Annotated in this window: 96 protein-coding genes, 1 pseudogene and 1 riboswitch (2 of these 98 only partly in view); of the genes and pseudogenes, 35 read left to right on the plus strand and 62 right to left on the minus strand. The window is 71.4% G+C overall.

Annotated elements, in window-relative coordinates:
* The 3 genes in view from RKD23_RS10040 to RKD23_RS10050 are tightly spaced (at most 1 nt apart) and all read right to left on the minus strand, a layout consistent with a single transcriptional unit that may run on beyond the window.
* Nucleotides 1-116, minus strand: the 5' portion of a protein-coding gene (locus RKD23_RS10040) for a DUF3710 domain-containing protein (RefSeq protein ID WP_404033423.1). It extends 655 nt beyond the left edge of the window; 116 of the gene's 771 nt are visible here — the first part of the coding sequence; the start codon lies at nt 114-116; the stop codon falls past the left edge of the window.
* 1 nt (nt 117) lies between these two features.
* Nucleotides 118-681, minus strand: coding sequence for a dUTP diphosphatase (dut, locus tag RKD23_RS10045; RefSeq protein ID WP_424853376.1), 564 nt, complete (start codon nt 679-681; stop codon nt 118-120).
* Nucleotides 678-1262 carry a PaaI family thioesterase gene (locus RKD23_RS10050; RefSeq protein WP_424853377.1) on the minus strand — a complete coding sequence of 195 codons (585 nt, stop codon included), beginning with the start codon at nt 1260-1262 and terminating at the stop codon, nt 678-680. Before RKD23_RS10050 ends, dut begins: the two co-directional genes overlap by 4 nt.
* Before the next feature lie 58 nt (nt 1263-1320).
* On the opposite strand from RKD23_RS10050, the gene RKD23_RS10055 reads away from it, so the two are divergent.
* Nucleotides 1321-1785 (plus strand): DUF3093 domain-containing protein, encoded by a 465-nt coding sequence (locus tag RKD23_RS10055; RefSeq protein WP_424853378.1) that lies wholly within the window; start codon nt 1321-1323, stop codon nt 1783-1785.
* A gap of 3 nt (nt 1786-1788) precedes the next feature.
* On the opposite strand, the gene RKD23_RS10060 is transcribed toward RKD23_RS10055, so the two are convergent.
* The 4 genes from RKD23_RS10060 to RKD23_RS10075 form a co-directional block, all read right to left on the minus strand.
* Nucleotides 1789-2847, minus strand: a complete 1059-nt coding sequence (locus RKD23_RS10060) for a hypothetical protein (RefSeq protein WP_424853379.1) — start codon at nt 2845-2847, stop codon at nt 1789-1791.
* A gap of 13 nt (nt 2848-2860) precedes the next feature.
* The gene (locus tag RKD23_RS10065; protein ID WP_043504706.1) at nt 2861-3157 is read right to left on the minus strand and encodes a DUF4193 domain-containing protein; all 297 of its coding nucleotides are present in this window, start codon (nt 3155-3157) and stop codon (nt 2861-2863) included.
* Between the two features lie 395 nt (nt 3158-3552).
* The gene (locus tag RKD23_RS10070) at nt 3553-4800 is read right to left on the minus strand and encodes a sensor histidine kinase (RefSeq protein ID WP_424853380.1); all 1248 of its coding nucleotides are present in this window, start codon (nt 4798-4800) and stop codon (nt 3553-3555) included.
* 6 nt (nt 4801-4806) lie between these two features.
* The gene (locus RKD23_RS10075) at nt 4807-5460 is read right to left on the minus strand and encodes a response regulator transcription factor (protein ID WP_003993508.1); all 654 of its coding nucleotides are present in this window, start codon (nt 5458-5460) and stop codon (nt 4807-4809) included.
* A gap of 506 nt (nt 5461-5966) precedes the next feature.
* Between RKD23_RS10075 and RKD23_RS10080 the strand changes: the two genes are divergently transcribed.
* Nucleotides 5967-6140, plus strand: coding sequence for a hypothetical protein (locus RKD23_RS10080; RefSeq protein ID WP_404033435.1), 174 nt, complete (start codon nt 5967-5969; stop codon nt 6138-6140).
* A gap of 85 nt (nt 6141-6225) precedes the next feature.
* On the opposite strand, the gene RKD23_RS10085 is transcribed toward RKD23_RS10080, so the two are convergent.
* Entirely contained in the window at nt 6226-7056 is an 831-nt protein-coding gene (locus RKD23_RS10085) for an inositol monophosphatase family protein (protein WP_424853381.1), read from the minus strand.
* An 8-nt stretch (nt 7057-7064) separates the two neighbouring features.
* Nucleotides 7065-8192, minus strand: coding sequence for a ferrochelatase (locus tag RKD23_RS10090; RefSeq protein ID WP_424853382.1), 1128 nt, complete (start codon nt 8190-8192; stop codon nt 7065-7067).
* 181 nt (nt 8193-8373) lie between these two features.
* Here RKD23_RS10090 and RKD23_RS10095 point away from each other — a divergent pair, with 181 nt between their 5' ends.
* The 3 genes from RKD23_RS10095 (at nt 8374) to sepH (ending at nt 12429) form a co-directional block, all read left to right on the plus strand.
* Nucleotides 8374-9612 (plus strand): MFS transporter, encoded by a 1239-nt coding sequence (locus RKD23_RS10095; protein ID WP_424853383.1) that lies wholly within the window; start codon nt 8374-8376, stop codon nt 9610-9612.
* The gene (locus tag RKD23_RS10100; protein WP_424853384.1) at nt 9572-10891 is read left to right on the plus strand and encodes a D-arabinono-1,4-lactone oxidase; all 1320 of its coding nucleotides are present in this window, start codon (nt 9572-9574) and stop codon (nt 10889-10891) included. The genes RKD23_RS10095 and RKD23_RS10100 overlap by 41 nt, the downstream gene beginning before the upstream one ends.
* Nucleotides 10892-11403: 512 nt before the next feature.
* Entirely contained in the window at nt 11404-12429 is a 1026-nt protein-coding gene (gene sepH / locus RKD23_RS10105) for a septation protein SepH (RefSeq protein WP_424853385.1), read from the plus strand.
* Nucleotides 12430-12604: 175 nt separating this feature from the next.
* Here sepH and RKD23_RS10110 read toward each other — a convergent pair whose 3' ends face one another.
* Nucleotides 12605-13456, minus strand: a complete 852-nt coding sequence (locus RKD23_RS10110; RefSeq protein ID WP_424853386.1) for a sulfurtransferase — start codon at nt 13454-13456, stop codon at nt 12605-12607.
* A 307-nt stretch (nt 13457-13763) separates the two neighbouring features.
* Between RKD23_RS10110 and RKD23_RS10115 the strand changes: the two genes are divergently transcribed.
* Nucleotides 13764-14576, plus strand: a complete 813-nt coding sequence (locus tag RKD23_RS10115; protein WP_424853387.1) for a VOC family protein — start codon at nt 13764-13766, stop codon at nt 14574-14576.
* A gap of 22 nt (nt 14577-14598) precedes the next feature.
* Here the strand turns inward: RKD23_RS10115 and RKD23_RS10120 are convergent, their stop codons facing one another.
* The 4 genes from RKD23_RS10120 to RKD23_RS10135 form a co-directional block, all read right to left on the minus strand.
* Complete coding sequence (locus RKD23_RS10120) at nt 14599-15249, minus strand: thymidine kinase (protein ID WP_424853388.1); 651 nt, start codon at nt 15247-15249, stop codon at nt 14599-14601.
* Between the two features lie 44 nt (nt 15250-15293).
* Nucleotides 15294-16484, minus strand: a complete 1191-nt coding sequence (locus RKD23_RS10125) for an alkaline phosphatase family protein (protein ID WP_424853389.1) — start codon at nt 16482-16484, stop codon at nt 15294-15296.
* Complete coding sequence (locus RKD23_RS10130; RefSeq protein WP_404033729.1) at nt 16484-17080, minus strand: DUF5998 family protein; 597 nt, start codon at nt 17078-17080, stop codon at nt 16484-16486. The genes RKD23_RS10125 and RKD23_RS10130 overlap by 1 nt, the downstream gene beginning before the upstream one ends.
* Before the next feature lie 87 nt (nt 17081-17167).
* Nucleotides 17168-20014: a GNAT family N-acetyltransferase gene (locus RKD23_RS10135; protein WP_424853390.1), complete on the minus strand. Its 2847-nt coding sequence runs from the start codon at nt 20012-20014 to the stop codon at nt 17168-17170.
* A 177-nt stretch (nt 20015-20191) separates the two neighbouring features.
* On the opposite strand from RKD23_RS10135, the gene RKD23_RS10140 reads away from it, so the two are divergent.
* Nucleotides 20192-20473: an HPr family phosphocarrier protein gene (locus RKD23_RS10140; protein WP_030021209.1), complete on the plus strand. Its 282-nt coding sequence runs from the start codon at nt 20192-20194 to the stop codon at nt 20471-20473.
* Between the two features lie 126 nt (nt 20474-20599).
* On the opposite strand, the gene RKD23_RS10145 is transcribed toward RKD23_RS10140, so the two are convergent.
* From RKD23_RS10145 to RKD23_RS10160, 4 genes are all read right to left on the minus strand, one after another.
* Nucleotides 20600-21295, minus strand: coding sequence for a GntR family transcriptional regulator (locus RKD23_RS10145; protein ID WP_424853391.1), 696 nt, complete (start codon nt 21293-21295; stop codon nt 20600-20602).
* Nucleotides 21296-21508: 213 nt separating this feature from the next.
* Entirely contained in the window at nt 21509-22273 is a 765-nt protein-coding gene (locus tag RKD23_RS10150) for a M23 family metallopeptidase (RefSeq protein ID WP_424853392.1), read from the minus strand.
* A 12-nt stretch (nt 22274-22285) separates the two neighbouring features.
* Nucleotides 22286-22450: riboswitch (cyclic di-AMP (ydaO/yuaA leader) on the minus strand.
* 214 nt (nt 22451-22664) lie between these two features.
* Entirely contained in the window at nt 22665-24053 is a 1389-nt protein-coding gene (locus RKD23_RS10155; protein WP_424853393.1) for a M16 family metallopeptidase, read from the minus strand.
* Complete coding sequence (locus RKD23_RS10160; RefSeq protein WP_424853394.1) at nt 24050-25456, minus strand: M16 family metallopeptidase; 1407 nt, start codon at nt 25454-25456, stop codon at nt 24050-24052. Before RKD23_RS10160 ends, RKD23_RS10155 begins: the two co-directional genes overlap by 4 nt.
* 293 nt (nt 25457-25749) lie before the next feature.
* Between RKD23_RS10160 and RKD23_RS10165 the strand changes: the two genes are divergently transcribed.
* The gene (locus RKD23_RS10165) at nt 25750-28206 is read left to right on the plus strand and encodes a DNA gyrase/topoisomerase IV subunit A (RefSeq protein ID WP_424853395.1); all 2457 of its coding nucleotides are present in this window, start codon (nt 25750-25752) and stop codon (nt 28204-28206) included.
* Here RKD23_RS10165 and RKD23_RS10170 read toward each other — a convergent pair.
* Complete coding sequence (locus RKD23_RS10170) at nt 28203-29258, minus strand: CobW family GTP-binding protein (protein ID WP_424853396.1); 1056 nt, start codon at nt 29256-29258, stop codon at nt 28203-28205. The two genes, RKD23_RS10165 and RKD23_RS10170, sit on opposite strands and share 4 nt — an antisense overlap.
* A 331-nt stretch (nt 29259-29589) precedes the next feature.
* On the opposite strand from RKD23_RS10170, the gene RKD23_RS10175 reads away from it, so the two are divergent.
* Both RKD23_RS10175 and RKD23_RS10180 read left to right on the plus strand, forming a co-directional pair.
* Nucleotides 29590-30141, plus strand: a complete 552-nt coding sequence (locus RKD23_RS10175; protein WP_424853397.1) for a DUF6082 family protein — start codon at nt 29590-29592, stop codon at nt 30139-30141.
* A gap of 181 nt (nt 30142-30322) precedes the next feature.
* Nucleotides 30323-30559 carry a hypothetical protein gene (locus RKD23_RS10180; RefSeq protein ID WP_424853398.1) on the plus strand — a complete coding sequence of 79 codons (237 nt, stop codon included), beginning with the start codon at nt 30323-30325 and terminating at the stop codon, nt 30557-30559.
* Between the two features lie 189 nt (nt 30560-30748).
* On the opposite strand, the gene RKD23_RS10185 is transcribed toward RKD23_RS10180, so the two are convergent.
* Nucleotides 30749-31924 (minus strand): citrate synthase/methylcitrate synthase, encoded by a 1176-nt coding sequence (locus RKD23_RS10185; RefSeq protein ID WP_424853399.1) that lies wholly within the window; start codon nt 31922-31924, stop codon nt 30749-30751.
* A gap of 109 nt (nt 31925-32033) precedes the next feature.
* On the opposite strand from RKD23_RS10185, the gene RKD23_RS10190 reads away from it, so the two are divergent.
* The 4 genes from RKD23_RS10190 (at nt 32034) to RKD23_RS10205 (ending at nt 36828) form a co-directional block, all read left to right on the plus strand.
* Complete coding sequence (locus RKD23_RS10190; RefSeq protein ID WP_424853400.1) at nt 32034-33290, plus strand: citrate synthase; 1257 nt, start codon at nt 32034-32036, stop codon at nt 33288-33290.
* A gap of 126 nt (nt 33291-33416) precedes the next feature.
* Nucleotides 33417-34358 carry a sucrase ferredoxin gene (locus tag RKD23_RS10195; RefSeq protein ID WP_424853401.1) on the plus strand — a complete coding sequence of 314 codons (942 nt, stop codon included), beginning with the start codon at nt 33417-33419 and terminating at the stop codon, nt 34356-34358.
* 119 nt (nt 34359-34477) lie between these two features.
* Complete coding sequence (locus RKD23_RS10200) at nt 34478-36151, plus strand: ATP-binding protein (RefSeq protein ID WP_424853402.1); 1674 nt, start codon at nt 34478-34480, stop codon at nt 36149-36151.
* Nucleotides 36148-36828 carry a DUF7342 family protein gene (locus tag RKD23_RS10205; protein WP_424853403.1) on the plus strand — a complete coding sequence of 227 codons (681 nt, stop codon included), beginning with the start codon at nt 36148-36150 and terminating at the stop codon, nt 36826-36828. The genes RKD23_RS10200 and RKD23_RS10205 overlap by 4 nt, the downstream gene beginning before the upstream one ends.
* Nucleotides 36829-36846: 18 nt before the next feature.
* Here RKD23_RS10205 and RKD23_RS10210 read toward each other — a convergent pair whose 3' ends face one another.
* The 3 genes from RKD23_RS10210 to RKD23_RS10220 form a co-directional block, all read right to left on the minus strand.
* Nucleotides 36847-38439 (minus strand): solute symporter family protein, encoded by a 1593-nt coding sequence (locus RKD23_RS10210; RefSeq protein ID WP_424853404.1) that lies wholly within the window; start codon nt 38437-38439, stop codon nt 36847-36849.
* On the minus strand, nt 38436-38987 hold the full coding sequence (locus RKD23_RS10215) for a DUF485 domain-containing protein (protein WP_424853405.1): 552 nt from the start codon (nt 38985-38987) through the stop codon (nt 38436-38438). Before RKD23_RS10215 ends, RKD23_RS10210 begins: the two co-directional genes overlap by 4 nt.
* 89 nt (nt 38988-39076) lie before the next feature.
* Entirely contained in the window at nt 39077-41200 is a 2124-nt protein-coding gene (locus tag RKD23_RS10220; protein ID WP_424853406.1) for a DNA gyrase/topoisomerase IV subunit B, read from the minus strand.
* Nucleotides 41201-41637: 437 nt separating this feature from the next.
* On the opposite strand from RKD23_RS10220, the gene RKD23_RS10225 reads away from it, so the two are divergent.
* Nucleotides 41638-41868 carry a DUF7455 domain-containing protein gene (locus tag RKD23_RS10225; protein WP_155056247.1) on the plus strand — a complete coding sequence of 77 codons (231 nt, stop codon included), beginning with the start codon at nt 41638-41640 and terminating at the stop codon, nt 41866-41868.
* Nucleotides 41869-41980: 112 nt separating this feature from the next.
* On the opposite strand, the gene RKD23_RS10230 is transcribed toward RKD23_RS10225, so the two are convergent.
* The 7 genes from RKD23_RS10230 to RKD23_RS10260 form a co-directional block, all read right to left on the minus strand.
* The gene (locus RKD23_RS10230; RefSeq protein WP_424853407.1) at nt 41981-42844 is read right to left on the minus strand and encodes a serine protease; all 864 of its coding nucleotides are present in this window, start codon (nt 42842-42844) and stop codon (nt 41981-41983) included.
* 146 nt (nt 42845-42990) lie between these two features.
* The gene (locus tag RKD23_RS10235) at nt 42991-44532 is read right to left on the minus strand and encodes an RNA polymerase sigma factor (RefSeq protein WP_424853408.1); all 1542 of its coding nucleotides are present in this window, start codon (nt 44530-44532) and stop codon (nt 42991-42993) included.
* A gap of 428 nt (nt 44533-44960) precedes the next feature.
* Nucleotides 44961-45848 carry a FadR/GntR family transcriptional regulator gene (locus tag RKD23_RS10240; protein WP_424853409.1) on the minus strand — a complete coding sequence of 296 codons (888 nt, stop codon included), beginning with the start codon at nt 45846-45848 and terminating at the stop codon, nt 44961-44963.
* 161 nt (nt 45849-46009) lie between these two features.
* Nucleotides 46010-47962, minus strand: coding sequence for an ATP-binding cassette domain-containing protein (locus RKD23_RS10245; protein ID WP_424853410.1), 1953 nt, complete (start codon nt 47960-47962; stop codon nt 46010-46012).
* A 120-nt stretch (nt 47963-48082) separates the two neighbouring features.
* Nucleotides 48083-48841, minus strand: a complete 759-nt coding sequence (locus RKD23_RS10250; RefSeq protein ID WP_404033496.1) for an NUDIX hydrolase — start codon at nt 48839-48841, stop codon at nt 48083-48085.
* Between the two features lie 221 nt (nt 48842-49062).
* Nucleotides 49063-50982 carry a glycogen debranching N-terminal domain-containing protein gene (locus tag RKD23_RS10255; RefSeq protein ID WP_424853411.1) on the minus strand — a complete coding sequence of 640 codons (1920 nt, stop codon included), beginning with the start codon at nt 50980-50982 and terminating at the stop codon, nt 49063-49065.
* An 865-nt stretch (nt 50983-51847) separates the two neighbouring features.
* Nucleotides 51848-53752, minus strand: coding sequence for a DUF4192 family protein (locus RKD23_RS10260; protein WP_424853412.1), 1905 nt, complete (start codon nt 53750-53752; stop codon nt 51848-51850).
* Nucleotides 53753-54031: 279 nt separating this feature from the next.
* Between RKD23_RS10260 and RKD23_RS10265 the strand changes: the two genes are divergently transcribed.
* Nucleotides 54032-56197 (plus strand): RecQ family ATP-dependent DNA helicase, encoded by a 2166-nt coding sequence (locus tag RKD23_RS10265; RefSeq protein WP_424853413.1) that lies wholly within the window; start codon nt 54032-54034, stop codon nt 56195-56197.
* A 285-nt stretch (nt 56198-56482) separates the two neighbouring features.
* Nucleotides 56483-57109, plus strand: a complete 627-nt coding sequence (locus tag RKD23_RS10270) for a hypothetical protein (RefSeq protein WP_424853414.1) — start codon at nt 56483-56485, stop codon at nt 57107-57109.
* Between the two features lie 334 nt (nt 57110-57443).
* Here the strand turns inward: RKD23_RS10270 and RKD23_RS10275 are convergent, their stop codons facing one another.
* From RKD23_RS10275 to RKD23_RS10285, 3 genes are all read right to left on the minus strand, one after another.
* Nucleotides 57444-58082, minus strand: a complete 639-nt coding sequence (locus RKD23_RS10275) for a hypothetical protein (RefSeq protein WP_424853415.1) — start codon at nt 58080-58082, stop codon at nt 57444-57446.
* 68 nt (nt 58083-58150) lie between these two features.
* A complete protein-coding gene (locus tag RKD23_RS10280) occupies nt 58151-58852 on the minus strand; it encodes a ribonuclease HII (RefSeq protein ID WP_424853416.1) in 702 nt (233 codons plus the stop codon).
* A gap of 83 nt (nt 58853-58935) precedes the next feature.
* Nucleotides 58936-59559, minus strand: a complete 624-nt coding sequence (locus RKD23_RS10285; protein ID WP_424853417.1) for a TetR/AcrR family transcriptional regulator — start codon at nt 59557-59559, stop codon at nt 58936-58938.
* Between the two features lie 196 nt (nt 59560-59755).
* Between RKD23_RS10285 and RKD23_RS10290 the strand changes: the two genes are divergently transcribed.
* Nucleotides 59756-61303, plus strand: a complete 1548-nt coding sequence (locus RKD23_RS10290; RefSeq protein WP_424853418.1) for an MFS transporter — start codon at nt 59756-59758, stop codon at nt 61301-61303.
* A gap of 409 nt (nt 61304-61712) precedes the next feature.
* Here the strand turns inward: RKD23_RS10290 and RKD23_RS10295 are convergent, their stop codons facing one another.
* From RKD23_RS10295 to RKD23_RS10305, 3 genes are all read right to left on the minus strand, one after another.
* Nucleotides 61713-62618: an ADP-ribosylglycohydrolase family protein gene (locus tag RKD23_RS10295; protein WP_424853419.1), complete on the minus strand. Its 906-nt coding sequence runs from the start codon at nt 62616-62618 to the stop codon at nt 61713-61715.
* Complete coding sequence (locus tag RKD23_RS10300; RefSeq protein ID WP_424853420.1) at nt 62608-63291, minus strand: histidine phosphatase family protein; 684 nt, start codon at nt 63289-63291, stop codon at nt 62608-62610. Before RKD23_RS10300 ends, RKD23_RS10295 begins: the two co-directional genes overlap by 11 nt.
* 118 nt (nt 63292-63409) lie before the next feature.
* A complete protein-coding gene (locus tag RKD23_RS10305; protein ID WP_404033518.1) occupies nt 63410-64015 on the minus strand; it encodes a YdbC family protein in 606 nt (201 codons plus the stop codon).
* A gap of 146 nt (nt 64016-64161) precedes the next feature.
* Between RKD23_RS10305 and RKD23_RS10310 the strand changes: the two genes are divergently transcribed.
* Complete coding sequence (locus tag RKD23_RS10310; protein ID WP_424853421.1) at nt 64162-64695, plus strand: TerD family protein; 534 nt, start codon at nt 64162-64164, stop codon at nt 64693-64695.
* 3 nt (nt 64696-64698) lie between these two features.
* Here the strand turns inward: RKD23_RS10310 and RKD23_RS10315 are convergent, their stop codons facing one another.
* The 3 genes from RKD23_RS10315 to nrdR all read right to left on the minus strand — a co-directional run bounded on the left by RKD23_RS10315 (nt 64699) and on the right by nrdR (nt 69371).
* Nucleotides 64699-65487, minus strand: coding sequence for a DUF2785 domain-containing protein (locus RKD23_RS10315; RefSeq protein ID WP_424853422.1), 789 nt, complete (start codon nt 65485-65487; stop codon nt 64699-64701).
* Nucleotides 65488-65760: 273 nt separating this feature from the next.
* A complete protein-coding gene (locus RKD23_RS10320; RefSeq protein WP_424853423.1) occupies nt 65761-68646 on the minus strand; it encodes a vitamin B12-dependent ribonucleotide reductase in 2886 nt (961 codons plus the stop codon).
* Between the two features lie 167 nt (nt 68647-68813).
* Complete coding sequence (gene nrdR, locus RKD23_RS10325) at nt 68814-69371, minus strand: transcriptional regulator NrdR (protein WP_404033525.1); 558 nt, start codon at nt 69369-69371, stop codon at nt 68814-68816.
* Between the two features lie 598 nt (nt 69372-69969).
* Here nrdR and lexA point away from each other — a divergent pair.
* Nucleotides 69970-70749, plus strand: a complete 780-nt coding sequence (lexA, locus tag RKD23_RS10330; RefSeq protein ID WP_404033527.1) for a transcriptional repressor LexA — start codon at nt 69970-69972, stop codon at nt 70747-70749.
* A gap of 166 nt (nt 70750-70915) precedes the next feature.
* Here lexA and RKD23_RS10335 read toward each other — a convergent pair whose 3' ends face one another.
* From RKD23_RS10335 to RKD23_RS10350, 4 genes are all read right to left on the minus strand, one after another.
* On the minus strand, nt 70916-72892 hold the full coding sequence (locus tag RKD23_RS10335; RefSeq protein ID WP_424853424.1) for an ATP-dependent DNA helicase: 1977 nt from the start codon (nt 72890-72892) through the stop codon (nt 70916-70918).
* Between the two features lie 527 nt (nt 72893-73419).
* Entirely contained in the window at nt 73420-74286 is an 867-nt protein-coding gene (locus RKD23_RS10340) for a GNAT family N-acetyltransferase (protein ID WP_424853425.1), read from the minus strand.
* 83 nt (nt 74287-74369) lie between these two features.
* A complete protein-coding gene (locus tag RKD23_RS10345) occupies nt 74370-76448 on the minus strand; it encodes an IucA/IucC family protein (protein WP_424853426.1) in 2079 nt (692 codons plus the stop codon).
* Between the two features lie 80 nt (nt 76449-76528).
* Nucleotides 76529-77881: an aminotransferase class III-fold pyridoxal phosphate-dependent enzyme gene (locus RKD23_RS10350; RefSeq protein ID WP_424853427.1), complete on the minus strand. Its 1353-nt coding sequence runs from the start codon at nt 77879-77881 to the stop codon at nt 76529-76531.
* Between the two features lie 743 nt (nt 77882-78624).
* On the opposite strand from RKD23_RS10350, the gene RKD23_RS10355 reads away from it, so the two are divergent.
* Nucleotides 78625-79848, plus strand: coding sequence for a trypsin-like serine peptidase (locus tag RKD23_RS10355; protein ID WP_424853428.1), 1224 nt, complete (start codon nt 78625-78627; stop codon nt 79846-79848).
* 112 nt (nt 79849-79960) lie between these two features.
* On the opposite strand, the gene hflX is transcribed toward RKD23_RS10355, so the two are convergent.
* The 6 genes from hflX to miaA all read right to left on the minus strand — a co-directional run bounded on the left by hflX (nt 79961) and on the right by miaA (nt 88461).
* A complete protein-coding gene (gene hflX / locus RKD23_RS10360) occupies nt 79961-81454 on the minus strand; it encodes a GTPase HflX (protein ID WP_404033537.1) in 1494 nt (497 codons plus the stop codon).
* 273 nt (nt 81455-81727) lie between these two features.
* Nucleotides 81728-83308, minus strand: coding sequence for a M1 family metallopeptidase (locus RKD23_RS10365; protein ID WP_424853429.1), 1581 nt, complete (start codon nt 83306-83308; stop codon nt 81728-81730).
* A gap of 128 nt (nt 83309-83436) precedes the next feature.
* A complete protein-coding gene (locus RKD23_RS10370) occupies nt 83437-85713 on the minus strand; it encodes a RelA/SpoT family protein (RefSeq protein WP_424853430.1) in 2277 nt (758 codons plus the stop codon).
* Between the two features lie 231 nt (nt 85714-85944).
* A complete protein-coding gene (gene dapF, locus RKD23_RS10375) occupies nt 85945-86817 on the minus strand; it encodes a diaminopimelate epimerase (RefSeq protein ID WP_424853431.1) in 873 nt (290 codons plus the stop codon).
* A 93-nt stretch (nt 86818-86910) separates the two neighbouring features.
* Nucleotides 86911-87414: a hypothetical protein gene (locus RKD23_RS10380; RefSeq protein WP_424858209.1), complete on the minus strand. Its 504-nt coding sequence runs from the start codon at nt 87412-87414 to the stop codon at nt 86911-86913.
* A 108-nt stretch (nt 87415-87522) separates the two neighbouring features.
* Entirely contained in the window at nt 87523-88461 is a 939-nt protein-coding gene (gene miaA, locus RKD23_RS10385; protein WP_424853432.1) for a tRNA (adenosine(37)-N6)-dimethylallyltransferase MiaA, read from the minus strand.
* Between the two features lie 184 nt (nt 88462-88645).
* Between miaA and RKD23_RS10390 the strand changes: the two genes are divergently transcribed.
* Nucleotides 88646-88969, plus strand: coding sequence for a hypothetical protein (locus RKD23_RS10390; protein WP_424853433.1), 324 nt, complete (start codon nt 88646-88648; stop codon nt 88967-88969).
* 25 nt (nt 88970-88994) lie between these two features.
* Nucleotides 88995-89264 (plus strand): antitoxin, encoded by a 270-nt coding sequence (locus tag RKD23_RS10395; RefSeq protein ID WP_424853434.1) that lies wholly within the window; start codon nt 88995-88997, stop codon nt 89262-89264.
* A gap of 129 nt (nt 89265-89393) precedes the next feature.
* Here the strand turns inward: RKD23_RS10395 and RKD23_RS10400 are convergent, their stop codons facing one another.
* Genes RKD23_RS10400 through RKD23_RS10415 form a run of 4 tightly spaced genes read right to left on the minus strand, consistent with a single transcriptional unit; the run spans nt 89394 to nt 92443 of the window.
* Nucleotides 89394-90110: a class III extradiol dioxygenase subunit B-like domain-containing protein gene (locus RKD23_RS10400; RefSeq protein WP_424853435.1), complete on the minus strand. Its 717-nt coding sequence runs from the start codon at nt 90108-90110 to the stop codon at nt 89394-89396.
* 35 nt (nt 90111-90145) lie between these two features.
* A complete protein-coding gene (locus RKD23_RS10405; protein ID WP_424853436.1) occupies nt 90146-90415 on the minus strand; it encodes a hypothetical protein in 270 nt (89 codons plus the stop codon).
* Between the two features lie 32 nt (nt 90416-90447).
* Complete coding sequence (gene miaB / locus RKD23_RS10410; protein ID WP_424853437.1) at nt 90448-91977, minus strand: tRNA (N6-isopentenyl adenosine(37)-C2)-methylthiotransferase MiaB; 1530 nt, start codon at nt 91975-91977, stop codon at nt 90448-90450.
* Between the two features lie 58 nt (nt 91978-92035).
* Nucleotides 92036-92443, minus strand: a complete 408-nt coding sequence (locus tag RKD23_RS10415; protein WP_424853438.1) for a MazG nucleotide pyrophosphohydrolase domain-containing protein — start codon at nt 92441-92443, stop codon at nt 92036-92038.
* Between the two features lie 88 nt (nt 92444-92531).
* Between RKD23_RS10415 and RKD23_RS10420 the strand changes: the two genes are divergently transcribed.
* Nucleotides 92532-93530, plus strand: a complete 999-nt coding sequence (locus tag RKD23_RS10420; RefSeq protein WP_424853439.1) for a TAXI family TRAP transporter solute-binding subunit — start codon at nt 92532-92534, stop codon at nt 93528-93530.
* A gap of 60 nt (nt 93531-93590) precedes the next feature.
* Here the strand turns inward: RKD23_RS10420 and RKD23_RS10425 are convergent, their stop codons facing one another.
* Both RKD23_RS10425 and RKD23_RS10430 read right to left on the minus strand, forming a co-directional pair.
* Nucleotides 93591-94991, minus strand: coding sequence for an ATP-binding protein (locus tag RKD23_RS10425; RefSeq protein ID WP_424853440.1), 1401 nt, complete (start codon nt 94989-94991; stop codon nt 93591-93593).
* A 9-nt stretch (nt 94992-95000) separates the two neighbouring features.
* Nucleotides 95001-95687, minus strand: a complete 687-nt coding sequence (locus RKD23_RS10430) for a response regulator transcription factor (RefSeq protein WP_404033563.1) — start codon at nt 95685-95687, stop codon at nt 95001-95003.
* Nucleotides 95688-95974: 287 nt separating this feature from the next.
* Between RKD23_RS10430 and RKD23_RS10435 the strand changes: the two genes are divergently transcribed.
* The 8 genes from RKD23_RS10435 to RKD23_RS10470 all read left to right on the plus strand — a co-directional run bounded on the left by RKD23_RS10435 (nt 95975) and on the right by RKD23_RS10470 (nt 102515).
* Nucleotides 95975-96751, plus strand: a complete 777-nt coding sequence (locus RKD23_RS10435; protein ID WP_424853441.1) for an amino acid ABC transporter ATP-binding protein — start codon at nt 95975-95977, stop codon at nt 96749-96751.
* 74 nt (nt 96752-96825) lie between these two features.
* Nucleotides 96826-97668 carry a glutamate ABC transporter substrate-binding protein gene (locus tag RKD23_RS10440; protein WP_424853442.1) on the plus strand — a complete coding sequence of 281 codons (843 nt, stop codon included), beginning with the start codon at nt 96826-96828 and terminating at the stop codon, nt 97666-97668.
* A gap of 75 nt (nt 97669-97743) precedes the next feature.
* Nucleotides 97744-98421, plus strand: coding sequence for an amino acid ABC transporter permease (locus tag RKD23_RS10445; protein ID WP_424858210.1), 678 nt, complete (start codon nt 97744-97746; stop codon nt 98419-98421).
* The gene (locus RKD23_RS10450) at nt 98418-99320 is read left to right on the plus strand and encodes an amino acid ABC transporter permease (RefSeq protein ID WP_424853443.1); all 903 of its coding nucleotides are present in this window, start codon (nt 98418-98420) and stop codon (nt 99318-99320) included. Before RKD23_RS10445 ends, RKD23_RS10450 begins: the two co-directional genes overlap by 4 nt.
* 176 nt (nt 99321-99496) lie before the next feature.
* Nucleotides 99497-101149, plus strand: coding sequence for an FAD-dependent monooxygenase (locus tag RKD23_RS10455; RefSeq protein ID WP_424853444.1), 1653 nt, complete (start codon nt 99497-99499; stop codon nt 101147-101149).
* A gap of 119 nt (nt 101150-101268) precedes the next feature.
* Entirely contained in the window at nt 101269-101340 is a 72-nt protein-coding gene (locus RKD23_RS10460; protein WP_309544753.1) for a putative leader peptide, read from the plus strand.
* Nucleotides 101341-101422: 82 nt separating this feature from the next.
* A complete protein-coding gene (locus tag RKD23_RS10465; RefSeq protein WP_424853445.1) occupies nt 101423-101980 on the plus strand; it encodes a cysteine dioxygenase in 558 nt (185 codons plus the stop codon).
* Between the two features lie 100 nt (nt 101981-102080).
* Nucleotides 102081-102515: a rhodanese-like domain-containing protein gene (locus RKD23_RS10470; protein ID WP_424853446.1), complete on the plus strand. Its 435-nt coding sequence runs from the start codon at nt 102081-102083 to the stop codon at nt 102513-102515.
* Between the two features lie 91 nt (nt 102516-102606).
* Here the strand turns inward: RKD23_RS10470 and recX are convergent, their stop codons facing one another.
* The 4 genes from recX to RKD23_RS10490 all read right to left on the minus strand — a co-directional run bounded on the left by recX (nt 102607) and on the right by RKD23_RS10490 (nt 106377).
* On the minus strand, nt 102607-103419 hold the full coding sequence (gene recX / locus RKD23_RS10475) for a recombination regulator RecX (protein WP_424853447.1): 813 nt from the start codon (nt 103417-103419) through the stop codon (nt 102607-102609).
* A 4-nt stretch (nt 103420-103423) separates the two neighbouring features.
* Complete coding sequence (gene recA, locus RKD23_RS10480; RefSeq protein ID WP_424853448.1) at nt 103424-104548, minus strand: recombinase RecA; 1125 nt, start codon at nt 104546-104548, stop codon at nt 103424-103426.
* Nucleotides 104549-104850: 302 nt separating this feature from the next.
* On the minus strand, nt 104851-106122 hold the full coding sequence (locus tag RKD23_RS10485) for an AI-2E family transporter (RefSeq protein WP_424853449.1): 1272 nt from the start codon (nt 106120-106122) through the stop codon (nt 104851-104853).
* A gap of 60 nt (nt 106123-106182) precedes the next feature.
* Nucleotides 106183-106377 carry a DUF3046 domain-containing protein gene (locus RKD23_RS10490; RefSeq protein WP_424853450.1) on the minus strand — a complete coding sequence of 65 codons (195 nt, stop codon included), beginning with the start codon at nt 106375-106377 and terminating at the stop codon, nt 106183-106185.
* Between the two features lie 79 nt (nt 106378-106456).
* On the opposite strand from RKD23_RS10490, the gene RKD23_RS10495 reads away from it, so the two are divergent.
* A complete protein-coding gene (locus tag RKD23_RS10495; protein WP_424853451.1) occupies nt 106457-107401 on the plus strand; it encodes a hypothetical protein in 945 nt (314 codons plus the stop codon).
* A gap of 110 nt (nt 107402-107511) precedes the next feature.
* Here the strand turns inward: RKD23_RS10495 and RKD23_RS10500 are convergent, their stop codons facing one another.
* The 3 genes from RKD23_RS10500 to RKD23_RS10510 are packed head-to-tail and all read right to left on the minus strand — an operon-like array spanning nt 107512 to nt 109546.
* A complete protein-coding gene (locus RKD23_RS10500; RefSeq protein ID WP_424853452.1) occupies nt 107512-107820 on the minus strand; it encodes an AzlD domain-containing protein in 309 nt (102 codons plus the stop codon).
* On the minus strand, nt 107817-108566 hold the full coding sequence (locus RKD23_RS10505) for an AzlC family ABC transporter permease (protein WP_424858211.1): 750 nt from the start codon (nt 108564-108566) through the stop codon (nt 107817-107819). Before RKD23_RS10505 ends, RKD23_RS10500 begins: the two co-directional genes overlap by 4 nt.
* Nucleotides 108557-109546 carry an AraC family transcriptional regulator gene (locus tag RKD23_RS10510; RefSeq protein WP_424853453.1) on the minus strand — a complete coding sequence of 330 codons (990 nt, stop codon included), beginning with the start codon at nt 109544-109546 and terminating at the stop codon, nt 108557-108559. The genes RKD23_RS10505 and RKD23_RS10510 overlap by 10 nt, the downstream gene beginning before the upstream one ends.
* Nucleotides 109547-109669: 123 nt before the next feature.
* On the opposite strand from RKD23_RS10510, the gene RKD23_RS10515 reads away from it, so the two are divergent.
* Together RKD23_RS10515 and RKD23_RS10520 are read left to right on the plus strand one after the other, a co-directional pair.
* Entirely contained in the window at nt 109670-114667 is a 4998-nt protein-coding gene (locus RKD23_RS10515) for an ATP-dependent helicase (RefSeq protein ID WP_424853454.1), read from the plus strand.
* A gap of 293 nt (nt 114668-114960) precedes the next feature.
* Nucleotides 114961-115343, plus strand: a pseudogene (locus RKD23_RS10520) (Fpg/Nei family DNA glycosylase) (it continues 476 nt past the right edge of the window).

A 115343-nucleotide genomic window follows, 5' to 3' on the forward strand; every position in this document is an offset into this window, starting at 1 on the left:
TCGCGACCGGCGTCGTCGGCGCTGTCGTACGCCTCACTGTCGACGCTGTCGACGACCTGCTCGGCCTCGCCGGCCGCGCCATCGGCGGCATCCCTCTTCTTGCGACGTCCGAACACGTCACTGTCCTTCCCGGTCGGATACGACCGAAGCGTATCGATTCCCACCCGTCGTGCCGCCTTCGGCGGCCTGACCGCTTGTGCCGCTTGTTGTGCCGCTCTCGCCGCCCACGGCGGCATGGCCGCCGGTGGACCCGAAGCCCCCCTCGGCCCGCGCCGAGCCGGGAAGTTCCGCCACCTCCTGGAAGCGGACCTTCTCGACCTGCTGGACGACCAGTTGGGCAATCCGGTCGAAGCGCTCGAACCGCACGGACTCGCGCGGGTCGAGATTCACCACGATCACCTTGATCTCCCCACGGTACCCGGCATCAACCGTCCCCGGGGCATTCACCAGGGCGACACCGCACCGGGCGGCGAGCCCGGAACGGGGGTGCACGAAGGCCGCGTACCCCTCCGGGAGCGCGATGGACACCCCGGTGGGCAACACCGTCCGCTCACCGGGCTGCAGCTCGCACGCCTGCGTGGTCCGCAGGTCCGCACCCGCGTCCCCGGGGTGCTCGTACGCCGGAAGCGGTACGTCCGGATCGACGCGCCGGATGAGTACCTCCAGCGGCTCACGGCTCACGGGTTCACCTCGAAGGCACGGGCCCGCCGGATCTGGTCCGGGTCGCTCATGGCGGCCTGGATCTCCTCCGGGCGGCCGTTGTCGATGAAGTGGTCGACCTTCACCTCGATGAACAGGGCGTCCGCGCGGACCGCGACCGGCCCGTCCGGGCCGCCGATCCGTCCCGTGGCGGTGGAGTAGATCTTCCGGCCCGCGACGGCCGTGACCTCGGCCTCCAGGTACAGCGTGGTGCCCACCGGCACCGGCCGCCGGAAGTCGGTCTCCAGACGCCCGGTCACCGCGATCGTGCGCAGCAGCCAGTTCAGCGAGCCCAGCGTCTCGTCCAGGGCCGTCGCGAGGACACCGCCGTGCGCGAGGCCCGGGGCGCCCTGGTGGGCACTCTGCACGGTGAACTCGGCCGTGATGCTGACGCCGTCACCGGCCCGGGCCGCCAGATGCAGCCCGTGCGGCTGCTCACCGCCACAGCCGAAACACTGGCCGTAGTGGGCGCCGAGGAGTTCCCCGGGCGCGGGCGCGTCGGGGTGCCGTACGGGCCGCACCGCGTCGGCCGGCGGCTGAAGGCTTGCGGAAGTACCACTCACAGGCGCAGACCTTACCCGCGCGTCGGTGTGGTCAGGACACCGTGCCAAGCTTGGTTTCATGCAGCTCTCCGCCACCCCGTACGAAGAACGCCTCACGGCCCCCCGCTCGTGGTGGCTGGTCAGCTTTCTGGTCGGCGTCTCGCTGGCCCTGATCCTGCTGCCGTTCGGCACGCTGCCGATGCTCGGCGGCCTGGCCGGCGGCACCGCCGCCGCGGCGGTCGTGGCCAGCTCCTACGGCTCGGTGCGCATCCGCGTGGTCAACGGCTCGCTGATCGCGGGCGAGGCGAGGCTCCCGGTGACGGCGCTGGGCGAGACGGAGGTCCTGGACCCCGAGGAGGCGCGCGCCTGGCGCACCTACAAGGCCGACACCCGCGCCTTCCTGCTCCTGCGCGCCTACATCCCTACGGCACTGAAGGTCGAGGTCACCGACCCGGCCGACCCGACGCCGTACCTGTACCTGTCGACGCGTGAGCCGGACCGACTGGCCGAGGCGATCCGCACGGCAAGGGCCACGGCCTCCTAGAGCTCAGTGGCCGCCCAGCTCTCTGGAGATGTCGCCGATCTCGAGCGGCTTCGCCGGCTGTTCCAGTGCGGGCAGTTCGGGCAGGGCGTCCCAGGGCACCTGGAGCTTGCGCAGGTCCGCCCGGATGCGGGCGGCGAGTTTCTTGGTGTCACGGCGGTTCATGACCGCACCGACGGCGGCGCCCACCATGAACGGCATCAGGTTCGGCAGATCGCGCACCATGCGCTTCATGATCTGCTGGCGCAGCTCGCGCTTCATATGACCGCCGAGGGCGGTGTTCACCGACGTCGGTCTCAGTACGTCGACGCCTCGCTCGCCCGACCATGAGCGCAGGTAGGCGGTGCTCCGCTCCATGAGGGTGCCCGGCGGTCGTACGCCGTAGATCTCGTGGAGCTCGGCGATCAGCTTGAGCTCGATCGCCGCGACCCCGGTGATCTCCGCGGCCAGCTCCGCCGGCATCGCGGGCGGCACGGGCAGCATGGCCGCCGCGCCGACGCCCGCACCGACCGTCGCGGACGCGTTGGCCGCGCCCGCCACCAGCTTGTCGGCGAGCTGCTCGGGCCCGAGGCCCGGGAACTGCCGGCGCAGCGTGGCGAGGTCGCGTACGGGGATTCTGGGCGCGTTGTCGATGATCCGGTCGGCGATGTACGCCAGCCCGGCCCTGGCCCGGCTGCCGCCCCTTCGGGCGCCTTCCCTGGCCAGTTCCCGGGCACGCTCACGGACGACCGCGCTCCGCCGCCGAGCGGCGGGCGCGGGAGTCTGCGCCGGTGCCGGGAGGCCGGTCGGATCACCGGCCGCTTCGAGCGAGGCCGATCCACGGTGGACCTGTCCCGGCAGAACCGTTCCCGTAGGTGTTGGTTCCGGGACCGCCAGGTCCGTTTCCGGGACAGTGGTGCCCCCTTCGGGGACAGCCCTGTCCGTGGGAGCCGGTTCTTCCGGAACCGGTCCCGCCATGGATGAGCCCCGCTCGTCGTCACGCACGCCGTACGGGCCGTCGGACGGCCCGGGGTCCGCTTTCCCGAAGGAGAAGCGGCGCTTCCGAGGTGGGGTCGAGCCAGTCACGGCCGACCCGGCCTCAGTCGCAGTCGCGGCAGATCGGCTGGCCGTTCTTCTCGCGGGCCAGCTGGCTGCGGTGATGAACCAGGAAGCAGCTCATGCAGGTGAACTCGTCCTGCTGCTTGGGCAGGACACGGACGGCCAGCTCCTCGTTGGAGAGGTCCGCGCCGGGCAGCTCCAGTCCCTCTGCAGCCTCGAACTCGTCGACGTCGACGGACGACGCGGACTTGTCGTTCCGCCGGGCCTTCAGTTCTTCCAGGCTGTCCGAGTCGACGTCGTCGTCGGTCTTGCGTGGGGTGTCGTAATCGGTTGCCATGTCGCTCTCCCCCTCCGGGTGTCTGCGGTGTCTCCAGCGCACGTAACGCGTGAGAGGCCGGACTTGTGCCCGACCTGAGGCGGAGATTTTGCCTCACATCAAGGTCTGTTACTCAATCGACACCCAACCGGACTCCTCACGAGTGATCGGTTTAGGTGGCGATCGGGACCGTACACGGCCCTATCACTGCAGTTCAAAGGCGCCTCCCCGTGTACTTCCCGTGATCAGGACCCCGGAAAACACGGATTTTCCCGACTTTCCGACAGCCTGCATGATCACGGAGAGTAGATGGCTGGAAATTCGCCCTTGTGATCGATCACACACGATGAAGCTTCCCGAGTGCCCGGAAAATTCCGCGCAAAGCGAACATCCTCGCGTGTGTCGGCGACATGATCTCAGACCGGCAGCGTGACCCGCATCGTGAGTCCACCGCCGTCCCTCGGCTGGGCCGAGATATGCCCCCCGTGCGCCCGGGCCACGGACCGCACGATGGACAGACCGAGGCCCACTCCCTTGTCGCTCCCGGTGCGCTCGGTGCGCAGCCGCCGGAACGGCTCGAAGATGTTGTCGATCTCGTACGCCGGCACGACCGGCCCCGTGTTGGAGACGACCAGCACCGCCTGCCCGTGCTGGACCTCGGTGGTGACCTCGACCCAGCCGTTCTCGGGGATGTTGTACCGCACCGCGTTCTGCACCAGGTTCAGCGCGATCCGCTCCAGCAGCACGCCGTTGCCCTGCACGATCGCGGGCTCCCGCTTGCCGCGGAGCTCCACGCCCTTGGCCTCGGCCTCGGCGTGCACCTGGTCGACGGCCTGGGAGGCCACCTCCGCCAGGTCGACGGGGCCGCGCTCGACGATCTGGTTGTCGCTGCGGGCGAGCAGCAGCAGGCCCTCCACGAGCTGCTCGCTGCGCTCGTTGGTGGCCAGCAGCGTCTTGCCGAGCTGCTGGAGCTCCACCGGCGCGTTCGGGTCCGACAGGTGCACCTCCAGCAGCGTGCGGTTGATCGCCAGCGGCGTGCGCAGTTCGTGCGAGGCGTTGCCGACGAAGCGCTGCTGGGCGGTGAAGGCCCGCTGCAGGCGCTCCAGCATGTCGTCGAAGGTGTCGGCCAGTTCCTTGAGCTCGTCGTCCGGGCCGTCCAGCTCGATCCGTCGGGACAGATCCGAACCGGCCACCGCGCGGGCGGTGCGGGTGATCCGGCCCAGCGGCGACAGGACCCGGCCGGCCATGGCGTAGCCGAAGGCGAACGCGATGACGGCGAGGCCGAGGAGGGCCAGCAGGGAGCGGCTGAGCAGGCGGTCCAGGGCGACCCGGCGCTGCTGGTCGATGCACGCGCTGATCGCGTCGTTGAAGACGCTGAGCGGGAGGTTGTCGGTGTTGATCGCGGGGCAGCTGTCGCTGGTGACCTCGATCGCCTTGCCGCCGACGATCTTGAACAGGGGCTCGTTGCCCGAGTTCAGTGCCTGCGCCGCCAGCAGGTAGATGATCGACAGCAGCAGGATGCCGGCGATCAGGAACATGCCGCCGTACAGCAGCGTGAGCCGTATGCGGATGGTCGGGCGCAGCCAGGGGAAGGGCGGTTCCGGCCTTCGGGGGTCCCAGGTGGGTTTCGGGGGCGCCTGGGGAGGCGCGGGAGTCGCGGCCACGGGTGATCAGATCCGGTAGCCGGAGCCGGGCACGGTGACGATGACCGGGGGCTCGCCCAGCTTGCGGCGCAGGGTCATGACGGTGACCCGGACGACGTTGGTGAACGGGTCGGTGTTCTCGTCCCAGGCCTTCTCCAGGAGCTGCTCGGCGGAGACCACCGCGCCCTCGGAGCGCATCAGCACCTCCAGCACGGCGAACTCCTTCGGCGCCAGCTGGACCTCCTTGCCGTCGCGGAAGACCTCGCGGCGGTTGGGGTCGAGCTTGATGCCGGCCCGCTCCAGGACGGGCGGCAGGGGCACGCTGGTGCGCCGGCCGAGGGCCCGCACGCGCGCGATCAGCTCGCTGAAGGCGAAGGGCTTGGGCAGGTAGTCGTCGGCGCCGATCTCCAGGCCCTCGACGCGGTCGCTGACGTCGCCGGAGGCGGTGAGCATCAGCACGCGCGTGGGCATGCCCAGCTCGACGATCTTCCGGCAGACGTCGTCGCCGTGCACCAGGGGCAGGTCGCGGTCGAGGACGACCACGTCGTAGTCGTTGACGCCGATGCGCTCCAGGGCGGCCGCACCGTCGTACACGACGTCGACGGCCATGGCCTCCCGGCGCAGTCCGGTGGCCACCGCATCGGCGAGCAGTTGCTCGTCCTCGACGACGAGTACGCGCACGTCGCTGTCCTTCCTGTGTCCACCCGCGTAGCGGAGCGCGCGCGGGCAGGGGGTCGTGGGTGTGTTGGCCTCCATCCTGCCCTTTTCGGCCATAAGTCGGCGGTAAGGCGAGGTGGGCGGGCGCTCAGGCAGGGCGAGCGGGAGCGAAGAGCCGGGTGAGCGGCCGCGAAGGGCCAGGTGGGCGGGTGGGAAGGGACAGGTGAGCGGGAGGTGGCGGGGCCGGGGACTGTGGTGTGCCGGGGCGGGAATGCCAGATTTTCTCCGGCGGTTGAGGTTTCCGCGGAATGGAGCGCGGGGAGGACGGGTTCTACACCCCGCGATCACGCTCTGCCAGTGCCGCAGCACATGCGGTACGCCTTGGTCCGCTTGCCGCAGAGCGGGCGTGGGTGTCCGGCACCGTCGCCGCCCGGCACGGCTGCGCCGGGCATCCGTGGAGACGTGATCGCCCCTTCCGAACGGCACACCCCCGTGCCACAGACCCACGACCCAGGACGAGGGGGCGCAGCATGGACGCATTCACCGCAGGACTTCTGCAGCGCATAAAGGCGACCGAGTCCGACCTGACGCGGGCCCTGGACGAGGGCGACGACTTCCTCGTCGAGGTGGAGCAGGGCGAACTCGACGACCTGCGCCGCCTCGCCGCCGAACACGGTGTGGAGGTCGGCGCGTACAGCGTCTGACGAGCTCGGCCGACCAGTGGCGGGCCCCCGGCGAATCCAGCGCCGGGGGCCCGTCGCTGTGTGGGCGAGGCCCTCGGAGGGGGACTCAGTCGTGCCAGGCGCCGAAGTCCTCCAGCAGGCGCTGGAGGGGCTCGAAGACACCCGGGGTGGCGGCGACCGTCAGGGCACGTCCCGGGCGCTCAGCGGGGCGTCCTCCGGTCAGGGCGCCCGCCTCACGGGCGATCAGGTCCCCGGCGGCGATGTCCCACGCGTTCAGACCGCGCTCGTAGTAGCCGTCGAGGCGGCCGGCGGCCAGGTCGCACAGGTCGACCGCGGCCGATCCGCCGCGCCGGATGTCCCGTACCAGCGGGATCAGCCGGTGTGCCACCTCGGCCTGGTGGGCCCGCACCTCGCTGACGTAGTTGAAGCCGGTGGAGACCAGCGCCTGGTCCAGCGGCGGCGCCGGGCGGCAGGCGAGGGCCCGCTCGCCCTCCCAGGCGCCGGTGGCCCACGCCCCGCGGCCGGCCACCGCGCTGTGCGTCTCGCCGCGCATGGGGATCTCCACCACGCCGACGACGGTCTCGCCGTCCTGCTCGGCGGCGATGGACACCGACCAGGTCGGCAGCCCGTAGAGGTAGTTCACCGTGCCGTCGAGGGGGTCGATCACCCAGCGCACGCCCGAGCTGCCCTCGCTGGAGGCGCCCTCCTCGCCGAGGAACCCGTCTTCGGGGCGGTGCTCGGAGAGGAAGCCGGTGATCAGCTTCTCCGCCGCGATGTCCATCTCCGTGACGACGTCGATGGGGCTGGACTTGGTGGCGGCCACCGCGAGGTCGGCGGGGCGTCCGTCCCGCAGCAGCGCGCCGGCCCGGCGGGCGGCCTCACGGGCGAGGTCGAGCAGTTCCGAGTGCAGGGCGTCGGTGTGCTGGGCGTCGGTCACGTCGCTCCTCAGGCGTAGGGGCTGTCGGCGCCCGCGGCGGCCGGGCGCGGGGCGCGGGCCGGGCAGCAGCCCACGGGGCACAGGTGGTGGCTCGGGCCGAGCGCGCCCAGGGCGCAGGGTGTGACCTCCTGGCCGCGCTCGACGGCGGCGCGCTCCAGGATCAGGTCGCGCACGGCGGCGGCGAAGCGCGGGTCGGCCCCGACGGTGGCCGAGCGGCGCACCGGCAGGCCCAGCTCCGCCGCCTTGGCGGTGGCCTCGGTGTCGAGGTCGTACAGGACCTCCATGTGGTCGGAGACGAAGCCGATCGGCGCCATCACGACGGCCGGCACCCCGGCGGCGTGCCTCTCCTCCAGGTGGTCGCAGATGTCGGGCTCCAGCCACGGGATGTGCGGGGCGCCGGAGCGGGACTGGTAGACGAGCCGCCAGGGGTGGTCGACGCCGGTGCGCTCGCGGACGGCGTCGGCGATCAGCCGGGCCACGTCCAGGTGCTGGGCGACGTACGCGCCGCCGTCGCCGTGGTCCGGGGCGGGGCCGGAGGCGTCGGCCGCGGAGTTGGGGATGGAGTGCGTCGTGAAGGCGATCTCGACGCCGTCGCGGACGTCCTCGGGCAGGTCGGCGAGGGACGCCAGAACGCCCTCGATCATCGGCTCGACGAAGCCCGGGTGGTTGAAGTAGTGCCGCAGCTTGTCGATCTGCGGCAGCGGGAGCCCCTCGGCCTCCAGCGCGGCAAGCGCGTCGGCGAGGTTCTCGCGGTACTGGCGGCAGCCCGAGTAGGAGGCGTACGCGCTGGTGGCCAGGACGAGGACGCGGCGCCGGCCATCGACGACCATCTCGCGCAGGGTGTCGGTCAGATACGGCGCCCAGTTGCGGTTGCCCCAGTGGACCGGCAGGTCCAGACCGTGCTCGGCGAAGTCCTTGCGCAGGGCGTCGAGCAGGGCGCGGTTCTGGTCGTTGATGGGGCTGACCCCGCCGAACAGGAAGTAGTGCTGCCCGACTTCCTTCAGGCGTTCCTTGGGGATGCCCCGGCCGCGCGTCACGTTCTCCAGGAACGGGACCACGTCGTCGGGGCCCTCGGGTCCGCCGAAGGAGAGCAGGAGCAGGGCGTCGTAGGGGCTGGCATCGAGCGCGTCTGGCATGCCTCCGATCCTGCCACCCGGCACTGACAGCCGGAAAACGGCCGCCCGGAGAACGGGGTGCATTAGGGTCACCTAACTCGTAAGCTGTAAGGACTGTCTTCGCGCCTTACCGAGCGACCGTGCCGAGAAGCCGTGCCCCGAAGTCGTGCGGAGACGCCCTGCCGAGCCCCCGGAGTGCCCTGTGCCCAGCCCCTATCGCGCCCTGTTCGTTGCCCCAGGCACCAAGGGCTTCTCCGCGGCGGGGTTCCTCGGCCGTATGCCGCTGTCGATGATGGGCATCGGCGTGGTCACGATGGTCTCCCAGCTGACCGGGCGGTACGGCCTCGCCGGTGCGCTGTCGGCGACCATCGCGCTGGCCGCGGCGGTGGCCGGACCGCAGGTCTCACGCCTGGTCGACCAGTACGGGCAGCGCAGGGTGCTGCGCCCGGCGACGCTGGTGTCGCTGTGCGCGGCGGCCGTGCTGCTGCTGGCCGCGCACTACGAGTGGCCGGACTGGGTGCTGTTCGCGGCCTGTGTCGGCATCGGCTGCGTGCCGAGCGTCGGCGCGATGATCCGGGCGCGCTGGGCGACCCTGTACCGGGGCACTCCGCAACTGCACACCGCGTACTCCTTCGAGTCCGTGGTGGACGAGGTCTGCTTCATCTTCGGGCCGATCTTCTCCATCGGCCTGTCCACGGCCTGGTTCCCGGAGGCCGGCCCGCTGCTCGCCGCGTGCTTCCTCGCGGTGGGTGTCTTCTGGCTGACCGCACAGCGTGCCACCGAGCCGGCCCCGCACCCGCGCGCGCAGCACGGCGGCGGCACGGCCCTGCGCTCGCGCGGACTGCAGGTGCTGGTGGGCACCTTCGCGGCGACCGGCACCATCTTCGGCGCGGTCGACGTGGTCACCGTGGCCTTCGCCGACGAACGCGGCCACAAGGGCGCGGCGAGCGTCGTCCTCGCGGTGTACGCGGCCGGATCCTGTGTCGCGGGGGCCGTGTTCGGGCTGCTGCACTTCAAGGGGGCGCCCGAACGTCGCTGGCTGCTGGGTGTCTGCGCGATGGCCGTGAGTATGATCCCCCTCCTACTGGTCGGAAACTTGCCGTTTCTGGCCGTGGCGCTGTTCGTTGCGGGTCTGGCCATCGCTCCCACGATGATCACCACCATGTCCCTCATCGAGCAGCACGTACCACGCGCGCAGCTGACCGAGGGCATGACCTGGGTGAGCACCGGTCTCGCGGTGGGGGTCGCGCTCGGCTCCTCGCTCGCCGGCTGGGTGATCGACGCCTCGGGCGCGCGTGCCGGGTACGGGGTTCCGGCGGTCGCCGGGGCCGTCGCGGTCGCGGTGGGTTTCCTGGGCTACCGCCGGCTCGGCAGGCCGGCTCCGGGTCGGGGAGGCACCGTTGAGCAGCACAGCGAGCGGGAAGAGCGGCACGTGGCGTAACTGGGGCGGCAATGTCAGTGCCCGCCCCGCGCGGGAGGCCACACCCGCCTCCGTCGAGGAACTCTCGGCGGTCGTCCGCGCGGCGGCCCAGGACGGGCTGAAGGTCAAACCCGTCGGCACGGGGCACTCCTTCACGTCCATAGCCGCGACCGACGGTGTATTGATACGCCCTCAACTGTTGACGGGGATACGCACCATCGACCGGGAATCCATGACGGTCACGGTGGAGGCGGGCACCCCGCTCAAGAGACTCAACATGGCGCTCGCGCGCGAGGGCCTGTCGCTCACCAACATGGGCGACATCATGGAGCAGACGGTCTCCGGCGCCACCAGCACCGGCACCCACGGCACGGGCCGGGAGTCGGCCTCCATCGCCGCGCAGATCAAGGGCCTGGAACTGGTCCTGGCCGACGGTTCGGTGCTGGCCTGCTCGGAGAAAGAGAACCCGGACGTCTTCGCGGCCGCCCGGATCGGCCTGGGCGCCCTCGGCATCGTCACCGCGATCACCTTCGCCGTGGAGCCGGTCTTCCTGCTCACCGCGCGGGAGGAGCCGATGCCGCTGGAGAGGGTCCTCGCCGAGTTCGACGAACTGTGGGCCGAGAACGAGCACTTCGAGTTCTACTGGTTCCCGCACACCGGGAACACCAACACCAAGCGCAACAACCGCAGCGCGGGCCCCGAGCGTCCGGTGGGCCGGGTCGCGGGCTGGTTCGAGGACGAGTTCCTCTCCAACGGCGTCTTCCAGGCGGCCCAGTGGGTCGGCCGCGCCGCGCCGGGCACGATCCCCACGATCGCCCGGATCTCCAGCACCGCGCTGTCCGCGCGGACCTACACCGACATCCCGTACAAGGTCTTCACCTCGCCGCGCCGCGTGCGGTTCGTGGAGATGGAGTACGCCGTTCCGCGCGAGGCCCTGGTCGACACCCTGCGCGAGCTGAAGGCGATGGTCGACCGGTCCCCGCTGAGGGTCAGCTTCCCGGTGGAGGTGCGCACGGCCCCGGCCGACGACATCACGCTGTCCACCGCGTCGGGCCGGGACAGCGCCTACATCGCCGTGCACATGTTCCGCGGCACGCCCTACCAGGCGTACTTCACCGCCGCCGAGCGCATCTTCACCGCGCACGAGGGGCGCCCGCACTGGGGCAAGGTGCACACGCGCGACGCGGAGTACCTCGCCGGCGTCTATCCGCGCTTCGGCGAGTTCACGGCGCTGCGGGACCGGCTGGATCCGCAGCGGCTGTTCCAGAACGACTACTTGCGCCGGGTTCTGGGGGCGTAGCGGCATTCGCCGGGCGCGAACTCGGCTCGGGCCGGCGGCCGCTCGCGGTGTGTCACGGATCTGCTCGCCCGTGCGCTGGGAGAAGTACCGGAAGAAGGGACGTACGGACGAAACGGTAAGTTCCGTTTCTGGCGATTACGTGAAGTACGCCACGCTCAAGATCGAGAAATCCGCCCAAGGCGCCCGACTCCCGCGCTCCGGGGGAAGTTGAGCGGCGCGGCCATCCACGCAGATGGCCCGAATGGAGTACTGTTGCGAGCCCTGGGTCCGGTCTCCCGCCAGGGTGTCGGGGCCTTCAAGGACCGCCGGGAGGGGGCTAGTTGCACAGGGTGACGGAGTTGGTCACTTAGCGTTGCGAATAGGTAACCGTGCCATAACGGCGATCCAGGGCCCGTGCCCGACACGCCGGGCAACTCGGCAAGGTTGTGGCAGGCTGCACCCGGGCAGGCCACACTCGACTAGCGGAAGCAGCGACGCACGTGACGTCGGCAGGCACCACCCGGGAGGTCCCCATGCCCGAACTGCGTGTCGTGGCCGTCTCCAATGACGGCACACGGCTGGTGCTGAAGGCTGCGGACAGCACGGAGTACACGCTTCCGATCGACGAACGGCTCCGCGCCGCCGTGCGCGGCGACCGTCCCCGCCTCGGCCAGATCGAGATCGAGGTGGAGAGCCATCTCCGCCCCCGTGACATCCAGGCGCGGATACGCGCGGGCGCGACCGCGGAAGAGGTCGCCCAGATGGCCGGCATCCCCGTCGAGCGCGTACGGCGCTTCGAGGGGCCCGTACTGGCCGAGCGTGCCTTCATGGCCGAGCGCGCCCGTAAGACGCCCGTCCGCCGCCCCGGCGAGAACTCCGGCCCGCTGCTCGGCGAGGCCGTGCAGGAGCGGCTGCTGCTGCGGGGCGCCGAGAAGGACACCGTCCAGTGGGACTCCTGGCGCCGCGACGACGGCACCTGGGAAGTGCTGCTGGTCTACCGCGTGGCCGGTGAGCCGCACTCCGCGAGCTGGACGTACGACCCGCCGCGGAGGCTCGTGCAGGCCGTCGACTCCGAGGCACGCTCGCTGATCGGCGAGTCCGAGGACCTCGGTGCGCCGGAGCCCAGCTTTCCGTTCGTGCCCCGGATCGCCCGGCTGCCGCGCGACCGCCCGCTGGACCGTACCGCCGACCGCGAGCGGCCGAGCCTGCCGCCGGCGGAGCCGGTGGAGGAGACGCCGAGCGAGCGGGACTCGCTGACCAGCCTGCTGGAGGCGGTGCCGAGCTTCCGGGGCGACCTGGTGGTGCCCGAGCGGCCCGCCGAGCCCTCGGAGGAACCCGCCGACGAGCCCGTGCCCGAGGAACCGCCGGCCCCCGCGGCCTCGGCCGGTTCCGCCTACGCGGACGTCCTCATGCCCCGTTCCGTCGGCAGCCACCGCGACCGCCTCGTCGGCGCCACCGACCGTCAGGCCGAGGCCGACGGCGTCCGCCCCGGCCGCCGTGCTGCCGTGCCGAGCTGGGACGAGATCGTCTTCGGCACCCGCCGCAAGAAGCAGGACTAGTCCTCACCCGAGCGACATCCCCGTTCGGCCCTTGCCGCACGGGGTTGCCGCAGGCTGTCCTGCGCGACCTGCACGCCTACGACGAGCACGCCCGAGCACCGCGGCCGACGCGAGCCTCCTCTCGTAGCCCGCGTCGGCCGCAGACCCGGCCTGCCTGCCTGTACCGCCGGACGCCCTACTGCGGGTCCGGCCCCACCGCGACCGGTCGGGACGGGTCGTTGGACCACTCCGACCAGGAGCCGACGTACAGGGCGGACGGGATGCCGGCGACGGCGAGGGCGAGGACCTCGTGCGCGCCCGAGACGCCGGAGCCGCAGTAGACGCCGACCTGGGTGCCGTTCGCGGCGCCGAGGTCCTCGAAGCGGCGGCGGAGGGCGTCAGGGGGCAGGAAGCGGCCGTCGGGGCCGACGTTGTCGTTGGTCGGCGCGGAGACGGCCCCCGGGATGTGGCCGCCGACGGGGTCGATCGGCTCGACCTCGCCCCGGTAGCGCTCCCCCGCGCGCGCGTCGAACAGCACCCCGGAACGGGCCAGTGCCGCGGCCGCGTCAGCGTCCAGCAGATCCACGGCCCCCGGCTCCGGCCGGAAGTCGCCCTCCGCGGGCGAGGACGCGTCCGTCGACAGCGGCCCCTCCCAGGTCGGCAACCCGCCGTCGAGAACCCGCACGAACGGGTGACCCGTCCAGCGCAGCAGCCACCACGCGCGTGCGGCCGCCCAGCCCTGGCCGCCGTCGTACACGACCACCGGTCGCGCGGACGACACACCCGCCCGTCGCATCGCCGCACCGAATTCGGTCACATCCGGCAGCGGATGCCGGCCGTGCTTGCCCGGCTCGGAGGCCAACTCCCGGTCCAGGTCGACGAATACGGCGCCCGGGATGTGCCCGGACGCGTACGCGGCGCGGCCGTCGAAGGGTGGTTCACCGGCTGCCTTGGCGACACTGAGCTGCCAGCGGACGTCGAGCACGACTGGCGGGTTCTCGCCCGCCAGTTCGCTCGCAAGTTCGGATGCGGAGATGATGGCGTTCATGGTCACCATCCTTGCGCACCGGGTGGCCGCGGCGTCCAGGTCCGGCTACTCTGCTCCGCCACACGTCCGGTCACCCCGCGTACGTGATCGAGCACCTGCTGTACTGCCGATCGGCATCCGTCGGCAATGGCACGGAAACGGTCGAGCAGCCACACCCCGGGCATCCTCCGGTGTGGGGCGGCTCACCGGCCGCGACGCGGCGGCGCGCCCGGAGCGCGTCGCACCACGGGTGGTGCGAGCATCGGCACGGGGATCCGCAGAGCGACGGCGACACGGCCACCGCCAAGGGGCCGAGGAGAGAGTGACGATGACCGAGGCACAGGGTCCGGCCGGTCCGAACGGGGCGGCACGCGCCCGGAACGCGCCCGGCACACCCTGCTGGGTGAGCCTGATGGCGCACGGGCTGACCTCGACGCAGGAGTTCTACGGAGCGCTGTTCGGCTGGGAGTTCCGCCCGGGCCCGCAGCAACTCGGGCCCTATGTGCGGGCCGTGCTCGACGGCCAGGAGGTGGCCGGCATCGGACAGCTTCCGCCGGACCGGCATCTGCCGATCGCCTGGACGCCCTATCTGGCCTCGGACGACGTCGACCAGACCGCCGACACCGTCCGGCTGTGCGGCGGCACGATCGGTGTCGGCCCGCTGGACGCCGCCGAGGCCGGCCGGATCGCGATCGGCTCGGACCCCGCGGGCGCGGTGTTCGGCATCTGGCAGGCGGACGCGCATCTCGGCACCGCGATCACCGGCGTGCCCGGAACGCCCGCCTGGAACGAGCTCCTCACCTTCGAGTCGGCGACCGTCGTCAAGTTCTACGAGACGGTGTTCGGCTACGAGCGCCAGGAGTCCGCGCCGTCCGCGGACGCCACCGCCGACGACGTCACCCTGCTCCTCGACGGCCGCCCCGTCGCCGACGTCCACGGCCTCGGCAACGCCCTGCCCCGCGACCGCGGCCCGCACTGGCTGACCTACTTCGAGGTCGCCGACACCGACGCGGCCCTCACCCGCCTCGTCGACCTCGGCGGCCACGTCCTCACCCCGCCGCACGACAGCGCCCACGGCCGCGTCGCCACCGCCACCGACCCCGAGGGCGCCCGCTTCGCACTGATCCAGCACACGGCCTGATCTGCGGGAGATCCGGCGCGTGCTACGCCGACGGCACCGGCAGGACGTCCGGGGACAGGGCGGCCGCGTGGGCCGTGGCCGCGGTCATGCGGCGGCGGTGGTGGCGGCGGCACAGGACCTCGTAGCCGATCTCGTCGGCGGAGCGGGTCACATCGCCGACGACCACCTGGGCGCCCTCGACGACCATCTCGCCGCCGACGGTACGGGCGTTGTGCGTGGCGCGGGCGCCGCACCAGCACAGGGCCTCCACCTGGAGCACCTCGACGCGGTCGGCGAGTTCGACGAGCCGCTGGGAGCCGGGGAAGAGCTTGGAGCGGAAGTCGGTGGTGATGCCGAAGGCGTAGACGTCCAGGCCCAGGTCGTCCACCACGCGCGCGAGCTGGTCGATCTGCTCCTCCGCGAGGAACTGCGCCTCGTCGGCGATGACGTAGTCCGCCCGTCCGCCGTGGGAGAGATGGTCGACGAGGTACGCGTAGAGGTCCATACCGTCCTCGACCTCGACCGCGTCCGTCACCAGCCCCAGGCGCGAGGAGAGCTTGCCCTCGCCCGCCCGGTCGTCGCGGGTGAGGATCACGCCCTGGAGCCCGCGGGCCGAGCGGTTGTGCTCGATCTGCAGAGCCAGCGTCGACTTCCCGCAGTCCATCGTTCCGGAGAAGAACACCAGCTCGGGCATGGCAGGTTGAACACCTTTCGGCGAAGAATGTGAGGGGTCGGGATTCAGGAGCGGACTTCGAGCAGCGGGACGAGCTGCTCGGCCGCGGTCATCGAGCCGTGGTTGCCGACCATCGCCGACTCCTTGGGCTCCCGCTCGGAGGCGATGATCAGTACGTCGTCCCGGGCGGCCGCGACCACGTCGCCGATGCGCGCGTACACCCGCTCGTCGATGTGCGGCCCGAACCAGCCCGCCGCGATCGCCTCGTCCCGCGAGGCCACCCAGAACTGCTCGCCGAGCACCTCGCGCCAGCAGATCAGGACGTCGGACTCGGCGCCCGGCAGCGCGTACACATGCCGGGCCCGGCCCTCGCCGCCCAGCAGGGTGACGCCGGCCTGGAGCTCCCAGTCCTCGTCGAAGTCGATGCGGTGCTGCTCGTCGAAGGGGATGTCGACCATGCCGTGGTCGGCGGTGACGTACAGCGCGGTGCGCGGCGGCAACTGCTCGGCCAGCCGCTGCACGAGCCGGTCGACGTACATCAGCTGGCCGCGCCAGGTGTCGGACTCGACGCCGTAGCGGTGCCCGGCGCCGTCCAGTTCGGCGTAGTACGTGTAGACCAGGGCCCGATCGGCGGCCGCGAGCTGCTCGGCCGCGAAGTCGACCCGCTCCTCGCCGGTGAGCCGCCCGTGGAAGGTGCCGCCGCTGAGGGCGACCTTGGTGAGCGGGGTGTTCTGGAAGGCGGGGGACGACACCTGGGCGGCGTGCACTCCCGACCGGCTGGCCAGCTCGAAGACCGTGGGGTACGGCTGCCACGCGCGCGGGTCGCTGTACGGCTGCCAGCGCAGCTGGTTCATCAGCTCGCCGGTGGCCGGGTTGCGCACGGTGTAGCCGGGCAGTCCGTGGGCGCCCGGTGGGAGGCCCGTGCCGACGGAGGCGAGCGAGGTCGCGGTGGTCGCCGGGTAGCCGGCGGTGAGCGGCCGCCCGGTGCCGCCGCGCGAGCTCGCGAGCAGCGAGGTCATGAAGGGCGCCTCGTCCGGGTGCGCGCGCAGCTGCTCCCAGCCGAGGCCGTCGATCAGGAAGACGCAGGCCCGGTCGGCCGCGGCCAGCTCCGGGATCGCGGCCGTCAGGCCGGGCACGCCCATGCCCGCGGCGAGCGTGGGCAGCAGGTCGGCGAGCGAGCCGCTGCCGTACTCGGGTACGGGCGCGGAGGCGACGGCGAGGGGTTCCGGGTGGTCCCAGGGGGCGGGGTGCACCATCAGCGGGTGGTGTCCGCGGTGGCCTCGGAGACGGCCTGCGCGAAGGCGAGCGCCTGGCGCACGGTCTCCGGGCCGTCCCCCGCCTCACTGACGCGCAGGCTGAGGTCGTCGGCGGTCGAGTTGCCGGTGTAGCCGTGGTCGGCGTCGCAGTTGGGGTCGCCGCAGGCGGCGGGCTCCAGGTCGATCCGGGACACCGCGCCCCAGCCGATGGTCAGCACGACCTCGCGCGGCAGGGTGCCCGGCGTGTACTGCTCCGGGTTGGCCACGACCCGGCTCACCACCACCGACGAGATCCGGCCCAGCTTCACCGACTCCGTGGAGGTGGTGGCGTACGGCGTCGGGGAGGTGGTGTCGGCGGCCTGCTCGTCGGTGTGGCTGACGATGAAACGGGTGCCGGTCAGGACCAGTACGGTCACATGCCGGCGGACCTCGTTCTGGTCGAACGTGGTCTCCTGGTGGACCAGGTACGACCGGATCGGCTCGCCGCCCACAGCGGCCTCCACCGCCTCGGCCACGAGGGCCGGGTAGTAGCCGCTGCGTTCGATCGCCGCACGCAGCCCCTGGGTCGTCGTACTGGTCTTGGCCATGCCGTCCATCCTACGGGGGCCCACTGACTGCGAGGGACCTGTCACGCCCTACTCGGCGTCCCCCGGAGGTCCTCGGCGCTTCTCGCCTCCGCAGGATCAGTAGGCGGGGAGCGTGCGGGGGCCGAGGTCGTCGCGGGCCGGGGGCGGGGCCAGGCGCACGGAGGCGCCGAGCACGCTCAGGCCCTGCGGGGCGACGACGACCGGCTCCAGCGTGACCGCCACCACTTCGGGATGGTCGTCGACCAGCCGGGACACCCGCAGCAGCAGCTCCTCCAGGGCCGGGGTGTCCACGGGCGTCGAGCCGCGCCAGCCGAACAGCAGCGGAGCCGTCCTGATCGACCGCACGAGCGAGGCCGCCTCCCGGTCGGTGACCGGGATCAGCCGGTGCGCGGTGTCGCCGAGCAGCTGGGAGGCGGCCCCGGCCAGCCCGAACGACAGCACGGCTCCGGCCGCCGGGTCGATGACCGCCCGTACGACGGTGTCGACGCCGCGCGGCGCCATGCGCTGGACGACCGGCCGCAGCTCCTCGGGCCTGCCGAACAGTTCGGTCAACTCCGTGTACGCCCGCCGCAGTTGCTCCTCGTCGGCGAGGTCGAGCCGGACCCCGCCCAGGTCGGCGCGGTGCCGCAGATGCGGGGCGGTGGCCTTGAGGGCGACGGGGTAGCCGAGGGCCCGCGCGGCCTCCACGGCGGCCTCGGGTGTGGGCGCGGGCAGCGCGCGCAGCACCCTGATGCCGTACATGCCGAGCAGGTCGCACGTCTCGTCCGTGCCGAGGGTGAGCCCCTGCCCGCGCGCGAGCAGCCCGTCGATCAGCCGCGCGGCCGCCTTCTCGTCGACCTCCTCGAACTCCGGCACCTTCCCGGGCTGCGCCGCGTCCCGCCGCCACTGCGCGTACTTCACGGCTTCGGCGAGCGCGCGGACAGCCCGTTCGGCGGCGGGGTAGGAGGGGATGAGACGCGGGGCGGTTTCGGCGGGTGCGGCGGGGGCGGGCGGCTGTTCCGCGGCGGGTGCGCGTTCCGCGGGGCGCTGGGCACCGCCGGCGACGCCCTGGGCTCGCGAACCGGCCCGGGGTGCGGTGCTCGCGGCCGCGGACAGCGCCGCGGCGAGCCCTCCGAGCTCCACATGCACGACCAGCACCGGCTTCCCGGGCACCTCCTCCGCCGCGGACCGCAGGGCCGCCGCCAGCTCGGCGTCGTCCGGGGTCCCCTCCCCGATCGCCGGGATGGCGGTGACGACCACCGCGTCACACGAGTCGTCGGCCAGCGCCCTCGACAGCGCCCGCCGGAAGTCCTCCGCGGCCGCCCCGGTCGTCAGATCCAGCGGCGGCAACGGCTGCAGCCCCTGGGACAGACACGCGTCGTACGTCAGCAGCCCCAGCGACTCGGAGTTGCCGAGGATCGCCACGCGCGGCCCGCCCGGCAGCGGCTGGCGTGCGAGCAGCAGTCCCGCGTCCACCAGCTCGGTGATGGTGTCGACGCGGATCACCCCGGCCTGCCGCAGCAGGGCCGACACCGTGTCGTGGGGCAGCCGGGTCGCCCGTACGGCGTGACCCTGGGGGGCGGCTCCGCCGTGCCGGGCGCCCTGGACGACGACCAGCGGCTTCATGGCCGCCGTACGCCGGGCGAGGCGGGTGAACTTGCGCGGGTTGCCGATGGACTCCAGGTACATCAGGGCGACGTCGGTGTCCGGGTCGTCGTACCAGTACTGCACGACGTCGTTGCCGGAGACGTCGGCGCGGTTGCCGGCGGAGACGAACGTGGACACGCCGGTGACACCGGTGACGCCGCCGCCGCGCCGGTGCAGCCGGGACAGCAGGGCGACGCCGATGGCGCCGGACTGGGTGAACAGTCCGATGCGGCCGGGGCGGGGCGTCTCGGGGGCGAGGGAGGCGTTGAGGCTCACCTCGGGTGAGGTGTTGATGATCCCGAAGGCGTTGGGCCCGATGATCCGCATGCCGTACGCGCGCGCGTGGCGGACCAGTTCGCGCTGGCGCTCGCGCCCGTCGGGCCCGCTCTCGGCGTATCCGGCGGAGATCACGACGAGTCCCTGTACGCCGTGTTCGCCGCACTCGGTGACGACCTCGGGCACCCGCTCGGCGGGCACGGCGACGACGGCGAGGTCGACCGGCCCGGGGATGTCCCGCACGGACCGATGGGCCGGGACCCCGTCGAGTTCCTTCAGCTCCTCGGGGAAGGCCCGGTTGACGGCGTACAGCTGTCCGGTGAAGCCCGCCTCGCGGATGTTGTCGAGGACGCTGCGGCCGACGGCGCCGGGGGTGCGTCCGACACCGACGACGGCGACGGAGCCGGGCGCGAGCAGCCGCCGTACGGACCGGGCCTCGGCGCGCTGCTCGCGCGCGTGCTGCACCGCGACGGAGCGGTCGGTGGGCTCCAGGTCGAACTCCAGGCGGACGACGCCGTCCTCGAAGCTGCGCTTCTGGGTGTACCCGGCGTCCGTGAACACCTTGATCATCTTGGTGTTGGCGGGCAGCACCTCGGCGGCGAAGCGGCGGATGTCGCGCTCACGGGCGACCGCCGCGATGTGCTCCAGCAGGGCGGAGGCGACGCCGCGTCCCTGGTGGGCGTCCTGGACCAGGAAGGCGACCTCGGCCTCGTCGGCGGGCGCGGACGCCGGCAGGCCGTTGGTGCCGATGCGGTCGTAGCGTACGGTGGCGATGAACTCGCCGCCGATCGTGGCCGCGAGACCCACCCGGTCCACAAAGTCGTGGTGCGTGAAGCGGTGGACGTCCTTGGCGGACAGGCGCGGGTAGGGCGCGAAGAAGCGGTAGTACTTCGACTCGTCCGAGACCTGCTCGTAGAAGCTGACCAGACGCTCGGCGTCATCGACGGTGATGGGGCGGATGCGTGCGGTGCCGCCGTCGCGCAGCACCACGTCGGCTTCCCAGTGGGCGGGGTACTCCTGCCGGTCCGGCGCGCTCTGCATGGGGCCCAGAGTACGGCTCGCGTACGACAACGGCGCGGGGCAGTCTGTGAGGACGTGGGGTCGGACCGAGGCCGCGGTCCGGCTGCCACCCCGGGACGGGCCATACGTCTGTCCCGGAGACGCTTCACGTGTGGAACACTGGTCTAGACAACCCTGAGCACTGAAGGGCAGCAACACATGGCTGAGCGCCGCGTCAACGTCGGCTGGGCCGAGGGCCTCCACGCCCGCCCCGCTTCCATCTTCGTCCGAGCCGCCACGGCCGCAGGCGTCCCGGTGACGATCGCCAAGGCCGACGGCAACCCCGTCAACGCGGCCTCCATGCTGGCCGTCCTCGGCCTGGGCGCCCAGGGCGGCGAGGAGATCGTCCTCGCCTCCGACGCCGAGGGTGCGGACGCCGCCCTCGACCGCCTGGCCAAGCTGGTCGCCGAGGGTCTCGAGGAGCTTCCCGAGACCGTCTGAGGACATTGAGCGAAAGGCTCGTCCGAATTATCGGGCGAGCCTTTCGCATATCCCGCTCGAGCGCGGTTTCCGGGCAGCAGAAATAAACCCCGGGGAATTACTCCCTCTTTGTATACGGTGCCCGTGTTAATGCCGCACGCCCGACATGTTTACGGGATGTTGCGAAGTCCTCACACGCTCCGCGCGATCGGCGCCGCCGGAAAAGCGCAGCCGGTGCGCGGCGATCGCCCGCTCGGTGTGCAGCGCGGTGATCGCCCGCGCGCGTTCGCCGTCCCCGCGCGCGACGGCGTCCACGATCGCGCCGTGCTCGGCCCAGGAGTCCACGGGGCCGGACGGCGCCTCCACGGTGTACATCCAGGCGATCTTGTGCCGCAGCTGGGTCAGCACCGACACCAGAGCGGGGCTGCCGGACGCCTGGGCCAGCGTCTCGTGGAACCAGCCGCCCAGGGAGCGCAGATCCTCGCTGTTGCCCCGCCTGGCCCGCTCCTGGCCCAGCCGGACGAGGCCGCGCAGCACCTTCAGATGGGCCTCGGTGCGGCGCTGGGCGGCCCGTGCGGCACCCAGGGGCTCCAGCAGCACGCGCATCTCCAGCAGGTCGGCGGCCTCCTGCTCGGTGGGCTCGGCGACACACGCGCCCGCGTGCCGCCGGGTGACGACGAAGCCCTCCGCCTCCAGCGTGCGCAGCGCCTCGCGGACGGGGACGCGCGAGACGCCGTAGCGGCGCGCGAGCAGTTCCTCGGTGAGCCGGCTGCCGCGTTCGTGGACCCCCGCGACGATGTCGTCCCGGATCGCCGTGCATACCGAGTGCGCCGGAACACGCATGACCGACCTCCGCCTTTAATCCCCGTGAAACGTCGACGATTGACGTGTGTTCAGCGACTCTATTGCAATGCGGCCGCATTTCCGACGGCGGGCCGGAATCCATGGATATTTTTTGGACAATCGGCCGCCGGGCGGCGACCGGAACGCCGAAAGCCCCGGCTGCGGGAGCCGGGGCTTTCTGGGCTGTCGAGGCTTTCGGGGAAGACCTGTCGGTCAGATGTTCACGCCGTGCGAGCGGAGGTAGGCGACCGGGTCGATGTCGGAGCCGTACTCGGGGCTCGTCCGGGCCTCGAAGTGCAGGTGCGGGCCGGTGACGTTGCCGGTGGCGCCGGACAGGCCGATCTGCTGGCCGGGGACGACCGACTGGCCCACCGCGACGGCGATGGAGGACAGGTGGCCGTACTGGGTGTACGTGCCGTCGTGCATCCGGATGACGACCTGGTTGCCGTACGCGCCGCCCCAGCCGGCCTCGACGACCGTGCCCATGCCGACGGCCTGGACGAGGGTGCCGCTGGCGGCGTGGAAGTCGACGCCGGTGTGGCTGCCGGAGGACCACAACGCGCTGCTGGCCTGGTAGGCGGTGGAGACGTACGAGCCGGCGATCGGGGCCACGAAGGTGTTCAGGCGCTTGCGCTCGGCCTCACGGGCGGCGCGCTCCCTGGCCTCGCGGGCGGCCTCGGCCCGCGCCTCGGCGCGCTTGACGGCGGCCTCCTCGGCCCGCTGCTCCGCGAGCGCCTCCTCGGCGGCCTGCTTCTGCGCGGCGGCCTGGGCGTCGATCTGCTCGGCGACGGAGTCGCCGATGGTGACGACCGGCAGCAGGCCGGTCTGCTCGGCCTCGGGCTCGGCGGCGAGGGCCGGCCCCGCGAGGGTGCCGATGACGCCGGTGGTGGTGAGCGCCGCGACGCCCGCCGCACGGGCGGTGCTGCGCTGCATCCGGCTGGGACGACGATGCTTCCCGGTGGCGCGCGTGAACGCCATGAAGTGGCTGGTCCTTTCCTTCCCTCTCGCCTACCGGGTTAGCTGACGGGTTCGGAGCAGGAAGGTCTCCTACGGACCCCCTCGCTTCACGCGCGGGCGTCCGATTCACCCCAGGGACTGCGATGGGTCCCCGGCTCCCCTGGCTCGCGCCGTAGGGGGACTCGGCGATGACTGTCCGGTGCCGCGGATGCGGCGCACTGCGTGACGAACAGCCCGGACGACACTAAGGGGATCATCTTTCGATCCTCTAATGGATCAGCGCTTTTGTAGCGCACGCCACAGGGCAGACGGGCAGCATCTCCTGCAATTCACAGCCAACTCGGACAAACGAGGGCCCTGATGACGCTCCGGTCACCAGGGCCCACGCGCGTGTGGCGCGAATTCGCCGTCCCTACTCGGCGCTCACCACGGTGACTTCACCGATGCCGAGGGCCTCCACGGGCTCCTTGATCTGCGCCGCGTCGCCGACCAGGACCGTCACCAGCCGGTCCACCGGGAAGGCGTTCACGACGGCCGCGGTGGCCTCCACCGTGCCGGTGGCGGCGAGCTGTTGATACAGCGTCGCCTGGAAGTCGTCGGGCAGATGCTGCTCGACCTGGTCGGCCAGCGTGCTCGCGACGGCGGCGGCCGTCTCGTACTTCAGCGGCGCCACCCCGACGAGGTTCTGCACGGCCACATCGCGCTCGGCGTCGGTCAGCCCGTCCGCGGCGAGGGTGCGCAGCACCGTCCACAGGTCCGCCAGCGCCGGGCCGGTGTTCGGGGTGTCGACGGACCCGCTGATGGCGAGCATCGACACGCCCGTGCCGTCGGGCGCGGAGCGCAGCACCTGGCCGAAGGACCGCACGCCGTAGGTGTAGCCCTTCTCCTCGCGCAGGACGCGGTCCAGGCGGGAGGTGAGGGTGCCGCCGAGGCAGTACGTGCCGAGCACCTGGGCGGGCCACACACGGTCGTGGCGGTCGGGGCCGACGCGGCCGATGAGCAGCTGCGTCTGGACGGCACCGGGGCGGTCCACGACGACGACCCGGCCGGTGTCGTCGGCGGTCACCGCCGGTACGGGCCGCGGCGCGGCCTTGGAGCCCGTCCAGGCGCCGAGGGTCTCGCCGAGCAGGGCGTCCAGGTCCAGGCCCGTCAGGTCGCCGACGACCACGGCGGTGGCGGTCGCGGGGCGCACATGCCGCTCGTAGAAGGCGCGCACGGCCGCGGAGTCGATCGCGGCGACCGTCTCCTCGGTGCCCTGGCGCGGCCGGGACATGCGCGACGCCTGCGGGAACAGTTGCCGGGAGAGCTCCTTGGCCGCGCGGCGGGCCGGGTTGGCCAGCTCGTGCGGGATCTCGTCGAGGCGGTTGCGCACCAGCCGCTCGACCTCGCCGTCGGCGAAGGCGGGCGCCCTGAGGGCGTCGGCCACCAGGCCGAGGGCCTTGGTGAGGCGGGAGGCGGGGACCTCCAGGCTGAGGCGGACGCCGGGGTGGTCGGCGTGCATGTCGAGGGTGGCGCCGCAGCGCTCCAGCTCGGCGGCGAACTCCTCGGCGGAGTGCTTGTCGGTGCCCTCGGAGAGAGCGCGGGCCATGATCGTGGCCACGCCCTCCTGGGCGGCCGGCTCGGCGTCGAGCGGCGCGTCCAGCAGCACCTCGACGGCGACGACCTGCTGGCCGGGGCGGTGGCAGCGCAGCACCGTCAGGCCGTTGTCGAGCGTCCCGCGCGTGGGCGCCGGGAACGCCCACGGCCTGGCCTCGCCCGGCTTGGGCTGCGGGTGGAAGTCCATCGCGGCGAGCTCGGTCACTTGGCCGCCTCCTCGTCGTTGTCGTGGGCGGCCTCCACCGTGGCTTCGGCCTCCGGGTCCTCGGGGAAGTCCTCGTCCTCGGTGTGCTCCGCGGACTCGGGCGACAGCGGCTCGTAGACGAGCACCGCGCGGTTGTCGGGCCGCAGCCGCGCCGCGGCGACCTCGCGGACCTCGTCGGCGGTCACCTCCAGGACGCGCTGTACGGCGGTCAGGGCGAGCTGCGGGTCGCCGAACAGGACGGCGAAGCGGCACAGTTCGTCGGCGCGGCCGGCGACCGTGCCGAGCCGGTCCAGCCATTCGCGCTCCAACTGCGCCTGGGCGCGCTCCATCTCCTCGGCGGTGGGGCCCTCCTCGGCGAACCGGGCGAGCTCCTCGTCGATGGCCGCCTCGATGACGGGCACCTCGACATCTCCGGAGGTCTTCACGTCCAGCCAGCCCAGCGAGGGCGCCCCGGCCAGCCGCAGCAGGCCGAAGCCGGCCGCCACGGCCGTACGGTCACGTCGTACGAGCCGGTTGTAGAGGCGGGAGGACTCGCCGCCGCCGAGGACGGTCAGCGCCAGGTCGGCGGCGTCGCACGCGCGTGTGCCGTCCTGCGGCAGCCGGTAGGCGGCCATCAGCGCCCGCGCGGGCACCTCCTCCTCGACGACCTGGCGCAGCTGATCGCCGATGACGTCGGGCAGCGTGCCGTCACGCGGGGCGGGCTTGCCGTCGTGGCCCGGGATGGAGCCGAAGTACTTCTCGACCCAGGCGAGCGTCTGCTCGGGGTCGATGTCGCCGACCACGGACAGCACCGCGTTGTTGGGCGCGTAGTAGGTGCGGAAGAACGCGCGCGCGTCCTCCAGGGTCGCCGCGTCCAGGTCGGCCATCGAGCCGATCGGCGTGTGGTGGTAGGGGTGGCCCTCCGGGTAGACGAGGGCGGTCAGCTTCTCGAACGCGGTGCCGTAGGGCACGTTGTCGTAGCGCTGACGGCGCTCGTTCTTGACGACGTCGCGCTGGTTCTCCATGGACTCGTCGTCGAGTGCGGCGAGCAGGGAGCCCATGCGGTCGGCCTCCAGCCAGAGCGCGAGCTCCAGCTGGTGGGCGGGCATGGTCTCGAAGTAGTTGGTGCGCTCGAAGCTGGTGGTGCCGTTGAGGGAGCCGCCCGCCCCCTGCACCAGCTCGAAGTGACCGTTGCCCTTGACCTGGCCCGAGCCCTGGAACATCAGGTGCTCGAAGAGGTGAGCCAGGCCGGTGCGTCCCTTGACCTCGTGACGGGAGCCGACGTCGTACCAGAGGCACACCGCCGCGACCGGGGTCAGATGGTCCTCGGAGAGCACCACGCGCAGGCCGTTGGCCAGGCGGTGCTCGGTCGCTGTCAGGCCGCCGGAGCCTGCCTGGTCTGTGGCCGTGTGACCCATGGGCATGTACGTCCCTTCGATCGCGGATGCGGTTGCTGAAAACCGCTGTTCTCCTGCCGGTCCTGCCACTGTATGCAAGCGTGCGGACCGCCGGTGGAGTTCCCGGCCGCCGTACGCCCAGAGCGAGATCCCGTAGCCTGCGGACACACGCCGCCACTGGCGACGCGGGGTCCGGTCCGTCGTTGTCAGTGCCTAGGTCCACAATGGTCCGCGTCAGAATTCGTTCACGCTTCCGCCGGAGCGAGCCGAGGGGACGCGTCCCGTAGGCGAACGACCAGAGCAAAAGGAGCCAGGCAGCGATGGCCCGCCGCAGCACGAAGACCCCGCCGCCCGACGACTCGTTCGAGGAGCGCATCCTCGACATCGACGTCGTCGACGAGATGCAGGGCTCCTTCCTCGAGTACGCGTACTCGGTCATCTACTCCCGAGCCCTGCCCGACGCGCGTGACGGCCTCAAGCCGGTCCACCGCCGCATCGTCTACCAGATGAACGAAATGGGGCTGCGCCCCGAGCGCGGCTATGTGAAGTGCGCCCGCGTGGTGGGCGAGGTCATGGGTAAATTGCACCCGCACGGCGACTCGTCGATCTACGACGCCCTGGTGCGCATGGCCCAGCCCTTCTCGATGCGCGTGCCCCTGGTCGACGGCCACGGCAACTTCGGCTCGCTGGGCAACGACGACCCGCCGGCCGCCATGCGGTACACCGAGTGCCGGCAGGCCGAGGCGACGAGCCTGATGACCGAGTCGATCGACGAGGACACGGTCGACTTCGTCCCCAACTACGACGGCCAGGAGCGGGAGCCGGTCGCCCTGCCCGCCGCCTTCCCGAACCTCCTGGTCAACGGCTCCTCGGGCATCGCGGTCGGCATGGCCACCAACATGCCGCCGCACAACCTGCGCGAGGTCATCGCGGCCGCCCGCCACCTGATCAAGTACCCGAACGCCGACCTCGACGCCCTCATGCGCCATGTGCCGGGCCCGGACCTGCCCACCGGCGGCCGGATCGTCGGCCTGTCCGGCATCCGCGACGCCTACGAGACCGGCCGCGGCACCTTCAAGATGCGCGCCACCGTCTCCGTGGACTCGGTCACCGCGCGCCGCAAGGGTCTGATCGTCACCGAGCTGCCGTTCACGGTCGGCCCGGAGAAGGTCATCGCGAAGATCAAGGACCTGGTGGGCTCGAAGAAGCTCCAGGGCATCGCCGACGTCAAGGACCTCACCGACCGCGAGCACGGCCTGCGTCTGGTCATCGAGGTCAAGAACGGCTTCGTGCCGGAGGCGATCCTGGAGCAGCTGTACAAGCTGACGCCGATGGAGGAGTCCTTCGGCATCAACAACGTCGCGCTCGTCGACGGCCAGCCCCTCACGCTGGGCCTGAAGGAGCTGCTGGAGGTCTACCTCGACCACCGCTTCGAGGTCGTGCGCCGGCGCAGCGAGTACCGCCGCACCAAGCGCCGCGACCGGCTGCACCTGGTCGAGGGCCTGCTCACCGCGCTGGTGGACATCGACGAGGTGATCCGCCTGATCCGCTCCAGCGAGAACTCCGCGCAGGCCAAGCAGCGCCTGATGGAGCACTTCTCGCTGAGCGAGATCCAGACGCAGTACATCCTCGACACTCCGCTGCGCCGCCTGACCAAGTACGACCGCATCGAGCTGGAGGCGGAGAAGGAGCGGCTGAACACCGAGATCGAGGAGCTGACCCGGATCCTGGAGTCGGACACCGAGCTGCGCAAGCTGGTCTCGGCCGAGCTGGCCTCGGTCGCCAAGAAGTTCGGCACGGACCGCCGTACGGTCCTGCTGGAGTCCGCGGGCTCCCCGGCGCCGACCGTGTCCCTCCAGGTCGCGGACGACCCGTGCCGGGTGCTGCTGTCGTCGACGGGGCTGCTGGCCCGCACGGCGAACGCCGAGCCGTTCGCGGAGGACGCCGACGGGCGGCGCACCAAGCACGACGTGATCGTCTCGGCGGTGCCCTCCACCGCGCGCGGCGAGGTGGGTGTGGTGACCTCGGCGGGCCGGCTGCTGCGGATCAACGTGGTGGACCTGCCCCAGCTGCCGGACACCGCGGCCGCGCCGAACCTCTCGGGCGGAGCGCCGCTCGCGGAGTTCGTCTCGCTGGAGGACGGCGAGACGGTGATCTGCCTGAGCACGCTCGACGAGTCCTCCCCGGGCCTGGCGATCGGCACCGAGCAGGGTGTGGTCAAGCGCGTGGTCCCGGACTACCCGGCGAACAAGGACGAGCTGGAGGTCATCACCCTCAAGGAGGGCGACCGGATCGTCGGCGCGGTCGAGCTGCGCACCGGCGAGGAGGACCTCGTCTTCATCACGGACGACGCCCAACTGCTGCGCTACCAGGCCTCGCAGGTCCGCCCGCAGGGCCGGCCGGCGGGCGGTATGGCGGGCATCAAGCTCACCGACGGCGCCAAGGTCATCTCCTTCACGGCCGTCGACCCGGCGGTGGACGCGGTGGTGTTCACGGTCGCGGGCTCGCGCGGCACCCTGGACGACTCGGTGCAGACGACGGCCAAGGTGACGCCGTTCGACCAGTACCCGCGCAAGGGCCGGGCCACCGGCGGTGTGCGCTGCCAGCGGTTCCTCAAGGGCGAGGACTGTCTGTCCCTGGCCTGGGCGGGCGCCGCGCCGGCCCGTGCCGCGCAGAAGAACGGCACCCCGGCCGAGCTGCCGGAGATGGACCCGCGCCGGGACGGCTCGGGCGTGTCCCTGGCGAAGACGGTGGCCGCGGTGGCCGGGCCGGTCTAGAGACCGGGTTCGGCCTCCTGGTCGTCCGCGCCGCGTACGTAGCGCAGAACGCCCCACATGCCGTGCTCGTCGGCGTGTGGGGTGTCGCTCGCGCAGGCCTCGAGTTCCTTGGCGAGGGCGGGCGCGTCGATCCCGGCGCCGATGAGGACGAGCTGGGTGAGACGGTCCTCGCCGGCCGCCCACGGCTCCGGGGAGAACCGAAGGAACCTGCCCACGGCATGGACGCCGTAGCGGTTCCCTGTGTCGTACGGCCCGAAGTCGACGTACCCCTTGATCCGGTACAGCCCCTCGGGACGGCTGTCGAGGAACGCCATCAGCCGGCGCGGGTCCATCGGGGTCCCGGAGGTGAACGACAGGGTGTCGTAGGCCGAGTGGAGATGACCTGCGTGGTCCTCGCCCGCGTCGTGCTCGTGGAGGTCGTCGAAGGACAGCTGCCCGATGCGTTCCTCGCCGGGCCGGCAGTCGAAGAGGAACTCGGGGTCGAGACGGCCGTACGAGGCCGGGACGACGGCCGCCTTGTCGGCGAGGGAGCGCACGAGCGCGAGGACCCGTTCGCCGTCGGCGGCCCGGTCGGTCTTGTTGACGACGACGAGGTCGGCGAGGGCGAGATGCCGGTCGATCTCGGGGTGCCGCGCGCGCGTGGCGTCGAACTCGGCGGCGTCGACGACCTCGACCAGCCCGCCGTAGACGATCCCCGGCAGCTCGCTGGCGAGCAGCATGCGCACGAGTTCCTGAGGTTCGGCGAGTCCGCTGGCCTCGATGGCGATGACGTCGATGCCGGCCGTGGGGTGGGCGAGCCGCTCCAGATAGACGTCGAGTTCGCTCGCGTCCACCGCGCAGCACAGGCAGCCGTTGCCGAGGGAGACGGTCGAGTCGCCGAGCGCGCCCGCGACGGCCATGGCGTCGATCTCGATGGCGCCGAAGTCGTTGACGATCGCGCCGATACGGCTGCCTCCGCTGTGGTGCAGCAGGTGGTTGAGCAGCGTGGTCTTGCCGGAACCCAGGAATCCGGCAAGCACGACGACGGGGATCTGCCGCGGACGGTGACCCAATGTGCGACCTCTCTCACGCCCGGGCGCGCACCGGATCGCGACCGTGCACGCCGTCGAGGATTGAATGCCGCCCCAGGATACGAGCCACAGGAATCACCGCGAAGTGAACGATTGTTAGCAGCATTTGCGGGGCAGACGTCTGGCAAGGTGCCGGGGCGTGCGGCGGGCGTGCGACCCTCGTTTCCCTCCGTGCGCCTCCTTCCTCCGCCTCCCCGCCGATCAGAGCCGCTCGGCACCCTGGAGGTGGCACGCGCCGCCCATCGCTCGCCGGTTCCCATCAGTCGACCCGCATCCCGACGACCGGCGGACGGTGCCTGATTCGGGGGTTGACATGGCCACACGGAAGCACCTCACGGGGAGGCTGAACTCCGCCGCAACTGCCCTTCTGATCTCCGCCACCACCCTGACGCTGGTCGCCCGCAGGCGCCGCCTCGACGAGGCGCGGCTGGAGCAACGACGGCTGGAACTCGAAGAACTGGCCGTCCGGCGCAGGGCGTTCGCCCATCAGCAGCGCATGCACTGGGAGCTGCTGGCCAGGGCGATCGACGACCCCTCGCTGGCGGCGGTGATCGACACCTACGACAAGAACATCCCGGCGGAGAAGCGCCGCCAGTTCTTCTACGCCAACGCCTGGTACGCCTATCTCTTCCATCAGTACCGCGCCGAGGTCCTGGACCAGCACGAGCTGTACACGGTGTTGCGCGAGTTCTTCCAGAGTCCGCTGTTCCGGGAGTACTGGGAGGCGTCGAAGGCCCAGCGCGCGACGCTGAAGCGGTCGTCCGACGAGGCCAGGATCGGACGCATGGTCGACGGCCTGGTGCAGGAACTGGACGACGCCGACACGGACGAGTGGTGGGTCGTGGGGCACCCGCCGGCCGACTGAACGCGCCCCTGCCGGCTGTCAACTCGCCTTCATCGCTGAACGTGCTCCTGCCGGCTGTCAACTCACCTTCATCACTGACCCGGCAGGGTGTCTTTGGCACGTCTGCGCCCGTGCGTCCCGCCGGTCCCAGTACGGTGCTGTCCCAGAACTGTGCCCAGCCCGCCTAAGGACCGGTACCCCCTTGAAAATCGTGCGCCGCATCGGTGTGCCCCCGAGCGCCCGAGGTAGTAACTCTGGAGCCAACTGCCCGGACGTGTTCGAGCTGAGCGACGGCAATTTCGCCGTCATCGGCACCGAAGCCACCGAGGCGCTGGAGGGCGAACTCCCCTCCGATGCCTCCCGCGCCGACTACGAGCGCATCGTCATCGTGAGCCGGGAGACGCTGATCCGCGCCAAGGCAGACATCCCGGACGTCTGATCTCACACGGACGTCTGATCCCACACGGGCGCGTGTCCCCACAGGACCCCCGTCCCCGTGGAAAGCCCCACCCGGCCGCATGTGACAACGGAGCGATTCGGGTACCGACCCGGCGAGCAGCCCGGCACCCCGTCCTGCTCGCCCCTCGATGTGGCCTGGCGCCCAGAACGGCACCGGGCCACACGCGCGTCAGGCGACCTGCTGGACCTCGGGCACCGCCACAGGCGGCACCGGGCCGACGTACCGCGCCACCGGGCGGATGATCTTCGGGTCCTCGGCCTGCTCCAGGATGTTGGCGCTCCAGCCCACCACCCGCGCGGCAGCGAAGGTCGGAGTGAACATCTCGCGCGGCAGCCCGCACAGCTCCATGACCAGCCCCGCGTAGAACTCGACATTGGTGTGCAGCTCACGACCGGGCTTCAGCTCGGCCAGCACCGCCTCGACGCCCCGCTCGACCTGGACGGCGAAGTCCACGCGCTCGCCGCCGAACCCCTGCGCGATCTCCCGCAGCATCCGGGAACGGGGGTCCTCGGTGCGGTAGATCGCGTGCCCGAAGCCCATGATGCGGTCACCGGCGAGGACACGCTCACGCACCCAGGCGTCGATGCGGTCCGGGGTGCCGATGGCGTCCAGGGTGTCGAGCGCCCGGCTGGGGGCGCCACCGTGCAGCGGCCCGGACAGGGCGCCCACGGCCCCCACGAGGCAGGCGGCGACGTCCGCGCCCGTCGAGGCGATCACGCGTCCTGTGAAGGTTGATGCGTTGAATCCGTGATCAATGGTTGAGATCAAGTATTGCTCGATCGCCCTGGTACGCCGTGCGTCCGGCTCCTCGCCGGTCAACATGTACAGGTAGTTGGCGGCGTACGACAGGTCCTCACGCGGCGGGACCGGGTCGAGCCCCTCGCCCAGCCGGTGCAGCGCCGTCAGCAACGTGGGTACGGCGGCGGTCGCCGTCACGGCGTCCGCGCGGCGCTGGGCGGCGTCGATGTCGTACACCGGCCGGAACCCCTGGGCGGCGCCCAGCAAGGACAGCGCGGTGCGCAGGCCCGCGAGCGGGCCGGAGCGGCCGCCGGCCGCGGCGATAGCGGGCAGCGCCGCGGCCACCTGCTCAGGCAGCCGCCGCAGCGCGGCGGTCTCGGCGGCGAACGCGGCACCGCGCCCGGCGTCGGGGAGCTCGCCGTGGACCAGGAGATGCCAGACGTCCTCGAAGCTGCGGGTCTGCGCGAGTTCGACGGCGGAGTACTGGCGGTAGTGGTAGAAGCCCTCGCGTCCTCGTACGTCGCCGATCTGGGTGTCGGTGACGACGACGCCCGCGAGTCCCCGCGGTACGTCGACAAGAGTTGCTGCGGACCGGTTGACGGACATGTTTCCTCCCTGGACTTGATTCGACTGTCCATGGTTGACTGAGAGTCTGTCAATATTGATTGAATCAATACATAATCAATCTGTTGTGGATCTGGATACGGTGGCCCCCATGCGTGATCAGCAATCCGGTGCCGGCCCCGCGGAGCGACGGCTGAGCACCAAGGAGGCCGCCGAACTCCTCGGCGTGAAGCCCGAGACCGTCTACGCGTACGTCAGCCGCGGGCAGCTCAGCAGCCGGCGCGCGCAGGGCGGCCGGGGCAGCACCTTCGCCGCCGAGGAGGTCGAGGCGCTCGCGCGCCGCAACAGGCGGGAGAGCGCGGCGACCCAGGCGTCCGGCGGTGAGCTGTCCGTGCGCACCCGCATCACGCTCATCGAGAAGGACCGGTACTACTTCCGGGGCGTGGACGCGGCCGAGCTCGCCGCGCGCCACTCCTACGAGGAGATCGCCGAGTGGCTGTGGACCGGGCGGCTGCGCCCGGCGGTCACCTTCGCCGCGCCCGCGGCCTCGGTGGCCGTGGCCCGCCGCGCCGTCGACGCACTGCCCGAGCACGCGGGCCCCACCGACCGGCTGCGCGTCGCCGCCATCGCCGCGGCCACCGCCGACCCGCTGCGGTTCGACCTGTCCGAGGAGGCCGTGCTCGGCACCGCGCGCACCCTCATCCCCACCCTCGTCGCCGCCCTGCCCCCGGTGCGGGGCGCGCGCCAGGACGAGGGCCCACTGGCACTGCGTCTGTGGCCGCGACTGAGCGGCAGACGGCCCGACGAGGCGTCACTGCGCGTCCTGGACACGGCGCTCGGTCTGCTGGCCGACCACGACCTCGCCGCCTCGACCCTCGCGGTGCGCGTGGCGGCCTCCGCCCGCGCGCACGCCTACGCCGCGGTATCGGCGGGCCTGGGCGTGATCGAGGGCCCGCTGCACGGCGCGGCCAGCGGGCTGGCCCACCGCATGCTGCTGGAGGTGCTCGACCAGGGCGACGCCGCCCCCGTGGTCGCCGACGAACTGCGCGCGGGCCGTCGCATCCCGGGCCTCGGCCACCGGCTCTACTCGGGCGAGGATCCACGCGCGCGTGCCCTGTTCGCCCTCCTGGAGGAGATCCCGAGCGCCCAGCCTGCGCTCGCCGCCGCCCGGGACGTCGTGGAGACCACCGCCCGGCACACCCCGCTGCACGCCAACGTGGACCTGGCTCTGGCGGTGCTCACCGTGTCCTCCGGCATGCCCGCGACGGCCGGCGAGACGATCTTCGCGGTGGCCCGCACGGCGGGCTGGATCGCCCATGCGCTGGAGGAGTACGGCGAGCGGCCCCTGCGAATGCGGCCGAGCGGCTTGTACGCGGGGCCCAGGCCGCCGCAGCCGCTGCCGGAGTAGGCGCCTCCAAGGAGGCCAGTCAAACCCCACCAGTCACTCCGGCAACAGGACATTTACCCCGGCCCCCGTCGGGACACAGACGCGACAACAGGTCACGGAGCGGCAACTCAGGTTAGGCTCACCTCTGTGAGTGCGTGTGCGACCGTCTCGCGGGACTTCGACGAGCCCGTCGCCGGGACCGCGGCCCCGGCGACGACCTGGCTGCTGCTGGAACAGCCGGGCCCGTGGGGTGCCCGTGCGCTCACCTCCAGCCATCTCGACCCCGCCCTGGGCCGGGCCCTGGAGGCCGCCGCGAAGGGCACGGGCGTGCGCATCGCGCTCATCCGCCGCTCCGGGCGGCACGCCGACAGCCACTTCCCCGCCGCACGCCGGGTGTACGTGTCGCACACCGTGCCGGGCAGGGTCTGGCTGCGCGAGGCCACCGTCACCGACCCGTACCGGCTGCTCGACCTCGACTTCGCCGCCCTCGGCAGAGGCGACCACAGCTCCTTCGACGCCGCCCTGCAGGGCCGCCCCCACACCGACGGCCCGCTGGCCCTGGTGTGCACCAACGGCAAGCGCGACCGCTGCTGCGCCCTGCTGGGCCGGCCGCTCGCGGCCGAGCTCGCCTCGTCCGGGGTCGGCGGCGTCTGGGAGGTCACCCATCTGGGTGGTCACCGCTTCTCGCCGACGGTGCTCGTCCTGCCGTACGGGTACGCGTACGGGCGCGCCGAGGCCCACACCGTCAAGGAGGTCCTCCACGGCGTACGGGAGGGCCGGATCATGCTGGACGGCTGCCGGGGTGCCTCCGCCTGGGAGCGGCCCGGGCAGGCGGCCGAGCTGGCCGTGCGCGAGGAGGTGGGCGAGGACGCGGCCGAGGTGCTCACCGTCGTGCGCACCGACGGTGCGGCTCCCCGCTGGGAGGTGACCGTCGCGCACGTGGACGGGCGCCACTGGCGTGTGAGCGTCGCCCAGGGCGCCTCCCAGCCGCCCCGCCCCGAGAGCTGCGGGACCTCGATCCTCGGAGCGCCCGCGCGGATGGACGTGGTGTCCGTGCGCGAGCTGGCGACGGCGGCGCTGGCGAGCTGACGCCTCTTGATCATGGGTTGATCAGGAGTTGATCAGGGCCGTTCGTCAGGAAGTCTTGATCAAGAGATCAACCCCACACCATTGCGGCGGCCCGGGCCCGGCCACGTACCGTCATGGGTATGAGCCCCACTCCCCCCGCACGCCGCCTGCGGCTCGGCCTGCCCCGCCGGGTGTTCTCGCAGGTGCTGCTCATGCAGGTGGCGATCGCCGCGGGGGTCGCGGTGCTCGCGACCGGTCTCTTCCTCGCACCGCTCAGCGACCAACTGGACGACCAGGCGATGCGCCGGGCCCTGGCCATCGCGCAGACGACCGCCGCACAGCCGCAGATCGCCGAGGACGTCGTCGGCACGCCCGCGACCGTCGACGGCCCGGTGCAGCGGGAGGCGGAACGTATCCGCCGGGCCACGGGGGCCGAGTACATCGTCGTGATGGACCGGCGCGGCGTGCGCTGGTCGCACACCGAGCCCCGTGAGGTCGGCCGGAGGGTCTCCACCGACCCCAGCCAGGCGCTCGCCGGCCATGAGGTCATGGAGATTGACGAGGGCACGCTGGGCCGCTCGGCGCGCGGCAAGGTGCCGTTGCGCGACGGCGAAGGCGACATAGTCGGCGCGGTCTCGGTCGGCATCGCGTACGACAGCGTGCGAGCCCGGCTGATCCACGCGATCCCCGGACTGTTCGCCTACGCGGGAGGCGCCCTGGCGGTCGGCGCGCTGGCCGCCTGGCTCATCGCCCGCCGGGTGCAGCGACAGACACGGGATCTGGCGTTCTCGGACATCTCCGGCCTGCTGGCCGAGCGGGAGGCGATGCTGCACGGCATCCGCGAGGGCGTCGTCGCCCTGGACCGCTCCGGGCGCGTCCGCCTGCTGAACGACGAGGCACAGCGGTTGCTCGGCATCGGCGACGAGGCCGTGGGCCGCTCCCCCGACGAGGCGCTCGGCGAGGGACGCACCGCCGACGTGCTGGCGGGTCGCGTCACCGGGACCGACCTGCTGACGGTCAGCGGCCCGCGGGTGCTGGTCGCCAACCGCATGCCGACCGACGACGGCGGCGCCGTCGCCACCCTGCGCGACCGCACCGAGCTGGAGCAACTAGGCCGCGAGCTGGACTCGACCCGGGGCCTGATCGACGCGCTGCGCGCGCAGGACCACGAGCACGCCAACCGCATGCACACCCTGCTGGGCCTGCTGGAACTGGAGATGTACGACGACGCCGTGGAGTTCGTCGGCGAGGTCGTCGGCGACCACCGGGCCACCTCCGAGCAGGTCACCGAGCGCATCCACGATCCGCTGCTGGCCGCCGTCCTGGTCGGCAAGGCGACCGTCGCCGCCGAGCGCGGGGTGGCCCTGTGGGTGTCCGACCGCACCCGGCTGCCGGACCGGCTGGTCGATCCCCGGGGTCTGGTCACGATCGTCGGCAACCTGGTGGACAACGCCCTCGACGCAGTCGCCGGCACCCCGCACGCGCGCGTGGAGATCGAGCTGCACACCGAAGCCCGCGCGGTCGTGCTCCAGGTACGGGACACAGGGCCGGGCATCCCGCAGGAGCAGCGCGAGGTGATCTTCACCGAGGGCTGGTCCACCAAGGAGCCTCCCGCCCACCGGGAGCGGGGCATCGGGCTGTCCCTGGTCCGCAGGCTGGCCGAGCGCCATGGCGGCAGTGCCACGGTGGGCGAGGCTCCGGGCGGGGGCGCGGAGTTCACGGTCGTCCTGCCCGAGGCGCTCACCGAGCCCGCCCTGGAGTCGGCCGTGACCGTGCCGTCCGGCGAGACCGACGTCCCCGAGGAGTCGCGATGATCGAGGTGCTGGTCGTGGACGACGACGTCATGGTCGCGCGTGTGAACGCCGCTTACGTCGACAAAGTGCCGGGCTTCCATGTCGCGGGCGAGGCGCACAGCGCCGCAGAGGCACTGCGCAGGCTGGAGGAGCTGCCCGGCCTCGACCTGGTGCTCATGGACCACTACCTGCCGGACGAGACGGGGCTCGACGTCGTCCGGGAGATGCGCCGCCGTGGCCACCGTACGGACGTGATCATGGTGACGGCGGCCCGGGACGTGTCCACCGTGCAGGAGGCCATGCGGCAGGGGGCGTTGCAGTACCTGGTCAAGCCGTTCGCGTTCGCGGGGCTGCGCACCAAGCTTGAGGCGTACGCGCAGTTGCGCCGGACCCTGGACGGCGGCGGCGAGGCCGAACAGGCCGAGGTCGACCGGATCTTCGGCGCCCTGTCCGCCCCTTCGGAGCCCGATCTGCCCAAGGGCCACTCCCCCACGACCGCGGAGCTGGTGCGGCAGGCGCTGATGCACGCCGAGGGCCCGCTGTCGGCCCAGGAGATCGCCGAGCGCACCGGGGTGAGCCGGCAGACCGCCCAGCGCTATCTGAAGCTCCTGGAGCGCACGGGCCGCGCCACGCTCACGCTCAAGTACGGCGACGCGGGCCGCCCGGAGCATCGCTACGTCTGGGCGAAGCGCCCCTGAGACGCGTTCGAGCCTCCGCTACGCCGCCCCGGCCCCGGTCAGCGACCGCACCTCGGTCTCCGCGTGCTTGGCCTCGTCCGCCTCCTCGGTGGAGGTCACGGTGCCGAGCCAGCCCGCCAGGAAGCCCAGCGGGATGGAGAGGATGCCGGGGTTCTGCAGCGGGAAGAGCTGGAAGTCGACACCCGGGAACAGCGCGTCGGGGCTGCCGGACACCACGGGCGAGAACACCACCAGCAGTACGGCCGGCACCAGCCCGCCGTAGACCGCCCACACGGCGCCACGGGTGGTGAAGCCGCGCCAGAAGAGCGAGTAGAGCAGCACCGGCAGGTTGGCGGAGGCCGCGACGGCGAAGGCCAGGCCGACTAGGAACGCGACGTTCAGCTCCCGGGCCAGCAGGCCGAGCGCGATCGCGACCACACCGATGCCGACCGCGGCGATCCGCGCCACGGCCACCTCGCTGCGCGGTTTGGCGTGCTTGCGCCGCAGGGACGCGTACAGGTCGTGGGCGACGGAGGCGGACGAGGCCAGCGTGATCCCCGCGACCACCGCCAGGATCGTGGCGAAGGCGATGGCGGCGACGATCGCGAACAGAACCGTTCCACCCGTGGAGTCCGCGCCGCCGCCCAGGTCGAGCGCCAGCAGCGGAACGGCCGTGTTTCCCGCGGCGTTCGAGTTGCGCACCGCGTCCGGACCGACGATCGCGGCCGCTCCGAAGCCCAGCACGATGGTCATCAGATAGAAGCCGCCGATGAGCCCGATCGACCACACCACCGACCGCCGGGCGGCCCGCGCCGTGGGCACGGTGTAGAACCGCGACAGGATGTGCGGCAGCCCGGCCGTGCCCAGCACCAGGGCGATGCCGAGGCTGATGAAGTCGAAGCGGGCGGTCCAGTCCCCGCCGTATCTCAGCCCGGGCGCCAGGAACCGGTCGCCGTGCCCGCTGCGCTCGGCCGCGCTGCGCAGCAGATGGTCGAAGTCCCCGTGAAACCGCACGAGTACGAGCACGGTCAGGGCGATCGTCCCGCCCATGAGCAGGACCGCCTTGACGATCTGGATCCAGGTGGTGGCCCGCATCCCTCCCATCGACACATAGATCACCATGAGCGCGCCGACGCCGATGACCGTCCAGGACTGCGCCGCCTCGCTCGTACCGCCCAGCAGCAGCGCGACCAGGCTGCCCGCACCCACCATCTGCGCCACCAGATACAGAACGGACACCACCACCGAGGAAGTTCCCGCCGCGATCCGCACCGGCCGCTCACGCATCCGCGCGGCGACGACGTCGGCCAGGGTGAACCGGCCGCAGTTGCGCACCAGTTCGGCGACCAGGAACAGGACCACGAGCCAGGCGACCAGGAAGCCGACCGAGTACAGCAGTCCGTCGTAGCCGAACAGCGCGATGAGGCCGGAGATGCCGAGGAAGGAGGCGGCGGACATGTAGTCACCCGCGATGGCAAAACCATTCTCCATGGGCGAGAACAGCCGTCCGCCGACGTAGAACTCCTCGGCGGAGCCATGCCGGTTGCGGCTCACCCACGTCGTGATACCCAGGGTGACGGCGACGAACGCGCTGAACAGCACCAGCGCCAGCGTCTGGTGATCGTCCGTCACAGGGCACCGCCTCGCACACCGCGGGTCAGTTCCTGGGTGTCCCAGCGCAGTTCGAGGGCCGCGCGGTCCCGGCGCAGGCGGGCATGGCGGGCGTAGGCCCACGTGAGGACGAAGGTCGTGAGGAACTGGCCGAGCCCGGCGAGCATCGCCACGTTCACCGCCCCCACGACCGGCCGGGCCATCAGCCCGGGCGCGGTGGTGGCGGCGACGACGTACCCGAGGTACCAGACGAGGAAGCCGACGACGGCCGGCACCACGAACCTGCGGTACCGGCTGCGCACCTCCTGGAAGGCCGCGCTGCGCTGGACCTCCAGATACACGTCCGCCGCGGCGAGGGCGCCGTCCCGGCCGTCCCCGCGCGCGGGGGGCACGGCAGTGGTCATCTCGCCTGCCTCGCCCCAGCCCGTGGCGAGCGCGTCGTACCAGGGGTCGTCGTATCCCGCCGGGCCGGACGGATCGGCGGCCTTGTGCTGCCGAGCGCCGGGGCGGTCCGCCGGTGTCGCGGGACCGTCCCCGCCCGCGCGGGGACGACCATGGGTTGAGTGCATGCCCAAGGATGGACAGAACGGGAAGATCCCCACTCTTCTTCCTTGGGCTGTTCACCCCTTCAGGTGACCTGAGCCCGCGCGGGCCGCGCTCAGGCGTCGATGCGTGACCGGTCCAGCGTCGCGGCCGAGCTGGAGATGAACTCCTTGCGCGGTGCCACGTCGTTGCCCATGAGGAGGTCGAAGACCTGCTCGGCCGCCTCCAGGTCGGAGAGGTTGATCCGGCGCAGGGTGCGGTGGCGCGGGTCCATGGTGGTCTCGGCCAGCTGGTCGGCGTCCATCTCGCCCAGACCCTTGTAGCGCTGGATCGAGTCCTTGTAGCGGATGCCCTTGCCCTGGAACTCCATGAGCTTGTCGCGCAGCTCACGGTCCGAGTACGTGTACACGTACTTGTCCTGGCCCTTCTTGGGCTGGGTCAGCTCGATCCGGTGCAGCGGGGGCACCGCGGCGAACACCCGGCCTGCCTCGACCATGGGCCGCATGTAGCGCTGGAACAGCGTCAGCAGCAGACAGCGGATGTGGGAGCCGTCCACATCGGCGTCGGTCATCATGATGATCTTGCCGTAGCGGGCGGCGTCGATGTCGAAGGTGCGGCCCGAGCCGGCCCCTATGACCTGGATGATCGCGCCGCACTCGGCGTTCTTCAGCATGTCCGTGACGGACGACTTCTGGACGTTGAGGATCTTGCCGCGGATCGGCAGCAGCGCCTGGAACTCGGAGTTCCGGGCGAGCTTGGCCGTGCCGAGCGCGGAGTCTCCCTCGACGATGAACAGCTCGCTGCGGTCGACGTCGTCGCTGCGGCAGTCGGCCAGCTTGGCGGGCAGCGAGGAGGACTCCAGGGCCGTCTTGCGGCGCTGGGCGTCCTTGTGCTGACGGGCGGCGATCCGCGTACGGGCCGCGGCGACGACCTTCTCCAGCACCACGCGCGACTGCTGCGCGGCATCGCGCTTGGTGGCGGTCAGGAACGCCTTGAGCTCCTTGGAGATCACGTTGTTCACGATGCGGCGGGCCGCCGAGGTGCCGAGCACCTCCTTGGTCTGACCCTCGAACTGCGGCTCGGCGAGCCGGACGGTGACGACCGCGGTCAGGCCCTCCAGGGCGTCGTCCTTGACGACGTCGTCCTCGGCGACGCGCAGCAGCTTCTTGGCGCGCAGCACCTCGTTCATCGTCTTGGCTACGGCCTGCTCGAAGCCGGCGACATGGGTGCCGCCCTTGGGCGTGGCGATGATGTTGACGAACGACCTGAGGGTCGTCTCGTACCCGGTCCCCCAGCGCAGCGCCACGTCGACGCCGAGCTCGCGGGTGACCTCGGTCGGCGTCATCTGGCCGTGCTCGTCCAGGACGGGGACGGTCTCCTTGAACGTGCCCTGTCCGGTGAAGCGGAGGACATCGCAGATGGCCTTGTCGCTCGCCAGGTACTCGCAGAACTCGCTGATGCCACCGTCGTAGCGGAAGGACTCCTCGCCCTTGCTGCCGCCCTCGCCGAGGCCGTACTCGTCGCGGACGACGATGGTCAGGCCGGGCACCAGGAACGCGGTCTGCCGGGCGCGCTGGTGGAGCGTCTCCAGGTTGAGCTTGGCGTCCTTGAGGAAGATCTGGCGGTCGGCCCAGTAGCGCACGCGCGTGCCAGTGCGTGTCCTGGGCAGCTTCTTGGTCTTGCGCAGTCCCCCCTTGGCCTCGAACTTCGCGTCCGGGCCGCCCGCGGCGAAGGCGCCGGGAACGCCGCGGCGGAAGCTGATGGCGTGGGTGTGGCCGCTGCGGTCGACCTCGACGTCCAGCCGCGCGGACAGGGCGTTGACCACGGAGGCGCCGACACCGTGCAGACCGCCGGAGGCGGCGTAGGAGCCGCCGCCGAACTTGCCGCCGGCGTGCAGCTTGGTCATGACGACCTCGACACCGGACATGCCGGTCTTGGGCTCGACGTCGACCGGGATGCCACGGCCGTTGTCCCGCACCTCCACCGAGGCGTCGTCGTGGAGGATCACCTCGATGTGGTCGCAGTAGCCACCGAGGGCTTCGTCCACGGAGTTGTCGATGATCTCCCACAGACAGTGCATGAGACCGCGGCTGTCGGTGGATCCGATGTACATACCCGGGCGCTTGCGTACGGCCTCGAGCCCCTCGAGGACGAGCAGGTGCCGCGCGGTGTAGTTGGAACCGTCCCGGTCTGCTCCTGCCAGCAGCGCTGTGGACGGCACGGACGTCTCGGCGGTCACGCGGTTCGCTCCTCGCTGAATTTCAGGTGGGGCCCTTCTGGGTAAGGGCACGGCTTCGGTCGCCGCTCAGAGGGTACCGAGGCCTGGTAGAGCCGTTGTAACGCCACCCTCACATGGAAGACAGACTAGTCCACGGTCGCATAGGTGTTCGATCCCTCGAAGGGGTGAAGTGCACATCACGTTCCCTTCCAGGCATGAACCATTTAGGCTCCGGGCACGTCCTCATGAACAACCGGCAAGCCAGCCGGGGGACCGAAACCGAAGACAGCGCGAACCCGTACGACACAGAGACACGCAATACGGCACATTCGCCGCCAACCGGCAGCAGACAACCACTCGGAAGATTTTTTCGAGAGAAAGCCCCGAGCGGGAACGATTTCGGGCTGGTTGGATGTTGACCCTGGTACGACAGCTCGTCGAGCTAGAGAAGAGGCGACGTGACTACTGTTCTGACCCCCGCGAGCCCGCTGACGGCCGCTGATCGCTGCGACCGCTGCGGCGCCCAGGCATACCTGCGCGTCGTCCTGCTGAGCGGCGGAGAACTGCTCTTCTGCGCCCACCACGGTCGCAAGTTCGAGCCGGAACTCAAGAAGATCGCCGCTGAGATACAGGACGAGACTGAGCGGCTCACTGCCGCTCCGGCATCCGCCTCGGAAGAAGAGCGCTGACCATTCGCGTCCACGACGAGCCAGCACCGGCCAGGCCGGTGAACGGGCGGCGGCCCCTGCTCCCAGGGGCCGCCGCCCGTGCTCGTGGACCGTGTGAGGCGGTCAGACCCCCTCAGGAGCCCTCCTGGGCCCCTTCAGCGTTCTGCGCGGCGCTCCATCCCAAGGTGCGGACGGCGTCCGACACCCGCGTGTACACCCCCGGGCTGCCGGCCCGACCGCAGCCGCTGCCCCAGGACACCAGCCCGATCAGACGCCCCTGGGCGACCAGCGGCCCCCCGCTGTCCCCCTGACAGGCGTCCGGGCCGCCTTCCGCTTCCCCGGCGCACACCATCCGGTCGGCGCGGTAGGTTCCCTCGGCACCGCCTGGATAGGCCTCGGCGCACGCCTCGTCGGCCAGCACATGCACGCGCGCCGCACGCAGCCGGTAGGCATAGTCCCCGGCTCCCGTGACATCCCCCCACCCGTAGACCAGGGCCGCCGTCCCCGGCGTGTACGCCGGGTCGCCCTCGCCTGCCATCGGGACGGCCGCATCCTCCGCCACGGGCTCGGCGAGGGTCAGCACCGCGAAGTCCCCGGAGTTGCTGACGCTGTCGTAGTCCGGGTTCACCCATACGTCCCGCACCGGGATCTCCTGGCCCTCCCGCGAGCGGAGATCGGTGCGGCCCGCGATCACCTTGAGGTCACGCACGCGGTCGGGCGGGGCACCGAGCACCTCCTCGTCCATGCAGTGGGCCGCGGTGAGGACAGTGGTCCTCCCGACCACCACGCCCCCGCAGAACTGTCCCGCGCGTGTACCCCCGAACCGGTCACGGCTGGACAGCGCGACTGTCCAGGGACCTTCTGAGACATCGATCGCAAAGCCGCCCACGACCACGCTGTCGGCGGCTGTGGGGGCGGCGGACGCCAGCGGTATCGCGGCCACCGCGGCCGCCAGGACCAGCGGCCGGGTCAGTGCCCGGGCAAAAGGGCGACGCATACGCGCTCCTCACTCTGTGGTGTTCATTGAGACACCCAGAGTGTTCCAGCAGCGAGAACACCGCACCCGCGCACACCACGAGGGCCCGGCTCCCCCTGACGGGACGAGCCGGGCCCTGGTGGTCGTACGACAGTCCGAACGGCGACCTAGTCGAGGTAGTCGCGCAGCACCTGCGAACGGGACGGGTGGCGCAGCTTCGACATCGTCTTGGACTCGATCTGGCGGATGCGCTCACGCGTGACGCCGTAGACCTTGCCGATCTCGTCGAGGGTCTTCGGCTGACCGTCGGTGAGACCGAAGCGCATGGACACGACGCCCGCCTCGCGCTCGGACAGGGTGTCGAGCACGGAGTGCAGCTGCTCCTGGAGGAGCGTGAAGCTGACCGCGTCGGCCGGGACGACGGCCTCGGAGTCCTCGATGAGGTCACCGAACTCGCTGTCGCCGTCCTCGCCCAGCGGGGTGTGCAGGGAGATGGGCTCGCGGCCGTACTTCTGGACCTCGATGACCTTCTCGGGGGTCATGTCGAGCTCCTTGGCCAGCTCCTCCGGGGTGGGCTCGCGGCCCAGGTCCTGGAGCATCTGGCGCTGCACGCGCGCGAGCTTGTTGATGACCTCGACCATGTGCACCGGGATACGGATGGTGCGGGCCTGGTCGGCCATCGCGCGGGTGATCGCCTGACGGATCCACCAGGTGGCGTACGTGGAGAACTTGTAGCCCTTGGTGTAGTCGAACTTCTCGACCGCGCGGATCAGACCGAGGTTGCCCTCCTGGATGAGGTCCAGGAAGAGCATGCCGCGGCCGGTGTAGCGCTTGGCCAGGGAGACCACCAGACGGAGGTTGGCCTCCAGCAGGTGGTTCTTGGCGCGGCGGCCGTCCTCGGCGATGATCTCCAGCTCACGCTTGAGCTTGGGGGCGAGCTTGTCGGCGTTGGACAGCTTGTCCTCGGCGAACAGACCCGCCTCGATGCGCTTGGCGAGCTCGACCTCCTGCTCGGCGTTGAGCAGGGGGACCTTGCCGATCTGCTTCAGGTAGTCCTTGACCGGGTCGGCGGTGGCACCCGCGGCGGCGACCTGCTGCGCGGGCGCGTCGTCCTCGTCCTCGTCGGACAGTACGAAGCCGGCGCTCTCGGTGCCCTCCGGCTCGTCACCGGGCTTGGCTTCCTCGAGGACCTCGTCCTCGATCAGCTCGGCGTCGTCCTTCTTGGACGCGGTCTTCTTCGCCGCTGTCTTCTTGGCGACGGTCTTCTTCGCGGCCGCCTTCTTGGCGGTCGTCTTCTTCGCCGCGGCCCTCTTGGGCTCGGCTTCCTCGGCAGGGTCGACGGCGGGGTCGGCGGCAGGCGCGGCCGGGGCAGCGGCCGTCGTGGCGGTGGCCTTCCTCGTGGTCACCGTCTTCGCCGCGACCGTCTTGGTGGCGGTGCGCTTGGCCGGACTCTTCGCTGCGACGCTCTTGCGGGTGCGCTTGGGCTCTGCGGCACTGACCATCAGCGTCACACCCTCTTCCTCGAGGATCTGGTTGAGGCTGCGCAGTACGTTCTTCCACTGAGTGGCCGGAATCTGGTCAGCTTCGAAGGCCCGACGCACGTCATCGCCGGCGATCTGCCCCTCAGCCTTTCCCCGCTCAATGAGCGCCATGACAGAGACGGACTCGGCGATCTCCGGCGGGAGCGTACGGGATGTGCTGGCCGACACGAACAACCTCTCGGAACGTTGGAAAACGGCTTCCGGCCCCGTCCACTGTGGACAGGAGCCGACCGCCGGCTTGGGGATTGGGCCGACGGCGCGGGCGGGGGCCGGGAAGATGCACAGCGCCTTCTATGGCGTCCGTATTCCCTCCGCGGCTGTCACCTCTTAGGTCATCGCGCAGTTTCCATGAGCGTTACGCCCAATCTGCGTGGCCCGAGTCACACCCCGTAAGCACTCAAAAACGGTCAGATGCGATCAAAGTAGGCCAGCAGAGTTGCGCGATCGAGCCCCGATCAGCGAGCAAGCCGCACCGTTGCGCCGTCGGACCCCGCAGGAACCAGTGTCCTGCGGGGTCCGACGGGGAGCGGTTCGGCGTCCGGCGATGCCACAGGAGGGGGGAGGCATCCCCGGGCGGAACCGCCCGTGGGACGCGATCAGTGCTCGCGCGGGGCGGGCACGACGCGCTCCACCTCCGGGTGGACGGTGAGCAGCTGACGCATCGCGGTCTCGGCCGCCGTGCCGTCGGCGGCGGCGAGGGCGTCGACGATCCGGCCGTGGTGCACCAGGGACGCCTCGGTCGGCCGGTCACAGCCGGTGACCGGACCGCCGGAGACCTGGAGGGCCGCGGAGACGATGCCCGACAGGTGCTCGAGCATGCGGTTGCCCGCGACCTGGATGAGCAGCGAGTGGAACTCGGCGTCCGCGCGCGAGAAGGTCAGCGCGTCGCCCTGCGCCATCGCGTGCCCCATGATCTCGACCATGTCGGCCAGCCGCTGCTGGACCTCCTCACGGCCGTGCCCGGCCGCCAGGCGCGCGGCGAGCGGCTCGATCGTCCACCGCAGCTCGCTCAGCTCACGGCGCTGGTCGTCCCGCTGCGGCCCGAAGGCGCGCCATTCGATGATGTCCGGGTCGAGCAGGTTCCAGTCGCTGACGGGACGCACGCGCGTGCCCACGTTCGGGCGGGCGCTGACCAGGCCCTTGGCCTCCAGGACGCGCAGCGACTCGCGGACGACGGTGCGGGACACCTCGAAACGCTGGCCGATCTCCTCGGGCACCAGCGGGCGGTCGGCGCCCAGATCGCCCGAGACGATCATCTGACCCAGCTGCTGGACGAGTTGGCCGTGGAGGCCACGCCCGCGGCTGCCCGCGGTGCGCCGGCCCACGCGGCCCAGCTCAGGGTCCGCGCTCTCCCAGGCGGGCGGCCCGACGCGGTCGGCGGCGGGGGCCTCCGCGTAGGGGTAGCGGTCGAGATCGCCCGGACCGGCGAGGCCGGCGTCGGCGGTGCGGGCGGGGGTCATCATGGTGTGCGCAAGGGTACTCACGGATCTTTTGTCGGCGCTGGCCCCAACTCCCTTGAGGGCTTTGGTGAAAAGCACACGAAAGGGTGATCGCTCACCCCGTCGCAATTGACGCCTTATCGGAAAGAAATGGGCGTTCCCCGAGGAGTTGTGCGCAGCCCGTGTCCGGAACGGCTCGCCGGCCCTCAGCGCAGCCGGCTCCGCACGGTCATGAGCAGATACGCGCAGAACAGCGCGGTGAGCGACAACGTCAGCGCCCCGCCGACAGGTTGGGCGATCATCCGCACCACCCCGGCCACATAACGCTCCCCGCCGAAGGGCCACTGCGACAGCAGCAGCTCCCGCAGCCGCATCGGGAACCCCGCCGCGGTTCGCACGGACGGCCCCTCCAAGGCCTTCTGTACGAGCGGTACGACCACGACCGGCACGGCGACGACGGCCGCGAGCCCGGCCGTCGTCGACCGGAAGATCCCGGCCGCCAGCACCCCGGCCCACGCACAGCCGACCACGAGCCCGATCCAACTCGCGCCCGAAGAAAGCCAGTCCGCGGGAACTCTCGCGAGCTCCCGTCCGTATACGAGGTACAGCACTTCGGCGTCGAACCCCACGGTCAGTGCAGCCAGCACCGCAGCGGTGGCCGCGGCGACGAGCAGCTTGGCGGCGAGCAGCCCCAGCCGGCGGGGCACCGTGCCGCGATCCGCCGCCAGCGCGGGGTGGCGGAACTCGTCCCCGAACGCGAGCGCACCGAGCAGCCCTGCCCCGAAGGCGGCAGGCGGCAGCGGCAGCTCCTGCGGCCAGGCCGCGAGAAGCCGCGCCTGCGGGGTGTGCCCCACACGCGCCACGAACACGGCCGTCAGTGCGGAGACGACCAGCACCGCGGCACCGGTCACAAACCCGGTCCCGACCCCGGCCGCCCGACGCAGCTCGTAGCGAAGGGGCCGCAGGGGGCTGGGGGCGGAGCGGACGGAGATGGGGGGCGGGAGGGAGGGGAGGGAGGGGGAGGGGGCGGGGAGGGGGGAAGGAGGGGGCTCGGGCGTGGCCTTAGGGACCTCGGCAGGGTCCGACTCCTCGCCGGCCTCGCCCTCCGCCACGCGCGTGCCCTCGGCAGGGCCGGGAGTCACGCCGTCGTCGCTGGTCGACCGGGTCACGGGCACAGTACGGGCGGGCTCGGCCTCGGGGGTGGCGCTCATAGGTCGGGGCCCCGGGGTGGCGTCCACAGGACCCGACCCGGGCAGGCTCTCGGTGGAGGTCTGGGCGTCGCGCGCCCCCATGTCGCCGATCTCGTCGGCGAGTTGATGAATGAGGATGTCGTGCCGGAAGGCCGTCTCCCCCACGTCGGCACAGCTGCTGCCGTACACGAGAAGGCGGTTGCCGTCCTCACGTACGACCTCCACGGAGCGTCGTGAGGTGCGGGCCTCCTTGGCCAGCAGGGCCGCGAGGCGGGCGGCGTGAGGGGTGCGGACGGCGACGCGGGGCCGCAGCCGGGTGCGGGCGAAGTCCTCGGCCTCTTGGTCGGCGACGACCCTGCCTTTTTCCAGGCTGATGACGCGGTCGGCCGTGCGGGCCGCCTCCTTGGGGTCGGCGACGGTGTACAGGACGGTGCCGCCCTGTTCCGCATGGGCGCGCAGAACGCCGTACAGCCAACGGCTTTCTCGTGCGGAGAGCCCGTCGGCGGGCTCGTCGAGGACCAGGGTGTGGGGGTCGGTCAGCAGGGCGCAGCCGAGGCCCAGCCGGCGGTCCATGGCGCGGGAGAGCGTGCCGAGGCGTTCGTCGCGGAGGCTGACGAGGCCCACCACTTCGAGGACTTCGTCGGCACGCCGCACCGGTACGCCCGCTGCGGCGCACAGCATCCGCAGGTGCCCTCGGACGCTGCGGGCCGGATGGCCGGGCACATCCCCCAGGAGCACGCCGACCTCGCGCGAGGGATGGGCGATGCGGTGCAGCGGTCTGCCTCTGAAGTAGGTGATTCCGCGGCCCTGTTGGAGTTCGAGCATCAGCCTGAGCGCGGTCGTCTTGCCTGCACCCGGCCCTCCGAGCAGCACGGTGAGATGGCCCGCGCGCGCTTCGAAGGAGACGTCGTCGACGGCGGGCGGAAGGTCCTTGCGGGAGTTGCTGGTCAGTCCGAAGGCCTGGATCACCCGCAGCAAGATAGCGCGCTATATCCGTTTTTTCGGGCACCGAGCGACCTGCTGCCCAGGCTGCGACGACGATGCCCACCCTCTTGTTCGCCCTCGGCCCTCAGGTCGGCCGGGCTCGGCTCACACCTCCGGGCGCAGCATGGGCGGGTTGAGCAGCGTGGCACCGCCGGCCCGGAAGAGCTGGGCGGGACGGCCGCCCTGGCGCGTGGTCGTACCGCCCGTGGGCACCAGGAAGCCCGGCGTGCCCGTCACCTTGCGATGGAAGTTCCGCGGGTCGAGCGCGACGCCCCACACGGCCTCGTAGACGCGACGCAGCTCGCCGACGGTGAACTCCGGCGGGCAGAACGCCGTCGCCAACGACGAGTACTCGATCTTGGACCGTGCTCGCTCCACCCCGTCCGCGAGGATCTGCGCGTGGTCGAAGGCGAGTGGTGCCACGGGCTCGTCGTCGCGCCCGAAACCGCCCTGCTCCAACAGCTCCTCGACGGGCGCCCAGCGAGCATTGCTGGCGTCCCCTCCCGCGCGCGGCGCGGGCAGGTCGGGGGCGAGCGCCAGGTGCGCGACGCTGACCACGCGCATGCGGGGGTCACGCTTGGGGTCGCCGTACGTCGCGAGCTGTTCCAGGTGGGCGCCGTTGTCCTGGACGGGCGCGGACGGGTCGTGGGCGTGCAGCCCGGTCTCCTCCTCCAGCTCGCGCGCCGCGGCCTGCGCCAGGTCCTCGTCGTCCCGCACGAAGCCGCCGGGCAGCGCCCAGCACCCCTGGAACGGCGGCTCTCCCCTGCGTACCGCCAGCGCGCACAGGGCATGGCGGCGCACGGTCAGCACGACCAGGTCCACGGTGACAGCGAAGGGCGGAAAGGCTGACGGGTCGTAGGGCATGCCGCGATCATAGTCGTCTTCCTGACGATAAACACTCCCTTCCTCGGCCGCATCGATGGTTGATCGTTACCGGTCCGACGTCCGGCTCACGAAGTCGGGCGGTGTGCGGGGCGCCGCCGTACGAGGTCGCGGCCGGGGTTGGCATACGGCACGATCCTGGTCGTCCTACGAGGTCACAGCCCTGTGGGTCGCACGGCCGACAGCCTCGGGGCTTCGCCTGGTCACCCTCCCAGTTGCAGTCCGTCGGCCGCCTCCTCGACCATCGCGAGGCCGAGCCGGCTCACCCTTACGGAGAAGGGGGCACCGGCGATCCTCAGGCCGGTCAGACAGAGCTCGCCGAGGGGAGCACCACGCAGGGGGCGCAGCGTGACGGTCCCTGCCGGGGCGTCGGGCCGGACCCCCGCGAGCGCGGTCAGCAGCAGGACACCGGAGGCGGCGGCCGTGGCGGCGGGGCGGCAGGCCGCGGGATGGGGAAGTGGAGCACCCGCTGCGGTGCGCTGCTCCCCCGCGTACATCTCCGGCAGCCGGTGACCGAAGGCCTCGGCCGCGGCCAGCAGGCCTCTCAGCAGCGAGGTCGCCTCCTTCTCGTAGCCCGCGGTGGCGAGGCCGGCGACGGCCACCGCCGTCTCGTGGACGCGGACGGCTCCGGTGCGGTGGCCGAAGGGGTTGTACCCGGCCTCTTTCGCGCCGAGGGTACGCAGGCCCCAGCCGGAGTCCCATGCCGGGCTGCCCAGCAGCCGTGCCAGCTGCTCGGTCTGCACCTTGTCGAGCAGCCCCTCGGCGAGCCGGCCTCCGCCGAGGAGCCCGGGGTCGAGGAGGTGCGCGGCGGTGGCACCGAGATGCGGGACAAGGCGCCCGTCGGGGGCTCGGGCGGCGGCCGGCCGGCCTCCTGCCCGGTCCTCGATCCAGAACTCGTGCCGGAACGCCGTCCTCAGTGTCTGCGCCCATTCCCGCAGCCCGGCGCCGCCCGGTCTGCCGCAGGCGTCGAGGAGGTCGGCGCCCAGGAGGGCGGCCCGGTGGGCATGGGCCTGTGTCTCGCAGCGGGCGGGGCCGCCTGGCTGCGGGTCGGGCAGGTAGACGCCGTCGCCGACGGTTCTGCGCAGCCAGGCCAGGCAGCGTTCGGCCGCGGGCAGCAGTTCCTCCGTCTCCTGCTCCGGCATGCCCCACCGGCGGGCCTCGGCCAGGAGGACGGGGAACAGCAGCGTCGCCTCGGTGCCGGTGCAGCTGGGCGGCAGGTGGCCGCCCGCGTCCCGTCGGGGCCCGGGGATCAGGCCGGACTCCGGGCCCGGGCCTGTGAGTTGGGTGCGGGCGAGGGCACGCAGGGTGCCCACGGCCAGCTTCGTGCCCAGGGGCAACGCCATCCGGGCGGCCGACAGGGCCTCGGCCGGGGCGAGACCGCAGCGCCAGGGGGCACCGGCTGCCGGATAGGTGTCAGAAGGGTGCGCCGGGTCCCGAAGCAGGAGGGCCTGGAGGTCCTCCATGCTGGTGCGCAGCAGCGCCGTGACCCTGGGATCGTCGCCGGTCGCCTCCGCGGTGGTGAGCGGACTGACCGCCGTAGGTCCGACCGGGCGGGTGGCGCCCGCGCCGTCCGGCCTGACCCGCAGTTCGAGAGTGGCGCTGCCGCCCGGCGGGATCGCGAACTCCCAGCGCAGCAGTCCGGCCGAGGCCAGGGCGTCGGCCGGCGGCGGGTCGGCGGTGACCGATGAGCTGCCTCCGGAACCGGTCCAGCGCAGGCCGGAGTCATGGACGCTGGCCGGCAATTCCGGCCCGGGGTGGCCGGCGACGATCGCGCCCAGCGGGGCGAGGTCCGCACCGAGGGCGACCTCGACGGGCAGTCGCAGCGGGCGCGGGGCCGCGCTGCGCAGGGTGATCCGCTCTCCGCCGTCGGCGTGCCGGATGCGTTCGACCACCACGTCCGGGTCCGGGCCGGCGTGCGGCGACGTGCGCAGGGTGCCCACGAATCGGACGGTGTCTGCCGCGGTCATCTGGCCCTGCACCGCGAGCGGTTCCCGTCCTGCCACTCGCACCTGGCAGCGCGACAGGACGCGCCTGCCCGCGTGGTAGATCCCCTCCAGTCCCTGGCCGTTCAGTTGCCCTTGTTCGGTGGAGACGGCAAGGCCGGGAAGAGCGACGCAGATCATGACCGTGTGCGCGGGCGGCAGTTCAGCCGGGGTGCGGGGCGGCGGAAGCGTGCCGGAGGGAGCCGATGAACGGGTGGTTCGGGCCGTGTCCCGTCCGGCCGCCTGTGCACCAGGCCGGTCCCCGCCGAGTGTGGGCGACAGCGGGCGCCTGCTCGTGCCGTCTGCACGCGGCACTGCTCCCTCCCCCATGAAAGGGCGGGGGCCTCTGGCGGTGGCACGGCCGTCGTCGGCGGCGGGCTGGGGCGGCTGATGCATGCGGCGGCTTTTCTGCGCTGGGTTCGCCTCGGGCGGGTCCGGCGGCGGGTGAGGGTTCCGAAGGGGGTGGGAGGGGCGGCGACGGTCCGGCCTGGCCGGCAGGGCAATCCACCACTCAGGTGAACGGGGCCGGGCTTCCTCTGGTCACGCCTCGGGAGCCATGACCGAGCCGAATGGCGGCGCAGCAGGGCACGGTCGGGCTCCACCTGGTCATGCGTCGGAGGGCTCGACCAAGTCGGATGGTGGCGCGGCGTGGCGGGGTCGGGCTCACCCTGGTCGTGCGCGGCAGGCCACTGCCAAATTGGAGGGCGGCGCAGCTTCGCAGGGGCGGACACGTTCCGGTCACGCCCCAAAAGACACGACCAGATCGAAGGGCGCCCCAGCCACGCACCGGCGCCGTCGCGCTCCCTGTGGCCGCGATCCGGAGCGCACGATCGAACCGAATGGCGGCGCAGCCGCGCACCGGCACGGTCGCGCTGTCCCTGGTCACACCCCACACGGCACGACCGAACCGAAGCGCGGCCCAGCCAGGCACGGGCGCCGCCGGCCACTCGCGCGAGCCAAGCGGCGACGGCCCGGCACCGGCCAGCGGATCCGGTGTGGCACAGGGTCACGGCTTCCCCTCCTTGCCGTCGGCGGGCCGGGGAGCCGAGCAGGAGCCTCGGCGTCCTGCTGCGTCCTTGGCCGCGGTGCGTGGGGGCCGGGTGCTGTCCGGTCGTGCGGAGGCCGGGCCCCTGCCGCGTGCGGAGGTTGCGCTCGGACGGGTGGCTCCTGCTCCTGGGCTGCCGGGGTTCGTTGGGCGCAACCGGCGTGTGCGCGAGGCTCCGTCGGGCGTTGTGCCTGCGCTGCGCACGCCCGGTGTGCGCGGTCGGGGGACATGGGTGCTGCGGGATTCGCCGGCCGCGCCTCGCGTGGGGGTGCCGTCGGCTTCTTGCGAGCCGGGGTGGGTTTGCTGCTGGGGGCGGGACGACTGGCGCCGGGCGGATGGCGGACGGATTTCAAGCTCGGGACGAGCATCTCCTCGCGCGGCGCCCCCTCGTGTCGCAAGCTCCGCGTCTTGGGCCTCGTCGAAGGAGCTGGGCTCGGTGCCGGTGGTGCTCCTCGGTGTGAGGTCCGTGGTCTGCCCGGACCGGGCAACCAGGCCACGTTCGCGGTCGGCGCGTTCCGCGCGCAGGCAGCGGCGGAGGGACTCGGGGTCGAGGCCCTCGTTGCAGGCCTGGTGCAGGAGGCGGGCAAAGAGGTAGCCGGGGTCGGCGCCCAAGGCCATGGCGAGGGCCTCGCGGCCTTCGAGTTCGTCGCCCGTCGACCACGCGACCCAGCCGGCCAGGGTCAGCGGAGCCGCGGCGTGTTCCCCGTAGGGCCCGACACAGCGCCTGGCCAGGGCCCGCCAGAGCCGGAGGGCGGGAGCCGCCTCGTCTCCTTCCATCCACTCGGCGGCGCGATCGCGCGTGTGGCGGTCCTGCAGGCCGAGGATCAGGGTCGCGGCCTCGTCGTGGCCGAGCAGCTCGTCGTCGCGCATGTCGGCGGCGAAGGCGCCCGAGACGGGCGGTGCCTCCGCGAGCCGGCCCATCACCCGCCGGGCCAGCTCCAGCGTCTCCTCGGTGACGGTTGTGCGGCTCGCCTCGTCGAGAATCCTGGGGACCAGCGCCATGCCGGCGGCGTCCAGGGCGATCTCCTGCTGCAGCGCGGCCGAGGTCTCCCACGGCTGCAGCCGGGCCCGGAGCTCCCGCAGCGTGCCGCGCACCTGCAGGCCGGCGTACGTCGCGGCGGCGGCCAGCACCGACGTGCCGGGCAGGCCCATCGACCGGCCCTCGGACGGGCAGCAGGCCTCCTCGTCACAGCAGTACGACCAGAACCGGCTGCCCGAGATGCACAGCGCCTCGACGACCGGCACGTCCAGCCGGCCGCACTCGACGCGCAGTTGATGGGCCAGCGGGCTCAGTCGCTCCTTGACCTGCCGGCCCGTCTCCCCTGTCTCTGGCTCCTGGCAGAGGAACACGACGATCTGCTCGGGTCGGGCGCCGCGCCGCTCGCCGCCCGTGACCAGTCCATGGGCCAGTTGCTTGGCCGCTGCGGGCCAGTCCTCCTCGTTCGCGGGGATGCCGAGGCGGGCCCGGCCGCCGAACCTGCTGCGGCCGTCCCGGTCGTGCAGGGCGACCATCACGATGCTGTCCTCGGGCCGGTAACCGAGCAGATAGGGCAGGGCGTCGGCCAGCTCGGACGGGGTACGCAGGGTGACCTGGTGCGGGCCCGCGGGGTCCCCCGCGGTGAGGGGACGCGCGAGATCGGTCGGCTGTGCGTGGTCGATGAACGGTGTGGGGTCCAGGGGCGGCGTGGGCCCCGTGGGCGACGTACGGTCACCGGACGGCACCCGACCCTTGGGCACCGTACGGCCGTTGGGCGGTGTGTGATCCGCGGGCGGAGTGCGGTCGCCGGACGGCACGGGATCCGCCGGTACCGTGCGGCCGTTGGGCGGCATGCGATACGCGGGCGGAGTGCGGTCACTGGAAGGCATGCGATGCCCGGGTGGAACGCCGTCGCCGGACGGCGTGCACGCGCCGTCCACCCGACCGCGGCCCGGTCGGATCTGCCCGTCCCGCCCGGTGATGTCGTCGTTTCCGAAGGATCCAGTCGTTTCGCTGTGATTCGTCATGCGCAGACGATCTCGCGGATCGCGATGTCCCGCTTGAGCCTGTGGATAACTCCGATCAGGGACACGTCACAGTGCCCCAGGCGGCCCCGCCTCGACCTCCGACGGGCTCGCGATGTCAGTGGCGTCCTGTTGTATGGACGCATGGAGCACACGAGCAACGCGGATCTGCGGGCGGAGGCCGACACGGTCCTCGCACGTCTCGTCGGGGACGCCACCGGCACGGCCCGGCTGCGCGAGGACCAGTGGCGGGCCATCGAGGCACTGGTCGCCGACAAGCGCAGAGCGCTGGTCGTGCAGCGCACGGGCTGGGGCAAGTCCGCGGTGTACTTCGTCGCCACGTCACTGCTGCGGTCGCGGGGCGCGGGCCCCACCGTGATCGTCTCGCCGCTGCTCGCGCTCATGCGCAACCAGGTCGAGTCCGCCGCCCGGGCCGGCATCCACGCACGCACGATCAACTCGTCGAACACCGAGGACTGGAACTCGATCCAGGACGAGATCGCGGCCGGCGCGGTCGACGTCCTGCTGGTCAGCCCCGAGCGGCTCAACAACCCGGACTTCCGCGACCAGGTGCTGCCCAAGCTGGCGGCCGCCACCGGACTGCTCGTCGTCGACGAGGCGCACTGCATCTCCGACTGGGGCCATGACTTCCGTCCGGACTACCGGCGGCTGCGGACCATGCTCACCGACCTTCCGCCGGGTGTGCCCGTCCTGGCGACCACCGCCACCGCGAACGCACGGGTGACGGCCGATGTGGCCGAACAACTGGGCACGGGCGGTACGTCGGACGCACTGGTGCTCCGGGGCCCGCTGAACCGGGAGAGTCTGAGCCTCTCGGTGCTGCGCCTGTCGGACGCGGCGCACCGCATGGCCTGGCTCGCCGACCACCTCGACGAGCTGCCGGGGTCGGGCATCATCTACACGCTCACCGTGGCCGCCGCCGAGGAGGTCACCGCCTTCCTCCGGCAACGGGGCCACACCGTCGCCTCGTACACCGGCAAGACGGAGAACGCCGACCGCCAGCAGGCCGAGGACGACCTGCTGAACAACAAGGTCAAGGCGCTGGTCGCCACCTCCGCCCTCGGTATGGGTTTCGACAAGCCTGATCTCGGCTTCGTCGTGCACCTCGGCTCGCCGTCCTCCCCCATCGCCTACTACCAGCAGGTCGGCCGTGCCGGCCGCGGCGTCGAGCACGCCGAGGTGCTGCTGCTGCCCGGGAAGGAGGACGAGGCGATCTGGGAGTACTTCGCGTCGCTGGCCTTCCCGTCGGAGGACCTGGTGCGCCGGACCCTGGACGTCCTCGGGCGCGCGGACGGACCGATGTCCCTGCCCGCCCTGGAGCCGCTGGTGGAACTGCGCCGCTCCCGGCTGGAGACCATGCTGAAGGTCCTCGACGTGGACGGGGCCGTCCGGCGGGTCAAGGGCGGCTGGATCGCGACCGGTCAGCCCTGGACGTACGAGGGTGAGCGCTACGAGTGGGTCGCGCGGCAGCGAGCGGCCGAGCAGCAGGCCATGCGGGAGTACGCGTCGACGACGGACTGCCGTATGGAGTTCCTGCAACGCCAGCTGGACGACGAGGCCGCCCGTCCCTGCGGCCGCTGTGACAACTGCGTGGGGGCGCGGTTCACCGCGGACACCTCCAGCGCCTCGGTGGACGCCGCGCGCGTCGATCTGGGGCGGGCCGGAGTCGAGGTGGAGCCTCGTCGCATGTGGCCGACAGGTCTCCCCGCGATCGGAGTGAACCTCAAGGGGCGCATTCCGGCCGGTGAGCAGGCCGCGCCGGGGCGGGCGTTGGGGCGGCTGTCCGACATCGGCTGGGGCAACCGGCTCCGGCCCCTGTTCGCGCCCCGGGCGGCGGACGGTCGGGTGCCCGACGACGTGGCGCGTGCGGTCGTGAATGTCCTGGCCGACTGGGCCAGGGGCCCCGGAGGCTGGGCGAGTGGCGCTGCGGACGCGCAGCCACGGCCCGTGGGTGTGGTCACCATCGCCTCACACACCCGCCCGCAGCTGATCGGCTCCCTGGGAGCGCATATCGCCGAGGTCGGTCGGCTGCCCCTGCTGGGCTCCCTGGAGTACGCGCACGACGTGTCGCACATCCCTCGGAGCAACAGCGCCCAGCGCCTGAAGACGCTCGACGGAGCCCTGGTCGTACCGCCGGAGCTCAGGGCGGCCCTCGCCGAGGCGCAGGGACCCGTGCTTCTGGTGGACGACTTCACCGAGACCGGCTGGACCCTCGCGGTCGCGGCGCGGATGCTCCGGCAGGCCGGTGCCGCCGGGGTGTTGCCTCTGGTCCTCGCCGTCCAGGGCTGAGGGGGGCGCGGTCAGTGGGTATTCCGCCTCTGAACAGGCAGGCGACGGGCGGGCATCTGCCGTCCCGGCATCACCCGGAGAACCACTGGGTAGAGATATAAGACACGGATCGTCAGATAAGGGGCGGTGGCCCCAATTGCTCGTTGCCGCATCCCAGTTCGACAGGAAGAATTGAGGTCCGCTCCCCGCACGGCTCGGCCGTGATCCGGAAGGGCTTCACTGCGGTGCGCGCTCCCCCTAATCCGACCCCGCCCGCAGTGTGGGCGCGTAGCCGAAGGGAGGATCGTGACCTTCGGATTCCCTCCGTCTCCCACGGCATCGACGTCGACGTCCGCCGACCTGTCCACCGCTTCCGCCACTCGTGTGCTCGAGCCCGCGGAGTGGGCCGCAGCCGGGATCCCCCTGCTGCGCAACCCCCGAGAGGTCGTCAGCGGGCTGCACGCCCGGCACCGTCCCGAGCCGGCGACGGCGATCGTGGCCGTGCTGGATCCCGACGAACGGCTGCGCGCCAGCGCCTCGTTCACCCGCCGTACGGCACCGGCCGACGGCTGGATGTTCCGTAACGCGCTGCTCTCCCAGCTGCGCCGGGTCATCCCGCACGACCTGCGGCGCCGCACTCCGGTGCGTACCGCCGTCCTGCTCTACTGCCGGGAGGGCGACGCGCGCTGGACCGAGGAGGACGGCGCCTGGATGTGGGGGCTGCGCGATGCCTGCACGCTGCACGGGCTGCGTTGCGGGGCGTACATCACGCTGACCCAGGACGGCTGGCAGGTGCTCGGTGAGGGCCGCGGTGGCCGGCGGCCGAGCGCGGATTCGGCGCCCGAACCCTTCGGCGCTCCCGGGGCGCCACCGTCCCTGCCGCGCACCGGCGGAGCGGCGTCCGGCGACCTGCGCCGTGTGGCGGCCCGCTGAGGGCTCCTGCCCTGAAGTTGTCCGCGGCGGCGTCTCGTCGGCCGTCGCGGCGACCTCTGTGGTGCCCGGAGCCGCAAAGGGGGTTACGCCGCCCCCTTGAGGCGAGGCGTCCCGGCTCAACCTGACCATGGACTTCCACGCGCGAGACACCGCGGTCGTGGTGAGCACTCGGCACGGCAGGCAGCACCCGCAACTGCGCGACACGCGAACACGCACAGACGGAGGCACGCAGGATCGCGCGCCTCCGGTCATCCGCGTAGCGGCCCCCGTGCGGTGACCGTCGAGGTGGCGGGCTTCAAGCCCGCCTCGTCCCCCCGGACGCCTCAGGGCCGGCTCAGACGCCGGCGCCCAGAACCGAGTTGATCTCCTGCGGGTCACCGCAGACGATCAGCAGGGCACCGGCCCGCTTGAGGGCCAGCGGCAGCGCCTGGGCGGCCACGGCGTCGGAGCCGCCGTTGATCGCGACCACGACCACCGGCCGGGAAGCGGCACGGTCCGCGGCGGCGGCATCGGCGTAGAAGACGTCGTCGCCCGCGTCGTGCTGAGCCCAGTAGGAGGTCTCTCCGAAGGAGAGCTCGTGCACGGCCCACGGGTGCTGTTCGCCGGTGGTGATCACCAGCACGTCACCCGGGGCTCGGCCCGAGTCCAGGAGCAGATCCACGGCTTCCTCGGCGGCGTCGAGCGCGCCTTCGACGGAAGCCGGGATCAGCTGGATCTGAGGCGAGGCCGGGGCCTGACCGGAAGCTGCGGGGGCGGGGTCCGAAGGACCGGGCTTGGCCGCCGTCACGTCGCGCGGGGTGCGCTGGGCCGGCGGTGTCGGCCGAAGCGGCCCGGGGCGGCCGGGGCGCGCCGGCGCCACGGGTCGGGGGCCGGGTACGGGGCGGGGGGTCGGCGCGGTGCGGCCGCTGGCCGGAGTGGCGCGGGGACCCTGGGCACTCTCGTGAATCTGAGGCTCCTCGGGGATGAGAGGCATGAGTTGATGTTTATCAAACGTTGGTGCGGCTCGCGTCGGCGGGTGGCACGTACATGCGAGCAGAACGGTCAGAAATCGAAGCCGAGCTGCCCCTCGATTTCCGGAACGCTTCCGTCCGCCCAGCTGCGGGCCTTCTTGAGGTGCCGCCACTGGGGCAGCGCATCAAGATACGCCCACGACAACCGGTGGAAGGGAGTGGGTCCCCATTCCTCCAGTGCGGCCTTGTGCACCGGTGACGGATACCCGGCGTTGTCCGCAAAACCGAAGTGTGCATGGTCGATACCCAGTTCGGCCATCATTTTGTCGCGCTGGACCTTGGCGATCACCGAGGCCGCGGCGACGGCCACACAGGACCGGTCGCCCTTGATCACCGTACGGACCCTCCACGGAGTACCGAGGTAGTCGTGCTTGCCGTCGAGGATGACCGCGTCGGGGCGGACCGGCAGGGCGTCCAGCGCGCGCACCGCTGCGAGCCGCAGGGCTGCTGTCATCCCCAGGTCGTCGATCTCCTCGGGAGAGGCGTGCCCCAAGGCGTAGGAGGTCACCCACTTCTGGAGTTCCGCGGCGAGCACGGTCCGCCGTTTGACGGTGATCAGCTTGGAGTCGGTGAGACCCTCGGGGGGCCGGCGAAGACCGGTGACCGCCGCGCAGACGGTGACGGGTCCGGCCCAGGCGCCGCGCCCCACCTCGTCGACACCGGCAATGATCTTCGCTCCGGTCGTGGCGCGAAGGGAGCGCTCGACGGTGTGAGTAGGTGGTTCGTACGGCATGGCGTGCTTAGCCTACGACGCCCGGAACCCGCCGCGACACCCCGGTTTCCACTGGCGGACGTGAACCGTGTCGAAGGCCCCGGTCAGTCACCGACCGGCCGAAGCAACGGCATCATCAGCTGATCGATCAGCTCCTCGAGATCCTGGTCGTTCCATTCGCTGGCGCACATCTTGGACCGGTACATCATCATCGCCGGAATGGCATCGAAGACGTAGCCGTTGGCCGCGTCGCTCCGCACTTCGCCGCGCTCTATTCCACGGGTGATGACCTCACGGAGCATCCTGATCGTCGGCTCCACTACTCCATCGAAGATCACGCCATGGAAGCGCTCGGCCTGCGTGGGATCACATTCGTGAATGACCGCTCGCAGGGCGTGACCGGGACGCGAGAACATCGCGTCCCGCGCCTGACGGCACAGGGCCAGCAGATCCTCCCGGACCGTTCCGAGATCGGGCGCCCCTTCCAGGTGGGGCAGGCCCGCCTGGAGTGCGTCGGCGACGAGGTCCTCCTTGGAGGGCCAGCGGCGGTACACGGCCGCCTTCCCGGTCTGGGCGCCGGCTGCGACGCCTTCCATCGTGAGGCCGTTCCAGCCGACCGTGCTGAGCTGATCCAGGGCAGCGTCGAGGATCGCGCGTTCGAGCACCGCGCCGCGCCGACGGAGCGAGGCCGACCGAGCGGGGGCGGCCGTCCAGCGCGAGGTAACCATCGAGTCTTCTCCAGCGAGCAGAAGCGGGGATCCCGGCAGCGGACCGGGACAACGGGGACGCGTCGTCCGACGACGACGGGGGACACGACACACCGAGGCGACCCCAGTGAACGCTTGCGTTCACTACGGGGGGCTCACTACCGTGGACGTGACAGTGAACGCCATCGTTCACTAACGCACTTGTGGGGGACCCATAGTGACGACCTCTCAGTTGACCCAGAAGCAGAAACCAGGTGCGGCACGCCGGGAGGGGCATCCCGGCATCGCGCTCACCGTCATCGCGGCCTGCCAACTCATGGTGGTCCTCGATGCGACGATTGTGAACATCGCACTCCCGCACATTCAAGCCGCGCTCAGTTTCAGCACCACCGATCTCACCTGGGTGGTCAGCGCCTACACGCTCACCTTCGGCGGACTGCTGCTCCTGGGTGCCCGTGCCGGTGACATCCTGGGCCGCCGCCGGGTGTTCATGACCGGCATCCTGCTCTTCACCTTCGCCTCGCTCCTCGGCGGAATCGCCCAGGAACCGTGGCAGTTGCTGGCGGCGCGCGCCCTGCAGGGTGTGGGCGGAGCGATCGCCTCGCCCACCGCGCTGGCGCTGATCACCACCACATTTCCCGAGGGCCCCGAACGCAACCGCGCGTTCGGTGTCTTCGCCGCGGTGTCCGCGGGCGGCGGCGCCATCGGACTGCTCGCCGGCGGCATGCTGACCGAATGGCTCGACTGGCGCTGGGTGCTCTTCGTCAATGTGCCGATCGGTGTGCTGATCGCCGTGCTGACTCCGCTGTACATCAACGAGTCCGAACGGCACCCCGGCCGGTTCGACATCGCTGGCGCGCTCACTTCGACCGCAGGCATGGCCTCGCTGGTCTACGGCTTCATCCGGGCCGCCGAGGACGGCTGGCGTGACGGCCTGGCGCTGGGCTCCTTCGGGGCCGCGGTGGTGCTGCTGCTCGCCTTCGTGTTCATCGAGATGCGGGCCAAGGAGCCGATCACCCCGCTCAAGATGTTCGCCGACCGCAACCGTTCCGGCACGTACGTGATCATGCTGAGTCTGGCCGCCGCAATGTTCGGCATGTTCTTCTACATCGTGCTGTTCGTGCAGAACGTGCTGGGCTACAGCCCGATCAAGGCGGGTCTGGCCTTCCTGCCCGTCACGGTCGCGATCGCGGTCGGCGCGGGGCTGTCGCAGCGGTTCCTGCCGGTGCTGGGGCCCAAGCCGTTCATGGTCACGGGCTCCACCCTCGTGGTCCTGGGTCTCGCCTGGCAGAGCCTGATCACCCCGGACAGCTCGTACGCGGGCGGGGTGCTCGGTCCGATGCTCGTGTTCGGCTTCGGCATGGGGCTGAACTTCGTCACAGTGACCGTGACCGCGGTCTCCGGGGTCGCCCAGCACGAGGCGGGCGCCGCGTCGGGCCTGCTCAACGCCACTCAGCAGGTGGGCGGTTCGCTCGGCCTGTCCATCCTGACGACCGTCTTCGGCACGGCCAGCTCGGACGAGGCGAAGAAGCAGATGCCGGACTTCCTGGCCAACAGCACCCCGGAACAGAAGGCGGAGCTCGCGCAGACCCATCAGCTGCCGGCGCCCTGGGGGCACGAGGTGCTCGCCGAAGGCATCGCCACCGCCTTCGTCCCGGCTGCCGTGATGGCCGTACTCGCCCTGATCACCGCTGTGTTGGTGATCCGTGTCCGCAAGAGCGACCTGGAAGCGCTCGCCGGGACCGCCGGACCGATGGCCGGCTGACAGGGACGCGCACCGGCCCGGCCCCGGCAGCACCCCGACGGGCGTTACGGGGGTACGCCCAGCGCTGCCGGGCCGGGCCGGGCGCAGCGGGGCTTCCGCAGCGGCGGCGAGGGTCGGCACGCGCCCGCTCCGGGTCGCCACCCAAGCCGCCGCACAGCACACGACGAGGACCAGGGCCTGGGGCACGAGCCAAGGGGAAAGCCGACAGCAGCACCGCCACAAGGAACGCGGGCGGCACGCGCAAGACCTCCATCACCGCCCACCCCCTTTGCTGTCGCCGTCGCAGCCGCACCCATCTCGTGCAGCGATCACCACGACAACGCGCCAGGGTCACGGAGAGTTCCCGACGCGCACGGAGAGTTTCCGAGCTGTCGACGGAAGCTCGGCCTCCGCCCGTCGCCCAGCAGATCTAGCCGACGGTCGGGACCCAGTCCGGCATGGCTTCCGTGCGCTCCACCCATGCGGCGGGCGGTGCCCCCGCCTTGCCGGCGGCGAGCACGCCCCCGACGATCGCGCAGGTGGTGTCCACGTCTCCGCCGACCTGAGCCGTCGTCCAGAACGCCTCCTCGTAGTCCCCGAGGCTGCGGGCGGCCGACCAGAGGGCGAAGGGCACGGTGTCGTGAGCCGAAGTGCGTCGTCCACAGCCCAGCACTGCCGCGACAGTGGCGGGGTCGCCGTAGTCGAGCATGTCCCGGGCGCGGCGCAGACCGGCCCCCACGGCGCTCTTCGGCACAAGACCGACCACGCCGTCCAGGAGGGCCTCCGGGGTGGGCGGCCCGCTCGGCGCCGCCACCAGTGAGGCGGCCGCGGCCACGGCCATGGCGCCGACGACGGCCTCGCGGTGCTGGTGCGTGGGATAGGCGGAGATCTCCGCCTGGTGGGTGGCCTGCTCGGGATCGTCCGCGTACCAGGCACCGAGGGGCGCGATGCGCATCGCCGCGCCGTTGCCCCACGAGCCCTGGCCCTGGAAGAGCGCGGCGGACAGCTCGCGCCAGTCGCCGCCCTCCCGGACCAGTCGCAGCAGTCGGTTGACGGCCGGGCCGTACCCCCGGTCGAAGTCGTGGTGCTCGGCGAAGGACAGCGCCAGGGCGTCCTGGTCGATGCGGTGGTGGGCGGCGAGCACGGCCACCACGGAGCAGGCCATCTCCGTGTCGTCCGTCCACTGCCAAGGGCCGGCCGGCAGCTCGCGCTGCTTGAGCAGCGGATAGTTCACCGGCACGAAGAACTGTGAGCCCAGCGCGTCTCCCACCGCCAGTCCGCGCAGGCTTGCCAGGGCGCGCTCGAGGCGCGCGTAAGAAGAGGAATCAGCGGTCATCGCCCTGCCACTCTATCCAGTGATCGCCGTACGACTCCGGATCTCGCCAGCGTTCGAATGGCCGGTCGAGTGTGTACTTGCCGTCGTCCCCGAGAACGAGCATCCGCATCTCCGCGTTCCCGGGATTGGACAGGGACTCGAATTCCGCGACCGTCCAGTGGAACCAGCGCATGCAGAACAGCCGCATGGCGAGGCCGTGGGTCACGATGAGCACGTTCGGCGGATGGTCGGGCGCCTCGAAGCTGCGGAACAGGCTCTCCAGGAATCCGCCGACCCGGTCATAGACGTCGGCGCCACTCTCGCCCTGGGCGAAGCGGTAGAAGAAGTGCCCGTAGGCGTCCCGGTAGGCCTTCTGGAGCCGTACGTCGTCGCGGTCCTGCCAGTTTCCCCAGTCCTGCTCGCGCAGCCGGGGCTCCTCGCGTACGCGTATGAGCTCGGGGTCGAGGTGGAAGGCGCGCAGGGTCTCGTGCGTACGGCGATAGGGGGACACATAGACGCTGACACGTTCGCGCCCGAACAGTTCCCGCAGGTCCTTTCCCGTCTCCTCCGCCTGCTGCCAGCCGTGCTCGGTCAGCGCGAGCGCATGGTCGGGTTCGCGCTCGTACACGGTGTCATCAACATTGCCGGTTGACTCGCCGTGCCGGACAAGGACGATGCGCCGTGGTCGTGCCATGCCAAAACCCTAGATCGGGCGAGCCCCGGCCGAGCACCTGTACGGGCTCCATACGGCGTAGGTCACACGGTCCACACATCAACGAACACACAGTGCGCGCGGATCACATGTGGTCGGATCACACCGTCCAGGTGGGCTCCAGTTCCACGATGTCCCCGGTCAGAGCCGCTATGTCGGCCTCCGTCTGGGCCCGCAGAGCAAGCCGTTCCACCCGCTCGGTGCGGTATTTTCCGTGCTCGGCGGCCGACCGCCACATCGACATGACCATGAACTCGTTGCCCGGCGCCTCGGCGAACAGACCGCGGATCATGCCGGGCGAGCCGGCCATCGCGGGGTTCCAGACCTTCTCCTGCATCAGGGTGAAGTTCTCGACGCGGTTCTCGTGGACACGGCAGAGGGCGACCCGGATCAGGTCCGCGTCGGTGAAGCGCGGTTCGAACCCGGTCTTCACGTCGAAGCGGTACTCGAACAGCCTGACCTGGGCGTCCTTGTATGTACCGGCCTGGGCGGCCGCCAGCCGGTCGTGGGAGCGCGCCATGAAGGAGTCGTAGAACGCCCGGCTCTCCCAGAAGGCGAAGACATGGGCCACCGACGGACGTCCCCGGCTCCAGCCTCCGCCCTGTCCGCGAAAGCCCGGTTCGCCGGGCAGCCCCGCCCACTTCCGCTGCCCCCGCTCGAAACCGCGGCGGTCCACCACGGTGCAGCGAATCCACTTGACCAGCACCGCGCCATCGTAAGGCCAGGGAACGTGGCAAGGGCCGCCCTCGCGTGCACAGCCACCCGGCAGCGGCACACGCGCGCGTGGCAGGATGGCAACCGGCCTCCGCGGCGCGGAAGTTGAGTCACGGACACAGGGGGAAGGGGAAACTGGTGAACGACCTCATCAAGGGCATCCACAAGGTCGAGGTGGCCCTGAGGTGGGACCCGAGCCCGGCCGGGCAGCCTCCCACCGACCTGGACATAGTGGCGGGCACCTACCTCAAGAGCGCCCCGTACGGCGACCCCGACTACCTCGTGCACTTCGACAGCCGCTCCCCCGACGGCACGATCCACCTCAACCGGGACAGCAAGGACGGCAAGGGCTTCGGCTGGGACGAGGTCATGACGCTGGAGCTCGACCGGCTGGATGCCCGCTACGCGCGCGTGGTGGTCGGTGTCATCGTCCAGCAGCGTCCGGCGGGGCGGACCTTCGTCAGCGTCGCCAACCCGGGCCTGCGTATCCGCGAGGGGTACACCGACCTGGCCCAGGACGACTTCGGCGGCGTCCTGGGAGCGACGGCGGCGACGGTCGCGGAGTTCGTCCGCGACGCGGCCGGCAACTGGGACTTCCAGCCCGGCGTGCGTGGCTTCGAGGACGACCCCGCGGCTTTCGCGCAGACCATGGGCGCACTCGGCCGCCCCTGACCCTCACCCCGAGTACGGCGCGACGACGGCGAGCGTCCCCGCGAGGGCGTCGAGAACGCTCTCGCGGTGGGTGACCGTGTGGAGCGGTTCGTCGGTGTTGCGAGTGCGCAGACCCCGGTCGGCCAGGATGTAGAGCATCCGCAGGGTGCGCATGGTGTTGGAGGCCCAGGGCGGGACCGGCCCCGGCTCGCCCGTCCGGAAGGCCTTCTCGACGGGTCCCAGCCACGCGGTGGACTCCTCCGCGCCGAGGTCCGGGTGGCTGAGGATCTTCGCGAGTGCGTAGGCGAGGCGGTCGTCCTCCTGGGCGTCGAAGAGGTGCTCGGTCCGCGCCAGCAGCCGATCGACCGCGAGGTTCGCCAGCCGCACGGGGTCCTGGGCGGGTTGCCGGGCCAGTGCGGCCAGCAGATCGGCGCCGTGCGCGACCGCGTGCAGCCAGCCCAGGTCGACGTCGTATCCGCGCAGATCCCGCTCGGCCGGGTACCACTGTGCGAAGGGCCGCCACCACTCCTCGCACCAGTCGCCGGCCTCGGTGATCCGTGCCAGCACCAGCGGGGCGAACGCGCGCGCCTGTACGGCCGTATGCGCGAAGTGCCCGACCACACGGTCGCCCAGCTCCCGCCGCTCGGCCTCTTCCAGTCCGGGTATCCAGCGCGCCGCGGTGACGTACGCCCCGTCGTCCCGGACGCGCGGATCCGGCGAGCACAGGTCACCGACGAGCGCGTCCAGTGCGGCAGCGCGGTCCGCGCCGCTGAGCGCGCGGATGTCACCGTCGTATCGATGTGAGGCAGACATGCGCGGAGCCTACGGCGGGGTCGGTGGGCGCGGGTGCGGCCCCTGAGAACCGGTGACCCCAGGCGGATCGGGCTCGCACCGAAGGCGCCGGTTACGCACAAGCGGACATGCCCAGACTCGCGTACGCACGCGCGGGTGCTCGTACGAAAACAACGGCCACACGCGCGTGGGCACATGGAAGGTGCACACGCGCGTGGCCGCCCGCCGACCCCGTACGGCGAAGAGGGGCGCCGGCACGGAAGCCGGCGCCCCTCTCACTCAGAGCTCAGCGGTTCAGCTGCAGCCGCTGGTCGAGCCGCAGCCCTCGCAGATGTAGCAGGAGCCGGCCCGCTGCATCTTGGTGCCGCAGGAGAAGCACAGCGGGGCGTCGGCCTGGATGCCCAGCTGCATCTCCACCAGCTCGGCGCTGGTGTGGGCCTGCTTCGGGGCGGGCTTGGCCGCCTCGACCTCGGCCTTGGGGGTGGCGACGGCCTTGAGCTCCTGGGCGCGCGGCGCCGACTGGGCGAGGCCCTCGACGTCGACGTCCTCGTCGTCCAGCGGCTCGTAGGAGCCCGTCTCGAGGTGACGCTGACGCTCCTCGGCGGAGTGGATGCCGAGGGCGGAGCGGGTCTCGAAGGGCAGGAAGTCGAGCGCCAGGCGGCGGAAGATGTAGTCGACGATCGACTGGGCCATCCGCACGTCCGGGTCGTCCGTCATGCCGGCCGGCTCGAAGCGCATGTTGGTGAACTTCGAGACGTACGTCTCCAGCGGAACGCCGTACTGGAGGCCGACGGAGACCGCGATGGAGAAGGCGTCCATCATGCCCGCGAGGGTCGAGCCCTGCTTGGACATCTTCAGGAAGACCTCGCCGAGACCGTCGTCCGGGTAGGAGTTGGCGGTCATGTAGCCCTCGGCGCCACCGACGGTGAAGGACGTGGTGATGCCGGGACGTCCCTTCGGGAGGCGCTTGCGGACCGGGCGGTACTCGACGACCTTCTCGACCTTGGTCGGCTCGACCGCCTTCTCCTCGACCTTCTCCTTCTCCTTGGTCTTCGCGGAGAGCGGCTGGCCGACCTTGCAGTTGTCGCGGTAGATGGCGAGGGCCTTGATGCCCATCTTCCAGGCCTCGAAGTAGACCTCTTCGACGTCCTCGACGGTCGCCGACTCCGGCAGGTTGACCGTCTTGGAGAGCGCACCGGAGATCCACGGCTGGATCGCGGCCATCATGCGGACGTGGCCCATCGCGGAGATGGAGCGATCGCCCATGGCGCAGTCGAACACCTCGTAGTGCTCGGGCTTGAGGCCGGGGGCGTCGATCACATTGCCGTGCTCGGCGATGTGGGCGACGATCGCCTCGATCTGCTCCTCCTGGTAGCCCAGGCGGCGCAGGGCCTGCGGGACGGTGCCGTTGACGATCTGCATCGAGCCGCCGCCGACCAGCTTCTTGAACTTGACCAGGGCGAGGTCGGGCTCGAGGCCGGTGGTGTCGCAGGACATCGCCAGACCGATGGTGCCGGTCGGGGCGATGACGGACGCCTGGGAGTTACGGAAACCGTTCTTCTCGCCGAGGCGCAGCACGTCGTTCCAGGCCTCCGTGGCGGCGGCCCAGATCGGGGTGTCCAGGTCGTCCATGCGGACGGCCTTGTCGTTGGCGTCGGCGTGCTGCTTCATGACGCGCTTGTGGGCGTCGGCGTTGCGGGCGTAGCCGTCGTACGGGCCGACGACCGAGGCGAGCTCGGCGGAGCGGCGGTAGGCCGTACCGGTCATCAGGGAGGTGACGGCACCGGCGAGGGCGCGGCCGCCGTTGGAGTCGTAGGCATGACCGGTCGCCATCAGCAGGGCGCCGAGGTTGGCGTAGCCGATGCCGAGCTGGCGGAACGCGCGCGTGTTCTCGCCGATCTTCTGGGTCGGGAAGTCCGCGAAGCAGATGGAGATGTCCATCGCCGTGATGACGAGCTCGACGACCTTGGCGAAGCGCTCGGCGTCGAAGGACTGGTTGCCCTTGCCGTCGTCCTTCAGGAACTTCATCAGGTTCAGCGAGGCGAGGTTGCAGGACGTGTTGTCCAGGTGCATGTACTCGCTGCAGGGGTTCGAGCCGTTGATACGGCCGGACTCCGGGCAGGTGTGCCAGTGGTTGATCGTGTCGTCGTACTGGATGCCCGGGTCGGCGCAGGCCCAGGCGGCCTCGGCCATCTTGCGGAAGAGGGACTTGGCGTCGACCTCTTCGATGACCTCGCCGGTCATACGGGCGCGCAGACCGAACTTGCCGCCCTCCTCGACCGCCTTCATGAACTCGTCGTTCACGCGGACCGAGTTGTTGGCGTTCTGGTACTGGACGGACGTGATGTCGTCGCCGCCCAGGTCCATGTCGAAGCCCGCGTCGCGCAGGGCGCGGATCTTCTCCTCTTCCTTGACCTTGGTCTCGATGAAGTCCTCGATGTCGGGGTGGTCGACGTCGAGGATGACCATCTTGGCCGCGCGGCGGGTGGCGCCACCGGACTTGATCGTTCCTGCGGAGGCGTCGGCACCGCGCATGAAGGAGACGGGGCCGGAGGCGTTGCCGCCGGAGGACAGCAGCTCCTTGGAGGAGCGGATCCGGGAGAGGTTCAGGCCGGCGCCGGAGCCGCCCTTGAAGATCATGCCCTCTTCCTTGTACCAGTCGAGGATCGACTCCATGGAGTCGTCGACGGACAGGATGAAGCAGGCGGAGACCTGCTGGGGCTGGGGCGTGCCGACGTTGAACCAGACGGGGCTGTTGAAGCTGAAGATCTGGTGCAGGAGGGCGTAGGCCAGCTCGTGCTCGAAGATCTCGGCGTCGGCGGGCGAGGAGAAGTAGTTGTAGTCCTCGCCGGCCTTCCGGTAGGTCTTCACGATGCGGTCGATCAGCTGCTTGAGGCCGGTCTCGCGCTGCGGGGTGCCGACGGCACCGCGGAAGTACTTGCTGGTGACGATGTTGACCGCGTTCACCGACCAGAAGTCGGGGAACTCGACGCCACGCTGCTCGAAATTGACCGAGCCGTCGCGCCAGTTGGTCATGACGACGTCACGGCGCTCCCACTGGACCTCGTCGTACGGGTGCACGCCGGGGGTGGTGTGGATGCGCTCGATGCGCAGTCCCTTGGTGGCCTTGGCGCCCTTTGCTCGGGAACCTCGTGCCGGACCGCTCGCCGTCTCTGTCATGCCGCCTCCCTGGTACGGGCGTAAACGCCCTGAAGTGCCCCGAATGTTCCCGTGGCACGGTGTTCTGTCTGGTGTTGCGGGCACCCGCGTGCCGCCCGCAACAGGTCTTCATCTGGCCGCCGTGGCCCGGCCGGTACGGACTGCCGCGTCCGGATCCGACCCGCCCGTCAGTCGGCGGCACCCGCGGGCTCGGGGACCTGGACGGTCTCCCCGCTCCCGCGTTCGTCTTCCTGGCTCCCCGCGCCGGCGCTCTCGCGGTCCTCTTCGTCCGCGACGGGGCAGGTCGTCTGCCGCAGCTCCGCAATGGCCGCCTCGAAGTCGTCGAGCGAGTCGAAGGCCCGGTAGACCGAGGCGAACCGCAGATAGGCGACGAGGTCGAGCTCCTGCAGCGGACCGAGTATGGCCAGCCCCACGTCATGGGTGGTCAGCTCGGCGCTTCCGGTGGCCCGCACCGCCTCCTCGACCCGCTGGCCGAGCTGAGCGAGCGCGTCCTCCGTGACAGGTCGCCCCTGGCACGCCTTGCGCACGCCGTTGATGACCTTCGTACGGCTGAAGGGCTCGGTGACTCCGGACCGCTTCACCACCATGAGCGAGCACGTCTCCACGGTCGTGAAACGACGGGAGCAGTCAGGGCACTGGCGGCGCCTGCGGATCGACGTGCCGTCGTCGGTCGTACGGCTGTCGACGACCCGGCTGTCGGGGTGCCTGCAGAAGGGGCAGTGCATGAACTCCCAACCCTCCTCACAGCAGACTCAATAGCCTCAGGAGCCTCTTGGGCCCCTCGAAGCAGCCACAAGCATAGGCGATGCCGGAGGGCCTGAAGACCCGGGGGAACACAACTTGTGGGCTGCTGCTGCAATCCAACCACTAGATGTGGGGATTGGCGCATACATGCACGCGGGGCCGCGTGTCGCAGCCTCCCACAGCACACGAACACCCTTGCCTCGCCCGGGAACCCCGCGCCCGAGGGCCCGCGCGGCACGCCCGGGACGCCGGGAATGGCGCCCTCGGACCCGGGAAGGCGGCCGGCAGGGATAGCGTGGGCGCCGCAGGGAGGAGATGTAAGACTCCCGCGCAGGGCGAGGGCCGGTGCCCGATCACCGGAGCGACGGATGGCAGACTGGGGCAACACCCGCGCGGCGGACCCAGCGGTGAAGAGTACAGCAATGCACCCTTTTGCCCGCTAGACGGCACGTCAGCCATACACCCGGACACATGATCACGTCAGGCGAAACGCGTTTTTTCACTCGAACGTGTGTTTGGCGCAACCTTTCGAAAGCAACTACCGTTGTCCGGGCAGGGAGACAATCGAGAGGGGCCGACGTGACCACCACCACAGACAGCGCCACCATCACCGCCCAGGACCGCTCCCAGGGCCGACTCGAGCCGGTGCATGCGATGAACGAATCCGTGAATCCCGAGGGGCACAAGCGCTCCTTGCCGGGGCGACCTCCAGGTATCAGGGCGGACAGCTCCGGTCTGACCGACCGGCAGCGCCGGGTGATCGAGGTCATCAGGGATTCGGTGCAGCGCCGCGGCTACCCGCCGTCGATGCGCGAGATCGGCCAGGCGGTCGGCCTGTCCAGCACGTCCTCGGTCGCACACCAGCTCATGGCGCTGGAGCGCAAGGGCTTCCTGCGCCGCGACCCGCACCGCCCGCGCGCGTACGAGGTGCGCGGCTCGGACCAGGCCGCCACCGTGCAGCCCACGGACACCGCGGGCAAGCCCGCCGCGTCGTACGTGCCGCTGGTCGGCCGGATCGCCGCCGGTGGGCCGATCCTCGCCGAGGAGTCGGTGGAGGACGTCTTCCCGCTGCCGCGGCAGCTCGTCGGTGACGGCGAGCTGTTCGTCCTGAAGGTCGTCGGCGACTCCATGATCGAGGCCGCGATCTGCGACGGCGACTGGGTCACGGTCCGCCGCCAGCCCGTCGCCGAGAACGGCGACATCGTCGCCGCCATGCTCGACGGCGAGGCCACCGTCAAGCGCTTCAAGCGCGAGGACGGCCATGTCTGGCTCCTCCCGCACAACTCGGCCTACGAGCCCATCCCCGGCGACGACGCGACCATCCTCGGCAAGGTCGTGGCCGTACTCCGCCGCGTCTGACCCTCCCGCCGGCGGGACCGCCGACCACCCGCCTCCCTGACCGGGCCCCGGAACCCCTGCGCCGGTTCCGGGGCCCTGTGCTGTCCGGGCCCTGTCCAGGCCCGTTGACCGGCGCGTTTCGATCGGTGGGTGGCCTGTCCCGGCGCCGGGACAGGCCACCCACCGATCACTTCTCCTCCGCCTGCTTCGCCACGGCGTCGATCGCCGCCAGCGACTTCCGCACCTGGTTACGGTCCGTGGTGTACCAGAAGTCGGGCAGCGACGCCTTCAGATAGCTGCCGTAGCGGGCCGTGGCCAGCCGCTGATCGAGTACGGCGACCACGCCACGGTCGCCCGTCGCCCGCACGAGACGACCGGCTCCCTGAGCCATGAGCAGGGCAGCATGGGTCGCTGCGACCGCCATGAAGCCGTTGCCCCCCGCGTCCTCCACCGCCTTCTGGCGGGCGCTCATCAGCGGGTCGTCCGGGCGCGGGAACGGGATCTTGTCCATCACCACCAGCTGACAGCTGGGGCCGGGGACATCGACGCCCTGCCACAGGGACAGCGTGCCGAACAGACACGTCTTCGGGTCGGCCGCGAAGTTCTTGATCAGCTCACCCAGGGTCTCCTCGCCCTGGAGCAGGATCGGGAACTCAGGGATGCGCGCGCGCAGCTCCTCCGCCGCGAGCTGGGCGGCCCGCATGGAGGAGAACAGGCCCAGGGTGCGCCCGCCGGCCGCCTGGATGAGCTCCGTCAGCTCGTCGAGCATGTCCGTGCGCTCGCCGTCCCGCGCAGGACGCGACAGATGCTTGGCGACGTACAGGATGCCCTGCTTGGGGTAGTCGAACGGCGACCCCACGTCGACGCCCTTCCACTGCGGGAAATCATCGCCCTCGGTGCCCTCTGGGGCGAGCCCCAGGGACGCCCCTACGCCGTTGAAGTCGCCGCCCAGCTTGAGCGTGGCGGACGTGAGGACCACCGAGCGGTCCGCGAACAGCTTCTCGCGCAGCAGGCCCGAGACGGACATCGGCGCCACGCGCAGGGAGGCGCCGAAGCGGTCGTGCCGCTCATACCAGACAACGTCCCACTCCGAGCCGTTCGTGATCCGCTCGGCAACGTCGTGCACCGACTCCACGGACGCCAGAGCCTGCTTGCGGACCGCGTCCTCGTCCTGAACGGACTTGTCGCGGGTCGCGCCGATTCCGGAGATGACCGTGCGGCAGGCGTCCCGCAGCGCCATCAGCGCGTAGCCAAGGTCCTCGGGGATCTCCTCCAGGCGGCCGGGCAGGGCCAGCTCCATCAGGCGCTCGAAGCCCTCGGCGGCCGTCTGGAGCTGGTCGGCGGCCTTCTCGTTGACCAGCTTCGCGGCGCGCCGCACCGCGCGGTTGACCTGGCCGGGGGTCAGCTCACCCGTCGCGACGCCGGTGACGCGCGAAACCAGCTCGTGCGCCTCGTCCACGATCAGCACCTCGTGCTGGGGCAGGACCGGGGCGCCCTCGATGGCGTCGATGGCCAGCAGGGCGTGGTTGGTGACGACGACCTCCGCCAGCTTGGCCCGCTCACGCGCCGTCTCCGCGAAGCACTCGGCGCCGTACGCGCATTTCGTGGCACCGAGGCACTCGCGCGAGGAGACCGACACCTGGGACCAGGCCCGGTCCGACACGCCCGGCGTCAGATCGTCCCGGTCGCCGGACTCGGTCTCGTCCGCCCAGTCACGCAGCCGCAGCAGGTCCTGGCCCAGCTTGCTGGTGGGTGCGGCGGCCTCGAACTGGTCGAAGAGGCCCTCCTCCTCGTCCTGCGGCACGCCCTCGTGGAGGCGGTGCAGGCACAGATAGTTCGACCGGCCCTTCAGCATTGCGAACTCCGGCCGACGGCGCAGCAGCGGGTGCAGCGCGTCGACCGTGCGCGGGAGGTCCCGCTCCACGAGCTGGCGCTGCAGGGCCAGCGTCGCCGTCGCGACGACGACTCTCTCTCCGTGCGCGAGCGCGGGCACGAGGTAGCCCAGCGACTTTCCGGTGCCGGTGCCGGCCTGGACGAGCAGATGCGCGCCGTCGTCGATCGCTTCCGCGACGGCTTCGGCCATGGCCACCTGGCCGGGGCGCTCCGTGCCGCCGACAGCGGAGACGGCGGCATGCAGGAGTTCGGGGAGTGAGGGCTTCGTCATAGCGCGACCACCCTACGGCTCGGCACTGACAAACGGGTGATCGTGGGTGATGCGAGGGGTGGGATCAAGGCTGTGGGTCTCTTGTGGGTGAGGGGGTGGGGGTGTGGTGTACGGAGGCAGCGAGCGGTGGGCTGGTGTTGAGCAGGGATGGTGGGTGGAGGTGGAGGCGGGGGGTGCGACTGGTGAGGGTGGCCGGTGAGGACAGGGGGCGAGCGCGGCAGCCCTGGCTGGGGTGCTGGTGCTTGTGTGCGGAGGCATTGAAGGGTGCTGGTGAGGGGGCGGGCAGGTGCTACTCGTCCAGCGCTGGGGAGCGGCGACCTCGTGTAGTGCTGGTGAGCGGCTGAGTTCCTGCGGTGCTGGTGCGAGCAGCTCGCCTTGCGGCGCCGATGACGAATGACAGACACCCGCGCCGCCCCCGTGCCCCCCCGTCGCACGCCGCGGATGGAAGGGGCGGAAATCGTCGTTGATGAATGGGAACCGCAACACCGCGAGCGGTGTACCAAAAGTGACGACGCTGTGGCGCAGGGCTACAGCAGATGACGCAGGGACCGGTCGCGGACCATCAGGGCGGCTCGCTTCCCGGGAAGGTCGACCTCGGCCGCGAACCGGAAGCCTGCGGTGAGGAAAGCGGAGACGGAGGGGGTGTTGCGAAGGTCAGGTTCCGCTACGACACGTGCGCAGGCGGGCCGGCTGTCCAGGACGAGGTCGGCGACGGATCTCAGGAGCGTGCTGCCGAGCCCGCGGCCGCGGTCGGCGACACCGCCGATGAGCACGTGAACTCCAGTGTCATGAGGTCGGGCCGGGTAGTGGCGAGCCAGCGGGTCGAGGTCTGCCCGGTAGATCTCCCAGTAGCTCATGGGGCTGCCGTTCAGCAGGCCGAGACAGGGAACGCTGCGCCCGTCGCCGGTGAGCTGGCCCCTCAGGTGTTCCTCGGCCACCTGAGGGGGGCCGGACAGCTCCCAGAAGGCCGCGACGGCGGGGTCGTTCATCCAGCGCACGATGAGCGGCAGGTCACGGTCGAGGCGCACGGGGTTCAGCTGGAACACGCCCGCAGGGGTGACAGCTGGGGCCCATGCACCGACGCCGTCTAGCAGGTCCGGCCGGTCCGCCACCGGCCCGCCGGCGCCCCGTGCCGCGGCCGCCTCGGGAATGCCTGCCGCCCCGGCTCCTCCGGCCTCTTCGGAGAGGCATGCGAGGAAGTCGTCCGGAAGCCGCAGGTCCAGGGTGTCCTCGACGTCCCCGCCCAGGACCTGCTCGGGGCTCTCGGTTGGCTCATCGAGATCGGTGACCTCGTCGAGACCGGTGAGCCCGGTGAGGTCTGTGAGCCCGGTGAGGTCCGTGAGCTCGGTGACGGACGGGTGGCAGGAGTCGGCGCTCGGGTCGGTGGGAGGCACGACGACGCTCCTCTCGGGAGGCGGGCTGAGGCACGTTCCCCAAAAGCGAAGGGAGTAGGTGACGACAGATGACGAAGGGGCCATCAGGAGCGGAGGGGGTTGGCGATGGTGACATAGACCGACTGGGTGTCCACCGGGCCGACGAGTTCGTCGAGACCGTGCAGCCGCGTCAGCAAGTTGGCCTTGCAGCGCAGGTCGGTTGAGTCGAGCAGTCGGGCCGGCAGGGAGGTGCTCAGCCGGGCGGGACCGGTGGCAACGCCCTCGAGGAAGCGGCGGAACGCGGCGAGCAGCAGCCGTTCATCCGCGAGACGCTGGGATCCGAACGCGCCCACGAGACCGAGCACATTGTTGATGCCGAGGTAGTAGGCGAAGCGCTCGTCGGTGACCTCGTCGGAGACGAAGGTGTCGCTGTGCTTGCCGATGCCGGGAAGCTGGGCTTCGAGGTCGTCGCGTCGGGAGGCGCGGAAGTAGTAGCCCTGGTTGTCGCGGTAACGCCCGCCGCTGGGCCAGCCGTCGGCGTCCAGCAGGAGCAGCGTGTTCTGCTGGTGTGCCTCCAGGGCGATGCCCGCCTCCGCGTCCAGCCACAGCACCGGACGGACGACGTGTTCGAGGTAGCGCAGGAACCACTCGGCGGCGACCGCGCCTCGCGGCCGGCCGGTTCGGGCAGCGAGCCGTGTGGCCAATGCGGCGAGCCGCGACCGCACCACCGTGCTGCCGGGTCCCCTGCGGCTGCCTGCGGCGCCCGGCTCTGCCCAGGGGCGGGGAGCGACGAGTCCGGCGACGCAGTTCACGTCGTCCGAAGCGGTGAACGGATTGTGCCGGATCACCACGTCCACTCCGGGCACGGGGTGGCCGTCCGGTCCGTCCACGGCGAGCCATGCCGGGTCCCGGATGATGTCGAAGCCGGGGTGGGCGGCGTGCCATCGGCGGGCGAGGCCGCTTCGCAGCAGACGGTGGACTTCCACGCCTCGGTGGAGTTCCTTGCGCAGGTTCTCACGGCGGGAGTTGGTGATCCGCAGGCCCAGCGACAGCTTGAGCATGGCCGGAGCGGCAGTGCGGTGGACGGTGCGCACGGAGGAGGTGGGATACCAGGGAGCACCGTGGGCGCCGAGATCCCTGAGGAGGCCGGCGTCGAACAGGGGCGCGGTCTCAGGACGGTTGCGGATCTCTCGCATCTGCCAGGGGTGCAGGGGCAGCGCGGCGTGGCCGTCGGGCAGTGGCAGCCCTGGGCCGGCGAGACGTGCGGTGAGCTGTGCCGCGGGGACCGGCCGGCCGCGCTCGGTCCAGGCGGAGTCGGTGGCCAGAACGGAAGGAGAGACGGCGATCCAGTGCAGCGGGAAGGAGCCGCGCAACTCGGGTGAGTAGAAGCGCCCTTCAGTCTCGGTGAGTCCTTCGCGGCTCTTCGGGGTGGGGTGCAAAGGGTGACCGAGCACGAGTGCCTGTTCGGCGGCGAGGAAGAGGTCCGGGCCGTCAGTGGGTCGGCTCCGCCGGTCACTGATGAAGGCTGCGGTACGGCGGACGGAATCGGCGACGCGGGCAACCAAGTCGGCTGCTTCGCTGGTGCCAGAGGGGCCAGAGACAGCGGAGGTACCGGACCGGTGGGCTGTGGACGGGTCTGATACGCCGCCGGAGGCCGCCACACTGACTGCCGCAGCCCCACCAGATGCACCGGCCAAAGCAAGCCCGCTCTCCGAGCCCCCTGCGCTCTCCCCCTCCCGCGCGAGAAGTGCGGCGAGTGTGACCGGGTCGATCGTCGGCGCATGCGCGGGGGCGGCGAGGAGGGAAGGTGGGCCGAAGCGGTGCCAGCCGGTCGGCGACCAGTAGCGCACGGGTGCCAGGAGGGTCACGCCGGTGGCGGGGAGGGGGATGCGGAGGATGCCGTCCGACGGAGCGGGGAGGCGGGTCTCACGAACCCAGCAGCGCAGGAGGTTCTCCGTGGCGGCGGCTTGGGCGGCCATGTGGGGGTCGGGGTGGTCAAGGGGCTCGGCGAGGTCGGCGGGTTCGCGGGCCTCGGGTGTTGCGGGCCGCGCATGAGCCGACTCGGCGGTACCGGCGTACTGCCGAGGGACTGTGTGGCCCTGCTCATTGGAACGGGGCTCGGTAGCGCCGGAAACCGGAATCGAGGGAGGGGAGGTGTGATCAGAAGCGGGGGTGGTGTTCAACGCGGTTCCTCAGGGTGATGCCTTGGGTGGGGTGGCACGGCGGTGGCGTGGCACGGCGGTTCCGGCAGGGCTGGGGTGAGTTACCCGGCCCGATGGCCACGGGCCGCTGCCGCCACCGCTTCGGAGAGTCGGTCGATCACGGCATCGGCCTGCTCGTCGCTGATGGTCAGGGGCGGGAGCAGCCGCACGACGTTCGAGTCGGTGCCGCCGAGACCGACGATCAGGCCTCGCTGCAAGCACTCACGCTGGACGCCGGCGGCCAGTTCGGAGGCGGTTGTGCGGAGGGGAACCCGGGTTGGGGCGGAGCTGGGGCCGGGTGCGGGGGTTGCGGCCAGGGCCTCGTCCGACTCCGGTGGGGTGAACTCGATGCCCGTCAGGAGCCCTCTTCCCCGGACATGACCGATGCACGGGAACTCTCGTGACAGTTCCACGAGTTGAAGCAGTACGCGGCGTCCCAAGATGGCTGCCCGTTCGGCGAGGCCGTTCTCGCGGACGTGTCTGAGGGTGGCCGTGCCGGCGGCCATGGCCAGTTGGTTGCCGCGGACCGTGCTCACGGGGGCGTCGGGTGTCAGGTCGGCGTGGTGGACGATCAAGGACAGCGGCAGGCTGCCGCCGATGGCCTTGGACAGGACCATCACATCGGGGGTGACACCACTGTGCTCCACGGCCCAGAAGGCGCCGGTACGACCGACTCCGGTCTCGGTCTCGTCGGCGATCAGCGGGACGGTTCGGTCGGCGGTGAGTCGGCGGACTTCCCTCATCCAGCTGTCGGGGGTGGGGCCGACCCGGTCGTCGTTCCGGACCGCCTCGACGATCACACCTGCCGGATGGACGGACTCGGGCCAGACATTGACGGGTTGGGGGCTGCAGCCAGCGACCTCGACCGCTTCGGCACGCGATTCGCCCTCTCCCTCAACGAGTCCGAGATCCGGCGGGCTGCCGGCAGCGGCCGGTGAACCGCCTTCCGTTCGGGTGGGGCTGAGAGTGATTACTTCTGTGCCGCCGGTCGCGGACCGTACGAGTCGGCGGGCCCCCTCCAGGGCGCTCGTACGGGAAGGGCCGCAGAAGCGTACGCGGGCGTGTGCGGCCAGGTCGGGGGGCAGGGTGCGGAGGAGTTCGGTGACGAAGGCGTCCTCGACGGGGGTGCTCAGGTCAGGGACGTGCAGGGGTGCGCCTGAGTCGAGGACTGTGCGGATGGCTTCGAGTACGACGGGGTGGTTGTGGCCGAGGGCGAGTGTGCCGGCGCCCGAGAGGCAGTCCAGGTAGCGGCGGCCGTCGGCGCCCTCGATGGTCAGTCCGCGTGCCCGGACCGGCACGATCGGCAGTGCGTGCGCATAGGTACGCGCCGCCGATTCGCGCACCGTCCGGCTGCGCGAGGTCTCCTCGGTCACGGTCACTCTTCTCCGTCCTCCCACTGTCAGGAGCCGAGCCATCGCTCGTACTCCCCCGCCCCACAGCAAGGCCTGGTGGCCCGCCCTTGGCGACACCCGGCCCCGACTCCCCCATGCCGGCCGAGCTCGAGCCCAGGTCACCGACGCCCGACGCCTCGACGTCCGGATGCCGGCCTCCCAATGCCGCCACCCGGGCACCTGACGTCCGGCGCCCGACGCCCGACGCCCGGCTCTGGCGCCCGGCACCCGGCACGCGGCACGCGGCACCCGGCACCCGGCACCCGGCACCCGGCACCCGGCACCCATGTGCCGATGCTCGAAACCCGGTCGCCGTTCCCGCCCTCCCCCGACGGCGTTCGAATCGCCCGCCCACCGCTACCAACCCCGCTACCGCGACCGGGTTACGGGTTGACCCGAGATCCCTGCGGTGACGGCACTACAGCGCGTCACCCCGGCCGCGCACACCAGTTGGCGGAGCGCCCATGCACACCTCAGCAAAACCCCGGATGCACCCGATGCACCCCTCAATACGCCCCAACTCCGCCTCCAACCCGCTACTCCCCGAGTCCCAGCACCGCCACCTGTCGAGGCGAGCAGTGCGGCGCCGAGAGGCGTCACCTCGAAGTCCCGCCCAGGTCAGGCCGCTTGTATCCGAACCGTTGCCGTTCCGTCGGAAGTCCCCCACAGCGACCGCATAGTGTGGGGTGCCGTTCCAGGACGCCCCGCCGGTGCGGGGCGTCCTGGCGTGCAGCGCCACGTTCGTCCACAGCAGGGGGAGTCAGCACATGCGTTCCATACGGCCGTCGTTCACCGCTCGCCGAGGGGGGAGCGCACGCCGCGGTCCCGTCCGTGCCGCGGCCGCCGTCGCTCTCGTGTCGGCGCTCACGCTGACTGCCACGGCCTGTGAGACGGGCGACGAGGCGGCGGGCGGCGAGGCATCGGCCAGCGCCGTGGCCGGCGACGACAAGATCAAGATCCCGGACGACATCAAGCAGCGTCTCAAGGAACACGGGATCGACATCGACAAGTGGCGCAACGGCGCCTGGAAGAACTGGAACAAGGACGACTGGCTGCGCGAGGCCGAGGACTTCGTCAACCCGATCATCGAGGACCTGTGGGACCCGGACCGGATGCGGGACGCCGAGGACCCGGACAAGGGTGTCGACGAGAACGACATCTCCGGTGACCAGGGCGTGACCGACCCGGAGCCGGAGCCGGTGGACGCGCAGGCGGTGTCGACGCCGTACCACGAGAGCGTCCCCGTGGCGGGCAAGGTCTTCTTCGACTCCCCCGAGGGCACGATGGTCTGCTCGGCGACGGTCGTGAAGGACCCGGCCCACCCCGGCAAGTCGAACATGGTGTGGACGGCCGGCCACTGTGTCCACGCGGGCAAGAAGGGCGGCTGGTACCGCAACATCGCGTTCGTGCCGTCGTACAACGACTCGGGTCTGTCGGCCGCCGAGCTGGAGAACGCCACGAAGGAGCAGGTCGCTCCGTACGGCGTCTGGTGGGGCGACTGGGTGCAGACGTCCGACCAGTGGATCGAGCAGGGTGGCGCGACCGGCGGTGACGGTGCCAGCTACGACTTCGCGGTGATCCATGTGACGCCGGAGGAGGGCGGCTCGGGCAAGTCCCTGGAGGAGACGGTCGGTTCGGCGCTGCCGGTCGACTTCAACGCGCCCGCCGTGCCGAAGATCGACAGCCTCACCGCCACCGGCTACCCGGCGGCGCCGCCGTTCGACGGCCAGTCGATGCACCAGTGCGAGGACAAGCCCGGTCGGCTGTCGCTGAACGCCTCCGACCCGACGATGTACCGCATCGGCTGCACCATGACCGGAGGTTCCTCCGGCGGCGGCTGGGTCGCCGAGGGCTCGGACGGCAAGCCGGCACTGGTGTCCAACACCTCCATCGGCCCGATCACCGGCGGCTGGCTGGCCGGCCCGCGCCTCGGTGAGGTCGCCGAGGGCGTCTTCAACGAGGTGAGCGAGAAGTACGCCGCCGCGCAGTGACCCCCTGAGCACGCGGAAGGCCCGCCCCCGGTGAGGGGACGGGCCTTCCGTCGTAGTGCCTGGTCGGCTCGGGCGAGCGACCGGCGCGGCTCAGGCCATTGCCTGGCCCGGCTCAGGCGAGCGCGGCCGGAACGTACGGCGTGAGTTCCGCCGCCAGTTCCTCGTGCACGCGCACCTTGAGCAGCGTGCCCTCCGCGGTGTGCTCCTCGGAGATCACCTCGCCCTCGTCGTGCGCACGCGCGACCAGCTTGCCGTGGGTGTACGGCACGAGCGCCTCGATCTCCACCGCGGGCCGCGGCAGCTCGGCGTCGATCAGCGCGAGCAGCTCGGCGATGCCCTGGCCGGTGCGGGCCGAGACGGCGATGGAGCGCTTCTCGTTCCGCATGAGCCGCTGGAGCGTCAGCGGGTCGGCCGCGTCGGCCTTGTTGATCACGACGATCTCGGGTACGTCGGTGGCGCCGACGTCCCTGATCACCTCACGCACGGCCGCCAGCTGCTCCTCCGGGACCGGGTGCGAGCCGTCCACCACGTGCAGGATCAGGTCGGACTCGCCGACCTCCTCCATCGTGGAGCGGAACGCCTCGACCAGGTGGTGGGGCAGATGCCGGACGAAACCGACGGTGTCGGCCAGCGTGTAGAGCCGGCCGCTCGGGGTCTCCGCCCGGCGGACGGTCGGGTCCAGGGTCGCGAACAGGGCGTTCTCGACCAGGACGCCCGCGCCCGTGAGGCGGTTGAGCAGCGAGGACTTGCCGGCGTTGGTGTAGCCCGCGATGGCCACGGACGGCACCTTGTGGCGCTTGCGCTCCTGCCGCTTGATCTCGCGGCCGGTCTTCATGTCCGCGATCTCCCGGCGCATCTTCGCCATCTTCTCGCGGATCCGACGCCGGTCCGTCTCGATCTTGGTCTCACCGGGACCACGGGTGGCGAGGCCGCCGCCCTTGCCGCCGCCCATCTGACGGGACAGCGACTGACCCCAGCCTCGCAGCCTCGGCAGCATGTACTGCATCTGCGCGAGCGCGACCTGCGCCTTGCCCTCTCGGGACTTGGCGTGCTGGGCGAAGATGTCGAGGATCAGGGCCGTACGGTCGATGACCTTGACCTTGACGACGTCTTCGAGGGCGATGAGCTGGCCGGGGCTGAGCTCACCGTCGCAGATGACGGTGTCCGCGCCGGACTCGATGACGATGTCGCGCAGCTCCAGGGCCTTGCCGGAACCGATGAAGGTGGCCGGGTCGGGCTTGTCGCGGCGCTGGTAGACACCGTCGAGGACGTGGGCACCGGCCGTCTCGGCCAGCGCGGCGAGCTCCGCGAGGGAGTTCTCCGCGTCCTGAAGGGTTCCCGAGGTCCAGACGCCGACGAGGACGACCTGCTCCAGGCGAAGCTGTCGGTACTCGACCTCGGTGACGTCCTCGAGCTCGGTGGAGAGGCCCACCACACGGCGCAGGGCCGCGCGCTCGGAGCGGTCGAACTGGTCGCCGTCCCGCTCTCCGTCGATCTCGTGGCTCCAGGCGACGTCCTCTTCCATCAGGGCATCGGCCCGAAGACCCTCGGGGTAGCTGTGCGCGAGGCGCTTGTTGTCCTGGGAAGGGGAAGAAGAGGAGGTCATTGGATCCTTACGTCGATGGGGGTTCTTCACTGGTCACAACGTACGAGTACCCCGGGAGATTCCCGCGGACTCCCCGGAGATTCCGGGACCCGGCGCCGTGTCCGTCCGAAGATGGTCGCACGGGACGCCACGTCTCGTCACGGCGTTATTGCACGGCTGTCTCCGCCTCCGATTCTCAGCCACCACGGCTTCAAGATGCTCGACTGTCCCCCCCCCCGCTTCCGGATTCTCGACTGTTCCCCCGCGCATCCGGCTTCCTGACTGTCCCCGCGCTTACGGATTCCCGATTCCCGACTGTCCCCGCGCTTCCGGATTCCCGACCGTTCCGCCGCCCTTCCGGATTCCCGGCTGTTTCCGGGTCCCGGTGGGCGCCGCGGACTTCCAGTCCGGGTGTCCTGGCATCGGCGGAGTCTTCTCGGCGTACAGCCAGTCCTGGAAGAAGCTGCCGAGATCGCGTCCGGAGATCTCGGAGGCGAGGTCGACGAAGTCGGCCGTGCCGGCCGTGCGGTCCTTGTGGACGGTCACCCAGGTCCGTTCCAGGCGCTCGAAGGCGCTGCGGCCGATCTCCTGGCGCAGCGCGAACAGCACGAGGGCTGCGCCGTCGTAGACGTTCGGCCGGAAGATGCTGATCTTGCTGCCCGGCAGGGGCTCCTTGGGGGCGGCCGGGGGTCCGCCGGAGGCGCGCCAGCGGTCGGAGGCGCCGTACGCGGCCTTCATCCGGGCCTCCAGAGGCCGGTCGGCCGTCTCCTCCGCGTAGAGGGCCTCGTACCAGGTGGCGTGTCCCTCGTTCAGCCACAGGTCGGACCAGGTGCGCGGGGTGACGCTGTCGCCGAACCACTGGTGCGCCAGCTCGTGCACCATGATCGACTCGACGTACCACTTGGGGTAGGCGGGCTCGGTGAACAGGTCCCGCTCGAAGAGGGAGAGAGTCTGGGTCTCCAGCTCGAAGCCGGTCGACGCGTCGGCCATGAGCAGGCCGTACGTCTCGAAGGGATAGCGCCCGACCTTCTCCTCCATCCACGCGATGTGCCCGGGGGTCTTCTCCAGCCACGGTTCGAGCGCCTCGCGGTGCTCGGTGGGGACCACGTCACGCAGAGGCAGATCGTGCGGGCCCGTGCCGTGCAGCACGGTGGAGCGGCCGATGGAGACCTGTGCCAGCTCGGTCGCCATGGGGTGACGGGTGCGGTACGTCCAGGTCGTCGTCCCGCGCGCGCGGTCCACGCCGGTCTGCAGGCCGTTGGCGACGGCCGTGTAGCCGTCAGGCGCGGAGACGCGGATGGTGAACATGGCCTTGTCGGAGGGATGGTCGTTGCACGGGAACACCAGGTGGGCGACGTCGGCCTGGTTCGCCATGGCGAGGCCGTCGGAGGTGCGCACCCAGCCGCCCTCGCGCTTCTCGTCGTAGACGGGGTCGCTGGTGTGCCGCACGGTGATCCGCGTCCAGTCGCCCTCGTCCAGCGGTTCCGCGGGCGTGACCACCAGGTCCTCGCCGGCGGTCGCGAAGTCGGCGGGCTCGCCGTCGACCTCGACCGATTCGACCTCGCCGTGCGCGAAGTCCAGGTTCAGGCGGTCGAGGGACTCCGTGGTCCAGGCGTCGATGGTGGTGACGGCCTGGAGCGGCTTGCGGTTGGAGCCGGTGTAGCTGAAGGACAGGTCGTACGCCGCCACGTCGTACCCGGGATTGCCCAGGTGCGGGAAGAGACGGTCGCCGACACCGAGCGGAGTCGGCGGGGCGCTCGCGGCGACGAGGCAGACGGAGACGGCGGAGGCCAGCAGGGCGGCTTTCAACCGCCGGGCGCGGGAGGCCCCGGCCCGCGAGGGCACAAGGGACGTGGCGCGGGAAGTGAGCAGCATGGACCACCGCTACCAGCGCGCCCGTGCCGCGCCGCGACGACGCGCGCCGGGTCCACCCGAACGGGGTCTCCACGGGAACCCTGAGCAGGCCGCGCAGGCGTGTCAGCCCCTCGGGTCCCTCACGTCACTCACGCCCCCTCGGCCTGCTCGCGGCTCACGTCGTACACCCCCGGCACATTGCGCATCGCCCGCATCAGCGCGGGCAGCCCGGCGGCGTCGGGCAGCGTGAGGGTGTACGTGTGGCGGACCCGCTGCTGGCTCGGCGGTTCGACCGTCGCGGAGACGATCTCGGCGCCTTCGAGCGCCATGGCCTCGGTGAGATCGGCCAGCAGATGGGGGCGGACGAACGATTCGGCGAACAGCGTCACCCGGCATCCGGTGCTGTCCCCCCAGCGCACGGCGACCTCCGCGCGCCCCGCGTCCGTCATACGCGCCACCGCCGGGCACTCCACCCGGTGCACGGTCACCACTCCCCCGCGTACGGCGAACCCGGTGACCTCGTCGGGCGGTACGGGCGTACAGCACCGGGCGAGCCGCACGGCCGCGCCGGGTCTCTCGACGACCACGGCCGCGGCACCGGAGGGCCGTACGCGGGGCCGGGCCACGAGGACATCGGGGGCACCCGGCGCGTCGGCGTCAGGAACGGCTGGGCCTTCCCCCGCGGCGGTGACAGGTCGCCCGCCTTGAGCCCTGTCCGACCCCGGCCGGTACGACCGCTCCGGCGCCGGCACCCGTACGGCGGGGTCGGCGGCAGCCCCGTGCCTCCCGGTGAGGGGCGTCTCCGGCTCGGCGGCCGTCGGGTGGGTGGCGATCCAGCGCTGGATGGCGATCCGGGCGGCGGGTGTGTGGGCGTGGTCCAGCCACTCCCTGGACGGCTCGGAGGCGGGGTCCTGGCCCATGAGGAGCTGCACGGTGTCCCCGTCGCGCAGGACGGTGCTCAGTGTGGCCAGGCGCCCGTTGACGCGTGCGCCGATGCATGCGTGCGCGTCCTCGCCGTACTGCGCGTAGGCCGCGTCCACACAGGTCGCTCCCTCGGGCAGGCCGAGGGTGCCGCCGTCGGGGCGGAAGACGGTGATCTCACGGTCCTGGGCGAGGTCCTCGCGCAGCGTGGACCAGAAGGTGTCGGGGTCGGGGGCGGCCTCCTGCCAGTCCAGCAGGCGGGAGAGCCAGCCGGGGCGGGTCGGGTCGGCGCGCTCGCCCTCGGCGGGGTCGTCGGAGGCGGGCGCGTACGGATTGCCCAGCGCGACGACTCCGGCCTCGGCGACCTTGTGCATCTGGTGCGTGCGGATGAGGACTTCGGCGACCTGACCGTCGGAGCGGGCCACAGCCGTGTGCAGGGACTGGTAGAGGTTGAACTTCGGTACGGCGATGAAGTCCTTGAACTCCGAGACCATGGGCGTCATACAGGTGTGCAGTTCACCCAGGACGCCGTAGCAGTCGGCGTCCTCGTTCACCAGCACCAGGAGCCGTCCGAAGTCGGCGCCGCGCAGCTGACCCCGTTTGCGGGCGACGCGGTGGACCGAGACGAAGTGGCGGGGCCGGATGAGGACTTCGGCGGTGATGTCGGCCTCGCGCAGCACGGTGCGCATCTCTTCGGCGATCTCGGCCAGAGGGTCGTCCGCGCGGGCGGTGTTCTCGACGATCAGCTCGCGCGTGTGCTCGTACTCCTCGGGATGCAGGATCGCGAAGACCAGGTCCTCCAGCTCGGTCTTGAGCGCCTGTACGCCGAGGCGTTCGGCGAGCGGGATCAGCACGTCGCGGGTGACCTTGGCGATGCGCGCCTGTTTCTCGGGGCGCATCACGCCGAGGGTGCGCATGTTGTGCAGCCGGTCGGCGAGTTTGATCGACATGACGCGGACGTCGTTGCCGGTGGCGACGAGCATCTTGCGGAAGGTCTCCGGCTCGGCGGCGGCACCGTAGTCGACCTTCTCCAACTTGGTGACGCCGTCGACGAGATAGCGCACCTCCTCGCCGAACTCCGTGCCGACCTGATCGAGCGTCACATCGGTGTCCTCGACGGTGTCGTGCAGCAGGGAGGCGGTCAACGTCGTGGTCTCCGCGCCGAGTTCGGCGAGGATCAGGGTGACCGCGAGGGGGTGGGTGATGTACGGCTCGCCGCTCTTGCGCATCTGGCCGCGGTGCGAGGACTCGGCGAGGACGTAGGCGCGGCGCAGCGGCTCGATGTCGGCGTCGGGGTGGTGGGCGCGGTGCGCGTCGACGACATGGCTGATCGCGTCGGGCAGCCGGTCGCGGCCGGTGGGGCCGAGCAGCGCGGCGCGGCCCAGGCGACGCAGGTCGATCCGGGGGCGGGCCCTCTTCCGGGGCGCCGACGGGGTCGTCGGCAGCCCCGTCAGGGCTCCGGTCACCGGGCCTGGGGTCGCAGGATTCGTGGCCTCCGCACTCATGGGCACCTCCGGCTGCGTGGACCGGCGGACGGGGTGCCTCGCGGCGGACACGGCTCAGCGAAAGGGTGACCGTCCCCGTCCGGGCCGGTGCTTGATGCTACCGAGCCCATCACGCCCGGCTGACCGCCTCTCGCCGAGCGTGAAACGGATCACCCATTCGAGCGAAGCGAACGAGGTTTACGGTTTGAGGCTCGGGAGAGGTGAGCCGACTTCGAAACCGGCCACACGCGCTCAGCGTGCGACGGCGGCCGCCAGCCACTCGGCGTCGATCTCGCCCTCGGCGACGATCACCGCGGGGCCGGTCATCTCGACGGAGCCGTCGGGGTGCTCGGTGATGACCAGGCGGCCGCCGGGGAGGTCCACGGTGTAGGTCACGGGCGTGCCGGTGACGGCCGGGTCGGTGCCGTCGCGGCGGGCCGTGGCGACGGCGACCGCGCACGCGCCCGTGCCGCAGGAGCGGGTCTCACCGGAGCCGCGCTCGTGCACGCGCATCGCCACATGCCGAGGCCCGCGGTCGACGACGAACTCGACGTTCACCCCGTCCGGGTAGGCGGAGGCCGGCTCGAAGGGCGGCGGTGCGTACAGGTGCCCCGCGTGGGCGAGGTCGTCGACGAAGGCGACCGCGTGCGGGTTGCCCATGTTCACGTTCCGCGCGGGCCAGCTGCGCTCGCCGACGCTCACCGTGACGTCCCCTTCGGGGAGGCGCGCCCTGCCCATGCCGACGGTGATGTCTCCGTCCTTGGCGATGTGCACGGTCTTCACGCCCCCGCGCGTGGCGACCGCGAGGTCCCCTTCGGCGACGTGTCCGGCGCGCTGGAGGTAGCGGGCGAACACCCGCACGCCATTGCCGCACATCTCGGCGACCGAGCCGTCGCCGTTGCGGTAGTCCATGAACCACTCGGCCTCGTCGGCCATCGCCCGCGACTCGGGGTGCGCGGCGGAGCGCACCACGTGCAGCAGTCCGTCACCGCCGATGCCCGCGCGGCGGTCGCACAGGGCGGCCACGGCGGCCGGGGTGAGGTCGATGGCGTTCTCGGGGTCCGGGACGATCACGAAGTCGTTCTCGGTCCCGTGCCCCTTGAGGAAGGCGATCCGCGTGCTCATTCCTCGATCGTACGGGGTGGGTACGACACCGGGGCGGGGCGTATCACCTGGTGACCGGCGTCGGCTGGGGCCCGCGTCATCTGGTGACCGGTGTCAGCGCAGCCGCGCGACCCGCCACACCGCCAGCACCACCACGGAGAGGACCACGACGACGTAGGCGAGCACGACCCGCCAGTCGGCCCGCCGGCCGGAGCCGCGCTGCGGCAGGCCCGGCCAGATGTAGCCGACGCGGCGGGCGGCCATCATGCCCCAGCCCGCGGCACAGGAGGAGATCAGCAGTCCCAGCATGGCGATCACGGCGCCGCTGTCGCCGAAGTCGAAGGCCAGCGGGAAGGCGAACATCAGGGAGCCGAGGGCGGCCAGACCGACGATGGGCGCGAGCTGCCAGATCCGCAGGCGCCGCTGGGGGCGCAGCTCGACCTCGACCTCGGGCCCGCTCGCGAACATCTCCTCGGGCTCGGGGCCGTCGTCGGTCACACCGTCGGGCGTCTCGTCGGGCCCGTCGGAGTTGAGACGCTGCTCCTCGGGCTCCGTCCCGGCGCTGTCGGCGGTGACGGATTCGGTGTCTTGTGCGGTGTCGCGAGGGCCGGCCTCCATCGCCACGCGCCCTCCCAACTCGGACTCCACTTGGTCGATCGAAGCTCGATGATGGCACGGCGCCGGAGGCCCCGATGACGGCCGGAGCGTCCCGATGCCATGACGTGATCAGGCTGTAACCGGTCGTTCGACCAACGCCAGTGCCCGGTGCGGAAGTTCTGTGAGATCCGCCGCAGCCCCACTGAGCCAATGCACCCGCGGGTCCCGCCTGAACCATGAATCCTGACGGCGCGCGAAGCGCTTGGTGGCACGGACCGTCTCGGCGCGCGCCTCCTCCAGCGTGCACTCGCCCGCGAGAGACGCGAGAACCTGCTGGTAGCCGAGTGCACGCGAGGCCGTACGCCCCTCGCGCAACCCCTGCGCCTCCAGCGCGCGCACCTCCTCCACGAGCCCCGCCTCCCACATCCGGTCCACCCGGCGTGCGATGCGCTCGTCCAGCTCGGGGCGCGCCACATCGACGCCGATCTGGACGGTGTCGTAGACGGAGTCATGGCCGGGGAGGTTGGCGGTGAACGGGCGGCCGGTGATCTCGATCACCTCGAGCGCGCGGACGATACGGCGTCCGTTGCTGGGCAGGATCGCCCGCGCGGCCTCCGGATCGGCGGCGGCGAGGCGGGCGTGCAGCGCCCCGGAGCCGCGCAGGGCGAGTTCCTCCTCCAGCCGGGCCCTGACCTCGGGGTCGGTGCCGGGGAACTCCAGGTGGTCGACGGCGCCACGGACGTAGAGCCCGGAGCCGCCGACCAGGATCGGCCAGCGGCCCTCGGCGAGGAGCGTGTCGATGCGTTCGCGCGCCAGCCGCTGGTACTCGGCGACGGACGCCGTGACGGTGACGTCCCAGATGTCGAGGAGGTGGTGCGGGACGCCGCCGCGCTCCTCGGGCGTCAGCTTGGCGGTACCGATGTCCATCCCTCGGTACAGCTGCATGGAGTCGGCGTTGACGACCTCGCCGCCGAGCTGCTGGGCGAGAAAGACGCCCAGATCTGATTTTCCGGCCGCGGTGGGTCCGACGACGGCGATGACTCGGGGGGCGGGGGCTGCGCTGCTCACCGCACCAGTCTCGCAAACCTCGCGTGGTGACCCCGAACGAGTTACGTGACGGTGGCCTTGCGGCGTCGTTGCCCGATGCGAGGTTCTCGCCGCCCGTTTCCCGAAAGGCGGTGACCCGGGCGACGCAAACGGACGCTCCGGGTAACGCGGGATTTCCCCCGCACGAGTAACGTATGGAGTTGATATGGGCGTTTTTGCGCGACTTCTCCGCAGGTCCAAGACCACGGAGGAGGCGTCGACCGTCGAGGCCCAGGCCGCCGCACCGGCGACCGGGGCCGACGCGGACGAGGCGGAGGAAGCTTCCGGGGCTACGAAGACGTCGGAGACGACGACGGTGACGCCGACTGCGACGGAGCCGGCCGAGGCCACGGCCGACGCCGGGGCGGCGACGAAGGCGTCGGCGCCAGCAACCGGCACGGACAGCGCCGACGACGGCGTCGGGATCCCCAAGCAGCAGTCCGCCGACGAGGCGGCCGACAACGAGGCCGGCGAGGGCGCCCGCACATAACCCGCGCCGCGACGGAAGGTGGACCATGGGTCTTCTGGACAACTTGAAGGGCAAGCTCTCCCCGGCGAAGGAAAAGGTCTCGGGCCTCGCGCAGCAGCACGGGGACAAGATCCAGCACGGTCTGGACAAGGCGGCGAAGGTCGTCGACGAGAAGACCAAGGGCAAGTACAGCGACAGGATCCAGTCGGGCACGGGCAGGGCCAAGGAGGCCATGGACCGACTCGCGCACAAGGACGACACCGGGGCCGCCGACCGCCCCGCCACCCCGCCGGACTCTCCGCCGCCGGCGACCTGACCGACGCACCGACCGGCGGACGGCCGCGGAGCAGCGCCTCCCGGCCGTCCGCCGTTCTGCTGTACCTCTACTTGCCGTACTGCCACTTGCTGTATCGCTATGCGGGCAGCTCCGCGTGCGACACCGCCCCTACGACCAGGTCGCGACCAGGTACCCCACGCCGTACGGCGCGTCCTCGTACAGCAGGGTGCCCGACAGGTCGGCGCCCTCGGCGGCGCCGGCCAGGACCTGCCAGGGGGCCCGGCCGGACACCTTCAGCTCATGGGCCAGGCCGGCGTCCAGCTCCTTGAGGGCCGCGAGGTCCGCCGACCCCAGTGCCCGTGCGACCTGCGCGTCGAACGGCTCGGCCCGCTCGTCGAGGTAGCCGGGCGCCTTGACCGTACGGCACGCGCTGGCGTCGCCCATCACCAGCAGTGCCACCCGCTCGGCCCGGGCGGCGATGTCGCTTCCGACTTGAATACACCGCTCGGCCGTCAGAGGTTCCCCCACCGTGAGTCCCTCGATCGGGGCATCCGCCCATCCGGCCCGCTCCAGCAGCCACCCGGCGACGGCCAGCGACGGCGGAAGCGTGCCGGCGGCCGCCCCGCCCTCGGCCGCGGGCCCCAGGGTCACCTCGCGATCGACGCCGAACCCGCTGAAGGAGCCCGGTGTGCCCTGCGCGTACCGCACCGGCCCGGTCTCGTCGGCCGGTGCGACGACGACGAGCAGGTCGGGCCGGGCCGCGGCGAGCAGCCCCAGGGCGTCCGCGCATGCGGTGCGCGCGGCGTCCAATTCGGGGGCGGCACCCGCGGCGACCTCGGGGACCAGCAGCGGAGGACAGGGGCAGACGGCGGCGGCGACAAGCATGATCGGCAGCGTAACGCCCCAGGGCGCCCAGGGCGTCACTCCTCGATCAGCACGTCGGTGAGGTCGATGACGGTGAGGACGAGCACCACCAGCTTGCCGTCGCTGATCACGTACTCGACGAAGAGGTTGCGGGACAGCGCGATCTCGCGGGTGGCCTCGTCGCCGCGTACGGAGCGGGAGAGCTTGTGCCGCGGGTCGTTCACCAATATGGCCAGGCCGCGCTCCAGCACCTCACGCCGCTTGGCGGACAGGCTGTCGCGGACCTGGGCGGCCTCTTCGGTGTACGTGACCCTGAACGGCAGCACGCGATCCCTCCCACCCGTATGGTGCCAGGCGGTCAGTCGCAGCCGCAGCCGCTTCCCGTGGCCACCGGCAGCGGCGCCGGGGCCCCGATCCTGGGCAGGCCGAGCATGACGCCGGCCTTCTTCTCCTGCTCCTGGGTGTTGCGCTTGGCCCAGGCGTCGCCCGCGCGCGTACGGCGCACTTCCAGGACCTGGCCCTCGGCGAGGAGGTGGTGCGGGGCGGCGTACGTCACCTCGACGGTGACCACGTCACCGGGGCGGACCTCCTGATCCGGCTTGGTGAAGTGGACCAGGCGGTTGTCGGGGGCCCGGCCGGACAGGCGGTGGGTGGCGCCGTCCTTGCGGCCCTCGCCCTCGGCGACCATCACCTCCAGGGTGCGGCCGACCTGCTTCTTGTTCTCCTCCCAGGAGATCTCCTCCTGGAGGGCGACGAGCCGCTCGTAGCGCGCCTGGACGACCTCCTTGGGGATCTGGTTCTCCATGGTCGCGGCGGGGGTGCCGGGGCGCTTGGAGTACTGGAAGGTGAACGCGTTGGCGAACCGGGCCTCGCGGACCACGTGCATGGTCTGCTCGAAGTCCTCCTCGGTCTCACCGGGGAAGCCCACGATGATGTCGGTGGAGATCGCGGCGTGCGGGATGGCGGCGCGGACCTTCTCGATGATCCCGAGGAACCGCTCCTGGCGGTAGGAGCGGCGCATCGCCTTCAGGACGGTGTCCGAGCCTGACTGCAGCGGCATGTGCAGCTGCGGCATCACGTTCGGCGTCTCGGCCATGGCGGCGATCACGTCGTCGGTGAAGTCGCGCGGGTGCGGCGAGGTGAAGCGGACCCGCTCCAGGCCCTCGATCTCGCCGCAGGCGCGCAGCAGCTTGCTGAAGGCCTCGCGGTCGCCGAGGTCGGAGCCGTAGGCGTTGACGTTCTGGCCGAGCAGGGTGATCTCGGAGACACCCTCGCCGACCAGCGTCTCGATCTCCGCGAGGATGTCGCCGGGACGACGGTCCTCCTCCTTGCCGCGCAGCGCCGGGACGATGCAGAAGGTGCAGGTGTTGTTGCAGCCGACGGAGATGGAGACCCAGGCGGCGTACGCGCTCTCGCGGCGGGTCGGCAGCGTGGACGGGAACGCCTCCAGGGACTCGGCGATCTCGACCTGCGCCTCCTCCTGGACGCGGGCGCGCTCCAGCAGCACCGGCAGCTTGCCGATGTTGTGCGTGCCGAAGACGACGTCCACCCAGGGCGCCCTCTTCACGATGGTGTCGCGGTCCTTCTGCGCCAGGCAGCCGCCGACCGCGATCTGCATGCCGGGGCGGGCGGCCTTCTTCGGGGCGAGGTGGCCGAGGTTGCCGTACAGCTTGTTGTCGGCGTTCTCGCGGACGGCGCAGGTGTTGAAGACCACGACGTCGGCGTCGCCGTCCGAGCCCTCCGGGGCGCGCACATACCCGGCGTCTTCGAGCAGTCCGGACAACCGCTCGGAGTCATGGACGTTCATCTGGCACCCGTAGGTGCGCACTTCGTAGGTCTTGGGTCCGTGAACGTCCACTGCCGGGCTCCGGTCGCTGCTGCTGGTCATGCGTTCAAGGGTAGGCGGTCCCGGAGGAGCCTCGCCCCGGCGTTCGGGCGCGGGCGGCTCAGGCCCGCTCGGCGGGTATCCAGCCTTGGCGGCGCAGGACGGCCGAGACGTCCGGGGCCTCGTAGTGCTCGCCCTTGAGGACCTTGCCGTCGGCCCGGCGGGCGACCTGGCCGTCGGGGCCGAGCTTGGTCATGTTGGAGCGGTGGATCTCGGCGATCACCGCGTCGAGGTCGATGCCGTGCACGAGCGCCGTGCCGTAGGCGACGTACACGACGTCCGCCAGCTCGTGCGCGAGCTTGTCCAGCGGGCCGGACACCGACACCTCGGCGACCTCCGCCGCCTCCTCCGCGAGCAGCTCACCGCGGTGCGCCGCGAGGTCCGGCGCGACCTCGGTGGGCGTGGTGCGGGCGTCCAGGCCGAAGGCCAGGTGGAACTCACGGACGAGATCGGCAGCGGAAGAACTCATGCCCCGACTCTAACGACCACCACTGACAGGCCCCCTCTCCCCCGGTGCCCCTGGTCAGCAGCGCGTGCGTGCTGGCAGGATCACGCCCATGTCCAAGCTCTTCTCCCGCCTCGGCAGGCGGCGTGCGCTGCAAGGCGCGGGCGCCTTGTTCGTGGTGCTGGGGTTGCTGCTGTGGTGGCTGCTGCCGCTGGGCGAGGAGCCGCCGAGCGGGACGATCACGTTCAGCACGGGGACGCCGCACGGGGTCTACCAGAAGTACGGCAGCCTCCTGCGCAAGGCGTTCAAGCGGGACATGCCGGAGCTGGACGTGCGGCTCCAGCTCAGCAACGGCTCGCAGAAGAACGTGGCGCGGGTGGCGACCGGCACGGCCGACTTCACCATCGCCGCGGCCGACGCGGTGGAGACGTACCGCGAGGACGGGGGCCCGGGCGCCGGCCAGCTGCGCGGCGTCGCTCGCCTGTACGACGACTATGTGCACATCGTCGTCCCGCGCGCGTCTGACGTGGAGTCCGTGGAGGACCTGAAGGGCAAGCGGGTCGCCATAGGGCTGCCCGACTCCGGGGTGCGGCTGATCGCCACCCAGGTGCTCGAGACGGCCGGCATCGACCCGCGCAAGGACATCACCCCGCTGCCCGACGGCATCGACACCGGCCCCGAGCGGCTCAAGAGGGGCGAGATCGATGCGTTCTTCTGGTCCGGCGGCCTGCCCACGGACGGCCTGACCGAGCTCGCCGACGACTTCGAGCTGCGGTTCGTCCCGCTGGACGCCGCCTTTGTGGCCAGGTTGCAGAGCCGGGGCGGCGCCACCCGCTACTACCGGCCCACCGTCATGCCGGAGTCCGCCTATCCGGCGGTCCAGCACGGCACGCCCGTGCCCACGATGGCGGTCTCCAACCTGCTCGTCACGCGCGCGGACGTCGACCCGCGGCTCACCGAGTGGCTGACCCGGACCGTCATCCGCAGCCGCGACAGGATCGGCGCGGACGTCCACTCCGCCCAGCTCGTGGACCTGCGCACGGCGATCTACACCGATCCGGTGCAGCTCCACGAGGGTGCTCGGCGCTACTACCGGTCGGTCAAGCCGTAGCGCCCTGGCCGCACGTGGCTGACCCGGGCCGTGCCCTACCCCTGCCCAGCAGGGAGGGCCCTACCGCGCAGGCCCCGACCGAGGCACGGTCACCGTCACTCGTAGGCCGTGCGGCTCATGATGGTCGTACGCGATGGAGCCGCCCCCGGCCGCCAGCAGAGCCCGGGAGATGGACAGGCCCAGCCCTGAGCCCTTGATGTTCTGGTGTCGCCCGCTACGCCAGAAACGATCGCCGACGCGGATGAGTTCCTCGTCGGTGAGGCCCGGCCCGCGGTCGGCGACGACGATGGTCGAGGTGTCGCCGTTGGACGCGACGCAGACGCGCACGCATTCGTCCTTCGGGGTGAACTTCACCGCGTTGTCGATCACCGCGTCCAGGGCGCTGGAGAGCGCGACCGGGTCGGCCCACGCGGTGGTGGGCGGGCAGTCCCCCACCAGCCGTACGCCCTTCGCCTCGGCCGTCGGGGACCAGGCGGCGACGCGCTCGGCGGTGAGCGCGCCGATGTCGGTCAGGGCCAGGTCGGCCTCGACGTGCTCGGCGAGCGCGAGGTCGAGCAGGTCGTCCAGGACCTGGGCCAGCCGACGGCCCTCGGCCTGGACGGAGGCGATCTCCGGGTTGCCCTCGGGCAGTTCGAGGGCGAGCAGCTCGATGCGCAGCAGCAGCGCCGCGAGGGGGTTGCGCAGCTGGTGCGAGGCGTCGGCGACGAAGGCGCGCTGCTGCTCCAGGACGTCCTCGACGTTGTCCGCCATCTCGTTGAACGACCGGGCCAGCCGTCTGAGTTCCGGCGGCCCGCTCGCCACCGCGACGCGGGACTTCAGGCGGCCGCTGGCGACGGCGTGCGTGGTGGCGTCGAGGATCCGTACGGGCCTGAGCACCCACCCCGTGAGCCGCAGCGCCGCGCCGACGGCGAGCAGCATCGCGGCGACCTCGCCCGCCGCGACGACCAACCAGCCCTGCAGGATGCGCGAGCGCATGGCGCCGGTGGGCGAGTCGGTGACGACGACCGCGACGACGTCACCGTCCCGGATGACCGGCGAGGCGACGACCAGGGTGCGCCGCTGCCAGGGCCAGATCTGCTTCGGGTCCTGGCTGCGCCGGCTGAGCAGCGCCTCGGCGAACGCCCTGCGCACCTCACCCTTCTCGGGGAGCAGCCAGTCGCCCGGCGCCTGCGCCATGGGCGTGCCGTTGCGGTAGAAGACCCCGGCACGGATGCCGTAGACCTCGTGGTAGCTCGTCAGTTCCGTGCTGAGAGTGCGCTCGTCCGGGGACGTGGTGCCGGGGCCGGCCGTCGCGGGGGTGACGTACTGCGCGAGGGCGGCGAACCGAGCGGTGTCGTCGATGCGGTCGACGATGACCTTCTGCTGCTGCGCCGCGGCCACGCTGACGGCGAGCGGCACGCCGAGCGCCAGAAGCACGGCAGCCATCAGGACGATGAGCAGCGGCAGGAGTCGAGTGCGCACCCTGGCCCGCTAGGCGGCCGGGGCGACGAGCCGGTAGCCGACGCCGCGCACGGTCTCGATCAGCGCGGGCATGCGCAGCTTGGCGCGCAGGGACGCCACATGCACCTCCAGGGTGCGCCCGGTGCCCTCCCAGCTGGTGCGCCACACCTCGCTGATGATCTGCTCCCGGCGGAAGACCACTCCGGGCCGTTGGGCCAAAAGGGCGAGCAGATCGAACTCCTTGCGGGTCAGTTGGACAACCGAACCGTCCACGCTGACCCTCCGCGTGGGCAGCTCGATGTGTACGGAACCCAGGCGCAGCACGGCCTCACCGGCCCCGGCCGCGTCCTCGTGCACCGTGCGCCGGCTGACCGCGTGGATACGGGCGAGCAGTTCTCCGGTGTCGTACGGCTTGACGACGTAGTCGTCGGCCCCCAGGTTGAGGCCATGGATGCGGGAGCGAACGTCGGAGCGGGCGGTGACCATGATGACGGGGGTGCTGGTGCGTTTGCGGATCTTGCCGCAGACCTCGTAGCCGTCCTGGTCGGGCAGGCCGAGGTCGAGCAGCACGACACCGAAGCCCGGGCCGCCGGGGACCAGCGCCTGGAGGGCTTCCTCTCCGCTACGCGCGTGTGTCACGTCGAAGCCGTGCCGCGCCAGCACCGCGGACAGGGCGGCGGCGACATGGTTGTCGTCCTCGACGAGAAGCAGTCTCATCCCGGCCTCCTTCGGTTCATCGCGCGTACGGTGTCGTCCGACAAAAATGCGTGCACGCGCGTGCGTGCACCCAGGCAGTCACGCCGATGGATGAGGACGGCGTCAAGAGGGTTCCGGTTGCGCGGAGCTTCCGTTATCCGGCCGATACGCGTCCAGGTCACAAGTGCTACGACACGTGTCCGATTGCAACCGGATCGTGATGCTCAGATTCCCCTCAGATGTAATGACGCTGGTCGCGTAGGGTTACTACTGTCCTCCGAAACCGAGGAGGACGGAGCCAGAGAGCGATGACCGAAGTATCGGTGGCCAAGGAAGATGTGGCCGCGAGTGGCGAACTGGTCGTCCTGAAGAGCGTCAACAAGCACTTCGGCGCGTTGCACGTACTCCAGGACATCGATCTGACGATCGCGCGCGGCGAGGTCGTCGTGGTCATCGGGCCCTCCGGGTCCGGGAAGTCCACCCTGTGCCGCACCATCAACCGCCTGGAGACGATCGACTCCGGCGACATCACCATCGACGGCAAGCCGCTGCCCGCCGAGGGCAAGGCGCTCGCGCGGCTGCGCGCGGACGTCGGCATGGTGTTCCAGTCCTTCAACCTCTTCGCGCACAAGACCGTGCTCGAGAACGTCATGCTCGGCCAGATCAAGGTCCGTAAGTCGGACAAGAAGAAGGCTGAGGAGAAGGCCCGCGCCCTGCTGGACCGCGTCGGCGTGGCCACCCAGGCGGACAAGTACCCCGCTCAGCTCTCCGGCGGCCAGCAGCAGCGCGTCGCCATCGCCCGCGCGCTGGCCATGGACCCCAAGGTCATGCTCTTCGACGAGCCGACGTCGGCGCTCGACCCGGAGATGATCAATGAGGTCCTGGAGGTCATGCAGCAGCTGGCCCGGGACGGCATGACCATGATTGTCGTCACCCATGAGATGGGATTCGCACGATCGGCCGCAAACCGCGTGGTGTTCATGGCGGACGGACGCATCGTCGAAGAGGCTGCGCCCGACCAGTTCTTCAGCAACCCGCGCAGTGACCGCGCCAAGGACTTCCTGTCGAAGATCCTGCACCACTGACGCCACGTCGCTCCCGCGACGTACTACGTCATCCGGCAACACGGCATCTCCTCACCACACGAAGGATGTTCACCATGAAGCTCCGCAAGGTCTCCGCCGCGGCCGCGGCTGCGCTCGTCCTCTCCCTGACCGCGACGGCCTGTGGGGGCGACGACGACAAGGACAGCGGCTCGGGCTCCGGTGGCGGCGACACGATCAAGGTCGGCATCAAGTACGACCAGCCCGGTCTCGGCCTGAAGGAGCCGGGCGGCAAGTTCTCCGGCTTCGACGTCGACGTGGCGACCTACGTGGCCAAGGAGCTCGGCTACGAGCCCGACCAGATCGAGTTCGTCGAGACCAAGAGCGCCGACCGCGAGAACGCGCTGTCGCGCGGTGACGTCAAGTTCATCGCGGCGACGTACTCGATCACCGACGAGCGCAAGCAGAAGGTCGACTTCGCCGGTCCGTACCTGCTCGCCCACCAGGACCTGCTGGTGAAGAAGGACTCGGACATCAGCAAGGGCACCGACCTCAACGGCAAGAAGCTGTGCTCGGTGACCGGCTCGACCTCGGCGCAGAACGTCAAGAAGGACATCGCGCCGCAGGCTCAGCTGAAGCAGGTCGGCACCTACTCCGAGTGCCTCGCCGGTCTGCAGAGCGGCGCCGTGGACGCGCTGACGACGGACGACTCGATCCTGGCCGGCTTCGCCGCGCAGGAGCAGTACAGGGGCCAGTTCAAGCTCGCCGGGCTGAAGCTCAGCAACGAGAACTACGGCATCGGCGTCAAGAAGGGCGACACCGCAACGGTCGACAAGATCAACGCGGCCCTCGAGAAGATGGTCAAGGACGGCTCCTGGGACAAGGCCGTGAAGGACAACTTCGGTCCGGCCGACTACAAGAACGAGCCCGCTCCGAAGATCGGCGAGATCAAGAACTGACGTACTGGCCGACATGTGCGCCGCCCTCCGGGGCGGCGCACCGGGACCCTCCTACACCCGGAAGCGCGGGAGATCGTGTTCGACTTCATTTCTGACTATGACGATCCAACGTTGTTGGGTGCCTTCTGGGTGACGGTGCAGCTGACCGTGTTCTCGGCCATCGGCTCCCTGATCTGGGGCACCCTGCTCGCCGCCATGCGGGTCAGCCCGGTCCCGCTGATGCGCGGTTTCGGCACCGTTTACGTGAACGTCGTCCGGAACATCCCCCTGACGGTCATCATCGTCTTCACCTCGCTCGGCCTGGCCGACATCTTCGGCATGACGATGGGCGCGCCGGACGACTTCAAGCTCCAGGGCTTCCGCCTCGCCGTGCTGGGTCTCATCGCCTACACCTCGGCGTTCGTGTGCGAGTCGCTGCGCTCCGGCATCAACACCGTCCCGGTCGGACAGGCCGAGGCGGCCCGGGCGATCGGACTGAGCTTCACCCAAGTGCTCTCGCTCGTCGTGCTGCCGCAGGCGTTCCGCGCGGTCATCGGCCCGCTGGCCAACGTACTGATCGCGCTGACCAAGAACACGACCGTGGCGGCCACGATCGGTGTGGCCGAAGCCGCGCTGCTGATGAAGGAAATGATCGAGAACGAGGCCCAGACGGTTCTCATCGGCGCGGTCTTCGCCTTCGGTTTCGTGGTACTGACCCTGCCCACCGGCCTGATCCTCGGCTGGCTGAGCAAGCGACTGGCGGTGAAGCGATGACCTCGGTTCTCTACGACGCCCCCGGCCCCAAGGCCAAGCGGCGCAACCTCATCCTCTCAGTGGTCTTCTTCGCCCTGCTCGCGCTGCTCCTGTGGTGGATCTGGCAGGTCATGGACGACAAGGGCCAGCTGGAGTGGAAGCTCTGGAAGCCGTTCACCCAGTCCGAGGCCTGGACGACGTACCTGCTGCCCGGCCTGGCCGACACCATGAAGGCAGCGGCGCTGGCCATGGTCATCGCCCTGCCGCTGGGCGCCGTGTTCGGCATCGCGCGCATGTCCGACCACCGATGGGTACGGGTCCCCGCCGGCGTCGTGGTGGAGTTCTTCCGGGCGATCCCGGTGCTGCTGCTGATGCTGTTCGCCAACGAGTTCTACGCCCGCTCCACGGACGTCACGAGCGACGACCGGCCCCTCTATGCGGTGGTCACGGGCCTCGTGCTCTACAACGCCTCGGTCCTCGCCGAGGTGGTCCGGGCAGGCATCCTGGCGCTGCCCAAGGGACAGACCGAGGCGGCCCAGGCGATCGGTCTGCGCAAGGGTCAGACCATGGCCGGCATCCTGCTCCCGCAGGCCGTCACGGCGATGCTTCCTGCCATCGTCAGCCAGCTGGTCGTCATCGTGAAGGACACCGCACTGGGCGGTGTGATGATCGGCTTCACCGAGCTGCTGAACACACGTGGCACGCTCGCGGCCAACTACGCGAACGTCATCCCGAGCTTCATCGTCGTGGCGGTCATCTACATCATCGTCAACTTCATCCTCACCACCTTCGCGGGCTGGCTGGAGCAGCGCCTGCGGCGCAGCAAGCGCACGACGGGCGCGGTCCTCGGCAAGGACGACGTCGACGACCTCAACGCCGCCGAGGTCGGTGGCAGCTTCGGCTCAGGAGCCAGCGCCTGACGAGTGGTCAAGTGACGTGAACGGGTGAAGGCAGTGGCGTGACGACGCCACTGCCTTCGTCACTTGACGCAAGCACCGGCAATAGGTTGCATACGTTCTGTGATCGTGCACCCTGCTCAAACCTCCTGTTCACACCCGTCTCCTGAGACGCCGTCACGAGCAGGGAGCGCCGCGCCGTGGACCCGGTGATCATCGTCGGGGCGGGGCCCGTGGGGCTCACGCTCGCGCTGGCACTCGCCCGCCAGGAAGTGCCGTCCGTCGTCCTGGACGAGGGGCCCGGCAAGGACGAACCGCGCCTCGCCCGTACGGTCGTCCTGCGCGAGGACACCACCGCGCTCATGGAACGGCTGACCGGGCTGCCGATCGCCGAGGCCGGACTCCGCTGGTCAGGCTGGCGGTCGGTGCGGCGCCGGCAGATCATGCGCGAGGTCGACTTCGACGCACCGGACGACTCCGAGTCGGGGATCGAGACCGTCCCCCCGGCCTCAGCCCCGCTGCATGTCGCGCAGCATGTGCTCACGGGCGCGCTACGAGCCGCCCTCGCCCGCGAGCGGCTCGTCAGGATCGCCGTGGACAGCAGGCTCGACGGCCTGGAGCAGGAGCCGTCCGGCGTCACCGCCCACACCCGCGGAGCCCAAGGCACCTGGTGGCGGGGCAGCTACCTGGTCGGCTGCGACGGCCCCCGCTCCACCGTGCGCAAACTCCAGGACATCCGCTTCCCCGGCCGTACGGCGGTGGAGCGACACGCCGTAGCCGCACTGCGCACGGAACTTCCATGGGCCGGTCGCGCGTTGCTCCATCGGACACCGCCGTGGCGGACGTCGGGACCCTCGGCCGGGGAGGTGACCGCGCGCCCGCTGCCGGAGGGCGTCTGGCGGCTGGACTGGCTACTGCCGCCGAGCAAGGACCTCGTCACCCCCGAGCTCCTGGTGACCCGCATCCGGGAGACGCTGACGGGCTGGACCGACGGCGCCACACCGTCGTACGAACTGCTGGACACCGGTGTGCACATCGTGCACCACCGGCTGGCCCGCCGCTGGCGGGTGGGCCGTGTCTTCCTCGCCGGGGACGCGGCGCATCTGCTCGGCGCGCTCGGCACCCAGGGCCTCGACGAGGGGCTGCGGGACGCCGACAACCTCGCCTGGAAGCTGGCGCTCGCCTGGCACCACGGGCCGCACGAGACGCTGCTCGACAGCTACCAGGCCGAGCGGCGCGCGGTCGTCGCCGCCCGGCTGCGCGCCGCCGACCAGGTGCTGCCGCTGCTGCGCGGCGGCAAGGGGCTGCGCTCGTACGTCCTCGGCGCCGCCCGGGGCCATGACGCGCTGCTCACCGACGGCCACCTGGGGCAGGGCCCGGTCGGCGCGCCCGGCGGCTACGCCGACTCGCCGCTCGCGCCCCGGCACATCGAGGCCGAAGTCCCGGTCGACACCCTCCCGGGCGCGCCCGTCGCCGACGTACGGGTCACGGCCGAGGACGGCACGTTCGTACAGCTGCGGGACCGGCTCGGCCGCGGCGCGCTGCTGGTCGTGCTGATCGCGCCGGGCACCGGGGTGTGGGAGCGCCGGCACTGGGTGTCCGCCGGGCTGATGCCCCGGCTGGCGGCGGCGGTCACGGCCCTGCCGCACCCCGCGGAACTCCTGGTCGCCGAGAGCTACCCGGGCGCGGCCGCCCACACCGTCCTTCTCGTACGACCCGACGGCCACCTCGTCACAGCCCTCGGCGGCGTCCGCCCGGCCGACCTGTACGCGGCGGCGGAGGCGACTCTCGGAGGACCGAGGGAGGAAGAGGCAGCGGCGACGGCCTCGGCCTCCGCCGCCTCGGCGAACTGACCGGCCGGGGCCGGTGTGCGCGCCTGTCCGTCCTCACCGTCACCCTGCGTCCGCATGGTGACGGTGAGTTGACCGCCCTCGACCGCCGTGGTGTACTCCGAACCGTGACCGACACCGATGTGCGCCTGTGGCGGAGGGTCCACATGGACCTGGTCCGCTACGCAGGCTGCGTGTGTCGTCCGTCCTGCTGAATTCGCATTCCCTCGTCTCCGCGCGCCCCCGGTCACGGCTTCCTCGCGCGCGCTCACGCGACTTCTCCCAGGACGGTCTCCGTTGTCTGTCTCCCCCGCCCTTTCCGGGCCCTCTTCGCCTGTCCCCTCCGTGTCCGCGTCCGTCCGTGTCCCCACCCAGGCGGACCTCCTTGATTTCGTACGACGCACAGCCGCCGACGCCGAGTTGATCGCCTCGCTCCCGCTCGACCCCGAGGGCCGCACCTGGATCCGCCTGGAGGGGCCCGGCGGCAGTGAGGCGTGGCTCATCGGCTGGCCGCCCGGCTCGGGCACCGGCTGGCACGACCACGCCGACTCGGTCGGCGCGTTCCTCACCGCCCGCGGGGAGCTGCGGGAGAACGCGCTCGCCGCCCGGCTGCCCACCGACGGCTGGAAGACCCTGGAACTCACCGAGGGCGTGGACCGCGAACGCCGACTGCCGGCCGGCCAGGGCCGCGCCTTCGGTCGCCACCATGTCCACGAGGTCCTCAACGAGTCACCCGAGCAGCACGCGATCTCCGTCCACGCCTACTACCCGCCGCTGCCCCGCATCCGCCGCTACAGCCGCACGGGCCAGGTGCTGCGCCTGGAGCAGGTCGAGCGCCCGGAGGACTGGCAGTGAGGCGGGGTGGGGAGGCACGACGCGAGCGGCTTACAGCGAAGACGGTCATTTCGGGTCGCGCGGTCATTCTCGGGTCGCGCGAGGAGGGGGCGGGAGTCTGATGAGTGAACAGAGCCACACCGCCGTTGAGGTCGGCCAACATCCCGTCGGCATCGACGAGTTGCTGGAGCGGGTGCGTGAGGGCTACGAGCGGATCGAGCCCCTCGACGCCCATGCCGCCGCCCGCACCGGCGAGGCACTGCTGGTGGACATCCGCTACGCCGCGCTGCGCGAGCGGGACGGTCTGATCCCCGGCGCCCTCGTCGTCGAGCGCAACGAACTGGAGTGGCGCCTCGACCCGCAGGGCAGCCACCGCCTCCCCGAGGCCACCGGGCACGACCTGCGCGTCGTGGTCATCTGCAACGAGGGCTACGCCTCCAGCCTGGCCGCCGACTCCCTGCACCGGCTGGGACTCCGCCGGGCCACGGACCTGGTGGGCGGCTTCCAGGCGTGGAAGCGGGCGGGGCTGCCGGTGACGCCGCCGTCTGAGCGGTAGAACGGGGTGAGGCAGGCAAGGCGGTGAGCCGACTGCCCTTGCGGCTTCCGAGGGCCTCAGCGTGTGCCGTCCAAGAGCACCACAGGCACGCTCAGAACCCCTCCTCCCCCAGGAAGTCCGTCTCCTCGCCCTCCTCCTCCAGCGCCTGCCGGACCACGCGCAGGGCCATGCCCTCCGAGTAGCCCTTGCGGGCGAGCATGCCCGCGAGACGGCGCAGTCGCTTGTCGCGGTCCAGGCCGCGAGTGGCGCGCAGCTTGCGGTCGACGAGTTCCCGCGCGGTCGCCTCCTCCTGCTCGGAGTCGAGCTGGGCGACGGCGGAGTCGATCAGCGTGGGATCGACGCCCTTGGTGCGCAGCTCCCGGGCGAGGGCGCGGCGGGCGAGGCCCCGTCCGTGGTGCCGGGACTCCACCCAGGCGTCGGCGAAGGCGCCGTCGTCGATCAGTCCGACCTCCTCGAACCGGGACAGCACCTCCTCGGCGGCCTCGTCCGGAATCTCCCGCTTGCGCAGGGCGTCCGCGAGCTGCTTGCGGGTGCGTGGGGTCCCGGTGAGCAGGCGCAGGCAGATCGCCCGTGCCTGCTCCACCGGGTCCCCCGGGGGCTCCCCCTTCTCGGCCCTCGACGAGGCAGAGGTGCCTCCGTCCTCGGTGGACGGCTCCTGCCCGGCACGCCGACGGCGCCCACGCCCTGTGCGTGAACCGCCCTCGCCGTGCCGGCCGCGCCCGCGACGGAGTCCGCCGTCGTCCGGGTGCGGGACGCCGTCCTGCCAGTCGTCACCGTCGTACGGGGAGTACGCGGTGCCGTCCGGCCCGTCACTCTCCCCGGCGAAGCCCGAGTCGCCCTGCCGCCCCGGCTCCCGGGAACTGCCGGGGTGGGCGTACTCGGTCCAGTCGGTTCGCCGTGTCACGCCGTCAGCTCTTGGCAGCCGCGGCCTTGGGCTTGGCGCTCTTGGCCGCAGCCGGGGCCGGAACCGACTTGGCGTCGTCCGCGGCGGCGGTGACCGCTGCGTCCGCACCCGGCTCGGCGGCGGGCTCCTCGGGACGCACGCCGACGCCGAGCTTCTCCTTGATCTTCTTCTCGATCTCGTTGGCCAGGTCGGGGTTGTCCTTCAGGAAGTTGCGCGCGTTCTCCTTGCCCTGGCCGAGCTGGTCGCCCTCGTACGTGTACCAGGCGCCGGCCTTGCGGACGAAGCCGTGCTCCACGCCCATGTCGATCAGGCCGCCCTCACGGCTGATGCCCTGGCCGTAGAGGATGTCGAACTCGGCCTGCTTGAAGGGCGGCGCGACCTTGTTCTTCACGACCTTGCAGCGGGTGCGGTTGCCGACCGCCTCCGTGCCGTCCTTCAGGGTCTCGATGCGGCGGATGTCGATACGCACCGAGGCGTAGAACTTCAGCGCGCGGCCACCGGTCGTGGTCTCGGGCGAGCCGAACATCACGCCGATCTTCTCGCGGAGCTGGTTGATGAAGATCGCGGTGGTCTTGGACTGGTTGAGCGCGCTGGTGATCTTCCGCAGCGCCTGGCTCATCAGACGGGCCTGGAGACCGACGTGGCTGTCGCCCATCTCGCCCTCGATCTCCGCGCGCGGGACGAGCGCGGCGACGGAGTCGATGACGATCAGGTCGAGGGCACCGGAGCGGACCAGCATGTCCACGATCTCCAGGGCCTGCTCGCCGTTGTCGGGCTGGGAGAGGATCAGATTGTCGATGTCGACGCCGAGCTTCTTCGCGTACTCGGGGTCGAGGGCGTGCTCCGCGTCGACGAACGCGACCTGGCCGCCGGCCTTCTGCGCGTTGGCCACGGCGTGCAGGGTCAGGGTCGTCTTACCGGAGGACTCGGGGCCGTACACCTCCACCACGCGGCCGCGCGGCAGGCCGCCGACACCGAGGGCGACGTCGAGTGCGGTCGACCCGGTGGGGATGACCTCGATGGGCTCGTTCGGCCGCTCGCCCAGGCGCATGACCGCGCCCTTGCCGAACTGCCGTTCAATCTGTGCGAGCGCGGCATCCAGGGCCTTCTCGCGGTCGGTTCCTGCCATGGGTTCCACCCGGTTTGCTTGAGTCGATCGCTTCACGTCAAAGACGCTAACGCCTGCCACTGACAATGCGCCCCGACGCGGGTCCGGCCTGTGGATAACTCGGGGATCCATCCATGCAAAGCATGCCAAAACCACCCACCGAGAACCTCGCCAGCACTTCCATAAGAATGGATGTTCGATTTTCGTGTCAAGCGCACCACGCCCCTGCCGCACGGCGGCTTCCTCGGTGCGCGACGGTCACGGAACAGCACGGCGAACCGGTCGAGGCCCCGCTGAATCAGCCCTCCGGAGTGGTGGACCTCTCAGTCGGCCTGTGTGCCGTCGCCCGAGGTGCCCGCGGTGCCGTTTCGCGACCGGCCCCATATCCGCCGGGCCCGCGTGAGCGGGCTCAGGCCACCGCCTCTGCCTCCCGTGCGGTGTCCCTGCACGCGCGGGTCGTCCGTGACGTCGTAGCGCTTCACGTACGCGCCCAGGAAGGCCTGGAGCGTGGCGACGGCCGGGATGGCGACCAGGGCACCGACCGCGCCGAGCAGCGCGGTGCCCGCGATGACGGAGCCGAAGGCGACGGCGGGGTGGATGTCGACGGTCTTGGAGGTCAGCTTGGGCTGCAGCACATAGTTCTCGAACTGCTGGTAGACCACGACGAAGATCAGCACCCACAGCGCGTACCAGGGATCGACCGTGAAGGCGATCAGCATGGGCAGGGCACCCGCGAGGTAGGTGCCGATGGTCGGGATGAACTGCGACACCAGGCCCACCCACACCGCGAGCACGGGCGCGTACGGCACGCCCAGCGCCTGCAGCAGGACGTAGTGGGCCACGCCGGAGATCAGCGCCATCAGACCGCGCGAGTACAGATACCCGCCGGTCTTGTTCACGGCGATCTCCCACGCGCGCAGCACCTCCGCCTGCCTGGCGGGCGGCAGGACCGAGCACAGCGCGCGGCGCAGCCGCGGTCCGTCGGCGGCGAAGTAGAACGAGAACAGGGTGATCGTCAGCAGCTGGAAGAGTCCGCCGAGCACCTGCGCGGAGACGTCCAGCACACCGGTGGCGCTGTTCTGGACGTAGTTGCGCAGCCAGTCGGAGCGCAGCAGGCCCTCCTGCACGTCCACCCGTCTCAGGTCGGTGTGGAAGTGGGCGTTGACCCAGTTGATGACGGAGTCGAGATAGTCCGGGAAACCCTCGACCATCTTGATGAGCTGACCCGCGAGCATGGAGCCCAGCAGCGTCACGAACCCTGCGGACAGGATGATCACCGCGAGGAAGACCAGCCCGGTGGCCAGGCCCCGGCGCATCCCCCGCGAGGCCATCCAGCTCACCGCGGGCTCGATGGCCAGCGCCAGGAAGAACGCGATGAGGATGTTGATCAGCAGGCCGGTCAGCTGGTGGAAGGCCCAACTGCCGAGCTGGAAGCAGGCGATGAGCGCCAGCGCGAGCACCATGGCGCGCGGCAGCCAGCGCGGCATGCGGCCGCCCGGCGCGGCGGCGCCCTCGGCCGGGGGCCGTGTGGGCGGAGTCGTGCCGATCGGGGATGCCTGCGGGGCTGCTTGCCCGGTCTCGTCAGTGGATGCCACGGATCAAGTCTCGCCCACGTCACTGACAGCCGGGAGCCGTCCTGCGGTCTTCGTGACCGGTCAGCGCCTTTCCTGTGGAACGTTCATGACGGAGCACACCACACGCCACACGTCCTTGGCCTCCCAGCCGGACTCCAGCGCCTGCTGCACGGTGCGTCCGTCGAGTTCCGACATCACGTGATCGCGCGCGAAGGTTTCGGCGTACCCCGCACCGAAGTGCTCCGCCATCCGCTCCCAGAAGACCGTCAACCGCATGACACCAGTATCCCGCCCCTGGGGGTGGGCCCCGGCCCGGACGGCTTGCCGGGACCGTTTTCGGCCCTACGGTCTGACCATGGCCGAAACAGGAGCATCCCCACTCCCCACCATGCCGCCGGCGCACTCCCCACTCTTCCGCGCCGAGCACTTCGTCTGGCTCACCGCGCGCGTGCTGGAGCAGCGGCTCTTCGCCTACCACTTCCTCGACGGCCCCGCCGACCCGGTGGAGACGGCGCTGGACGCCTACCGCAACGAGGACGGCGGCTACGGACACGCCCTGGAGCCCGATCTGCGCGGCCCGGTCAGCCAGCCGCTGCACACCGCGCACGCGCTGCGCGTGCTGGACTCCCTAGGGCGCTGCGGCGGGCAGCGGGTGGAGCGCATCTGCCGCTACCTGACCGCCGTCTCCACGCCCGAGGGCGCTCTTCCGGCGGTGCATCCCAGCCAGCGGGGGTATCCGGCGGCGCCGTTCGTGCCGATCGTGGACGACCCGCCCGGCGAGCTCCTCTCCACGGGGCCCGTGGTCGGGCTGCTGCACCGCAACGAGGTGTGGCACGCGTGGCTGTTCCGGGCCACCGACTTCTGCTGGCACGCCATCGAGTCGCTGAAGACCTCGCATCCGTACGAGGTCCATGCCGCCGTCGCCTTCCTGGACTCCGTGCCCGATCGCTCGCGCGCGGAGGCCGCCGCCGACCGGCTGGGCCGCCTGGTGCGCGAGCAGCGGCTCGCCGCTCTCGACCCCGGCGACCTGGGCGCCTACCCGGTGGCTCCCGGGTACGCCCCCGACGAGCACCACTTCCCGCACGACTTCGCCCGGACACCACGGTCCCTCGCGCGCGCGTGGTTCACGGACGAGGAGATGACGCGCTCGCTGGACTACCTCGCGACCGAGCAGACGGAGGACGGCGGCTGGCCGGTCCGCTGGCGCCAGTGGGCACCGGGCACGGCCCTGGAGGCCCGCCCCATGGTGACGATCGAGGCACTGCGCACCCTCCGGGCGTACGGCCGCTTCATCGGCTGACGCGCGGGCCGCGAGGGTACGGACCGGCGAAGGCCCGGCGGCTACGTCAGCTCACCGGCGGAACCGTCGCCGCTCCACCCGGGCCTCCCCAATCGCCCTGGCAGCGTCCCTCAACCGCCCAGCGCCCGCACCCCCGCCGTCACGACCACCGCGGCCGCCACGACGATCAGGAAGGGGGCGCGCAGCACCAGTGCCACGGCGGCCGCGGCGAGCCCTGCCGCGCGCGCGTCCAGCACCAGTGTCCGGCCGTCGGCGAAGGTCTGCTGGGCCGTGAGCGCCGCGAGCAGGGCGACCGGCAGCAGCGCGGCCAGCCGCCTCACGAGGGGCCGCTCCAGTACGCCCGCGGGGACCAGCAGCCCGGCGAGCTTGACGGCGTAGCAGCCCACGGTGGTGGCCGCTATGGCGATCCAGAAGTTCATCGCTCGCCCTCCGGCTGCCCGTCGCCACCCGGCGCGGGTGCCTCGGAATCCCCGCCGCCACCCCGCGCGGGCGCCTCGGAGAGCCCGTCGCCCTCCGCCTCGGCCCGCCCCTGTTCCGACAGCGCACCGCCACGCCGCCCCCGTACCCACAGCACGGCCGGTGCGGCAAGGGCGGCCAGCAGGACCGGTACGCCGGCCGGCAGGACCGGCAGCAGGGCGAGGCCGAGGACGACGGCGAGGCCCGCGACGGCCCGTTCGGTCGTGCTGGTGAGCATGGGGGCGAGCAGGGCCAGGAAGACGGCTGGACCGGCGGCGTCGAGGCCCCACGCGTCCGTGTCGCCGATGGCCTCCGCGCCCAGGGCGCCGAGCAGCGTGGTGAGGTTCCACAGCAGGTAGAGGCTGAGCCCGGTCACGGCGAAGCCGATCCTCGCCGCACGCCGGGTCGGCTGGGCCAGCGCCACGGCCGTGGTCTCGTCGATGACCCACTGTGCGGCGAACGGGCGCACCGCGCGCGGGAGGGCCAGCAACTGGGACAGGCGCAGCCCGTAGAAGGCGTTGCGCACACCGAGAAAGAATGCGCCCGCCGCGGCCGTGAGCGGATTCCCTCCAGCCGCGAGAGCCCCCACCAGCGCGAACTGGGACGCGCCGGTGAAGACCAGCAGGCTGAGCGCGCAGGTCTGCCACACCGTGAGCCCGCTGCCCGCCGACGTCACCCCGAAGGCGAAGCCGGAGAGCCCTACGGCGATCCCGACTCCGAGCGCGTCCCGGACGACGGCCCGGTCGGGTTTTTCCGCACCCGCGGAGTCCGGCCCGCCTGGGCCGTCGGCCCGTGTGCCTGCTGCGAAAACTGTCTGTTCTGCCACGCCTCGGACGGTAGGACGAGCCCGCGCGAGCCGTCTTGTACGTTCTTGCGCTCCCTCTGATACGCCCCCGGGGGCACCCCCACGATCCGGCTGAAGTGCCGGTTGAGGTGCGGCTGGTCGGTGAAGCCCACGGCCACCGCCGCCTCCGCGGGCGCGGTACCGGTGTCCAGCAGCCGCCGGGCCCGCCGTACCCGGGCGTCGGTCAGCCAGGCGTGAGGCGGCATTCCATAGGCGTCTCGGTAGGCGCGCAGCAGGGCGAAGGAGCTGGTCCCGAGGTCTGCGGCGAGGCGCTCCAGCGTCGGCGGCTCGGCCATCCGCTCCTCCAGCACGGCACGCGCGCGTGCCGCGATGCGCGCGCCGGCCGTCCGGACGACCCGCTGCGGCAGGGGTCCGCCGTTCAGCCGGAGCAGCCGGGTCACGGCCACGCGCAGCAGCGTGTCGGCGGCCAGCGCGTTGCCCTCGTCGGTGGCACGCAGCACCTGGTGGACCAGGGCGACGGTGTAGGGGTCGTCGAGCACGGGGCTGACGAAGCCGGGGGTGCCGCGGATCGTGGTCGTCTCGGCGGCGATGCCGGCCACGACCTCGGGGGACGGGTAGACCGCTCCGTAGCGCCATCCCTCGGGCACTCCGGCCCGGCCGGTGTGCGGGGTGTCCGGATTGACCAGGGCGAGCGCCCCGGCGCCTGCGTACTGGTCGCCGCTGCCGTGGTGGAAGACCTCGACTCCGTCGGCGATGGCGGCGATCACGAAGTTCTCGTGCGTGTGCCGTACGAACGTCTTGCGGATGTACCGGGCCCGCAGCAGGTCGACCCCCGGCAGTTCCGTGTACTGCCAGTGCCGCGCCCGCTCCCCGGAACCTGCCATACGTCCATTGTCGGCCAAGTGGATGATGGCCGTACTCGGGGACCCCGCGGCGGCGGAACGCGGCTGCCGGCCCGAAATCCGCAGCTCAGCGCCATTGTCAGTGGCGGGGTGCAGGATGGACGCATGGTCAGCTCCGCCCACCGGGCCCTCGACGGCTTCTCCCCCGCGACCCGCGGTTGGTTCACGGGGGCCTTCTCCGCGCCCACCGCGGCCCAGGCGGGCGCGTGGCAGGCCATCCGTGAGGGTTCGGACGTGCTGGTGGTCGCCCCGACCGGCTCCGGCAAGACCCTGGCCGCCTTCCTCGCCGCCCTGGACCAGCTGACCTCCACTCCCCCGCCCGCCGACCCCAAGAAGCGCTGCCGCGTCCTGTACGTGTCCCCGCTGAAGGCCCTCGCCGTGGACGTCGAGCGCAACCTCCGCAGCCCTCTGACCGGCATCCGCCAGGAGTCCGTCCGGCTGGGTCTGCCCGAGCCGGAGGTCAAGGTCGGCATCCGCTCCGGCGACACCCCGGCCGCCGAGCGCCGCGCGCTGTCCACGCGTCCGCCGGACATCCTGATCACCACCCCGGAGTCCCTGTTCCTGATGCTGACGTCGGCCACGCGCGACGCGCTGACCGGCATCGAGACGGTGATCCTCGACGAGGTGCACGCGGTGGCCGGCACCAAGCGCGGCGCCCACCTCGCCCTGTCCCTGGAGCGGCTGGACGAGCTGCTGCCGAAGCCGGCCCGCCGCATCGGCCTGTCGGCGACCGTGCGTCCCGTCGACGAGGTCGCCCGCTATCTGTCCCCGCGCCGCAAGGTGGAGATCGTCCAGCCCGAGTCGGGCAAGGAGTTCGACCTGTCCGTCGTCGTCCCGGTGGAGGACCTCGGCGAGCTGGGCGCCGCCCCCGCGGCCGACGGGGACAGCGGCGCGGAGCGCCCCTCGATCTGGCCGCATGTCGAGGAGCGCATCACCGACCTGGTCCAGTCCCACCGCTCCACCATCGTCTTCGCCAACTCCCGCCGCCTGGCCGAGCGCCTGTGCAACCGGCTCAACGAGATCGCCTACGAGCGGGCCACCGGCGAGACCCTGGAGGAGCACCACAGCCCCGCCGAGCTGATGGGCGGCTCGGGCGCGGCCCAGGGCGCCCCGCCGGTCATCGCGCGCGCCCACCACGGGTCGGTGTCCAAGGAGCAGCGCGCGCTGGTCGAGGAGGACCTCAAGGCGGGCCGCCTGCCCGCGGTGGTCGCCACCTCCAGCCTGGAACTGGGCATCGACATGGGCGCGGTGGACCTCGTCGTCCAGGTGGAGTCCCCGCCGTCCGTGGCGTCCGGACTCCAGCGAGTCGGCCGCGCCGGACACCAGGTGGGCGCGGTCTCCACCGGCGTGGTGTTCCCGAAGTACCGCGGCGACCTGGTGCAGGCGGCCGTGGTCACCGAGCGCATGCGCACCGGCTCCATCGAGTCGCTGAAGGTCCCGGCCAACCCGCTGGACGTGCTGGCCCAGCAGCTGGTGGCCATGACGGCCCTGGACACCTGGCAGTTCGACGACCTGCTCGCCGCCGTCCGCCGCGCCGCGCCCTTCGCCTCGCTGCCCGAGTCCGCCTTCACGGCCGTGCTGGACATGCTGGCCGGCCGCTACCCGTCCGACGCCTTCGCGGAATTGCGCCCGCGCGTGGTGTGGGACCGTGTGGCCGGCACCATCACGGGCCGCCCCGGCGCCCAGCGTCTCGCCGTGACCTCCGGCGGCACGATCCCGGACCGCGGCCTGTTCGGGGTCTTCCTCGCCGGATCCGACCCGAAGAAGGGCGGCGGCCGGGTCGGCGAGCTGGACGAGGAGATGGTCTACGAGTCCCGCGTGGGCGATGTCTTCACGCTCGGCACCAGCTCCTGGCGCATCGAGGACATCACCCGCGACCGCGTGCTGGTCTCCCCCGCGCCGGGCGTCCCGGGCCGGCTGCCGTTCTGGAAGGGCGACCAGCTGGGCCGCCCCCTCGAACTGGGCCGCGCACTCGGCGCGTTCCTGCGCGAGGTCGGCTCCCTGAGCAAGGAGGACGCCCGCCTGCGCCTTGTCGCCGCGGGCCTGGACGCGTGGGCCGCGGACAACGTGCTGTCGTACCTGGACGAACAGCGCGAGGCCTGCGGCCATGTCCCCGACGACCGCACGATCGTCGTGGAGCGCTTCCGGGACGAGCTGGGCGACTGGCGCGTCGTCGTCCACTCCCCCTTCGGCGCCCAGGTGCACGCCCCCTGGGCCCTCGCGCTCGGCGCCCGGCTGTCCGAGCGCTACGGCATGGACGCCCAGGTGATGCACGCCGACGACGGCATCGTGCTGCGCCTGCCCGACGCCGACCTCATGGGCCTGGACCTGCTCGACCAGGAGCCCATGAAGGCCGGCACGGAGTACGACGCCGACCAGGCGCCCGTCGGCGCGGCGGACGTGGTCTTCGACAAGGGCGAGGTCGACCAGGTCGTCACCGACCAGGTCGGCGGCTCCGCGCTGTTCGCGTCCCGCTTCCGCGAGTGCGCCGCCCGCGCGCTGCTGCTGCCGCGCCGCAACCCTGGCCGCCGCACCCCGCTGTGGCAGCAGCGCCAGCGCGCCGCCCAGCTGCTGGAGGTGGCCAGCGAGTTCGGCTCCTTCCCGATCGTCCTGGAGGCCGTCCGCGAATGCCTCCAGGACGTCTTCGACGTCCCCGGCCTGGTCGAGCTGATGGGCGACCTGGAGTCCCGCAAGGTGCGGCTCGTCGAGGTCACCACCCCCGAGCCGTCCCCGTTCGCGCGTTCGCTGCTCTTCGGCTACGTCGCCCAGTTCCTGTACGAGGGTGACTCGCCGCTCGCCGAGCGCCGCGCGGCCGCGCTGTCGCTGGACTCGCGGCTGCTGGCCGAGCTGCTCGGCCAGGCGGAGCTGCGCGAGCTGCTCGACGCCGAGGTGCTGACCGAGCTGGAGCGCGAGCTGCAGTGGCTCACCGAGGACCGGCGCGTCAAGGACGTCGAGGGCGTCGCCGACGCCCTGCGCGTGCTGGGCCCGCTCACCGACGCCGAACTGGCCGAGCGCGGCGCAGAACCGCAGTGGGCCCAGGAGCTGGCCTCGGCCCGTCGCGCCATCCGGGTCCGCATCGCCGGCGCCGACCACTGGGCGGCGATCGAGGACGCCGGCCGACTGCGCGACGCGCTGGGCACCGCCCTGCCGGTCGGTGTCCCGGAGGCCTTCACCGAACCGGTGAAGGACCCGCTGGGCGACCTCCTCGCGCGCCACGCCCGCACCCACGGCCCGTTCACCTCGGCCACGGCCGCCGCCCGGTTCGGCCTCGGCGTCGCGGTCACCGACGGCGCGCTGCACCGGCTCGCCGCGGCCGGGCGGGTCGTCCAGGGCGAGTTCCACCCGGCGGGGATCGGCCAGGAGTGGTGCGACGCGGCGGTGCTGCGCCGTCTGCGCCGCCGTTCCCTCGCCGCGCTGCGGCACGAGCTGGAGCCGGTGCCGCCGGCCGCGCTCGCCCAGTTCCTGCCGCAGTGGCAGCACATCGGCAAGGGCCACGGGCTGCGCGGCATCGACGGACTCGTGCGGGCCATCGAGCAGTTGCAGGGCGCGTCCGTACCGGCGTCCGCCCTGGAGAAGCTGGTCCTGCCGTCCCGCGTCACCGACTACAGCCCGGCCATGCTCGACGAACTGACCGCCGCGGGCGAGGTGGTGTGGGCCGGTGCCGGCTCGCTGCCCGGCAAGGACGGCTGGGTCTCGCTGTACATGGCCGACGCGGCCCCGCTCCTCCTGCCGCCACCGCACCCACTGGAGCTGACAGCCCTGCACCAGTCCGTCCTGGACGCCCTCTCCGGCGGCTACGGCCTGTTCTTCCGTCAGATCGCCGACCAGGTCCGCGCCACCACGCATCCCGAGGCCACCGATCCCCAACTGGCCGACGCGATCTGGGATCTGGCCTGGTCCGGCCGGCTCACCAACGACACGCTGGCCCCGATGCGCGCCGTGCTCGGCTCCGGCCGCACCGCCGGTTCCACGGCTCACCGCGCCAAGCGCACGGTCCCGCGCGGTCGTTACGGCTCCCTGACCGCCGCCGCCCGCCCGGCCTCCCGCACCGGCCCTCCGACCGTGGCCGGACGCTGGTCGCTGCTGCCGCAGCGCGACGCCGACACCACCGTGCGGGCCCATGCCCTGGCCCGTGTCCTCCTCGACCGGCACGGCGTGGTGACCCGGGGCGCGGTCGCCTCCGAGGGCGTCGAGGGCGGCTTCTCGGCGATCTACCGCGTGCTGTCCGTCTTCGAGGAGAGCGGCCAGGCCCGCCGCGGCTACGTGGTGGAAGGGCTGGGCGCCGCCCAGTTCGCCATGGACGGCGCGGTGGACCGCCTGCGCGCGGTGGCCAACGCCCGCGAGGGTCTGTCCGGCCCGGCCTTCACCGGCGACCAGGGTGGGAGCACCCCAGCGGCGGCCTTCGGCACGACGGCCCCCTTCACGGACGAGACCTTCGCCTTCCCGGGCGACCCGGCCTCCCCTGGGGTACGCGGTTTCCTGGACGACCCGACCACCCCGCCCGCGTTCTCGGACGGCCTGCCCACATCCGGGTCGCCCTCCTTCCTGGACGACGGCGCCTTCCCCGACCCGCCGACCGACCCCGGCGGCTACGTCTCGCCGCGTGACCTCGCCCCGTCCACCGGCCCGTACGGCGCGAACGGCCCCGCCTGGCGAGGCACCGGCCCCACGGGCCACCCCGGCCGCAGCCGGCGTACGCCCGCCTCCCGGGCCGTCGTCCTCGCCGCCGCCGACCCGGCCAACGCCTACGGCGCCGCCCTGTCCTGGCCCGAGCCCCCGACCGGCGCCGGGCACAAGCCGGGTCGCAAGGCGGGCTCGCTCGTCGTCCTGGTCGACGGCGAGCTGACCCTCTACATGGAGCGCGGCGGAAAGACCCTGCTGGCCTGGCTCACCGACCCGGACAGCGGCAGCGGCACGCTCGCCGACGACCCCCGGCTGCACGAGGCCGCCGAGGCCCTCGCAGCAGCCGCCCGCGCGGGCTCCCTCGGCACAGTCACGGTGGAACGCATCAACGGCACCTCCGCCCTGACATCCCCCCTGGGCACCCTCCTGGAAGGAGCAGGCTTCATCGCGACACCGCGCGGCCTCCGCCTACGGGCCTGAGACAACTGAGACGACTGAGCCAACCCAGGCGTACGCCCCTGGGGGACACACACGCGTACGCCCCTAAGGGCCCCCACTCCGACACAAGGCGCCTTCTTCGATCAAGGGCGTCGCGAAGCGCGGCAGCTTCCCCTGCCGCTCAAGCGCCGCACCCACGGCAACCGCCCACCACCAGCCAAGGCCCCACCCCCACCCAAACCCACCACCAGCCAAGGCCAGCCCCACCCAAGACCAGGTCCCCACCCAAGGCCCCTCCCCCCACACCCTCTCCCCCCCCATGCCACCCTTGACCCATGCCCGAAGGCGACACCGTCTGGCAGACCGCGAAGCGCCTGCACACCGCCCTCGCGGGCCACGTGCTGACCCGCTCCGACCTCAGGGTGCCCAAGTACGCCACGGCCGACCTCACCGGCCGTACCGTCCTGGACGTCACCCCGCGCGGTAAGCACCTGCTCACCCGGATCGAGGGCGGCCTGACCCTGCACTCGCATCTGCGGATGGACGGCTCCTGGAAGGTGTACGCGGCCGGACAGCGCTGGAGCGGCGGCCCCGGGCACCAGATCCGCGCGATCCTGGGCACCGCCGACCACACGGCGGTCGGCTACCGCCTCCCCGTCCTGGAGCTCCTGCGCACCACGGACGAGGAACGCGCCGTCGGCCATCTCGGCCCCGACCT

Source organism: Streptomyces sp. SAI-170 (assembly GCF_049739565.1).
Classification (GTDB): Bacteria; Actinomycetota; Actinomycetes; order Streptomycetales; family Streptomycetaceae; genus Streptomyces.

Bases quoted from the DNA above. Each gene is read 5' to 3' on its own strand.
- RKD23_RS10125 (WP_424853389.1), bottom strand. From the start codon at position 16,484: ATGGTGCACCCCGCCCCCTGGGACCACCCGGAACCCCTCGCCGTCGCC.
- RKD23_RS10175 (WP_424853397.1), top strand. From the start codon at position 29,590: ATGGCCACACGGAAGCACCTCACGGGGAGGCTGAACTCCGCCGCAACT.
- RKD23_RS10215 (WP_424853405.1), bottom strand. From the start codon at position 38,987: ATGCACTCAACCCATGGTCGTCCCCGCGCGGGCGGGGACGGTCCCGCG.
- RKD23_RS10295 (WP_424853419.1), bottom strand. From the start codon at position 62,618: ATGACCGCTGATTCCTCTTCTTACGCGCGCCTCGAGCGCGCCCTGGCA.
- RKD23_RS10090 (WP_424853382.1), bottom strand. From the start codon at position 8,192: ATGCCAGACGCGCTCGATGCCAGCCCCTACGACGCCCTGCTCCTGCTC.
- RKD23_RS10165 (WP_424853395.1), top strand. From the start codon at position 25,750: ATGGCCCGCCGCAGCACGAAGACCCCGCCGCCCGACGACTCGTTCGAG.
- RKD23_RS10130 (WP_404033729.1), bottom strand. From the start codon at position 17,080: ATGGACGGCATGGCCAAGACCAGTACGACGACCCAGGGGCTGCGTGCG.
- RKD23_RS10160 (WP_424853394.1), bottom strand. From the start codon at position 25,456: ATGCCCATGGGTCACACGGCCACAGACCAGGCAGGCTCCGGCGGCCTG.
- RKD23_RS10380 (WP_424858209.1), bottom strand. From the start codon at position 87,414: ATGGAGGCCGGCCCTCGCGACACCGCACAAGACACCGAATCCGTCACC.
- recA (WP_424853448.1), bottom strand. From the start codon at position 104,548: ATGGCAGGAACCGACCGCGAGAAGGCCCTGGATGCCGCGCTCGCACAG.
- RKD23_RS10205 (WP_424853403.1), top strand. From the start codon at position 36,148: ATGATCGAGGTGCTGGTCGTGGACGACGACGTCATGGTCGCGCGTGTG.
- RKD23_RS10140 (WP_030021209.1), top strand. From the start codon at position 20,192: ATGGCTGAGCGCCGCGTCAACGTCGGCTGGGCCGAGGGCCTCCACGCC.
- RKD23_RS10435 (WP_424853441.1), top strand. From the start codon at position 95,975: ATGACCGAAGTATCGGTGGCCAAGGAAGATGTGGCCGCGAGTGGCGAA.
- RKD23_RS10450 (WP_424853443.1), top strand. From the start codon at position 98,418: ATGACCTCGGTTCTCTACGACGCCCCCGGCCCCAAGGCCAAGCGGCGC.
- RKD23_RS10115 (WP_424853387.1), top strand. From the start codon at position 13,764: ATGACCGAGGCACAGGGTCCGGCCGGTCCGAACGGGGCGGCACGCGCC.
- RKD23_RS10055 (WP_424853378.1), top strand. From the start codon at position 1,321: ATGCAGCTCTCCGCCACCCCGTACGAAGAACGCCTCACGGCCCCCCGC.
- RKD23_RS10470 (WP_424853446.1), top strand. From the start codon at position 102,081: ATGAGTGAACAGAGCCACACCGCCGTTGAGGTCGGCCAACATCCCGTC.
- RKD23_RS10255 (WP_424853411.1), bottom strand. From the start codon at position 50,982: ATGATCTGCGTCGCTCTTCCCGGCCTTGCCGTCTCCACCGAACAAGGG.
- RKD23_RS10135 (WP_424853390.1), bottom strand. From the start codon at position 20,014: ATGCAGAGCGCGCCGGACCGGCAGGAGTACCCCGCCCACTGGGAAGCC.
- RKD23_RS10145 (WP_424853391.1), bottom strand. From the start codon at position 21,295: ATGCGTGTTCCGGCGCACTCGGTATGCACGGCGATCCGGGACGACATC.
- RKD23_RS10320 (WP_424853423.1), bottom strand. From the start codon at position 68,646: ATGACAGAGACGGCGAGCGGTCCGGCACGAGGTTCCCGAGCAAAGGGC.
- RKD23_RS10150 (WP_424853392.1), bottom strand. From the start codon at position 22,273: ATGGCGTTCACGCGCGCCACCGGGAAGCATCGTCGTCCCAGCCGGATG.
- RKD23_RS10400 (WP_424853435.1), bottom strand. From the start codon at position 90,110: ATGCTTGTCGCCGCCGCCGTCTGCCCCTGTCCTCCGCTGCTGGTCCCC.
- RKD23_RS10490 (WP_424853450.1), bottom strand. From the start codon at position 106,377: ATGCGGTTGACGGTCTTCTGGGAGCGGATGGCGGAGCACTTCGGTGCG.
- RKD23_RS10335 (WP_424853424.1), bottom strand. From the start codon at position 72,892: ATGACGAAGCCCTCACTCCCCGAACTCCTGCATGCCGCCGTCTCCGCT.
- RKD23_RS10185 (WP_424853399.1), bottom strand. From the start codon at position 31,924: ATGTCCGTCAACCGGTCCGCAGCAACTCTTGTCGACGTACCGCGGGGA.
- RKD23_RS10260 (WP_424853412.1), bottom strand. From the start codon at position 53,752: ATGCCTTCCAGTGACCGCACTCCGCCCGCGTATCGCATGCCGCCCAAC.
- RKD23_RS10500 (WP_424853452.1), bottom strand. From the start codon at position 107,820: ATGAACTTCTGGATCGCCATAGCGGCCACCACCGTGGGCTGCTACGCC.
- RKD23_RS10440 (WP_424853442.1), top strand. From the start codon at position 96,826: ATGAAGCTCCGCAAGGTCTCCGCCGCGGCCGCGGCTGCGCTCGTCCTC.
- RKD23_RS10190 (WP_424853400.1), top strand. From the start codon at position 32,034: ATGCGTGATCAGCAATCCGGTGCCGGCCCCGCGGAGCGACGGCTGAGC.
- RKD23_RS10390 (WP_424853433.1), top strand. From the start codon at position 88,646: ATGGGCGTTTTTGCGCGACTTCTCCGCAGGTCCAAGACCACGGAGGAG.
- RKD23_RS10110 (WP_424853386.1), bottom strand. From the start codon at position 13,456: ATGAACGCCATCATCTCCGCATCCGAACTTGCGAGCGAACTGGCGGGC.
- RKD23_RS10355 (WP_424853428.1), top strand. From the start codon at position 78,625: ATGCGTTCCATACGGCCGTCGTTCACCGCTCGCCGAGGGGGGAGCGCA.
- RKD23_RS10495 (WP_424853451.1), top strand. From the start codon at position 106,457: ATGGCCGAAACAGGAGCATCCCCACTCCCCACCATGCCGCCGGCGCAC.
- RKD23_RS10415 (WP_424853438.1), bottom strand. From the start codon at position 92,443: ATGAGTTCTTCCGCTGCCGATCTCGTCCGTGAGTTCCACCTGGCCTTC.
- RKD23_RS10300 (WP_424853420.1), bottom strand. From the start codon at position 63,291: ATGGCACGACCACGGCGCATCGTCCTTGTCCGGCACGGCGAGTCAACC.
- RKD23_RS10315 (WP_424853422.1), bottom strand. From the start codon at position 65,487: ATGTCTGCCTCACATCGATACGACGGTGACATCCGCGCGCTCAGCGGC.
- RKD23_RS10510 (WP_424853453.1), bottom strand. From the start codon at position 109,546: ATGGCAGGTTCCGGGGAGCGGGCGCGGCACTGGCAGTACACGGAACTG.
- RKD23_RS10200 (WP_424853402.1), top strand. From the start codon at position 34,478: ATGAGCCCCACTCCCCCCGCACGCCGCCTGCGGCTCGGCCTGCCCCGC.
- miaB (WP_424853437.1), bottom strand. From the start codon at position 91,977: ATGACCAGCAGCAGCGACCGGAGCCCGGCAGTGGACGTTCACGGACCC.
- RKD23_RS10420 (WP_424853439.1), top strand. From the start codon at position 92,532: ATGTCCAAGCTCTTCTCCCGCCTCGGCAGGCGGCGTGCGCTGCAAGGC.
- RKD23_RS10250 (WP_404033496.1), bottom strand. From the start codon at position 48,841: ATGCCCTACGACCCGTCAGCCTTTCCGCCCTTCGCTGTCACCGTGGAC.
- RKD23_RS10430 (WP_404033563.1), bottom strand. From the start codon at position 95,687: ATGAGACTGCTTCTCGTCGAGGACGACAACCATGTCGCCGCCGCCCTG.
- RKD23_RS10265 (WP_424853413.1), top strand. From the start codon at position 54,032: ATGGAGCACACGAGCAACGCGGATCTGCGGGCGGAGGCCGACACGGTC.
- RKD23_RS10365 (WP_424853429.1), bottom strand. From the start codon at position 83,308: ATGCTGCTCACTTCCCGCGCCACGTCCCTTGTGCCCTCGCGGGCCGGG.
- RKD23_RS10230 (WP_424853407.1), bottom strand. From the start codon at position 42,844: ATGCGTCGCCCTTTTGCCCGGGCACTGACCCGGCCGCTGGTCCTGGCG.
- dapF (WP_424853431.1), bottom strand. From the start codon at position 86,817: ATGAGCACGCGGATCGCCTTCCTCAAGGGGCACGGGACCGAGAACGAC.
- RKD23_RS10515 (WP_424853454.1), top strand. From the start codon at position 109,670: ATGGTCAGCTCCGCCCACCGGGCCCTCGACGGCTTCTCCCCCGCGACC.
- RKD23_RS10065 (WP_043504706.1), bottom strand. From the start codon at position 3,157: ATGGCAACCGATTACGACACCCCACGCAAGACCGACGACGACGTCGAC.
- sepH (WP_424853385.1), top strand. From the start codon at position 11,404: ATGCCCGAACTGCGTGTCGTGGCCGTCTCCAATGACGGCACACGGCTG.
- RKD23_RS10080 (WP_404033435.1), top strand. From the start codon at position 5,967: ATGGACGCATTCACCGCAGGACTTCTGCAGCGCATAAAGGCGACCGAG.
- RKD23_RS10120 (WP_424853388.1), bottom strand. From the start codon at position 15,249: ATGCCCGAGCTGGTGTTCTTCTCCGGAACGATGGACTGCGGGAAGTCG.
- RKD23_RS10285 (WP_424853417.1), bottom strand. From the start codon at position 59,559: ATGGTTACCTCGCGCTGGACGGCCGCCCCCGCTCGGTCGGCCTCGCTC.
- nrdR (WP_404033525.1), bottom strand. From the start codon at position 69,371: ATGCACTGCCCCTTCTGCAGGCACCCCGACAGCCGGGTCGTCGACAGC.
- RKD23_RS10370 (WP_424853430.1), bottom strand. From the start codon at position 85,713: ATGAGTGCGGAGGCCACGAATCCTGCGACCCCAGGCCCGGTGACCGGA.
- RKD23_RS10275 (WP_424853415.1), bottom strand. From the start codon at position 58,082: ATGCCTCTCATCCCCGAGGAGCCTCAGATTCACGAGAGTGCCCAGGGT.
- RKD23_RS10280 (WP_424853416.1), bottom strand. From the start codon at position 58,852: ATGCCGTACGAACCACCTACTCACACCGTCGAGCGCTCCCTTCGCGCC.
- hflX (WP_404033537.1), bottom strand. From the start codon at position 81,454: ATGACCTCCTCTTCTTCCCCTTCCCAGGACAACAAGCGCCTCGCGCAC.
- RKD23_RS10350 (WP_424853427.1), bottom strand. From the start codon at position 77,881: ATGGCTCGGCTCCTGACAGTGGGAGGACGGAGAAGAGTGACCGTGACC.
- RKD23_RS10395 (WP_424853434.1), top strand. From the start codon at position 88,995: ATGGGTCTTCTGGACAACTTGAAGGGCAAGCTCTCCCCGGCGAAGGAA.